The organism is Streptomyces sp. SAS_270 (assembly GCF_052543295.1).
In genome coordinates this window covers 71368-186710 of record NZ_JBMNDS010000008.1, presented here as the reverse complement: position 1 = coordinate 186710, position 115343 = coordinate 71368, and the positions used below count along the sequence as shown (strand labels likewise).

At 69.5% G+C, this 115343-nt stretch carries 89 protein-coding genes, 2 tRNA genes and 1 pseudogene (1 of these 92 running past the window's edge); 15 read left to right on the top strand and 77 right to left on the bottom strand.

The features are described from left to right. From ACN6LB_RS08365 to hrcA, 9 genes are all read right to left on the bottom strand, one after another. On the bottom strand, positions 1–763 hold the 5' portion of the coding sequence (locus ACN6LB_RS08365) for a ribonuclease Z (protein WP_445025203.1). Its footprint begins 143 nt before the window's first position; the window shows 763 of its 906 coding nt (coding positions 1–763); it begins with the start codon at positions 761–763; its stop codon lies beyond the left edge, outside the window. 6 nt (positions 764–769) lie between these two features. After that, a complete protein-coding gene (locus ACN6LB_RS08360; RefSeq protein ID WP_445025202.1) occupies positions 770–1123 on the bottom strand; it encodes a histidine triad nucleotide-binding protein in 354 nt (117 codons plus the stop codon). Between the two features lie 167 nt (positions 1124–1290). Further along, complete coding sequence (locus tag ACN6LB_RS08355; protein ID WP_356143438.1) at positions 1291–4452, bottom strand: S41 family peptidase; 3162 nt, start codon at positions 4450–4452, stop codon at positions 1291–1293. Between the two features lie 183 nt (positions 4453–4635). Beyond that, positions 4636–5205 carry a hypothetical protein gene (locus ACN6LB_RS08350; protein WP_356143418.1) on the bottom strand — a complete coding sequence of 190 codons (570 nt, stop codon included), beginning with the start codon at positions 5203–5205 and terminating at the stop codon, positions 4636–4638. 130 nt (positions 5206–5335) lie between these two features. Then, positions 5336–5731: a VOC family protein gene (locus tag ACN6LB_RS08345; RefSeq protein ID WP_356143420.1), complete on the bottom strand. Its 396-nt coding sequence runs from the start codon at positions 5729–5731 to the stop codon at positions 5336–5338. 21 nt (positions 5732–5752) lie between these two features. After that, positions 5753–6502 carry a 16S rRNA (uracil(1498)-N(3))-methyltransferase gene (locus tag ACN6LB_RS08340; protein WP_445025201.1) on the bottom strand — a complete coding sequence of 250 codons (750 nt, stop codon included), beginning with the start codon at positions 6500–6502 and terminating at the stop codon, positions 5753–5755. Then, a complete protein-coding gene (locus ACN6LB_RS08335; RefSeq protein ID WP_356143424.1) occupies positions 6502–7593 on the bottom strand; it encodes a nitronate monooxygenase in 1092 nt (363 codons plus the stop codon). Before ACN6LB_RS08335 ends, ACN6LB_RS08340 begins: the two co-directional genes overlap by 1 nt. Before the next feature lie 189 nt (positions 7594–7782). Then, positions 7783–8916: a molecular chaperone DnaJ gene (gene dnaJ, locus ACN6LB_RS08330; protein ID WP_356143426.1), complete on the bottom strand. Its 1134-nt coding sequence runs from the start codon at positions 8914–8916 to the stop codon at positions 7783–7785. Further along, positions 8917–9933 (bottom strand): heat-inducible transcriptional repressor HrcA, encoded by a 1017-nt coding sequence (gene hrcA / locus ACN6LB_RS08325; protein WP_445025200.1) that lies wholly within the window; start codon positions 9931–9933, stop codon positions 8917–8919. A gap of 204 nt (positions 9934–10137) precedes the next feature. On the opposite strand from hrcA, the gene ACN6LB_RS08320 reads away from it, so the two are divergent. Both ACN6LB_RS08320 and ACN6LB_RS08315 read left to right on the top strand, forming a co-directional pair. Beyond that, the gene (locus ACN6LB_RS08320) at positions 10138–10884 is read left to right on the top strand and encodes an MBL fold metallo-hydrolase (protein WP_445025199.1); all 747 of its coding nucleotides are present in this window, start codon (positions 10138–10140) and stop codon (positions 10882–10884) included. 45 nt (positions 10885–10929) lie between these two features. Further along, positions 10930–11727 (top strand): DUF3097 domain-containing protein, encoded by a 798-nt coding sequence (locus ACN6LB_RS08315; RefSeq protein WP_445025198.1) that lies wholly within the window; start codon positions 10930–10932, stop codon positions 11725–11727. Positions 11728–11937: 210 nt separating this feature from the next. On the opposite strand, the gene hemW is transcribed toward ACN6LB_RS08315, so the two are convergent. Together hemW and ACN6LB_RS08305 are read right to left on the bottom strand one after the other, a co-directional pair. Beyond that, on the bottom strand, positions 11938–13170 hold the full coding sequence (gene hemW / locus ACN6LB_RS08310) for a radical SAM family heme chaperone HemW (RefSeq protein WP_445025197.1): 1233 nt from the start codon (positions 13168–13170) through the stop codon (positions 11938–11940). 44 nt (positions 13171–13214) lie between these two features. Continuing rightward, positions 13215–15197 (bottom strand): SpoIIE family protein phosphatase, encoded by a 1983-nt coding sequence (locus ACN6LB_RS08305; RefSeq protein ID WP_445025196.1) that lies wholly within the window; start codon positions 15195–15197, stop codon positions 13215–13217. A gap of 205 nt (positions 15198–15402) precedes the next feature. Between ACN6LB_RS08305 and ACN6LB_RS08300 the strand changes: the two are divergent. After that, a pseudogene (locus ACN6LB_RS08300) lies at positions 15403–19468 on the top strand (HAMP domain-containing protein). A gap of 12 nt (positions 19469–19480) precedes the next feature. Beyond that, positions 19481–20068 (top strand): response regulator, encoded by a 588-nt coding sequence (locus ACN6LB_RS08295; RefSeq protein ID WP_356144163.1) that lies wholly within the window; start codon positions 19481–19483, stop codon positions 20066–20068. A gap of 77 nt (positions 20069–20145) precedes the next feature. Here ACN6LB_RS08295 and ACN6LB_RS08290 read toward each other — a convergent pair whose 3' ends face one another. Both ACN6LB_RS08290 and lepA read right to left on the bottom strand, forming a co-directional pair. Beyond that, on the bottom strand, positions 20146–22020 hold the full coding sequence (locus tag ACN6LB_RS08290; RefSeq protein ID WP_445025195.1) for an AMP-dependent synthetase/ligase: 1875 nt from the start codon (positions 22018–22020) through the stop codon (positions 20146–20148). Between the two features lie 268 nt (positions 22021–22288). Beyond that, positions 22289–24157, bottom strand: coding sequence for a translation elongation factor 4 (gene lepA, locus ACN6LB_RS08285; protein WP_445025194.1), 1869 nt, complete (start codon positions 24155–24157; stop codon positions 22289–22291). A gap of 256 nt (positions 24158–24413) precedes the next feature. Here lepA and rpsT point away from each other — a divergent pair, with 256 nt between their 5' ends. Further along, a complete protein-coding gene (gene rpsT, locus ACN6LB_RS08280) occupies positions 24414–24680 on the top strand; it encodes a 30S ribosomal protein S20 (protein ID WP_356144157.1) in 267 nt (88 codons plus the stop codon). Between the two features lie 336 nt (positions 24681–25016). Here rpsT and holA read toward each other — a convergent pair whose 3' ends face one another. The 8 genes from holA to leuS form a co-directional block, all read right to left on the bottom strand. After that, positions 25017–26006, bottom strand: coding sequence for a DNA polymerase III subunit delta (holA, locus tag ACN6LB_RS08275; protein WP_356147022.1), 990 nt, complete (start codon positions 26004–26006; stop codon positions 25017–25019). Positions 26007–26288: 282 nt separating this feature from the next. Continuing rightward, positions 26289–26534, bottom strand: coding sequence for a hypothetical protein (locus tag ACN6LB_RS08270; RefSeq protein ID WP_356147019.1), 246 nt, complete (start codon positions 26532–26534; stop codon positions 26289–26291). Positions 26535–26694: 160 nt separating this feature from the next. Next, positions 26695–27522, bottom strand: coding sequence for an arylamine N-acetyltransferase family protein (locus ACN6LB_RS08265; RefSeq protein WP_356147017.1), 828 nt, complete (start codon positions 27520–27522; stop codon positions 26695–26697). A 140-nt stretch (positions 27523–27662) separates the two neighbouring features. Further along, complete coding sequence (locus tag ACN6LB_RS08260; RefSeq protein WP_445025193.1) at positions 27663–30269, bottom strand: ComEC/Rec2 family competence protein; 2607 nt, start codon at positions 30267–30269, stop codon at positions 27663–27665. Between the two features lie 101 nt (positions 30270–30370). Beyond that, on the bottom strand, positions 30371–31531 hold the full coding sequence (locus ACN6LB_RS08255; protein WP_445025192.1) for a helix-hairpin-helix domain-containing protein: 1161 nt from the start codon (positions 31529–31531) through the stop codon (positions 30371–30373). A gap of 135 nt (positions 31532–31666) precedes the next feature. Then, the gene (locus ACN6LB_RS08250) at positions 31667–32512 is read right to left on the bottom strand and encodes a DegV family protein (protein WP_445025191.1); all 846 of its coding nucleotides are present in this window, start codon (positions 32510–32512) and stop codon (positions 31667–31669) included. A 71-nt stretch (positions 32513–32583) separates the two neighbouring features. Continuing rightward, positions 32584–33312, bottom strand: coding sequence for a hypothetical protein (locus tag ACN6LB_RS08245; protein WP_445025190.1), 729 nt, complete (start codon positions 33310–33312; stop codon positions 32584–32586). Between the two features lie 158 nt (positions 33313–33470). Further along, positions 33471–36344 (bottom strand): leucine--tRNA ligase, encoded by a 2874-nt coding sequence (gene leuS, locus ACN6LB_RS08240; RefSeq protein WP_445025189.1) that lies wholly within the window; start codon positions 36342–36344, stop codon positions 33471–33473. Positions 36345–36761: 417 nt separating this feature from the next. Between leuS and ACN6LB_RS08235 the strand changes: the two genes are divergently transcribed. Beyond that, on the top strand, positions 36762–38033 hold the full coding sequence (locus ACN6LB_RS08235; RefSeq protein ID WP_445025188.1) for a cytochrome b/b6 domain-containing protein: 1272 nt from the start codon (positions 36762–36764) through the stop codon (positions 38031–38033). Continuing rightward, positions 38034–39650 (top strand): NADH-ubiquinone oxidoreductase-F iron-sulfur binding region domain-containing protein, encoded by a 1617-nt coding sequence (locus tag ACN6LB_RS08230; protein WP_356146991.1) that lies wholly within the window; start codon positions 38034–38036, stop codon positions 39648–39650. Positions 39651–39770: 120 nt separating this feature from the next. Here the strand turns inward: ACN6LB_RS08230 and ACN6LB_RS08225 are convergent. The 10 genes from ACN6LB_RS08225 to ACN6LB_RS08180 all read right to left on the bottom strand — a co-directional run bounded on the left by ACN6LB_RS08225 (position 39771) and on the right by ACN6LB_RS08180 (position 45142). After that, positions 39771–39843: transfer RNA gene (locus ACN6LB_RS08225), tRNA-Ala, on the bottom strand. 114 nt (positions 39844–39957) lie between these two features. Continuing rightward, a complete protein-coding gene (locus tag ACN6LB_RS08220; protein ID WP_010986886.1) occupies positions 39958–40191 on the bottom strand; it encodes a hypothetical protein in 234 nt (77 codons plus the stop codon). A gap of 3 nt (positions 40192–40194) precedes the next feature. Continuing rightward, a complete protein-coding gene (locus ACN6LB_RS08215) occupies positions 40195–40365 on the bottom strand; it encodes a hypothetical protein (protein ID WP_356139540.1) in 171 nt (56 codons plus the stop codon). Positions 40366–40637: 272 nt separating this feature from the next. Beyond that, a tRNA-Ala gene (locus tag ACN6LB_RS08210) sits at positions 40638–40710 on the bottom strand. Positions 40711–40839: 129 nt separating this feature from the next. Further along, a complete protein-coding gene (locus ACN6LB_RS08205; RefSeq protein WP_445025187.1) occupies positions 40840–41517 on the bottom strand; it encodes a histidine phosphatase family protein in 678 nt (225 codons plus the stop codon). Further along, on the bottom strand, positions 41514–41957 hold the full coding sequence (gene rsfS, locus ACN6LB_RS08200; RefSeq protein WP_445025186.1) for a ribosome silencing factor: 444 nt from the start codon (positions 41955–41957) through the stop codon (positions 41514–41516). The genes ACN6LB_RS08205 and rsfS overlap by 4 nt, the downstream gene beginning before the upstream one ends. Before the next feature lie 122 nt (positions 41958–42079). Further along, entirely contained in the window at positions 42080–43807 is a 1728-nt protein-coding gene (locus ACN6LB_RS08195) for an LCP family protein (RefSeq protein WP_445025185.1), read from the bottom strand. 16 nt (positions 43808–43823) lie between these two features. Further along, positions 43824–44522 carry a nicotinate-nucleotide adenylyltransferase gene (gene nadD / locus ACN6LB_RS08190; protein ID WP_356139547.1) on the bottom strand — a complete coding sequence of 233 codons (699 nt, stop codon included), beginning with the start codon at positions 44520–44522 and terminating at the stop codon, positions 43824–43826. Positions 44523–44592: 70 nt separating this feature from the next. Beyond that, positions 44593–44757, bottom strand: a complete 165-nt coding sequence (locus ACN6LB_RS08185) for a hypothetical protein (protein ID WP_356139549.1) — start codon at positions 44755–44757, stop codon at positions 44593–44595. 226 nt (positions 44758–44983) lie between these two features. Next, on the bottom strand, positions 44984–45142 hold the full coding sequence (locus tag ACN6LB_RS08180; RefSeq protein ID WP_356139551.1) for a hypothetical protein: 159 nt from the start codon (positions 45140–45142) through the stop codon (positions 44984–44986). A 96-nt stretch (positions 45143–45238) separates the two neighbouring features. Here ACN6LB_RS08180 and ACN6LB_RS08175 point away from each other — a divergent pair, with 96 nt between their 5' ends. Further along, positions 45239–46381 carry a M48 family metallopeptidase gene (locus ACN6LB_RS08175; RefSeq protein ID WP_445025184.1) on the top strand — a complete coding sequence of 381 codons (1143 nt, stop codon included), beginning with the start codon at positions 45239–45241 and terminating at the stop codon, positions 46379–46381. Between the two features lie 64 nt (positions 46382–46445). Here the strand turns inward: ACN6LB_RS08175 and ACN6LB_RS08170 are convergent, their stop codons facing one another. The 5 genes from ACN6LB_RS08170 to proB form a co-directional block, all read right to left on the bottom strand. Beyond that, the gene (locus tag ACN6LB_RS08170; RefSeq protein ID WP_356139555.1) at positions 46446–47513 is read right to left on the bottom strand and encodes an SCO2583 family membrane protein; all 1068 of its coding nucleotides are present in this window, start codon (positions 47511–47513) and stop codon (positions 46446–46448) included. Between the two features lie 124 nt (positions 47514–47637). Beyond that, positions 47638–48252: an SCO2584 family spore wall biosynthesis protein gene (locus ACN6LB_RS08165; RefSeq protein WP_356139557.1), complete on the bottom strand. Its 615-nt coding sequence runs from the start codon at positions 48250–48252 to the stop codon at positions 47638–47640. A gap of 86 nt (positions 48253–48338) precedes the next feature. After that, positions 48339–49625, bottom strand: a complete 1287-nt coding sequence (locus tag ACN6LB_RS08160; RefSeq protein ID WP_445025183.1) for a glutamate-5-semialdehyde dehydrogenase — start codon at positions 49623–49625, stop codon at positions 48339–48341. Positions 49626–49698: 73 nt separating this feature from the next. After that, positions 49699–50172: a hypothetical protein gene (locus ACN6LB_RS08155; RefSeq protein WP_356139589.1), complete on the bottom strand. Its 474-nt coding sequence runs from the start codon at positions 50170–50172 to the stop codon at positions 49699–49701. 163 nt (positions 50173–50335) lie between these two features. Continuing rightward, positions 50336–51442, bottom strand: a complete 1107-nt coding sequence (proB, locus tag ACN6LB_RS08150; protein ID WP_356139561.1) for a glutamate 5-kinase — start codon at positions 51440–51442, stop codon at positions 50336–50338. 282 nt (positions 51443–51724) lie between these two features. Here proB and ACN6LB_RS08145 point away from each other — a divergent pair, with 282 nt between their 5' ends. Continuing rightward, complete coding sequence (locus tag ACN6LB_RS08145; protein WP_445025182.1) at positions 51725–53851, top strand: hypothetical protein; 2127 nt, start codon at positions 51725–51727, stop codon at positions 53849–53851. Here ACN6LB_RS08145 and ACN6LB_RS08140 read toward each other — a convergent pair. The 14 genes from ACN6LB_RS08140 to ACN6LB_RS08075 form a co-directional block, all read right to left on the bottom strand. Beyond that, positions 53775–54968 carry a glycosyltransferase family 2 protein gene (locus ACN6LB_RS08140; RefSeq protein WP_445025181.1) on the bottom strand — a complete coding sequence of 398 codons (1194 nt, stop codon included), beginning with the start codon at positions 54966–54968 and terminating at the stop codon, positions 53775–53777. The two genes, ACN6LB_RS08145 and ACN6LB_RS08140, sit on opposite strands and share 77 nt — an antisense overlap. Before the next feature lie 194 nt (positions 54969–55162). Then, positions 55163–57253 carry a hypothetical protein gene (locus tag ACN6LB_RS08135; protein ID WP_445025180.1) on the bottom strand — a complete coding sequence of 697 codons (2091 nt, stop codon included), beginning with the start codon at positions 57251–57253 and terminating at the stop codon, positions 55163–55165. 182 nt (positions 57254–57435) lie between these two features. Next, positions 57436–58935 carry a D-ribitol-5-phosphate cytidylyltransferase gene (locus tag ACN6LB_RS08130; RefSeq protein WP_445025179.1) on the bottom strand — a complete coding sequence of 500 codons (1500 nt, stop codon included), beginning with the start codon at positions 58933–58935 and terminating at the stop codon, positions 57436–57438. A 301-nt stretch (positions 58936–59236) separates the two neighbouring features. Beyond that, positions 59237–60439: a hypothetical protein gene (locus ACN6LB_RS08125; RefSeq protein ID WP_445025178.1), complete on the bottom strand. Its 1203-nt coding sequence runs from the start codon at positions 60437–60439 to the stop codon at positions 59237–59239. A 140-nt stretch (positions 60440–60579) separates the two neighbouring features. Next, positions 60580–62130, bottom strand: a complete 1551-nt coding sequence (locus ACN6LB_RS08120; RefSeq protein ID WP_445025177.1) for an alkaline phosphatase D family protein — start codon at positions 62128–62130, stop codon at positions 60580–60582. Between the two features lie 265 nt (positions 62131–62395). Continuing rightward, positions 62396–63883 carry an FG-GAP-like repeat-containing protein gene (locus ACN6LB_RS08115; RefSeq protein ID WP_445025176.1) on the bottom strand — a complete coding sequence of 496 codons (1488 nt, stop codon included), beginning with the start codon at positions 63881–63883 and terminating at the stop codon, positions 62396–62398. A gap of 65 nt (positions 63884–63948) precedes the next feature. Then, positions 63949–65412 carry an FG-GAP and VCBS repeat-containing protein gene (locus ACN6LB_RS08110; RefSeq protein WP_445025175.1) on the bottom strand — a complete coding sequence of 488 codons (1464 nt, stop codon included), beginning with the start codon at positions 65410–65412 and terminating at the stop codon, positions 63949–63951. Between the two features lie 190 nt (positions 65413–65602). Then, positions 65603–67039 carry a GTPase ObgE gene (gene obgE, locus ACN6LB_RS08105; RefSeq protein ID WP_445025174.1) on the bottom strand — a complete coding sequence of 479 codons (1437 nt, stop codon included), beginning with the start codon at positions 67037–67039 and terminating at the stop codon, positions 65603–65605. 150 nt (positions 67040–67189) lie between these two features. After that, positions 67190–67444, bottom strand: a complete 255-nt coding sequence (gene rpmA / locus ACN6LB_RS08100; RefSeq protein WP_006374707.1) for a 50S ribosomal protein L27 — start codon at positions 67442–67444, stop codon at positions 67190–67192. A gap of 14 nt (positions 67445–67458) precedes the next feature. After that, entirely contained in the window at positions 67459–67779 is a 321-nt protein-coding gene (gene rplU / locus ACN6LB_RS08095; RefSeq protein ID WP_356139571.1) for a 50S ribosomal protein L21, read from the bottom strand. Between the two features lie 254 nt (positions 67780–68033). Next, positions 68034–71975, bottom strand: coding sequence for an Rne/Rng family ribonuclease (locus tag ACN6LB_RS08090; RefSeq protein WP_445025173.1), 3942 nt, complete (start codon positions 71973–71975; stop codon positions 68034–68036). 261 nt (positions 71976–72236) lie between these two features. Beyond that, entirely contained in the window at positions 72237–73004 is a 768-nt protein-coding gene (locus tag ACN6LB_RS08085; protein ID WP_356139573.1) for a TIGR03936 family radical SAM-associated protein, read from the bottom strand. A gap of 48 nt (positions 73005–73052) precedes the next feature. Next, a complete protein-coding gene (locus ACN6LB_RS08080; RefSeq protein WP_445025172.1) occupies positions 73053–74240 on the bottom strand; it encodes a hypothetical protein in 1188 nt (395 codons plus the stop codon). Between the two features lie 94 nt (positions 74241–74334). Then, positions 74335–75177 (bottom strand): NPCBM/NEW2 domain-containing protein, encoded by an 843-nt coding sequence (locus ACN6LB_RS08075; RefSeq protein ID WP_445025171.1) that lies wholly within the window; start codon positions 75175–75177, stop codon positions 74335–74337. A gap of 220 nt (positions 75178–75397) precedes the next feature. On the opposite strand from ACN6LB_RS08075, the gene ACN6LB_RS08070 reads away from it, so the two are divergent. Both ACN6LB_RS08070 and ACN6LB_RS08065 read left to right on the top strand, forming a co-directional pair. Beyond that, on the top strand, positions 75398–77017 hold the full coding sequence (locus ACN6LB_RS08070) for an MFS transporter (protein WP_445025170.1): 1620 nt from the start codon (positions 75398–75400) through the stop codon (positions 77015–77017). A gap of 444 nt (positions 77018–77461) precedes the next feature. Then, positions 77462–79024 (top strand): recombinase family protein, encoded by a 1563-nt coding sequence (locus ACN6LB_RS08065; protein WP_445025209.1) that lies wholly within the window; start codon positions 77462–77464, stop codon positions 79022–79024. Positions 79025–79089: 65 nt separating this feature from the next. On the opposite strand, the gene ACN6LB_RS08060 is transcribed toward ACN6LB_RS08065, so the two are convergent. The 5 genes from ACN6LB_RS08060 to ACN6LB_RS08040 all read right to left on the bottom strand — a co-directional run bounded on the left by ACN6LB_RS08060 (position 79090) and on the right by ACN6LB_RS08040 (position 82721). Then, the gene (locus tag ACN6LB_RS08060; RefSeq protein ID WP_445025169.1) at positions 79090–79224 is read right to left on the bottom strand and encodes a hypothetical protein; all 135 of its coding nucleotides are present in this window, start codon (positions 79222–79224) and stop codon (positions 79090–79092) included. Then, the gene (locus tag ACN6LB_RS08055; RefSeq protein WP_445025208.1) at positions 79212–80573 is read right to left on the bottom strand and encodes a replication initiator; all 1362 of its coding nucleotides are present in this window, start codon (positions 80571–80573) and stop codon (positions 79212–79214) included. Before ACN6LB_RS08055 ends, ACN6LB_RS08060 begins: the two co-directional genes overlap by 13 nt. 296 nt (positions 80574–80869) lie before the next feature. Further along, on the bottom strand, positions 80870–81067 hold the full coding sequence (locus ACN6LB_RS08050; protein ID WP_445025168.1) for a hypothetical protein: 198 nt from the start codon (positions 81065–81067) through the stop codon (positions 80870–80872). Further along, the gene (locus ACN6LB_RS08045; RefSeq protein ID WP_445025167.1) at positions 81064–82365 is read right to left on the bottom strand and encodes an FtsK/SpoIIIE domain-containing protein; all 1302 of its coding nucleotides are present in this window, start codon (positions 82363–82365) and stop codon (positions 81064–81066) included. The genes ACN6LB_RS08050 and ACN6LB_RS08045 overlap by 4 nt, the downstream gene beginning before the upstream one ends. Next, positions 82365–82721: an SCO3933 family regulatory protein gene (locus ACN6LB_RS08040; RefSeq protein ID WP_445025166.1), complete on the bottom strand. Its 357-nt coding sequence runs from the start codon at positions 82719–82721 to the stop codon at positions 82365–82367. Before ACN6LB_RS08040 ends, ACN6LB_RS08045 begins: the two co-directional genes overlap by 1 nt. A gap of 163 nt (positions 82722–82884) precedes the next feature. Between ACN6LB_RS08040 and ACN6LB_RS08035 the strand changes: the two genes are divergently transcribed. Next, positions 82885–83664, top strand: coding sequence for a GntR family transcriptional regulator (locus ACN6LB_RS08035; RefSeq protein ID WP_445025165.1), 780 nt, complete (start codon positions 82885–82887; stop codon positions 83662–83664). A 407-nt stretch (positions 83665–84071) separates the two neighbouring features. Here the strand turns inward: ACN6LB_RS08035 and ACN6LB_RS08030 are convergent, their stop codons facing one another. After that, positions 84072–84377: a hypothetical protein gene (locus ACN6LB_RS08030; RefSeq protein WP_445025164.1), complete on the bottom strand. Its 306-nt coding sequence runs from the start codon at positions 84375–84377 to the stop codon at positions 84072–84074. A 311-nt stretch (positions 84378–84688) separates the two neighbouring features. Then, a complete protein-coding gene (locus tag ACN6LB_RS08025; protein WP_445025163.1) occupies positions 84689–85252 on the bottom strand; it encodes an ATP-binding protein in 564 nt (187 codons plus the stop codon). 189 nt (positions 85253–85441) lie between these two features. Here ACN6LB_RS08025 and ACN6LB_RS08020 point away from each other — a divergent pair, with 189 nt between their 5' ends. Next, entirely contained in the window at positions 85442–86794 is a 1353-nt protein-coding gene (locus ACN6LB_RS08020; protein ID WP_445025162.1) for a tetratricopeptide repeat protein, read from the top strand. A gap of 117 nt (positions 86795–86911) precedes the next feature. Here the strand turns inward: ACN6LB_RS08020 and ACN6LB_RS08015 are convergent, their stop codons facing one another. The 3 genes from ACN6LB_RS08015 to ACN6LB_RS08005 form a co-directional block, all read right to left on the bottom strand. Then, positions 86912–89308 carry an nSTAND3 domain-containing NTPase gene (locus ACN6LB_RS08015; RefSeq protein WP_445025161.1) on the bottom strand — a complete coding sequence of 799 codons (2397 nt, stop codon included), beginning with the start codon at positions 89306–89308 and terminating at the stop codon, positions 86912–86914. Positions 89309–89933: 625 nt separating this feature from the next. Then, complete coding sequence (locus ACN6LB_RS08010) at positions 89934–90959, bottom strand: pentapeptide repeat-containing protein (protein ID WP_445025160.1); 1026 nt, start codon at positions 90957–90959, stop codon at positions 89934–89936. A gap of 664 nt (positions 90960–91623) precedes the next feature. Then, positions 91624–92157 carry a hypothetical protein gene (locus ACN6LB_RS08005; protein WP_445025159.1) on the bottom strand — a complete coding sequence of 178 codons (534 nt, stop codon included), beginning with the start codon at positions 92155–92157 and terminating at the stop codon, positions 91624–91626. Positions 92158–92563: 406 nt separating this feature from the next. On the opposite strand from ACN6LB_RS08005, the gene ACN6LB_RS08000 reads away from it, so the two are divergent. Next, positions 92564–93004, top strand: a complete 441-nt coding sequence (locus ACN6LB_RS08000; RefSeq protein ID WP_445025158.1) for a hypothetical protein — start codon at positions 92564–92566, stop codon at positions 93002–93004. 59 nt (positions 93005–93063) lie between these two features. Here ACN6LB_RS08000 and ACN6LB_RS07995 read toward each other — a convergent pair whose 3' ends face one another. The 13 genes from ACN6LB_RS07995 to ACN6LB_RS07935 all read right to left on the bottom strand — a co-directional run bounded on the left by ACN6LB_RS07995 (position 93064) and on the right by ACN6LB_RS07935 (position 110524). Then, on the bottom strand, positions 93064–93726 hold the full coding sequence (locus ACN6LB_RS07995) for a hypothetical protein (RefSeq protein ID WP_445025157.1): 663 nt from the start codon (positions 93724–93726) through the stop codon (positions 93064–93066). 308 nt (positions 93727–94034) lie between these two features. Further along, positions 94035–94451 (bottom strand): hypothetical protein, encoded by a 417-nt coding sequence (locus ACN6LB_RS07990; RefSeq protein ID WP_445025207.1) that lies wholly within the window; start codon positions 94449–94451, stop codon positions 94035–94037. A gap of 477 nt (positions 94452–94928) precedes the next feature. After that, positions 94929–96890 (bottom strand): TIGR03960 family B12-binding radical SAM protein, encoded by a 1962-nt coding sequence (locus ACN6LB_RS07985; RefSeq protein WP_445025156.1) that lies wholly within the window; start codon positions 96888–96890, stop codon positions 94929–94931. A gap of 157 nt (positions 96891–97047) precedes the next feature. After that, on the bottom strand, positions 97048–98547 hold the full coding sequence (locus ACN6LB_RS07980) for a CYTH and CHAD domain-containing protein (protein ID WP_445025155.1): 1500 nt from the start codon (positions 98545–98547) through the stop codon (positions 97048–97050). Between the two features lie 105 nt (positions 98548–98652). After that, positions 98653–99849: a rod shape-determining protein RodA gene (gene rodA, locus ACN6LB_RS07975; protein WP_356139579.1), complete on the bottom strand. Its 1197-nt coding sequence runs from the start codon at positions 99847–99849 to the stop codon at positions 98653–98655. Beyond that, positions 99846–102098: a penicillin-binding protein 2 gene (mrdA, locus tag ACN6LB_RS07970; protein WP_356139580.1), complete on the bottom strand. Its 2253-nt coding sequence runs from the start codon at positions 102096–102098 to the stop codon at positions 99846–99848. The genes rodA and mrdA overlap by 4 nt, the downstream gene beginning before the upstream one ends. 86 nt (positions 102099–102184) lie before the next feature. Beyond that, positions 102185–102853, bottom strand: a complete 669-nt coding sequence (mreD, locus tag ACN6LB_RS07965; RefSeq protein WP_356139581.1) for a rod shape-determining protein MreD — start codon at positions 102851–102853, stop codon at positions 102185–102187. A 12-nt stretch (positions 102854–102865) separates the two neighbouring features. Next, on the bottom strand, positions 102866–103810 hold the full coding sequence (gene mreC, locus ACN6LB_RS07960) for a rod shape-determining protein MreC (protein ID WP_356139582.1): 945 nt from the start codon (positions 103808–103810) through the stop codon (positions 102866–102868). Positions 103811–103978: 168 nt separating this feature from the next. Beyond that, on the bottom strand, positions 103979–104998 hold the full coding sequence (locus ACN6LB_RS07955) for a rod shape-determining protein (protein ID WP_355492528.1): 1020 nt from the start codon (positions 104996–104998) through the stop codon (positions 103979–103981). A 304-nt stretch (positions 104999–105302) separates the two neighbouring features. After that, a complete protein-coding gene (gene ndk / locus ACN6LB_RS07950) occupies positions 105303–105716 on the bottom strand; it encodes a nucleoside-diphosphate kinase (RefSeq protein WP_356139583.1) in 414 nt (137 codons plus the stop codon). 107 nt (positions 105717–105823) lie between these two features. Next, positions 105824–106213 carry a DUF4233 domain-containing protein gene (locus ACN6LB_RS07945; protein WP_356139584.1) on the bottom strand — a complete coding sequence of 130 codons (390 nt, stop codon included), beginning with the start codon at positions 106211–106213 and terminating at the stop codon, positions 105824–105826. 5 nt (positions 106214–106218) lie between these two features. Beyond that, entirely contained in the window at positions 106219–107718 is a 1500-nt protein-coding gene (gene folC, locus ACN6LB_RS07940; RefSeq protein WP_445025154.1) for a bifunctional tetrahydrofolate synthase/dihydrofolate synthase, read from the bottom strand. 175 nt (positions 107719–107893) lie between these two features. Next, entirely contained in the window at positions 107894–110524 is a 2631-nt protein-coding gene (locus ACN6LB_RS07935) for a valine--tRNA ligase (protein ID WP_445025153.1), read from the bottom strand. A 136-nt stretch (positions 110525–110660) separates the two neighbouring features. On the opposite strand from ACN6LB_RS07935, the gene ACN6LB_RS07930 reads away from it, so the two are divergent. Then, positions 110661–111608, top strand: a complete 948-nt coding sequence (locus ACN6LB_RS07930) for a hypothetical protein (RefSeq protein ID WP_445025152.1) — start codon at positions 110661–110663, stop codon at positions 111606–111608. Positions 111609–111678: 70 nt separating this feature from the next. Here the strand turns inward: ACN6LB_RS07930 and ACN6LB_RS07925 are convergent, their stop codons facing one another. The 4 genes from ACN6LB_RS07925 to ACN6LB_RS07910 form a co-directional block, all read right to left on the bottom strand. Beyond that, positions 111679–111954, bottom strand: a complete 276-nt coding sequence (locus ACN6LB_RS07925) for a hypothetical protein (RefSeq protein ID WP_445025151.1) — start codon at positions 111952–111954, stop codon at positions 111679–111681. Positions 111955–112132: 178 nt separating this feature from the next. Continuing rightward, positions 112133–113419: an ATP-dependent Clp protease ATP-binding subunit ClpX gene (gene clpX, locus ACN6LB_RS07920; protein ID WP_356149551.1), complete on the bottom strand. Its 1287-nt coding sequence runs from the start codon at positions 113417–113419 to the stop codon at positions 112133–112135. Positions 113420–113579: 160 nt separating this feature from the next. Beyond that, positions 113580–114260 carry an ATP-dependent Clp protease proteolytic subunit gene (locus ACN6LB_RS07915; protein WP_356149545.1) on the bottom strand — a complete coding sequence of 227 codons (681 nt, stop codon included), beginning with the start codon at positions 114258–114260 and terminating at the stop codon, positions 113580–113582. Positions 114261–114345: 85 nt separating this feature from the next. Next, positions 114346–114951 carry an ATP-dependent Clp protease proteolytic subunit gene (locus ACN6LB_RS07910; RefSeq protein WP_149513863.1) on the bottom strand — a complete coding sequence of 202 codons (606 nt, stop codon included), beginning with the start codon at positions 114949–114951 and terminating at the stop codon, positions 114346–114348. Between the last annotated feature and the right edge of the window lie 392 nt (positions 114952–115343).

The window sequence follows — 115343 nt, the reverse complement described above, 5'->3', positions numbered from 1 at the left end:
CACCGGCGTCCCGCGCGACCGCCCCGGCCTGACCGGCTGTCAGATGCCCGTGATCGGCGGCGAGTTGAACATCCTCGTCGAGGAACGTCGACTCGATGACGAGCAGGTCGCATCCCTCGGCGAGCGCGTGCACCCCCTCGCACAGCCGGGTGTCCATGACGAACGCGAACCGCTGCCCGCGCCGCACCTCGCTGACGTCGTCGAGCGTGACGTCCCCGAGGAAGCCCTCCCGCTGGATCCGCCCGACGTCCGGCCCCTTGATCCCGTGCGCGGCGAGTCGCTCGGGCAGCATGCGCCGCCCGTCGGGCTCTACGAGCCGGTACCCGTAGGACTCGACGGGATGGGAAAGCTTCCGCGCCTCCAGGCGGTACCCGGAGGTCGTGGCGAGGACGCCGTCGGCGGCGACCGGCGCCTCGGTGAGCGCGACGGTCTCGCGGTACGCCGTCGCGTACCGCAGCCGGTCGAAGAACCGCTGCCCCGAGCGCGGATAGTGCGCGGTGATCTCGTGCGGCACCCGGTCGAGGTTGATGCGCTGGATCACCCCGGCGAGACCGAGCGAGTGGTCGCCGTGGAAGTGCGTGACGCAGATCCGGTGCAGGTCGTGCGCGGCGACCCCGGCACGCAGCATCTGCCGCTGGGTGCCCTCGCCGGGGTCGAAGAGAAGGCCCTCGCCGTCCCAGCGCAGCAGGTAACCGTTGTGGTTGCGGTGCCGGGTCGGGACCTGGCTGGCGGTGCCGAGCACCACCAATTCACGTACGGACAAGGTCACTTACCCCGGAGGCCACTGCAGGCCGCGGCCGCCCAGGACGTGCGCGTGCGCGTGCCAGACGGTCTGGCCGGCGCCGCTGCCCGTGTTGAACACGATGCGGTAGCTGTCCAGCTTCTCGTCGGCCGCGACCTCACCGGCCTCGCGGAGCACGTCGGCGGCGATGCCGGGCTCGGCGGCGGCGAGGGACGCCGCGTCCGGGTGGTGCGCCTTGGGGATGACCAGGACGTGGGTGGGCGCCTGGGGGTTTATGTCACGAAACGCGACGGTCGTCTCCGTCTCCCTGACCAGGGTCGCCGGAATCTGCCCCGCGACGATCTTGCAGAACAGGCAGTCGTCCTGCGGCTCTCCCGCCATGCGTGTGCCTCCTCAACGCCCGCTGATCATTACGTCGGCATCGTATCGGCGTTTACTCCCGTCCGGTCTTTCAGCCCGTCCGGCGTTTGAGGACGAGGCCGTTCAGGCCGAAAGCGGGGGTCTGGGGGCGGCAGCCCCCAGGTACGACCACACCCACTCCGGGTGCCTTACTCCTCCGGCAAAGCGGGCGCAGCCTTCGCCGGGTGCTCCGCAAGTGCGGCAAGCGCGATCCGGATCGCCTCGTCCAGCTGGGCGTCCCGCCCGGCGGCGTAATCCTGCGGGGCGTGCACCACCTCCACGTCGGGGTCGACGCCGTGGTTCTCCACGTCCCATCCGTACCCCTCCAGCCAGAAGGCGTACTTGGGCTGGGTGACGAGCGTGCCGTCGACGAGCCGGTAGCGGCTGTCGATGCCCACCACCCCGCCCCATGTCCGCGTGCCCACCACGGGCCCGATGCCGAGCGCCTTGATCGCCGCGTTGACGATGTCGCCGTCGGAGCCGGAGAACTCGTTGGCGACGGCGACGACGGGGCCGCGGGGCGCGTCCTCCGGGTAGCTGTAGGGCCGCATGCCGCGCGGGAGGTCCCAGCCGACGATGCGCCGGGCCAGCTTCTCGACGATGAGCTGGGAGGTGTGGCCGCCGCGGTTCTCGCGGACGTCCACGACGAGCCCCTCCCGGGCCACCTCGATCCGCAGGTCGCGGTGGAGCTGGGCCCAGCCGGAGCCGACCATGTCGGGCACATGCAGATAGCCGAGGCGGCCGCCGGACTTCTCGTGGACGTAGGCGCGCCGGTCGGCGACCCACGCGTGGTACCGCAGCGGCTCCTCGTCGGCGGTCGGCACGACCACCGCGTGCCGCAGGTCGCCGCCGCCGGACGGGGAGACGGTCAGCTCGACCGGCTTTCCGGCCGTCCCGACGAGCAGCGGACCGGGCCCGGCGACGGGGTCGACGGCCTGTCCGCCGACCGCGACGATCGCGTCCCCGGCACGCACCGCGACGCCGGGCGCGGCGAGCGGTGCCTGCGCGTCGGGGTCGGACGTCTCCGAGGGCAGGATGCGGTCGATGCGCCAACTGCCGTCCTCGTGACGGGAGATGTCCGCCCCGAGGAGGCCCTGCGCCCGGTCCCCGCCGCCTCCGCCGCCGCGCGGGCTGACGTAGGCGTGCGAGGTGCCGAGTTCACCCTGCACCTCCCAGAGGAGGTCGACGAGGTCGTCGTGGGTGGCGAGCCGTTCGAGGACGGGCCGGTAGCGCTCCAGTACGGCGTCCCAGTCGGCGCCGCCGAGGTCGGGCCGCCAGAAGTTGTCGCGCATGAGGCGGCCCGCCTCGTCGTACATCTGGCGCCACTCGGCGGCCGGGTCGACGGTCTGCCGTACGCGGGAGAGGTCGACGGTGATGTTGGTGTCGCTGTCCTCGCCGTTGGAGGCGCGTCGGTCGCTCGGTACGACCTTGAGCTTGCTGTCGGTCCACAGCAGGACGCGCTTGCCGTCGCCGCTGACGGCGAAGTGGTCGGCGTCGGCGGCGAGGTGCTCGATGCGCTGCTGGGCGAGGTCGTAGCGCTCCAGCTCGGTGAGCGGGTCCGGGTCGTCGGGGGTGGCGCGGGAGGCGCCCAGCACGCCGCGCACCGGGTGGCGCAGCCACAGCACGCCGTCCTTGGCCGCCCGAAGGCCCGAGTAGCGGGCGGCCTCGACGGGGAAGGGGACGATGCGGTCGGCGAGTCCGTCGAGGTCGATCCGGGTGGTGGGAGTGCCCTCGCTGTCGGGCGTCTCGTCCTTGTCGGGGGCTTCGAAGGGCCGGCCGTGGCGCTGAGGCCCGAAGGGCGAGGGCGTCGTCGCGGCCAGGGTGATCAGATGCGGGCGTGAACCGCCCACGAACGCCAGGTCGAAGACGTGTTCGTCGTAGACGGGGTCGAAGGAGCGGGCGGAGAGGAACGCCAGGTGTTTGCCGTCCAGCGTGAAGGCGGGCGCGTAGTCGCGGAAACGCAGCGGGGTCGCCTCGGTCACCGACAGGTCGGCGGTGTTGGCGAGCTTGAGCTGGCGCAGCGGGCGCGGCCCCGGGTGCGACCAGGCGAGCCAGGCCGAGTCCGGCGAGAAGACGAGGCCGGTGACGTCGCCGTCCTCGCTGCGGTCGACCTCGCGGACCTCTCCGGTCTCCCGCTCGACGAGCAGGACCCGTCCGTCGTGCGAGGCGACGGCGGCACGGCTGCCGTCGGGCGCCATGGCGAGCCCGAGGACGCGCCCGAGCTGCCCGGCGGCGAGCCGTCGCGGGATGGCCCCGGGGGCGACGCCGGTCGCGGGGGCGAACTCCAGGGCGTCGTCGCCCTCGGCGTCCGTCACCCACACCACGTGCTCCTCGCCCTCGGCACGGAAGGTGCGGGGCAGCCGGGCGCGCACGCCGTGCTCGGCGGCGAGGGCGCGGGTGGGGCCCGAGCGGTGGGTGACCCAGTGGACGGCGCCGCGTACGGCGACGGCGCTGCCGCGCGCGGTGTGGTCGGGGGCGGCGGCGCCGAACCAGCGGGCCGCGTTCACCGGGTGCGGCTGGAGGTCGACGCGCTGCCCACCGAGGCGGAGGTCGAGGCGGCGCGGTTCGGCGCCGTCCAGGTCGTCGAGCAGCCACAGTTCACCGGCGGACGCGTACACCACCCGGTTGCCGTCGGTGGCCGCCTGCCGGGCGTAGAAGCCGTCGACTCCCGTGTGCCGCCGCAGATCCGAGCCGTCGGCGAGGGAGGAGTACAGCGCCCCGACGCCTTCGTGGTCGGAGAGGAACGCGACGCGCGCGCCGACCCACAAGGGGTACTCGATGTTCCCGTCGAGGTCCTCGTGGAGCCGTACGAACTCGCCGTCCCCCTCCCGGTCGATCCACAACTTGCCCGCCGTGCCGCCCCGGTACCGCTTCCACCAGGCGGCCTCGCGGCCCATGGGGGCGGACAGCAGAAGAACACCCGGTCCGTCCGGCCGGTGCGCGACGTCGCCGACGGGCCCGTACGGAAGGGTGGTCGCGGGTCCGCCGTCGAGCGGGACGGCGTGCGCCCAGGTGCGGCGCAGGCTCGCCTGCCCGACCGCGCTGAGGGCGAGGACCTTCCCGTCGGGGGTCCAGCCGCGCACCTGCGTCCGTGAACCGCCCCAGTACGTCAGCCGCTTGGCCGGGCCGCCGTCGAGAGAGGCGGCGTGCACCTCGGCCGCCCCGTCGCGGGTGGAGGTCCAGGCGACGGTCGTGCCGTCCGGGGAGATGCGGGGGTGGGTCGCCGGGGTGTTGTCGGCGCTGACCCGCCAGGCCCGGCCCGGACCGTCGAGGACGGCCGCCCAGACGTCGTCCTCGGCGGTGAAGACCACCAACTCGCCGTGCAGATGCGGAAACCGGAGATACCCGGACGGGGTGGCCGGCGCGGCCTGCGCGGACGACGTGGACGGCGTGGACTGGGCGGCCGGTGATGACGCTGCAGACGGTGTCACCCGATCACCCTATGCAGCGGCAGCGCCCCTGGACAGGGGTTTCTGTCACTTGATCCGGTTGTGTCACTTGCCCTGGGCCGGCCAGCAGGTCGGGTCGCCCTTGCACCACACGGTCTCCGTGACGGTCACGGTGGGGCCCGGCTGCCCGTTCGACGGCCGGTAGGTCACCGGCGGGGTGTACCTCGGAGTGGCGGCGGCATCGCAGTTGCCGAGGCCACTGACATGGAACCACTCCTTGCCGCCCACCGTGGCCCGCAGGTCCCCGCGCACGCACGCACCGTCGACCGCCCGGGTGACCCTGCCCTTGACGGTGATGTCACGCCCGTCGGACGTCTCCCCCCGGCAGTCGACATGGGCAACGGTGTCCGCGCTCCTGGAGGGCGTCCTGCCCGGCGTGTACGCCTTGTTGGCACCGCCGTAACTGGCCGTGCAGGTGAGCCAGTTGACGTCCACGTGCTGCCGCTCGAGTTCCTTCGTCGCGGTCTGGTCGGTGGTGTACGACACCGCCGCGGAACTCAGCCCGTCCGTGGGCTCGCACGCCGTCACACCGAACACCCCGGCCACTCCGAGCCCCAGCGCGGCCAGCGCCTGCCTGCGTCCCGTCCGGTGCCGTATACGCCTCAATGCCCCCATAGACGGCAGGGTGCCACTGCCGCGGCCGCCGCGGTAGACCGCATGCGGCCACTCCGTCCCCGCTCAAGTCACAATCCGGCGTACGCGTACGCCGGTGAGCCCGGCGGCCGGCCGTCGTTGGACGCGCTGGTCAGCCGCTGCGCAGCAGCAGCCACTCCTGAAGCTCCACGAGGTTGCCCTCCGGGTCCTTGAGGTGGGCCACGCGCATACGGTCGGTCATGGGGGCCGGGCCGTGCACGATCTCCCCGCCGCGGGAGGCGACGGCCTCGCAGTGGGCGTCCAGGTCGTCGACGCGCAGCACCACCAGCGAGCGGTGGCCGGTCGCCGAGTCGCCCAGTTCCCCGAGGACCTCGGCCATCATCGAGCGGTCCTGGAGGGCGATGCCCGCCGAGCCTATGGCGGGGCTGAACTTCTCGTAGGGCCCCTCCGTCGCCCCGGACTGGGGCTTGAGACCGAGGACTTCGGCGTAGAAGTGGTAGCAGGCGGGAAAGTCCGAGACGAGCAGCCTTACCTGTGCGAGTTCCACGCGTCCTCCTACGGGTGTCGGTCAGGCCCAGCGGCCCGTGCGGCCCAGCAGCAGCGCCGTCGCCGCCGTCCCGGCGGTCGATGTGCGCAGCACGCTACGCCCGAGACGGTACGCCTTCGCACCTGAGTCCCCGAAGAGCGCCAACTCCTCGGGGGACACGCCTCCTTCGGGCCCCACGACCAGCACGATCTCGCCCGTGGCGGGGAGTTCGGCGGTCGCGAGCGCCTCGCTGCCGTAGTCACGGTCCTCGTGCAGTACGGCGGCGAAGTCGGCTTTGGCGAGAAGTGCGGCAACCTGCTTGGTCGTTGCCGCGTCCGCGATCTCCGGGAAGCGGACCCGGCGGGACTGCTTGCCGGCCTCGCGGGCGGTGGCACGCCACTTGGCGAGCGCCTTCAGGCCCCTCTCGCCCTTCCACTGGGTGATGCAGCGGGCGGCGGCCCAGGGGACGATCGCGTCGACGCCGGTCTCCGTCATCGTCTCCACGGCGAGCTCACCGCGGTCACCCTTGGGGAGGGCCTGTACGACAGTGATGCGCGGGGACTCCGGGGGCTCCTCGGACACCTCGCCCAGCCTGACGATCAGCCGGTCCTTGCCCTCGGTGTCGATCACCTCGGCCTCGGCCCACCGCCCGGCGCCGTCCGTGAGGACGATCTCCTCGCCCGACCGCAGCCGCTTCACGGAGACGGCGTGCCGTCCCTCGGGGCCGTCCAGCACGAACCGTCCGGCGTCGCCGGCGCGGAAGTCCTCGATCACGAACACCGGTGCGGTCATCAGGCGTTACCCCCGGTCCGGGGCTCCGGGCAGGCCGACAACGCTGTCTTCGCGGCCGCGAGTTCGGCGGTGAGGACCTCCACCAGCTGTCCGGCGGGCAGTGCGCGGGCCATGCGGTGGCCCTGTCCCGCCCACAGCGCCATGCCCTGCGCGTCGCCCGCCTTCGCGGCCGCCTTGCGCAGCGCGGAGGTGAGGTGGTGGACCTGGGGGTAGGCGGCGGGCGCGTACGGGCCGTGCTCGCGCATGAAGCGGTTGACCAGGCCGCGCGCCGGGCGCCCGGAGAACGCGCGCGTCAGCTCCGTACGGACGAAGAGCGGATTGGTCAGCGCCTGCTTGTGCAGGGTGTTGGCGCCGGACTCGGGGGTGGCGAGGAACGCGGTGCCGAGCTGCGCCGCGCTCGCGCCCGCGGCGAGGACGGCGGCGATCTGGCTGCCGCGCATCAAACCGCCGGCCGCGACGATCGGGATTCCCACGCTCTCGCGGACCTGCGCGATCAGTGAGAGCAGTCCGATGCCGGTGCCGTCGGTCTCCGGGTTGTCACGGTGGGTGCCCTGGTGGCCGCCCGCCTCGACGCCCTGCACGATCACGGCGGCGGCGCCCGCCCGCTCCACCGCGAGGGCCTCCTCGACCGTCGTCGCGGTCACCAGCGTCAGCGTGCCTGCGCGCGCGAGGGAGTCCAGGACCTCGCGGCTCGGGCAGCCGAAGTGGAAGGAGGCCACCGGCACCGGGTTGTCGAGGAGGACGGCGAGCTTGGCGTCGTAGCCGTCGTCGCGGCCGCTGTCCGGGTCGCCGAGCTCCGTCGAGTACCAGGAGGCCTCACCGGCCAGCTGGTGGGCGTAGACCTCGATCGCGCCCTTGTCCGCGTACTCGGGCTGCGGCATGAACAGATTGACCCCGAAAGGCCGTCCCGTGAGCCCGCGCAGCTGCTTGATCTCCTGGTACATACCGTCGGCGGTCTTGTACCCGGCAGCCAGGAACCCGAGCCCCCCGGCCTCGCACACAGCGGCGGCGAGCTGCGGGACGGAGACTCCGCCCGCCATGGGGGCCTGCACGATCGGATGCGGGAAAAGATCGGTCAGTGCGGAGGACATGAGCGCATGTTGTCACGTCCCCCGAACAAGTCCGAATCCACCCTTCCGCGGGGAGCATCCAGCCCGTCCGGCGTTTGAGGACGAGCCCGTTCAGGGCGAAAGTGGGGTCTGGGGGCGCAGCCCCCAGGTTCGGGAAGGGCAGGGGCGGAGGAGGCGAAAAACTCCCGCCCTGACCTCCGCCCACTCGCCTCAGCGCCCGTTGAAGGCGTCCTTCAACCGCGAGAACAACCCTTGCTGCCCCGGCTGGAACTGCCCCGTGGGCCGTTCCTCGCCACGCAGCACCGCAAGCTCCCGCAGCACCCGCTCCTGCTCGGCGTCGAGCTTCGTCGGCGTGGTGACCTCGACGTGCACGATGAGGTCGCCGCGGCCGCCGCCCCGCAGGTGCGTGACACCGCGCCCGTGCAGCGGGATCGACTGCCCGGACTGCGTACCGGGACGGATGTCGACCTCCTCCATCCCGTCGAGCGTCTCCAGCGGCACCTTCGTGCCGAGCGACGCCGCGGTCATCGGGATGGTGACCGTGCAGTGCAGGTCGTCGCCGCGCCGCTGGAACGTGGAGTGCGGCAGCTCGTGGATCTCGACGTACAGGTCGCCGGCGGGACCGCCGCCGGGGCCGACCTCGCCCTCGCCCGCGAGCTGGATCCGCGTGCCGTTGTCCACACCGGCCGGGATCTTCACGGTCAGGGTCCGGCGCGAGCGCACCCGCCCGTCGCCCGCGCACTCCGGGCACGGGGTCGGGACGACGGTCCCGAAGCCCTGGCACTGGGGGCAGGGGCGGGACGTCATGACCTGGCCGAGGAAGGACCGGGTGACCTGCGACACCTCACCGCGGCCGCGGCACATGTCACACGTCTGGGCCGTGGTCCCCGGCGCAGCGCCCTCACCACTGCAGGTGGTGCAGACGACGGCCGTGTCGACCTGGATGTCCTTCGTGGTGCCGAAGGCCGCCTCGTCGAGCTCGATCTCCAGCCGGATCATGGCGTCCTGGCCGCGGCGCGTACGCGAGCGTGGCCCGCGCTGCGACGCCGTACCGAAGAACGCGTCCATGATGTCCGAGAAGTTCCCGAAGCCGCCGGCTCCGAAGCCTCCCGCGCCGCCGCCCGACTGGGACAGCGGGTCGCCGCCGAGGTCGTAGACCTGCTTCTTCTGCGGGTCCGACAACACCTCGTAGGCGGCGTTGATCTCCTTGAAGCGCTCCTGCGTCTTCGGATCGGGATTGACGTCCGGGTGCAGCTCGCGGGCGAGCCTCCGGAACGCCTTCTTGATCTCGTCCTGGGAAGCGTCGCGGCGTACGCCGAGTACGGCGTAGTAGTCCGTGGCCACTTACGACTCCGCCAGGATCTGTCCGACGTACCGTGCCACCGCTCGTACCGCTCCCATCGTTCCCGGGTAATCCATGCGGGTCGGTCCGACCACGCCAAGTTTCGCTACTGCTTCGACGCCCGAACCGTAGCCGACCGAGACCACGGACGTGGAGTTGAGTCCCTCATACGCGTTCTCGTGACCGATCCGTACGGTCATGCCCGAATCCCCCGCCTCACCAAGCAACTTGAGGAGCACGACCTGCTCCTCCAGCGCTTCGAGGACCGGACGGATAGTGAGGGGAAAGTCATGTCCGAAGCGGGTGAGATTGGCGGTGCCGCCGATCATCAGCCGCTCCTCGGTCTCCTCGACAAGCGTCTCCAGGAGAGTGGAGAGCACCGTGGCGACCGTACCCCGGTCCTCCGCCTCGAAGCTGTCGGGGAGGTCCTGCACGAGCTGCGGGACGTCCGCGAAGCGGCGGCCCGCGACCCTGGCGTTGAGCCGCGCCCGCAGATCCGCGAGCGACGTCTCCCCGAACGGCGCCGGACAGTCGATCATGCGCTGCTCGACCCGGCCGGTGTCCGTGATCAGCACCAGCATCACACGGGCGGGGGCCAGCGAGAGCAGCTCCACGTGCCGCACCGTCGAGCGGGTCAGCGAGGGGTACTGCACGACGGCGACCTGCCGGGTGAGCTGCGCGAGCAGCCGCACCGTACGGCCCACGACGTCGTCGAGGTCGACCGCGCCGTCCAGGAAGTTCTGGATCGCGCGACGCTCGGGTGCGGTCATCGGCTTGACGCCCGCGAGCTTGTCGACGAAGAGCCGATAGCCCTTGTCCGTGGGGATGCGCCCGGCGCTGGTGTGCGGCTGGGCGATGTACCCCTCGTCCTCCAGGGCCGCCATGTCGTTGCGGACGGTCGCGGGCGAGACCCCGAGGCTGTGCCGCTCGGTGAGCGCCTTGGAGCCGACCGGCTCCTCGGTCCCGACATAGTCCTGGACGATGGCGCGCAGCACCTCAAGCCTTCGGTCACTGAGCATCGCGCACACCTCCAGCGGTCTTCCAGCGGTCTTCCAGCTGCTCCTGGCCTGGCACTCAGCGCATGCGAGTGCCAGCGTTCCCCGGCCCAGTGTACGGCCGTGGGGTACGGCCCCGGCAAGGGCGGCCCTGCCATGTCATGCCGACGTGTACCGACCTGTCCTGCGATGTCGTGCCTGTACCCGCCTCGCCGCTAGCGTCGGCGTATGAAGGTGACTTGGGAAGAGGCGGGGTGGGAGGAACTGTCGCCGCGGGTCGGGCGGCGGCGGCTTCCCGTGTGGGACTGCACCGCCGGGCTGGTGGTCGGCGAGGGCGCGGCGCTGCTGATCGACGCGGGGTCGAGCCTGGGCGAGGGCGCGCGGCTGCGCGCCGAGGCGCAGCGGCTCCTGGGTCCGCCGGGCGGCGACCGCCGTGTGACACACCTCGCGCTCACCCACCCGCACTTCGACCACGTCTTCGGCGCGGCGGCGTTCGCGGGGGTGGAGGTGTTCGGCGCGGTGGGCGTGGACGCGGTCCTCACCCACGACCGGGAGGAACTGCGCGCGGACGCCGTACGCAACGGGCTGGACGCGCGGGCGGCCGCCGAGGCGGCCGATCTCCTCGCCCGTCCCCGCCATGTCGTGTCCGGTGAGTGGACCCTCGACCTGGGCGGCGGTCTGCAGGTGCTGCTGGCGAACGTCGGCCCGGGCCACACCTGCCACGACCTGGCGGTCCTCGTGCCGGCCACGGCCTCCGCCCCGGAGGTCGTCTTCTGCGGCGACCTCGTCGAGGAGTCCGGCGAGCCGCAGGCCGGTCCGGACGCCGTCCCCTCCCACTGGCCCGCGGCCCTGGACCGGCTGCTCGACCTGGGCGGCGAGGACGCGGTGTACGTGCCCGGCCACGGAGCCGCGGTGAATGCGGCGTTCGTCCGGGCGCAGCGGGACTCGCTGGCGGCCCGTTTCGGCGTGTCGTAGGAGGGTGTACGGCGTCGGCGCGGCGCTTCTCCTATCGTCATCCGAATGCGCCAGTACTCTCCGGACCTGACCCCGCCCTGGAAGAAGCCCAAGCCCGTGCCCGAGGTCCCGGCGGACCCGGGACTGGTGGTCGAGGAGCCCGGTACCGGTTTCTGCGGTGCGGTGATCCGCTGCGAGGCGGGCACGGTGACGCTGGAGGACCGCTTCGGCAAGCACCGGGTCTTCCCGATGGAGCCGCGCGGCTTCCTCCTGGAGGGCCGGGTGGTCACGCTCGTCCGCCCCGCCGCCGGTCCCCTGCGGCCCACCCGCACGGCGTCCGGTTCGGTCGCCGTGCCGGGTGCGCGGGCCCGGGTGGCGCGGGCCGGGCGGATCTACGTCGAGGGCCGTCACGACGCCGAGCTGGTCGAGCGGGTCTGGGGCGACGACCTGCGCATCGAGGGCGTGGTCGTGGAGTACCTGGAGGGTGTCGACGACCTGCCGTCGATCGTCGAGGAGTTCGCTCCGGGGCCGGACGCGCGGCTGGGGGTCCTGGTGGACCACCTGGTGCCCGGCTCCAAGGAGTCCCGCATCGCGGAAGCGGTGACGAGCGAGCACGCCCTGGTGGTGGGTCACCCGTACATCGACATCTGGGAGGCGGTGAAGCCGTCGTCCGTCGGCATCCCCGGCTGGCCCCGCGTCCCGCGCGGCCAGGACTGGAAGACGGGCGTGTGCCGCGCCCTGGCCTGGCCCGAGAACACCGGCGCGGCCTGGCAGCACATCCTGTCCCGGGTGCACTCCTACAAGGACCTTGAGCCGGAACTCCTGGGCAGGGTGGAGGAACTGATCGACTTCGTCACGGCGTGATCTGGCGGGGCGCCATTTGCAGGGGGGCGCGTTGGGGTCGGGTCCGTGCCGGTACGTCTTTCCCGTCGCCGCGTGGGGGCGCGCGTGACGCCGAGGGGCCGGCGAAGCCGCGTCACTGCGGGCAATCGTGCCGCCAGGAGCGGCACGGGTGGGCGCAGCGGCACCCCGTGAACGCCGGATGGCGTGACCCACCGGCGTGCCGGGGGCCGCTCAGTCCACCAGGTCTCGGACGATCGCGTCAGCGAGGAGGCGGCCGCGCAGGGTGAGGACGGCGCGACCGGCGTCGTAGGGGACGGGGTCGAGGAGGCCCTCGGACAGGGCCCGGCGGGAGGCGGCGAGACCGGCCGGGTGGAGCAGGGACAGCGGACAGCCGTCGCGGAGCCGCAGCTCCAGGAGGATGCGTTCCACGCGGCGGTCCTCCTCGGAGAGGAGTTCACGGCCCGCCCCGGGGGACGTCCCCGCGGCCAGCGCACCGGCATACGCCCCGGGATGCTTGACGTTCCACCACCGCACCCCGCCCACATGGCTGTGGGCGCCGGGACCCGCACCCCACCAGTCGGCGCCCCGCCAGTACAGCTCGTTGTGCAGGCAGCGGGCCCCCTCGGAGGTGGCCCAGTTGGAGACCTCGTACCAGTCGAAGCCCGCCGCCGACATCACCTCGTCGGCGATCAGGTAGCGGTCGGCGTGGACGTCGTCGTCGGTCATCGGAACCTCGCCCCGCCGGATGCGCCGGGCGAGCTGCGTGCCCTCCTCGACGATCAGCGCGTACGCGGAGACATGGTCGGGCCCGGCGCCGAGCGCCGCGTCGAGCGAGGCGCGCCAGTCGTCGTCCGTCTCCCCCGGCGTGCCGTAGATCAGGTCGAGGTTCACATGCTCGAAGCCGGCCGCGCGGGCCTCGGCGACGCACGCCTCGGGGCGGCCGGGGGTGTGGGTGCGGTCCAGGACCTTCAGGACGTGCTGCCGGGCGCTCTGCATGCCGAAGGAGATCCGGTTGAAGCCGCCGGCCCGGAGGGTGGCCAGGTAGGCGGGGTCGACCGACTCCGGGTTCGCCTCCGTCGTGACCTCCGCGTCGGGCGCCAGGCCGAACTCGTCGCGGATCGCCCCCAGCATCCGTACGAGATCGTCGGCGGCCAGCAGCGTGGGCGTACCGCCTCCGACGAAGACCGTGCGCACCGGGCGCGGGTCGTCGCCGAGGACCTTGCGGGCGAGGCGGACCTCGTCGATCAGGGTCGACGCGTAGTTGTCGCGGGAGGCGAGGACGCCTCCGGTGCCTCGCAGCTCGGTCGCCGTGTAGGTGTTGAAGTCGCAGTAGCCGCAGCGGGTCGCGCAGTACGGGACGTGCAGATAGAACCCGAGGGGGCGGTCGGCCGCGCCGGCCAGGGCGTGCGCGGGCAGCGCGCCGTCGTCGGGGACGGGCTCACCGTCGGGGAGTGCGGAAGGCATGCCTTCCATTGTCCCGCACGGGCGGACATGCGCCGTACGCCCTCTTACTCCGCCTGCAGCACCAGCAGTGCCAGGTCGTCCTCCGGCGGCTTCTCGCCGAACTCGTGCACCAGCCGGCGGATGCGTTCCGCTATCAGCTCGGCGCTCAGCCCGGCGCAGCCGGTGAGGGCCTGCGCGAGGCCTTCGTCGTCGTCGAACTGGCGGTGGCCCGAGCGCCGCTCCGTCACGCCGTCCGTGACGCACAGCACGCTGTCGCCGGGGTACAGCTCGAAGGTCTCGGCGGTGTAGGTCGCGTCCTCGACGACGCCGAGGAGCGTCTGCGGTCTTGCCACCTCGCGCACCTCGCCGGTGGGGCCGAGGAGCAGCGGCAGCGGGTGCCCGGCGGAGGCCAGGGTGCAGTGCACTCCGCCGTCGAAGGGCACCAGTTCGCCGTAGAGGAGGGAGAGGAAGCGGGTCTGCGGGCCCTCGTCGGCGGCGAGCCCGGGGCCGCCGGTGGCGACGAGGGCGCGGGCCGCGGCGTCCGCCGCCTCGGTGGCGTCGTCGAGCAGGAGCTGGTTGAGGCGGTCGAGGACGTCGGGGACGTCGTACCCCTCGCGGGCCAGCAGCCGCAGCCAGGGCCGGGCCAGTCCGATCACGACGGCCGCCTCGGGCCCCTTGCCCTGGACGTCGCCCACGGCGAAGCACCAGCGGCCGTCCCCGGCCGGGAACAGGTCGTAGAAGTCGCCGCTGGGGCCGCCCTTGTCGAGCGGCTCGTACACGAGGGCGCTGCTCACGCCGGGGATCTCGGCGACGGCGCCGGGCAGCAGGCCGCGCTGGAGGACGCGGCTGATGGTGGCCTGGCGGGCGTACTGGCGGGCCGCGCCGATGGCGAGGGCGACCCGGCGGCTGAGGTCCTCGACGAGTCCGTTGACCTCGTCGGGAAAGCCGACCACCCCGGCGCGCCCGATGACGAGGGTGCCGAGCGGGCGCCCGCCGGCGATCAGTCGGTACGCGAGGGCCGCACCGTCCGTCCCGCGGGCGCCGGGCTCCTCGCCGGGCCAGGGCACGGGGACGGCGCGGGAGCGTACCGAGTCGGGCAGCCGCGGCGGGTCCTTCTCCAGGGCGCGGCGCAGTTCCTCGATGTGGTTCTCGCTGCCGTGCCAGACACGGGCGAGCCGTGGCCCGAAGTCGACGCCGAGGCCGCCCCGGCCGGCCCGGTCGGTGGCCTCGTCCTCCAGCCATACCGCGCACCAGTCGGCGATGCGCGGGACGAGCAGTTGTCCGGCGAGGGCGGCCACGAGGTTCTCGTCGAGCTGCCCGGCGAGCATGTCGGAGGCCTCGGCGAGGAAGGAGAGGGCGCCGCGGTTCACCCAGTCCTGGTCCTGGCGGGCTCGGTGCCGCGGCTCGGCGGCGAGGGCCTCGGAGATCCGCAGGCCGCGCTCCAGGGTGTGCTGACCGGCGTACGCCTCTTCCGCGGGTTCCTCCAGGGACGCGCGCCCGTCGAGGGGCAGCCGGGCCCAGACGGTCTTGACGCCGGTGCGATAGGTGATGCCCCAGGCTTCGGAGAGAGTGGAGACCAGTCGCAGGCCGCGGCCGTACTCGCGGGTGCCATGGGGGCGCTCGGCGGCTTCGTCGCGTACCGCGCGCGCCGGGTGGCGGTCGGAGACCTCGATGAGCAGCGTGCCCGGCGACCCGTCGGCGGCGGCCTCCAGGCGGCAGACCGCCTCGACGTCGGTGCCGGCGTGCACGACGGCGTTGGTGACGAGTTCGCTGACGACGACCATCGCGTCGTCCACCGGCCAGTCCCGGCGCCGCCGGGCGTCGGCCGACCCGGCAACGGCCTGGGCGCGCGCCTCCGATTCGGCTCCGGGCGCGGCGGGTTCGGTCCAGCCGGCGAGCGCGGCGCGCACGAACTCGCGGGCGGCGCCGGGCGCCAGGGGCGTGCCGGGCAGCGAGGTGCGTGCCACCGCCTCCTGACCCGGCCGGTGGTGCGCCGGCGCATCAGGAGCACGGGCAACGGACTCCCGTTGCGTCGGAATGACCCCCACGGTGTTGCTCCCTGAGCAGTTCGGACGAATACGCCTCAGGCGACACGGACAGAGTGACAGACTGGCCACGCCCATAAGCGCCGAGTTACCGAAGTGGGCCGCCATGAGTGAGAACAGTGCTACGCATGTGCTCGAAGACGGACAGATTCGGGCACCCGAGGACGGGGAGATCCGGGCATCGGATCTCCGTCCTCTGCTCGCCGCGATGGCGGCCGCGCGCGACGGTGACTTCAGCAGGGTGCCGGAGACGGGGCACGGCCTGGTGGCCGATCTCGGCACCGCGTTCAACCAGATCATGGACCGCAACACGCACTTCAACTCCGAGGTGCAGCGTGTCCGCAGAGAGCTGGTGCGGCACGGGCGGCTGGACGAGCGGCTGTCGGCGAGCCCCGGCCAGGGCAGCTGGACAAGCAGGGTCAACGACGTGAACCAGCTGCTGGACGCGCTGGTGGCACCCGCGGCGAACGCGACGCGCGTCCTGGACGCGGTGGCCGGCGGCGACCTCACCCAGCGCGTCGACCTGCACGACGGCAACCGCCAACTGCGCGGCGATCTGCGCCGGTTGGGCCGCGCCGTCAACAAGATGGTCGATCAGCTGTCCCTCTTCACCGGCGAGGTGACGCGGGTCGCGCGCGAGGTCGGCACGGAGGGTCGGCTCGGCGGCCGGGCCAAGGTGCAGGGCCTGTCGGGCAGTTGGCGGGATGTGACGGAAGCGGTCAACACGATGGCGTCGCGGCTGACGGCGCAGGTGCGTGACATCGCCCTGGTGACGACGGCGGTGGCGCGCGGCGACCTGACCCGGACGGTGACCGTCGAGGCGACGGGTGAGCTGCTCGAACTGAAGCTCACCGTGAACACGATGGTCGACCAGCTCTCCGCCTTCGCCGACGAGGTCACCCGCGTGGCCCGAGAGGTCGGCACCGAGGGGCAGTTGGGCGGACGGGCGCAGGTGCGCGGGGTGTCCGGGGTCTGGAAGGACCTCACCGACAACGTCAACTTCATGGCGTCGAACCTGACGTCGCAGGTGCGCAACATCGCCCAGGTGACGACGGCCGTCGCCAACGGCGACCTCTCGCAGAAGATCACGGTCGACGCGCAGGGCGAGATCCTGGAGCTGAAGTCGACCATCAACACCATGGTCGACCAGCTCTCCGCCTTCGCCGACGAGGTCACCCGCGTGGCACGCGAGGTCGGCACCGAGGGAAACCTCGGCGGGCGGGCGCAGGTGCGCGGGGTCTCCGGGGTCTGGAAGGACCTGACGGACAACGTCAACTTCATGGCGGACAACCTGACTTCGCAGGTCCGCAACATCGCCCTCGTCTCCACGGCGGTGGCGCAGGGCGACCTCGGCAAGAAGATCACCGTCGAGGCGAAGGGCGAGATCCTGGAGCTGAAGTCGACCATCAACACCATGTCGACCAGCTCTCCGCCTTCGCCGACGTGTCACCCGCGTGGCACGCGAGGTCGGCACCGAGGGAAACCTCGGCGGGCAGGCGCAGGTGCGGGGCGTGTCGGGCGTCTGGAAGGACCTCACCGACAACGTCAACTTCATGGCGCTGAACCTGACTTCACAGGTCCGCAACATCGCCCAGGTCACGACGGCCGTCGCCAACGGTGACCTGTCGAAGAAGATCACCGTCGACGCGCGCGGCGAGATCCTGGAACTGAAGGACACCGTCAACACGATGGTGGACCAGCTGCGCGCCTTCGCGGACGAGGTCACCCGCGTGGCCCGCGAGGTCGGCACGGACGGCCGCCTGGGCGGTCGCGCCCAGGTGCTGGGCGTCTCCGGGGTCTGGAAGGACCTCACCGACAACGTCAACTACATGGCGGACAACCTGACTTCACAGGTCCGCAACATCGCGCAGGTCGCCACCGCCGTCGCCCAGGGCGACCTCTCCAAGAAGATCGACGTGGACGCGCGCGGCGAGATCCTGGAGCTGAAGACCACCATCAACACCATGGTGGACACGCTGTCGTCGTTCTCGTCCGAGGTCACCCGGGTGGCCCGCGAGGTCGGCTCCGAGGGCCGGCTGGGCGGCCAGGCCCGGGTCGAGGGCGTGTACGGCACCTGGAAGCGCCTGACGACGAACGTGAACGAGCTGGCGCTCAACCTGACCACCCAGGTCCGGGCGATCGCCGAGGTGGCGTCCGCGGTGGCCCAGGGCGACATGTCCCGCTCCATCACCGTGGAGACCCAGGGCGAGGTCACCGAGCTGAAGGACAACATCAACCTGATGGTGGCCAACCTCCGCGAGACGACCCGCGCGAAGGACTGGCTGGAGTCCAACCTGGCACGCCTGGCCGCGCTGATGCAGGGCCACCGCGACCTGATGGAGGTCGCCGACCTGATCCTGCGCGAGCTGACCCCGCTGGTGAACGCGCAGTACGGCGCCTTCTTCCTGGCCGACCCCGACGAGGACTCGCTGCGGGCCGCCATCCCCGCCAAGGGGCTCGCCTTCATCGCGGGGTACGGCTCCGCGCAGGGGGCGACCGTCGACACGGGCGGCATGCCGGTGCACGGGCTCGTACGGCAGGCGGCGCGCGAGAAGAAGCGGATCCTGGTGGACGAGGCCCCGCCGGACTACATCAAGATCAACTCCGGGCTCGGCGAAGCCGCACCCGCGAGCGTGGTCATCATCCCGATCCTCTTCGAGGACAAGCTGCTCGGCGTGATCGAGCTGGCGTCCTTCTCCCGCTTCTCCGACGTCCACCTGGCGTTCTTCGACCAGTTCGTGAACACCATCGGCGTCGCGATCAACACCATCATCGCCAACTCCCGTACGGAATCCCTGCTCGGCGAGTCGCAGCGCCTCGCCATCCAGTTGCAGGATCGATCCGACGAACTCCAGTCCCAGCAGGCCGAGTTGCAGCGCTCCAATGCCGAACTGGAGGAGAAGGCCGCCCTGTTGGCCACCAGCTCCCAGTACAAGTCGGAGTTCCTGGCGAACATGTCGCACGAACTGCGTACACCGCTCAACTCGCTGCTGATCCTGGCCCGGCTGCTCTCCGACAACCCGGACGGCCATCTCTCCGACCAGGAAGTGCAGTTCGCGACCACGATCCACCGCTCCGGGTCCGACCTGCTGCAGCTGATCAACGACATCCTCGACCTGTCGAAGATCGAGGCCGGCCGCATGGACGTACGCCCCAAGAGGCTGCCGCTGATCAAGCTGCTCGACTACGTGCACGCCACGTTCCGCCCGCTGACGCTCGACCGGGGCCTCGCCTTCGAGGTGACGGTCGGCGAGGACGTGCCGCGTGAGATGTACTCGGACGAGCAGCGCCTCCAGCAGATCCTGCGCAACCTGCTGTCCAACGCCATCAAGTTCACCGCGAGCGGGCGCGTCGAACTGCGCGTCAACCGCATCAAGGACCCCGACCACACCTTCACCCACGGCGACAACGACGACGTGATCGCCTTCGCGGTCTCCGACACCGGCATCGGCATCGCCCCGGAGAAACTCCCGGTCATCTTCGAGGCGTTCCAGCAGGCCGACGGCACCACCAACCGCAAGTACGGCGGCACCGGCCTCGGCCTGTCCATCAGCCGGGAGATCTCGGGCCTGCTCGGCGGGCGCATCGTCGCCGAGAGCATCCCCGGCCGCGGCTCCACGTTCACGCTGTACGTCCCCGTCGTCAGCCCGGGGCACGCGGCGACCGGACCGGTGCCCGAGGACCGCTCGCTGCCCGTGCCCGAGCTGTCCACCGAGCCGTACACCGCCCACGACACCGACGACTCCTGGCCCACGCCCACCAAACTGGAGGAGTGGAAGGCGGGCCGGGCGGGCCAGGTCCTGCCCGGGCGGCGGGTGCTGATCGTGGACGACGACATCCGCAACGTCTTCGCACTCACCCACGTCCTCGGCCGGGTCGGCATGCCCGTCCTGTACGCGGAGAACGGCCGCGAGGGCATCGAGACCCTGGAGCGCAACCCCGATGTCGAACTCGTCCTGATGGACATCATGATGCCGGAGATGGACGGCTACGAAACCATCTCCGCCATCCGCCGCACCCCCCGCTGGACGGGTCTGCCCATCGTCGCCCTGACCGCGAAGGCGATGCCCGGCGACCGCGAGAAGTCCATCGCGCGGGGTGCCAACGACTACGTACCGAAGCCGGTGGACGTCGACCAGTTGCTCACCGTCGTCTGCGCCCTCCTCGACCCGGAAAGCCCGAACGGCGACGATCCCCTCGACCACACGGCCGAGACCGTGACACCGGGGCCGGGCAGCTCGGGGGAGCCCGCCGACCCGTCGACGACCGAGTGAGGCACCGTCACCATGACAACAGTTGAGGCAACGCCCGAAGAGCGCGCCAGCATCCTCCTTGTCGACGACATGGAGGACAACCTGATCGCCCTGGAGGCCGTCCTGGGGTCCCTCAACGAGCCACTGGTGCGCGCGCGTTCGGGCGAGGAGGCGATGAAGGCCCTGCTGCGGCAGCGCTTCGCCGTGGTCCTGCTCGACATCCGCATGCCCGGCATGGACGGGTTCGAGACCGCCGCGAACATCAAGCGGCTCGACCAGACCAAGGACGTCCCCATCATCTTCCTGACGGGCACCGACGCCGACGCGGGCTACGCCTTCCGCGGGTACGCGACCGGTGCCGCCGACTATCTGACGAAACCGTTCGACCCGTGGGTGCTGCGCGCGAAGGTGACCGTCTTCCTCGATCTGCACCGCAAGAACCAGCAGTTGGAGAAGATGCTCGCGCGCGAGCAGGAACAGTTCGACGAACTCACCGGCCGCCTCAGAAAGATCGAGACCCTCATGGCCGCCAGCGGCCACCAGGACGTGTTCGAACTGCGCCACCACGTCCACGAGATGGAGAAACTGCTGCGCGAAATGCGCAGCGGGCGGGGGTTGTAGGCCCCCGCCCGCGTGCGGCTCGAATTGCAGACCCGGCCCGCGTGCGACTCGGACTGCAGACCCGGCCCGCGTGCGGCTTACGCCTCGCGCGATCCCGCGTACATCTCGTCGATCAGGTGCTTGTACTCCCGCTCGACGACCGGGCGCTTCAGCTTCAGGCTCGGGGTGATCTCGCCGTGTTCGACGTCGAGGTCGCGCGGGAGCAGTCGGAACTTCTTGATGGTCTGCCAGCGCTGCAGGCCTTCGTTGAGCTCCTTGACGTAACCCTCGACGAGGGCGACGGTCGCGGGCGCGGCGACGACCTCGGCGTACGACTTGCCCTCCAGGCCGTTCTCCTTCGCCCAGTCCAGGATGGACGGCTCGTCGAGGGCGATGAGGGCGGCGCAGAAGTTCCGGTCGGCGCCGTGCACCAGGATGTTGGAGACGTACGGGCAGACGGCCTTGAACTGGCCCTCGACCTCGGCCGGGGCGATGTACTTGCCGCCGGACGTCTTGATGAGGTCCTTCTTGCGGTCGGTGATGCGCAGGTAGCCGTCGGGGGACAGCTCGCCGATGTCGCCCGTGTGGAACCAGCCGTCGGACTCCAGTACCTCGGCGGTCTTCTCGGGCAGCTTGTGGTAGCCCTCCATGATGCCGGGGCCGCGCAGCAGGATCTCGCCGTCGTCCGCAATGCGCACCTCGGTGCCGGGCAGCGGCTTGCCGACGGTGCCGGTGCGGTAGGCCTCACCGGGGTTCACGAAGGAGGCCGCGGAGGACTCCGTGAGGCCGTAGCCCTCAAGGATGTGGATGCCGGCGCCCGCGAAGAAGTAGCCGATCTCGGGCGCGAGCGCCGCGGAGCCGGAGACGCAGGCGCGCAGGTTGCCGCCGAAGGCCTCGCGGATCTTGGCGAAGACGAGCGCGTCGGCGACCTTGTGCTTGGCGCCGAGCCCGAAGGGGACGGACGCGGTGCCGGTGCGGCGGAAGTTGTCCTGGCTGGCCTTCGCGTACTCGCGGGAGACCTCGGCCGCCCACTGGAAGATCTTGTACTTGGCGCCGCCGCCGGCCCGCGCCTTGGCCGCGACCCCGTTGTAGACCTTCTCGAAGATGCGCGGGACGGCCGCCATGTACGTCGGCTGCACGACCGGCAGATTCTCGATGATCTTGTCGACACGCCCGTCCACCGCGGTGACGTGCCCGACCTCGATCTGGCCGGACGTGAGCACCTTGCCGAAGACGTGCGCGAGCGGCAGCCACAGGTACTGCACGTCATCGGCGCTGATCAGACCGGTCCCGGCGGTGGCCTTGGCCATGTACGACCAGTTGTCGTGCGGGAGCCGGACGCCCTTGGGGCGGCCCGTGGTGCCGGAGGTGTAGATCAGCGTGGCGAGCTGGTCCCTGGTGATCGCCCCGACCTTCTCCTTGACCAGGTCGGGGTTCTTCTCCAGGTACGCGGCGCCGCGCGCCTCCAGCTCGGCCAGGGACAGGACCCAGTCACCGGTCTCGACGCCGGTGGCGTCGATGACGATCACGTGCGTCAGGTCGGGAAGCTCGGCACGCTTCTCCACCGCCTTGGCGAGCTGCGCCGCGTCCTCGGCGATCAGGATCTTGCTCTCGGAGTCGGAGAGGATGAACGCGGACTCGTCGGCGTTGGTCTGCGGGTAGATCGTCGTGGTGGCCGCGCCCGCGCACATGATGCCGAGGTCGGCGAGGATCCACTCGGCCCGCGTGGAGGAGGCGAGCGCCACGCGCTGCTCGGGCTGCACGCCCAGCTCGATGAGGCCGGCGGCGATGGCGAACACCCGCTCGGCCGCCTGCGCCCAGCTCAGCGACTTCCACTCGTCCGGGCCCTCGCCGGACGAGGACGCCACGGGGTAGCGGTAGGCCTCGGCGTCCGGTGTGGCCGCGACGCGTTCCAGGAAGATGGCCGCCACGGAAGGCGGACGGTTCTCGATCAGGGTCTGTGTGTCGCTCACGACATCCTCCGGGGCCCGCGGCAGCGCGGCTGGCTCATATGCGGCTGATTGGCTCACGTCGGTGGTTGGCTCGCGATCGTTGTTTAACTCGCGAGTAACTATCGAGCAGTGATCAGAGTAGAGCCCGCTCGGCCGGTTCGTAAGGGGCGCTGGGGTGTCTCTTCCAACAGAGGACGGACGGAACACTTTCGTCCGCAAACTGACCGGGCCCGCCGCGCTCACGCACGACGGGCCCGTAAAACAGGGGCACTCCCCCATCAGTCGACGGCTACTTCTTGCTCTTGGCCGAGCCACCGCTGTCGTCGCTGGACAGCACGGCGATGAAGGCCTCTTGCGGAACCTCCACAGAGCCCACCATCTTCATCCGCTTCTTGCCTTCCTTCTGCTTCTCCAGCAGCTTCCGCTTACGCGAGATGTCACCGCCGTAGCACTTGGCGAGGACGTCCTTGCGGATGGCGCGGATGGTCTCGCGGGCGATGACCCGGGAGCCGATGGCGGCCTGGATCGGCACCTCGAAGGCCTGCCGCGGAATCAGCTCGCGCAGCTTGGCGACCAGTCGCACGCCGTACGCGTAGGCCGCGTCCTTGTGCGTGACCGCCGAGAAGGCGTCCACCTTGTCACCGTGCAGCAGGATGTCGACCTTGACCAGGCTGGCGGCCTGCTCGCCGGTGGGCTCGTAGTCGAGCGAGGCGTACCCGCGCGTCTTGGACTTCAGCTGGTCGAAGAAGTCGAAGACGATCTCGGCGAGCGGCAGCGTGTAGCGGATCTCGACCCGGTCCTCGGAGAGGTAGTCCATGCCGAGCAGGGTGCCGCGCCGGGTCTGGCACAGCTCCATGATCGAGCCGATGAACTCGGAGGGCGCGAGGATCGTGGCGCGCACGACCGGCTCGTACACCTCCCCGATCTTCCCCTCCGGGAACTCGCTCGGGTTGGTGACGATGTGCTCGGAGGTGTCCTCCATCTCGACGCGGTAGACCACGTTCGGAGCCGTCGCGATGAGGTCGAGCCCGAACTCGCGTTCGAGGCGCTCGCGGATCACGTCGAGGTGGAGAAGGCCGAGGAAGCCGACACGGAACCCGAAGCCCAGGGCGGCCGACGTCTCCGGCTCGTAGACGAGCGCGGCGTCGTTGAGCTGCAGCTTGTCGAGGGCGTCGCGCAGCTCCGGGTAGTCGGAGCCGTCCAGCGGATACAGCCCGGAGAAGACCATCGGCTTGGGGTCCTTGTACCCGCCGAGGGCCTCGGTGGCGCCCTTGTTCAGGGTGGTGATCGTGTCACCGACCTTGGACTGGCGGACGTCCTTCACACCGGTGATGAGGTACCCCACCTCACCGACCCCGAGGCCGTCGGCGGCCAGCATCTCGGGCGAGTTGGTGCCGATCTCCAGCAGCTCGTGCGTCGCGTTCGTGGACATCATCCGGATGCGCTCACGCTTGTTGAGCTGCCCGTCGATGACACGGACGTACGTCACGACGCCGCGGTAGGAGTCGTAGACCGAGTCGAAGATCATCGCGCGAGCCGGGGCGTCCTTGACGCCGACGGGCGCCGGGACGTCGCGCACCACGCGGTCCAGCAGCGCCTCGACGCCCAGACCGGTCTTGGCGGAGACCTTGAGGACGTCCTCCGGCTGGCAGCCGATGAGGTTGGCCAGCTCCTCGGAGAACTTCTCCGGCTGGGCGGCCGGCAGGTCGATCTTGTTGAGCACCGGGACGATGGTGAGTTCGTTCTCCATCGCCAGGTAGAGGTTGGCGAGGGTCTGGGCCTCGATGCCCTGGGCGGCGTCGACGAGGAGAACGGTCCCCTCGCAGGCAGCGAGGGACCGCGACACCTCGTACGTGAAGTCGACGTGCCCGGGAGTGTCGATCATGTTGAGGATGTGGGTGGTGCCCGGATCCTCGGTGGGCGCCCAGGGCAGCCGGACCGCCTGGGACTTGATCGTGATGCCGCGCTCGCGCTCGATGTCCATGCGGTCGAGGTACTGAGCACGCATCTGCCGCTGATCGACCACCCCGGTCAGCTGGAGCATCCGGTCGGCGAGCGTGGACTTGCCGTGGTCGATGTGCGCGATGATGCAGAAATTGCGGATCAGAGCCGGGTCGGTACGGCTCGGCTCGGGCGCATTGTTAGGGGTCGCGGGCACGCAGGGTCCTGTCTCTTGAGGCGCCTGTCGCCTCGGGTCGGATCGATACGTAGGCTCCATGGTCCCACGGGCGGGGCCATGCGACCGGTTTGGGCCGGTCGGACGGGGGCCGGGACCGGGTTTGGGCCGGTCGGACGACGACTGGTAGCCTGGGTGGCTGTGTCTCATGCCCTCTAAGCAAGGAGACACGCCCCAAGGAAAATCAAACGGCGCGCGAGGCATGCCCTCATGCGCCTGAACCTGAAAAGGCTCATCAGTGGCGAACATCAAGTCCCAGATCAAGCGGAACAAGACGAACGAGAAGGCGCGCCTGCGCAACAAGGCCGTCAAGTCGTCCCTCAAGACCGCGATCCGCAAGGCCCGTGAGGCTGCTGCCGCGGGTGACGTCGAGAAGGCCACCGAGTACACGCGCGAGGCTTCGCGCAAGCTCGACAAGGCCGTCGCCAAGGGCGTCATCCACAAGAACCAGGCCGCCAACAAGAAGTCGGCGCTTGCTTCGAAGGTCACCTCCCTCAAGGGCTGACACTTGATTTGACCGCTGGAAGGACCCGAGCGGGCCCTCTCTCATCCGCTCCCGTCCAGCACCCAAGGACCACGCGCGGCCTGCGTTCGCCACGCGGGCGTGGTCCAACATCGTGAACCGAGGCCCCGTTTCTCCTCCTTTCGGGAGGGGAAGCGGGGCCTTCGGCACATGGGCTCCTCAGCCCGTCCGGCGTTTGAGGACGAGCGCGAAGCGCGACAGGGGGGAAAGGGGGCAAAGCCCCCAGGACAACGGGACGGGTAGGGGCGGAGGGGGCGAATACCCAAGGCTCACCCGAACGCCGGGTGCCTCCTCAGGCAAGCCCCGCCGGAGGCCCCGCTACCCCCGCCCCCCGACCCGCGCTGCCCGGGCAACGGCGACAACAGCCTTCTCCAGGGCATACGCAGGATCGTCCCCGCCCCCCTTGACCCCGGCATCGGCATCCGCGACCGCCCGCAGGGCGACAGCAACCCCGTCAGGGGTCCACCCCCGCATCTGCTGCCGCACCCGATCGATCTTCCACGGCGGCATCCCCAGCTCACGCGCAAGATCCGCCGGTCGCCCCCCGCGCGCGGAGGACAGCTTGCCGATCGCCCGCACCCCCTGCGCCAACGCACTGGTGATCATCACGGGCGCGACCCCGGTCGACAGGGACCACCGCAGAGCCTCCAACGCCTCCGCCGCCCGCCCCTCGACCGCCCGGTCGGCGACCGTGAAACTGGAGGCCTCGGCCCGCCCGGTGTAATACCGCCCGACTACGGCCTCGTCGATAGTCCCCTCGACGTCCGCGACCAGCTGGGACACGGCGGACGCCAGCTCCCGCAGGTCACTGCCGATGGAGTCGACGAGCGCCTGGCACGCCTCGGGCGTGGCCGACCGCCCGAGCACCCGGAACTCGCCCCGCACGAACGCCAGCCGGTCCGCCGCCTTCGTCATCTTGGGACAGGCCACCTCCCGCGCCCCCACCTTGCGCGCGGCGTCGAGCAGCCCCTTGCCCTTGGCCCCACCGGCGTGCAGCAGCACGAGGGTGATCTCCTCGGCGGGTGCCCCCAGGTAACCCTTCACGTCCTTGATCGTGTCGGCCGACAGATCCTGCGCGTTGCGAACGATCACGACCTTGCGCTCGGAGAAGAGCGACGGACTCGTCAGCTCGGCGAGCGTGCCGGGCTGCAACTGGTCCGCGGTCAGATCACGTACGTCCGTGTCGGCGTCGGCGGCCCGGGCGGCGGCCACCACCTCCTGCACGGCACGATCGAGCAGGAGGTCCTCCTGGCCCACGGCAAGCGTGACGGGGGCGAGAGGGTCGTCATATGCAGTCTTCTTGGCCATCGCGGTCAAGCATCCCACGCACCACTGACAACGAACCCGCGACGGGAGAGCGGGCACTCGGTCACGAGCGCGGACCGGCATCGGCACCGGCGCGGACCGGCACGGAGGCGAACCGGCACGGGCGCGGACCGGCACCGGTGCCGGCACGGACGCGGACCGGCACGGACGCGGACCGGCACGGACGCGGCACGGGCACGGGCGCGGGCACACGCAGGCTCGGGCTCGGGAAGTTGCGCGAGGTTCGGTCAGGAGCAGCGCACTGCCCGTTTCATGGGTTCTGCCCTACGGTTCCTCCCGCCAGCCGTCCCACTCCCGCACGAACTCGTCCAGTTCCCTGGGGTCGAGGCGCTCCCGGGGGTCCTGGAGGACCACCAGCCACTGCGCGTCCTCGGCATCGTCCTCGCCGGCCAGCGCGTCCCGGACGAGCTGCGGCTCCTCGTCGAGTCCGAACCGTTCACCGAGCGCCTCGACCGCCTCCTCCGCGGAATCACGGTCGGGCAGCACCAGCACATGTCTCACATCGCTCACGCGATCATTTTCCGACACGCCGGACACGACCGACGCCCGGGGCGGCCCTCACGGAGGGCAGGCGAGCAGCGGGAGTGCTCCCGTCACCGCCCGCCGCGTTCCCTCCACCCCGCGCCACGGCGAGACGACCTGCCCACCGCACCGGCTTCGTTCGGTTCCGCTACAGCTTCCGCACCTCCGGTACCCGGCCCAACTCGATTCCGAAGCGCTCGCGATAGACCGTCAACACCTCCTCGTCCTCGGTCAGTTCCGACACCACCTTCGTCCCGTCGGCAGCCGTCACCGTGAAGCTGCGGCCGCTGAGCGTGATCCGCCCCCCGTCCTCGGTGACCCTCGAACAGACCAGCGACCGCGTGAAATGCGACACCGGCGACGTGCTGTGCCACCAGGCCCCGGCCGCGAAGTCCTGCAGCGCCCGTGGCCGCACCTCCAGGCGGTACTGCGGCTTGCCGTCCCGGATCACGTCCAGGTCCTCGGCCCCGCGCGTCCCCCCGACGCCCCGCACTCCCGCCGCGTCCGGCCCCGCCTCGACGACCCGGAACGTGCCGGCGGGGTCCTTCTGTTCGCCCCGCTCCCCGAAGGCCAGTGGATGATGACTGTGCGCCCCGAAACCGATGTCGGCCAGCCAGTCACCCCCGTCCACCGTCCGCACCCGCAGCGCGAGATGGTCGTACGGGATCCCGACCCGCCCCTCCTTGCCGTACACCCGCCCCGCGAGCAGCGTCACATCGAAGCCCAGCGCCCCGAGCAACGCCCCGAACGCTCCGTTCAGTTCGTAGCAGAAACCACCCCTGCGAGCGCCGACCACCTTGTCCAACAGCCGCCCCTCCTCCAGCACGATCTCCTCACCCAGGTGGATCGACAGGTTCTCGAACGGCACGGACTGCAGATGACGGACGTGCAGCTCGCGCAGCGCATCGGCGGTGGGCCATGCGGGGTGCGCGACCCCGATACGGCGAAGGTAGGCGTCAATCTGTGCGGAATTCATGAGGCCAGTCTGTCGCGATTCACAACCTCACTTTCCCCTTCTCTCCCCTCCCCTCCCCCTCCCCTCTCCCTCCCCCGCCCCTCCCTGTCCCCGCCTCTCCCCGTCGCCACTCGCGATCTCGGTCAATTCCGGTACCGGCCTCAGTCCGTCGCCACTCTCAGCCCTCCGCCCGCGCCTGCCACGGCGATCGCCCCGTCCTGATCGCTACGCAGCACCATCGCGCCCCCGGACCGCAGGGCCGCGACCGTGCTGGGCGCGGGGTGTCCGTACGGGTTGTCCGCACCGCAAGAGATCAGCGCGAGCCGCGGGGCCACCCTGCGCATGAGCTCCGGGTCCTGGTAGGCCGAGCCGTGGTGAGCCACCTTGAGGACGTCCACGGAGGCGAGGTCTGCGGCTGCCGGAGATCTCAAGAGCGCTTCCTGAGCGGGCGGTTCAAGGTCGCCGAGGAGCAGCAGGCGCAGCCCGGCCGACCGTACGAGCAGGGTGACGCTGGCGTCGTTCGGGCCGTCAGGCGTGAGGGCGAGCGGGCTCTGGCTCGGCGGCGGCCACAGCACCCGCCAGTCGAGTGCTCCGGTACGCCGCCGCTCACCTGCCACGGCCCGCGTCACCGGGATGTTCCGGGCAGCCGCTTCCCTTCGTACGAACTCGGCCTGGTCCGGCGGATCTTCGAACCCGGTCGTCTCGATCGCGCCGACCGAGCGCCCGCGCAGTACACCCGGCAGCCCGGCGACATGGTCGGCGTGGAAGTGCGTCAGCACGACGAGCGGAATGCGGGTGATGCCGAGCGCGCTGAGGCACCGGTCGACCAGCACCGGGTCGGGGCCCGCGTCCACCACCACCCCTGAACCGTCGCCCGCCGCCAGGACCGTCGCGTCGCCCTGCCCCACGTCGCACATCGCGAACCGCCAACCGGGCGGCGGCCACCCCGTGATCACCCGGGTGAGCGGCGGTGGCTGCACCACGACCAGCAGGAACAGCACGACACAGGCCCCGCTGAGCCAGGGGTACCGCAGGAGCCGCCGTCCGACGACCAGGACGACCGCCGTGACGAGCGCGAGCAGTAGTGCGCCCGTCCAGCTGCCCGGCCACTCCACTCCTCCGCCGGGCAGCGCCGCTCCGCTCCGCGCGATGTCCGCGATCCACCGAACCGGCCAACTCGCGCACCACGCCAGGGCTTTCGCTGCGGGCATCGCCACGGTGGCCGTCGCCAGCGTCGCGAAGCCCAGCACGGTGGCCGGTGCGACCGCGAACTCCGCGAGCAGGTTGCACGGCACCGCCACCAGGCTCACCCGGGCCGAGAGGACGGCGACGACCGGCGCGCACAGGGCCTGCGCGGCGGCAGCGGCAGCGAGCGCCTCGGCCGGCCGCGGAGGTACCCGGCGCCGCCGCAGGGCAGCGCTCCATCGTGGGGCGAGCGTGAGCAGGGCGCCCGTCGCGAGGACGGAGAGCAGGAAGCCGTAACTGCGGGACAGCCACGGGTCGTACAGCACCAGCAGCAGGACAGCCGCGGCCAGTGCGGGGATCAGCGACCTGCGGCGACCGGTCGCGATCGCGAGCAGCGCGATCCCTCCGCAGGCCGCCGCCCGCAGGACGCTGGGATCGGGCCGGCACACGATCACGAAGCCGAGCGTGACCGCTGCGCCCAGCAGCGCGGTCCCCCGCAGCGGGACCCCGAACCGCGGTGCGAGGCCTCGGCGTTCGGCCCGCTGAGCGAGGCCCGGCGGGCCGATGAACAGGGCGAGCAGAATCGTGAGGTTGCCCCCGCTGACCGCCAGGAGATGGGTGAGGTCCGTCGCCTTGAACGCGTCGTCCAGCTCCGGCGTGACCCGTGAGGTGTCCCCCACGACCAGCCCCGGCAGCAGCGCCCGCGCGTCCGGCGCCAGCCCGTCGGTCGCCTCCCGCAGCCCTTCGCGCAGCCGCCCGGCGAACCGCTGCGCACCGGATGGTTCCCCCACCACCTGCGGCGGGACGCTTCCCCGTACCCGCAGCACGGCCGCGATCCGGTCCCCGCCGGAGAGAGCGGGGGCGAGCCGCGCGGACACCCGCAGCCGTGTGGAGGGCAGTACCGCCAGCCAGGGCGATCCCCGGGGTGAGCGCGCGTCCACGATCATCAGCACCGGAGTGCGCGTGACCACGTCCGTCCCGCCGTCCCCGTGTGTCCTGTCAGCGTTCGCCATACGCCGGACCTCCGCGTCCATCAACACGGCGGTCGGAGCCGAGTGATCACCGTTGATCCGGGGACGGGTGAGCCGAGGATCGGAGGTGATCTCCACCTCGGCGGTCACGTGGGCGTACTGGCGCGCCAGTGACGGGACCGGTCCGCGCCGCAGATCCGCCCCGTGCAGTCCCGCGGAGGCGGCGGCCGCTGCGACACAGAGCAGTGCGGCCGCGGCGGAGACCCGCGGCCACGAACACGACCACCCTCGCCCGCACTTCGCCTCCCCACGATTCCCACGCCCCCACTCACGCCCCGCCGAACCGAGCGCCCCTCGTCCGCATTCCGCCTCTGCACGCCCCCCTCGCCCGCACCCTGCCGAACCGCGCCCCCCACGCCGTTCCGCCACCAGCAGGCCCACGCCCGCCGTAACGCAGACCGCGACCACGGCCGTGACCCAGCCGGGCGGCGCCCCGACCGTCACTGCCGCCGTCACCCATGCGGCCAAGGCGGGCGGCACGAGCCGGAGATCCACCGGGCCCTCCTCACGAGGGTGCGCCGCCCCCAGCCGCCTGCCCGAAGCGGCGTGCACCGCCCGGCGGTTCAGGGCAGAACCGTCGGGCGAGGAGAGAACGGGTCCCGGCCCGCCCTGGGGTGCTCCGGATCCGGTCGTGCTCCTCGCCTTCGGGCCCCTCATGGCCGCACCAGAGTCCGCAGGTCGGCGAAGCGTCGGTCGCCGATGCCATTGACCTCCCGGAGTTCGTCGACGGAACGGAAGCCGCCGTGCTGGGCGCGGTAGTCGATGATGTGCTGGGCCAGGACGGGGCCGACACCCGGCAAAGTGTCGAGCTGCTCCACGGTGGCCGTGTTGAGAGGGACGGGGGTGGCCGCTGCCGCCCCCACGCCGGACCCGCCGGTACCGACAGCGCCCGTGCCGACGGCTCCCGTGCCGCCCGGTCCCGCTCCGGCCGCGGAGACCGGCGCACCCACCACGACCTGTTCGCCGTCCACGAGGAGACGGGCCCGGTTGAGTCCTTCGGTGTTCACACCCGGGCGCACCCCGCCGGCCGCGCGCAGCGCATCCTCGACCCGGGAGCCCGCCGGCAGTCGCTGGAGCCCGGGGCTGCGCACCTTGCCGCTGACGTCGACGACGAGCACGGCCCCGGCCGAGGCACCCCCCGTCGAGGCGCCCCCGTCCGCTTCCTGCCGCGCTCCTTGATCGCCCGACCCCCGGCCCGCCTGCTCGGCCGGTTCGCCGTACGGCACCGCTGCCCGCACCACCTCAGGGGCCCGCACCGACTGGGTCCTGCCGGCCCAGAAGTGCTGCACGGCGAAGACGGCGGCGACCACGAGCAGCACAGTCAGAGCGGCCACGCTCCTGCGTTCCAGCCCGCACCGCGTCTGCAGCCACAGAGGCATCCGCTCCCGAACGGCAAGCCCGGCCCGCTCCCGCCACGGCCCCGCCGCCCCACCCCGGCCCCCGCCGCCGCCCTCGACATCAGCATCAGCATCAGCATCAGCATCAGCATCAGCATCGACACAAGGCTCCGGCGCCGGCTCGGCATCAAAACCACCCGCGCCAGCCACCCTCCCCACGCCGACGCCTACCCTGGCCGCGCCCACATCCCGATCCGCGCCCGGGGGCGCTTTGCCCAGCTCCCGTCGTTCGCCGGCCCCGATCCGTTCGGTGAAGAGCGCCTCCGCGCGCAGGCGAAGGGCCTCAGCGGATGCCTGGCGTTGCCGGGTACGGCTCCGCGGGTGGTGACGGCGATGGCGGGTGCGGCCGTCGGAGACGGGGCCGCGGCCCGGGCCGCTGGTGGGCGTGGCGGTGCGTGAGCGTGATCGGAGTGACATGCGAGGAGGATCCGGCACTGTGCCGCCCTCGCGATGATCTTGCTCAATTCCCGGGGATTACCCCCTGGTTGTGGATAACTCGGTCACCCACACGAGTCACATGCGCCGCATCGACCCCGATGGACGGCTCCAGCCTCACCGAGGGGAGACAACTACCCCCAGCAGCCCAGGGCCCGTGTGTGCCCCGATCACCGCTCCGACCTCGCTGACATGCAGATCGGCGAGGCCCGGCACGCGCGCACGCAGCCGGTCGGCGAGCGCCGAAGCCCGCTCGGGCGCGGCCAGGTGGTGGACGGCGATGTCGACCTGGGCGCTGCCCGCACGGTCGGCCACGATCTCCTCCAGGCGGGCGATCGCCTTGGACGCCGTGCGCACCTTCTCCAGGAGTTCGATGCGGCCGCCGTTCAGCTCCAGCAGCGGCTTCACCGCGAGCGCGGAGCCCAGCAGGGCCTGGGCAGCCCCGATGCGGCCGCCGCGGCGCAGATAGTCGAGGGTGTCGACGTAGAAGTACGCGGAGGTGCCCGCGGCACGCTTCTCCGCGGCAGTGACCGCGTCGTCGACCGTGCCGCCCGCTTCCGCAGACTCCGCAGCGGCCAGCGCGCAGAAACCGAGGGCCATCGCGACCATCCCGGTGTCCACCACCCGCACGGGAACCGGGGCCTCCCGCGCGGCGAGGACGGCTGCGTCGTAGGTGCCCGAGAACTCGGCTGACAGATGGAGGGAGACGATGCCGGAGGCGCCCGACTCGGCGACCTTGCGGTAGGTCGCGGCGAACATCTCGGGGCTGGGGCGGGATGTGGTGACGGAACGCCGCTTCTGCAGCGCCTGGGCCAGCGAGCGGGCCGAGATCTCGGTGCCCTCTTCGAGCGCCTGATCGCCGATAACCACGGTCAGGGGCACCGCGGTGATGCCGTGGCGCTCCATCGTCCGGGGCGGCAGGTAGGCCGTTGAATCGGTGACGATCGCGACATGGCGGGACATGAGCTGGAGGTTACCTGGCGGGGCGGGTGGACGGCAGCCCGGCCCCTCTCACCTGCGGTCGGGCGGACCGCTCAAGTGGTGCTCTCGGGGCGGGGCTTCTTCTGCCACGGATAGCTGGGGCGCCGGTCCGGCGGGGTGATGGCGGCGCGGGTCGGCTCCTCGGCAGCGCGGGACCGCGGGGTCTGCGGCCAGGTCTGCCCGCTCGACGCGTCCTCGGGAGCCGGCGCCTCGGGCCAGGAGGCCGCGGGGGCGGGCTCCGTCGTCCAGTGCCGCAGCGCACCCGCCTCCACGTCTATCTGGGCGCTCAGGGAGTCCAGGTCGTCGTCGGCGAACCGGCGGGCCCGGTCACGGGCGGCCCAGCGCAGCGAGTCCGCCGACTGTGTGATGCGTTCGGTGCGCTCGCGCAGGGCGGGCAGCCGCTCGCTGAGCGTGCCCCTGTCGGGCTCGCTCTCCAGGCGCTTGAGCTCGTCGTCCAGTTCGTGCCCGTGCACGCTCAGGCGCTCGAAGAGTCCCAGGGATTCCTTCAGGGACTCGTCGTCGGCCGCGCCCACGTGCAGCGCGTCCTGGGTGGCCCGCATCGAGGTGCGCAGCTTCAGCCGCAGCTGGGCGATCTCGCCGACCGGGCCGGGCTGGGCGTACGTCTTGGCGCGGAGCGTGGTGTCCTCGACCGTGCGGCGGGCCTGCGCGATCGTGCGGTCCACGCCGCGCTTGGCCGCGCCGACCACCTTCACCGTGGCGTACGCACCGAGCACCACGAACAGCAGGAAGAGCAGGGCGAAGACTGCGACCACGGCTTCCACGACTCCTCCTCCGACCGGCACGGCAGCTGTTGCGCCGCTCTTCAACGGTAAACGCAACGGGCAGGTCCGGAGTTCCGGAGGAACCCTGAACCTGCCCGTAGGGGACGACCCCGACCGCGCTGCCCCACCGAACCCCGGAGGCCGGCAACTCAAGCGGCTCAAGCCGTAACGATGTTCACCAGCTTCGGCGCCCGCACGATCACCTTGCGGATTCCGGCCCCGGCCAGTGCGGCGACGACCTTTTCGTCGGCCAGCGCGACCTTCTCCAGCTCCGCGTCGGAGATCGACGGGGAGACCTCCAGGCGCGCCTTGACCTTGCCCTTGATCTGCACGACGCAGGTCACGGCCTCGTCCACGGCGTACGCCGGGTCGGCGACCGGGAAGTCCTGGTGGACGACCGAGTCGGTGTGACCCAGCTTGCGCCACAGTTCCTCGGCGATGTGCGGCGCCAGCGGCGCGATCAGCAGCACCAGGGACTCGGCGACCGGACGCGGCACCGAGCCGCCCGTCTTGGTCAGGTGGTTGTTCAGCTCGGTGACCTTGGCGATGGCGGTGTTGAACCGCAGCCCCTCCAGGTCCTGGCGCACGCCGTCGATCGCCTTGTGCAGCGCGCGCAGCGTGTCCTCGTCGGCCTCGGTGTCCGTCACCGTCAGGGCGCCGGTCGACTCGTCGACCACGTTGCGCCACAGTCGCTGCAGCAGGCGGAACTGGCCCACCACCGCGCGCGTGTCCCACGGCCGCGACACGTCCAGGGGGCCCATCGCCATCTCGTACAGGCGCAGCGTGTCCGCGCCGTACTCGGCGGCGATCTCGTCCGGAGTGACCGCGTTCTTCAGGGACTTGCCCATCTTGCCCAGCAGCCGGGAGACCTTCTCGCCCTGGTAGTAGTACGCGCCGTCGCGCTCCTCCACCTCGGCGGCGGGCACCGCGATGCCACGGCTGTCGCGGTACACGAAGGCCTGGATCATGCCCTGGTTGAACAGCTTGTGGAACGGCTCGGGCGACGAGACATGCCCCAGGTCGAACAGCACCTTCGACCAGAAGCGCGCGTACAGCAGGTGCAGTACGGCGTGCTCGGCGCCGCCGACGTACAGGTCGACGCCGCCGTGCGGCATGCCCTCGCGCGGGCCCATCCAGTACTGCTCGATGGCCGGGTCGACCAGCTTCCGGTCGTTGTGCGGGTCCAGGTAGCGCAGCTCGTACCAGCAGGAACCGGCCCAGTTGGGCATGGTGTTGGTCTCACGGCGGTACTTCCGGGGGCCGCGGCCGTCGCCCAGGTCCAGGGTCACGTCGACCCAGTCCTCGTTGCGGGACAGCGGGGTCTCCGGGGACGTGTTCGCGTCGTCCGGGTCGAAGGTGCGCGGCGAGTAGTCCTCGACCTCGGGCAGCTCCAGGGGCAGCATCGACTCGGGCAGCGAGTGGGCGATGCCGTCCTCGTCGTAGACGATCGGGAAGGGCTCGCCCCAGTAGCGCTGGCGGCTGAACAGCCAGTCGCGCAGCCGGAAGTTGACGGTGCCCTCGCCGATGCCCTGGCCGGCCAGCCACTCGGTGATGCGCGCCTTGGCCTCGGCGACGCCCAGGCCGTCCAGGGAAACGCCCTCACCGGTGGAGTTGATGATCTTCGCGTCGTACGAGGCGAAGGCGTTCTCCCAGGTGGAGGTGTCGGTGCCGCGGCCGTCGGTCGGCTCGACGATGCAGTGGATCGGCAGCTCGAAGGCGCGCGCGAACTCGAAGTCGCGCTGGTCGCCCGCCGGAACGGCCATGATCGCGCCGGTGCCGTAGCCCATCAGGACGTAGTCGGCGATGAAGACCGGGACCTGCTCGCCGTTGACCGGGTTGGTCGCGTACGAGCCGATGAAGACACCGGTCTTGTCCTTGGCCTCGGCCTGCCGCTCGACGTCCGACTTGGAGGCGGCCTGCGCACGATAGGCGGCGACGGCCTCGGCCGGCGTCGCGTGGCCGCCGGTCCACACGTCGTGGGTGCCCTCGGGCCAGGCGTCCGGGGTGAACTTCTCGACCAGGGGGTGCTCGGGGGCCAGCACCATGTAGGTGGCGCCGAACAGAGTGTCGGGGCGCGTGGTGAAGACCGTGATGCGCTCGCCGTCGATCGGGAAGTCGACGCGGGCACCCTCGGAGCGGCCGATCCAGTTGCGCTGCTGCAGCTTGATGGCCTCGGGCCAGTCCAGCTCGGTCAGGTCGTCCAGCAGGCGGTCGGCATAAGCCGTGATCCGCATGTTCCACTGGCGCAGCTTGGCCTTGAAGACGGGGAAGTTGCCGCGCTCGGAGCGGCCGTCGGCGGTGACCTCCTCGTTGGCCAGCACGGTGCCCAGCCCGGGGCACCAGTTGACGGGCGCGTCGGAGGCGTACGCCAGGCGGTACTCGCTCAGGAGGTCGGCGCGCTCGACGGCGCTCAGCTCGCTCCACGCGCGCGTACCGGGTACGGCGCGCTCACCGCTCTCGAACTGGGCGACCAGCTCGGCGATCGGACGGGCCTGCTGCGCCTCGGTGTCGTACCAGGAGTTGAAGATCTGCAGGAAGATCCACTGGGTCCACTTGTAGTAGTCCGGGTCGATCGTCGCGAACGACCGGCGCTTGTCGTGGCCCAGGCCCAGCCGGCGCAGCTGGGACTTCATGTTGTTGATGGCCGCCTCGGTGGTGATCCGAGGGTGCTCGCCGGTCTGCACGGCGTGCTGCTCGGCGGGCAGGCCGAACGCGTCGAAGCCCAGGGTGTGCAGGACGTTGTGGCCGGTCATGCGCTGGAACCGGGCGAATACATCGGTGGCGATGTAGCCCAGGGGGTGACCGACGTGCAGGCCCGCACCGGAGGGGTACGGGAACATGTCCATGACGAACTTCTTGGGCTTGGCGACCAGCGCGGGATCCCCGGCCAGGTCACCGTTCGGGTTGGGCGCCTCGTACGTGCCCTCGGCGTCCCAGAAGTCCTGCCAGCGTGCCTCGATGTCAGCGGCCATCACGGCCGTGTAGCGGTGCGGCGCTGCCACCTCGGAGGCAGCGGTGTTCGTCTCGCTCATGATCCTCAAAGCTCCATCGATCGTCTCTGCCAGCTGCCCAGGAAATGAAAAAGCCCCTCGCACAGGAGGGGACGCCGCGCCGATGCCGACCACGGTTCATCGGTGGTCGGGACTGATCAGCGCGGCTCACTAAGCAGAAGGCGTACGGCACGCATGGCGTCAGGGTACCGCAGCACCCGAGGGCGCTGCACCGGGCTTCCGAGAGGTCTGCGACACTGGGTGCCAAGGTTGTGAAGATCTTGAAAAGCTGAACAAGATTCAAATGTTACTTCGCGTAACAGTCCCTAAGGGACATCACAAGCATCTGATTGCCCTTTGATAACAACGCAATAACTCAAACCTCGTACCCATCGGTATGGCTCGACTTAGAGTGCGGCATCGGGACCGCTTCCCCGAACCGTTTGGGAGTAACCCCCCATGGAACCTCGTCGCAAGAACAGCTCGCTTCCCCGACCGGGCCGCTCGGCCTACGGGATCGTGTCAGCTGCCGTCCTGCTTCTCATACCCGCGATCGTGCTGCTCGGAGGTGACGGTGTCCGCAACTTCCTCAACTTCGGCGCCGGCGTGCTCTCCCTGGTCGCCCTCAGCTGCTCCGTGATCTGGGGGCTGGTCGCGACCGACCGGCTCTTCCTGAACACGCGTCAACGGCTGGTGGCCCAGGCGGTGCACCGGACGACCGCCGTCTCCTCGGTCGCGTTCCTCTTCCTGCACATCACGGTCAAACTGGCCCTGGACCACACCACGTTGATCGCCGCACTGATCCCCTTCGGGCTCGGCGTCACGGGCATCAACGGGCTCATCGGTCTCGGCTCCCTGGCCGGCCTGCTCATGATCTTCACGGCCATCACCGGCGCACTGCGCAGCGCCTTCGCGTCCCCCGCGCCGATCGCCGCGCGCTGGCGGGCGGTGCACCAACTCGCCTACCCCGCCTGGTGCGCCGCACTGGTCCACGGCCTCTACGCGGGTCGACAGGCCAAGCCCATCTTCGTGATCCTCTACAGCCTCTGCCTGGTCGCCGTGATGGCGGCACTCGCGCTGCGCGCGGCTCCCCGCCCGTTCAAGCGCAAGGTGGCCGACCGGATCATGACGGTCATGGGCACCGACACCAGGCCGGGACGCGAGGAGCTCGAGGAGAGCCGCGCCCGCAACGCGGAGACCGGCCCCCTGGCAGGCTTCGACCCACGATCGGCGACCCGTCCGCCGGCGGACACGGCAGTGCCGCCGCAGCGGATGGCGTCCCCCGCGCCGCTCTACGACGCCCCCACGCGGACCATGACCCCCGAGCCCGCCAACGGCTTCGCGGCGGCCTACCGGGCCGTGTCGGCGACCCCGCGCGCCCAGGACCCGATGGCCGCCGACCAGACCGCGCGCATGGAAGTGCCCCTGAACCTGCAGCCCACCCAGTCGTTCCCGCCCGTCGAGAGCGGCCCCCGGTGGCCCTCCCCGTCCCCGCCGCCGGTAGGAGAGGCACCCCCGTCCGCGTACGACCCGCTGTACGACACCTACGCGGGCACGCCGATCCAGGGCAACTTCGAGTCTCCGTACCCAACCGGTGAGACGAACGCCCCCTACGGCACGTACAACACGAACGACACGTACAACAGCGGTCCCGCCACGGAAACACCTCCCGGTGCCTTCGACGCGCCGGGTTCCGGCGAACCCTGGAACGCGCCTTCCGGAGGCTTTTAAGTGAACGAGGCCCTGCCCGACGTCCCAGAAGTCCGGGTGGTCGGGCTTCCGCAGCTCACGTCTGGCTTCGACCTTGTCGAACGGCTCGACCTGCCCATGCACCTGAAGGTGCACGGGCCGCTCGAACCCATCGGCGGCGAGCAGCTCGCGCAGCTCGCCGAGCGGATCTCCCTCAAGGGCCGCGGTGGCGCGGGCTTCCCCTTCCACAAGAAGCTGCGCTCGGTCGCCGAATCGGCGATCAAGCGCGGTGTACGGCCCGTGGTCGTCGTCAACGGAAGCGAGGACGAGCCGGCCTGCCGCAAGGACACGGTGATGATCAACCGTGCCCCGCACCTCATCCTGGACGGCGCCCTGCTGGTCGCCGAGGCACTCGGTGCCCGCACCCTCGTCGTCGGCGTGACCCGCGAATCCACTCAGCGCTCGATGGAGGCGGCGCTCGCCGAGCGCGGACTGACCAACCGGCGAGGCGCGGCCATCCGCGCGCGCGTGCAGCGCAACCCGGTCCGCATGGTGACCGGCGCGGCGGCCTCGCTGATCCGCTCCATAGACGGCGGCCCGGCCATCCCCCCGGGCCGCAAGATCAGCGCGTCGCAGAGCGGTGTCGGCGGCGCGCCGACGCTCCTGTCCAACGCCGAGACGTTCGCCCAGCTGGCGATCGCCGCGCGCATCGGCTCCGAGCGCTACTGCAACACCGGCCTGTACGACGAGCCCGGCACCGTCATGCTCACCGTCTCCGGGGCGGTCGCCCGCCCGATGGTGCTGGAGGTCCCCACCGGGGTGCCCCTGCGGTACGTGCTCCAGCTCGCCGGCGCGCCCCCCGTCCCGCAGGGCGTGCTGACCGGCGGTTACCACGGCAAGTGGCTGGACTCGGCGACCCTCGACGAGGCGATCGTCTCGCGGAACTCGCTGGACGCGGTCGGAGGCGCGCTCGGCGCGGGCGCGGTGCTGCCGATCAGCCAGGACACCTGCGCGCTCGGCGAGTCATTGCGAGTGGCCCAGTGGCTGGCCGCGGAGAGCGCGGGACAGTGCGGTCCCTGCTACCTCGGTCTGCCCGCCGCGGCGCGCGGCCTGGAGGACATCCTCAACGGGGGCGGTCCGGCCGCCCTGGAGGCGGTGAAGCAGGTCGCCAAGGCCGTGAAGCGGCGCGGTGCCTGCTCGCACCCGGACGGCTCCGCGATGTTCCTGGAGTCGACGCTCAAGGCGTTCACCGACGACCTGGCCGCGCACGTCCTGGGCAACGGCTGCGGCCGGCCGGTGCACGGCGTGCTCCCGCTGTTCGAACCGGGCCAGGCCCCCAGCAGCATCCCCGGCGCCCAGCCGGAGGATTCGGGCCCCAGCCGCCAGAAGATCTACGTCGACTGGACGCTGTGCCGCGGCCACGGCCTGTGCGCGGACATCCTCCCGGAGGTCTTCGAACTGGGCGCGGACGGCTTCCCGACCGTCGCACAGGCCCAGGTGCCCCGCTACGCCGAAGCGAAGGCCGTACGCGCCGTGCGCCGCTGCCCGGCGCTCGCCCTGCGCATCGAGGAGGACACACGGTCCTCCGCACCGGCACGCAACAACCTGCCCGTCCTCTCGCAGGGACGCGGCCGCCGGGCCCTCGGCAGCGGCCGCTGACGCCCCGCCCGGTGGCACGGTCCGGCGCCTCGCGCGCCGGTCCGGGCCACCGGGCCGCCAATCCCCGGAGAACGACGAAGGCGGGTCACCCTGATCGGGTGACCCGCCTTCGAACTACTGTGGAGCTAAGGAGAATTGAACTCCTGACCTCCTGCATGCCATGCAGGCGCTCTACCAACTGAGCTATAGCCCCTTGTTGCGTTCCGCCCGGTTTCCCCGGCGGCGACGCCAACATTACACGGTCACCCGGGTGCACCACCAAATCGTTTCCGTCGGGCCCCTGCCAGGGCCCTTCGGCCCCCTCGGCTCAGGCCGTCGCGAACGAGTAGAAGCGTTTGAGCGTGCAGTGCTCGTCGAGCAGCCGGCCGTAGATCGGCTCGCCCTCCAGCTCGCGGTACGTCTCGATCGGGTCGCCTTTTATGATCAGCGCCCGCGCGCATTCCTCGCACCAGTACTGGTAGTCGTGGTTGACCGGTTCCATGTCGCGGACGATCGGCGTACCGCTGCCGCACCAATCGCACTTCCGCCTGTGTGCACCCATCGATCAGCTCCAGCTGTGGCCGCAGGCCGTGCACACGTAGGAGACCCCGCCGTTGTCGCCGAGGACCTGGGCGACATGGAACGAACCGCAGGAAGGGCAGAGGAGAATGGCCTTCGTTCGTGCCATCGCCACGTCGGGGGGATCGCCGACCTCCCCGAGGATGCTCGCAGGCATCGCTTCTCCCTCCCGTCGGGCCGCGCCCCCTTCCGGCCGTTTGATTCTGCCACGGCCGGAGCAATACGGTCAGCGACGCCTTCGTACCAGTCCGGACACGGCACCCAGCGGACCTGCAGCGGCCGGCGCGTACGTGCACGCGAGGAGCGCATCCGCAGAGTTATACGCCCCGGGAGCCCGAGTGACTCAACGCCGGGACACAAAAAATCCCGCCCCCCTGAGGGAACGGGATCTTCACCACTGATCTTCGACAACTCAAGAGAGTTGATCTGTGGAGCTAAGGAGAATTGAACTCCTGACCTCCTGCATGCCATGCAGGCGCTCTACCAACTGAGCTATAGCCCCTTGTGTTCTTCCCGCCCTGCGGGGCGAACAAGAAGAACTTTAGCCTGCGACCTGCCGGAAAGTGAAATCCGGTCCCGCCGGGCGCTCGGGACCGGACGGAGCGACGACGGGCAGGGCCCGGGGAGCCGCTCAGTCGTCGTCGCCGAGCACCGGCTCGGGCAGCGTGCCGGCGTTGTGTTCCAGCAGCCGCCAGCCGCGGGCGCCCTGTCCGAGCACGGACCAGCAGCAGTTGGAGAGACCGCCGAGGCTCTCCCAGTGGTGGGACTCCAGGCCGAGGAGACGGCCGATGGTGGTGCGGATCGTGCCGCCGTGACTGACCACCACGAGGGTGCCGTCCTCGGGGAGCTTGTCAGCGTGCCGCAGCACCACGGGGGCGGCGCGGTCGGCGACCTCGGTCTCCAGTTCGCCGCCGCCGCGGCGCACCGGTTCGCCGCGCTTCCACGCGGCGTACTCGTCGCCGTACCGGCCGATGATCTCCTCGTGCGTCAGCCCCTGCCAGACGCCCGCGTAGGTCTCGCGCAGGCCCTCGTCGTGGGTGATGTCGAGGCCGGTGAGGACCCCCAGCTCGGCGGCCGTGTTCGCGGCACGCTGCAGGTCGGAGGCGACGATCGCGTCGGGCTTCAGCGAGGCGAGCAGCCGGGCGGCGCGGCGGGCCTGGCCGACGCCGGTCTCGGTGAGCTCGACGTCCGTCGTGCCCTGGAAGCGGCGCTCCACGTTCCACGCGGTCTGGCCGTGCCGCCAGAGGATGACACGGCGGCCCCGGCCGGGCTTCCTGCCGGTCTGTGCACCGGCGGCGGGGCCGGTCACCGCAGCTCCCCGTATTCGGCGGCGTCCTCCACATCCTGGAGCTCGGCGTGCTCGGCGGCCTTGCCGCGCGTCGCCTTGGCGTCGGCGGGGAGGTCCAGCTCGGGGCAGTCCTTCCACAGCCGCTCAAGGGCGTAGAACACACGCTCCTCGCTGTGCTGCACGTGCACGACGATGTCGACGTAGTCGAGCAGGATCCAGCGGGCGTCGCGGTCGCCCTCGCGGCGCACCGGCTTGGCGCCGAGTTCCTTGTTCAGCCGCTCTTCGATCTCGTCGACGATCGACTTGACCTGGCGGTCGTTGGGCGCGGACGCCAGCAGGAAGGCGTCCGTGATCGACAGCACGTCGCTGACGTCGTAGGCGATGATGTCGTGCGCGAGCTTGTCGGCGGCCGCCTGCGCGGCGGTGGTGATGAGCTCGATGGAGCGGTCCGTGGCGGTCACTACGCGGCTTTCCCTCGGCGGTCAGTAATACCCCAAGGGTCTCACGGACCGCCGACGGCCCCCCACGCGTTTCCGCGATCACGGGCCGGGGTGCCCTGGGGCGCCCCGGCTCGTGATCTGCGTCACGACGACGTTCTGTAGTCCTGGCCGAGCACCACGGACACGTCCGCGTTGGACGTGACCTCGCCCTTCTTCACCGAGCCGGCGGGCAGGCCCAGGGTCTTGGCGACCTCGACGGCGTCGTCCTTGGAGGCGGCGTCGGCGTACGTGATCCGGGACACGCTCTGGGCGGTGGCCGTGCCGGAGTCCAGGAAGGTGTAGCCGCCGTTGACCAGGACGACGCGTGCCTTCTCGGTGGCGTCCTTGTTCCCGGTGGCGTTCTTGATGCCGACGCGGACGGCGTCGCCCTTCTCGGGGCTCTTCACGGTGCCGCCGAGGAGCGACTTGACCACGCTGTCGGTGGCCTGCTCGCTCATGGTGCCGTCCTGCTGGACGGGCAGCAGCGCGGTCTTGTAGTCGCCGCCCTTGGCATGGTCGGCGAGTTTGGCGAGGAAGGCGCCGAGGTCCTTGTCGGTCAGGGACGGGTCGAGGATCTGCGCCAGGGTCTGGACGGTGGTCGTCGCGGCCTGCTGGTCGGAGGAGAGCTTGCGCAGCACGCCCTGCATGACCTGGCCGAACCGCTCCAGCTGGGCGTCCTGGGCCTCGCCGGAGGCCCGGTAGGTCGCGTAGGCGACGGCCATCCTGCCGCTGAGGGTCTGGTCCTCGCCCTTCTTCACGAGGGGCGCCTCGCCCTTCTTCTTCGCGTCGGGGTCCGGCACCGCCGCGTTGGTGTCGAGGTCGATGTTGCCGACGAGTTCGACGAGGTTGTTGAGGTAGGGGGTGTCGAGGCGCCAGGTGCCCTCGATGTCGGTTCCGAGCACCGTGTCGATGGAGTCCCGGGTGCCGGACGAGCCGTCGCCGTCGACCGACTTGGCGAGCGTGGTCGTGGTGCCGTCGTCGTCGGTCAGGGCAAGGGAGTTGGGCAGCAGGACGGTGGCGCCCTGTTTGGTGGTGGTGTTGTTGACGAGCAGCGCCGTGGAGGTGCCGCCCTTCTTGGTGTTGTGGAGGTGGACGACGATCACGTCGCGGTTCTGCGGGCCGGTCGCGGCCGTCGTGCCGGCCTTGCCGCCGGAGGAGGTGCCGGGGAGCTTGCCCGCGTACCAGAGGTAGCCGATGCCGCCGACGGCCACCAGGGCGAACGCCACGACCAGGGACACGATCCTGCTGCGGGCGCGGCGCTTGGCCTCCTCGCGGCGCTCGGTGCGGTTCTCGGTGAAGTTCAGCCAGTCGATGACGTCCTCGGACTCGGCTTCCTGCTCCTCGACGAACGCGAACTGCTCGGTGCGGTAGTCCCGGTCGGCGCGGGGCCGCTCGCTCCGGCGGGGCTCGTCCTGCTCCGCGGGCGCCGCCTGCTGCGGGATGTAGGCGGTCTGCTCCGCGACCCGCGGCTGCTGCCCACTGGTCGCGGTCTGCCCGTAGGGGTCGTACCCGGTGCCCGGGGCGGCCGCGGCGGTGCCGTACGGGTCGTAGGAGTTGTACGGGGGTACGGGCTGCTGCGCGCCGGTGTCGTAGCCCTGCTGGGTCGGCTGCTGCGTGCCGGTGTCGTACGAGGTCGCGTACGGGTCGTAGCCGTAACCCTGTTGCTGCCCGTAGGGGTCGTAGCCCTGCTGGGTCGGCTGTTGTTGCTGCGGCTGCTGAGTCGGCTGCTGCGGCTGTACCGGCACCTGCCGGTACACAGGCTGCCCGAACTCGTCGTAGCCGACGAGTTCGTACTGGTCGCCCCCGTACCCAGCGTCGTATCGGTCGTTCACCGGTGCCCCTCTCGGCTCACTCGCCGCGGTACAGCTCGCGCTTGTCGATATAGCGCACCACACCGTCCGGCACCAGGTACCAGACAGGATCGCCCTTGGCGACCCTCGCACGGCAGTCCGTGGACGAGATGGCGAGCGCGGGAACCTCGACCAGCGAGACACCGCCTTCCGGAAGTCCCGGGTCGGACAGGGGGTGGCCGGGCCGGGTGACCCCGATGAAGTGCGCGAGGGAGAACAGCTCTTCGGTGTCGCGCCAGGTGAGGATCTGGCCGAGCGCGTCGGCGCCCGTGATGAAGAAGAGGTCCGTTTCCGGGTTGAGTGCGCGCAGGTCGCGCAGGGTGTCCGTGGTGTAGGTCGGGCCGCCGCGGTCCATGTCGATGCGGCTCACCGAGAACTGCGGGTTCTCGGCGGTCGCGATGACCGTCATCAGGTAGCGGTCCTCGGCCGGGGAGACCCTCTTGGCGCTCTTCTGCCACGGCTGCCCGGTCGGCACGAACACCACCTCGTCGAGGTGGAACTGCGCGGCGACCTCACTGGCCGCCACGAGGTGCCCGTGGTGGATCGGGTCGAACGTTCCGCCCATGACGCCGAGGCGGCGCTTGCCGGGGTTCGAGGGGCCGTTTCCCCGGCCGCTCGCCGAACGCCCCGTCGCACCGCTGTGCGCGCCGCTCTCCGTGTCACTCGCCGGACCGGTAGGCATGTCCTGCTCTCCCATGCGTGCAGACCCTACCGGCCCGACCTGAGGGCTCCGGCCGACAGGCCCCCGCGGACGGGGCCCGCGGGGCTCAGCGGTCCCGGTTGAAGCGCGTGGTGATCCACAGCAGCAGGAGGAGGATGAAGAGCGCGCCGCCGCCGGTCAGGTAGGGGCTGAGGCTCTCGTGGTTGCCACCGTGCTCCTCGCCCTCGGCGGCAAAGGTGACCAACTGGGCAGCGGTGCTGTGGAAGCTCATCGTCGGCAGGACCTATCCGGGTGTGGGATCGGGACAAAGACTTCGGCCCATCGTAAGCGGGCACGCGCAGGGCGATCACGCCGACTCCGCCGTTGGGGACGCGGACCGTGCGACGCCCCCGCCGACGCACGAGTCGACGTACGTCACCACCGCGAGGCAACGTCCGCGGTGGCGACGGCGTCAAAGTAGGAGGAAGCCAGGAAGGACGGGGAACCCAGGGAGAACGTCAGTCGTCCCGCTTGTAGCCGCGCAGCAGAAACCACCCGAGCAGGACGGCGCCCACCACCATCACGATCAGCACGACACGGAGCAGATCGCCCGCCCCCTGCTTGTCTGCGGCGCCGGCCGCCTCGGTCAGCCAGTGGGCTGCGGGGATGTGCTCCATGGGGATAGCTCCTTACGGTGTGCTGCCCCATCACGGTATCTCCGCCTACGCTGGATCCCGCTTCGGGGGCTCGGCACTCAGAACATGGGGGAACACATGTCCGACGACAGCCACGAGCAGAACGGGCACGAGAACGTGCCGGGCAGGCAGCGCAGGCGCTTCGAGGGGATCTCCTCCCGGGCGTACGAACACCCGGCGGACCGCTCGGCCCTGGTGGCCCTGCGCAAGCTGAGCGGCTTCGACACGGTCTTCAAGGTGCTCAGCGGTCTGCTGCCCGAGCGCAGTCTGCGGCTGCTGTTCCTGTCCGACTCGGTGCGCGTCTCGGACGCCCAGTTCGCGCACCTCAACGACATGCTGCGGGACGCCTGCCACATCCTGGACCTGGAGAAGGTCCCGCCGATGTACGTCAACCAGGACCCGCAGCCCAACGCGATGTGCATCGGCCTGGACGAGCCGATCATCGTCGTCACCACCGGCCTCGTCGAGCTGCTGGACGAGGAGGAGATGCGGGCGGTCATCGGCCACGAGGTCGGCCACGCGCTCTCCGGCCACGCCGTCTACCGCACGATCCTGCTCTTCCTGACGAACCTGGCGCTCCGGGTCGCCTGGATCCCGCTGGGCAACCTCGCGGTCATGGCGATCGTGACCGCGCTGCGCGAGTGGTTCCGCAAGTCGGAGCTGTCCGCCGACCGCGCCGGGCTTCTGGTCGGCCAGGACCTGCGGGCCTCGATGCGCGGCCTGATGAAGCTCGCGGGCGGCAACCATCTGCACGAGATGAACGTGGACGCGTTCCTCGCGCAGGCCGAGGAGTACGAGGCCGGGGGCGACCTGCGCGACTCCGTGCTCAAGATCCTCAACACGCTCCCCCGCACGCACCCCTTCACCACCGTCCGCGCCGCCGAGCTGAAGAAGTGGGCCGAGTCCCGCGACTACCAGCGGATGATGGACGGTCACTATCCGCGCCGCGACGCGGACAGTGACACCTCGGTCTCCGACTCCTTCCGGCAGTCCGCGGCCAGCTACGCCAGCGATGTGAAGAACTCCAAGGACCCGCTGATGAAGCTGGTCAGCGACATCGCGGGCGGCGCCGGCGACCTCGGCGGCCGGGTACGACGAGGCTTCGGCGGCTTCGCGGGCCCCTCGCCCAAGGACCAGTCGCCGAAGGACCAGTCGCCCAAGGACCAGACCCCGCCCCAGGAGCAGCCGCCCCAGGAAGGGACCCCCGGCGACGAGGCCTGAGCCACCGCTCGGCGCGGAAAGCACGGGAAGCGCGGGAAGCACGGGAAGCGCGGGCTACGAGCGGTCACAGCCTCGGCTGGGCGCTCGTCGCCAGCGACCCGCACAGGGCCGTCGCGCTGCCCGTCGCGTACGGGTCCGTGCCGGCCGGGCCGCCCGCCTTCGCCGTCTGCCCCGCGAGCAGCGGGTGCAGGTGGTTCACCGAGTCCTCGGCGCAGGCGAGCGGCCCGGCCTGCACGTAGGAGACGACCAGCTGGGTCTGGTGCATGCGCAGGTCGTCGTGGTCGAAGCGGAACTGCAGCTCGCGCCGGACGGTGAAGAGCGAGACCTTCGCCTTCCCGTCCGAGCCCGTCGGCCGCAGGGCGTAGACGAAGGTGTGGTCGGCGGTGATCTCCAGGGTGTTCGAGTCGAACTCGGCGGCCTGGAGGGTGCCCTGCACCCGGACCTTGGAGTCGGCGAGTGCGGCACGGGTCGGGTCGAAGCGGACGAGCCAGCCGGTGGGCGCGTGTCGCCCGTCCCCGGCGGGCTGCGCGAAGCTCTGGTCGAATTGGTCGAGTTGCTGCGGGTCGAGCAGGATCCGTACGGGCCGGTTGGTGCTTCCGGTGAGGACGTCCGGGTCGAGCGAGGACTTGACGAGGTAGTCCTTGGCGGTGGTCAGCGCGGCGACGACCTGGCCGTCGGAGAAGTGCGCGGTGCGCCGGGAGGCGGGCAGCGTGATGCCCTCGCCGCCGACACGGAACTGGGCGGCGGGGCTGTGCGCGTACAGCGCCTCGGCGTCGGCCGCCCCGGGTACGGCGGTCACCGGCGAGAGGGGGATCACCGTCATCCGCAGCGGCTCGGCGGGCTGGGCGGCGGGGTTCTCGTAAGGGTGCCGGACGCCCATGTAGATCGCGGTGCCGAAGGCGACGGCGATCAGCACGACGAGGATCAGCGCCTGCCGGGAGAGGCCGCGGCGCAGGGCCGGTCGGCGGCGTACGGCGGGGGCGTGGTCGGTGATGCGCTCCTGCGCCGAGAACTCCTGGAGACGGGCAGCACGGACGAACGACTCGTCGAAGACGACGGATCGGTACTCGTCCTCTCCACCTCCGGGGGCGCCCTCGGGTGTCCCCTCAGGTGGTTCTGCAGGCCCGCCCATACCTTCAGGGTAGGTCTCCGGGAGCCCCGGTAAACGCCGTGGTGCACGACAAGTTCTGACAGGTTCCCACCAGGCCTGCCCAAGGGTCCGGGCCGCGTGCGTCCCGGTGTTCGGGCCGGAGCGGTCAGGGTGTCCGGGGAACCGCCGACATCGCCGGCTGGGAGTGGTCCGCCGAAGCGGAGGGACCGGTGCCGGTGACCTTGTCCTGGCCTTGTCCGACGCCTGTCGACGTGGACGGCGGCACCTGTTCCTGGCGGCCCGAGGAGGTCCCCCGGTAGACCGCCGCGAAGGCCAGCGCGACCATGCCGATGCCCATCACCAGGGCGAGCATCCAGGCGACCGGACGGTGCCAGCGGGCCTGTTTTCCGTAGAGCCTGCCGTACGTTCCCGGCGCGCCGTAGCGGCCTTCGAGGACCTCGGTGTCGTCCAGGTCGTCCAGATCCGGGTCATGGCCGAAATCGCCGTGCTCGTCGGGGTCGAACCCGTCCTCGTAGCGCTCGTCGTCCCCGCGGGTGCGCCGGGTGCGTGCCCGGCGGGCCTCGGCCTCGGAGGCCTCTGCGCGGGCCTGGGCGGCGGCGAGCAGGCGTTCCACCGCGGTCGGCTCGTGGACCACGGCCGCCCGTACGAAGTCCTCGTCGAAGACCACGGAGGCGAACTCTTCGTCCGCACCCCCGCGGTCGCGGTCGTCGTCGGGCTCCCAGCCGTCGGCGAACGGCGTGCCCCCCACGTCCTCCGGCACGGATCCAGAGTAGACCTGGGGGGTCAATTTGGGCAGACGGTATGGAAATTCATCCGCCGGACGAGAAGGTTCCGCAGGGACGGGGTTCAGCGCCGGATGTGCCCGTCGCCCGTGACGATGTACTTGGTGCTCGTCAGCTCCGGCAGCCCCATGGGCCCCCGCGCGTGCAGCTTCTGCGTGGAGATGCCGATCTCGGCGCCGAAGCCGAACTGGCCGCCGTCGGTGAACCGGGTCGAGGCGTTCACCGCGACCGTCGTGGAGTCGACCAACTGGGTGAAGCGGCGGGCGGCCTGCTGCGAGGTGGTGACGATGGCCTCGGTGTGCCCCGAGGTCCACAGCCGGATGTGCTCCACGGCCCTGTCGAGCGAGTCGACGACGGCGGCGGCGATGTCGTACGAGCCGTACTCGGTCTCCCAGTCCTCGGCCGTGGCCTCCACGAGGGCCGCCCTGGAGTCCTTCGCGTACGCCAGCACGCGCTCGTCGGCATGCACGGTGACCCCGGCGTCGGCGAGGGCGTCGAGGGCGCGGGGCAGGAACTCGGGGGCGATGTCCTGGTGGACGAGGAGGGTCTCGGCTGCGTTGCAGACACTGGGCCGCTGGGCCTTGGAGTTGATCAGGATGTCGATCGCCATGTCGAGGTCGGCCTGCGCGTCGACGTACACATGGCAGTTGCCGGTGCCGGTCTCGATGACCGGGACCCTGGACTCCTGGACGACCGTGCGGATCAGGGAGGCGCCGCCGCGCGGGATGAGCACGTCGACCAGGCCGCGGGCGCGCATCAGCTCCTGCACGGACTCACGGCTCTCGCCCGGCACGAGCTGCACGGCGTCGGCGGGCAGCCCTGCGCCGCCCACGGCGTCGCGCAGGACGCGGACGAGGGCGGTGTTCGACTCGTACGCGGAGGACGAGCCGCGCAGCAGCACCGCGTTGCCGGACTTCAGGCAGAGGGCGGCCGCGTCGACGGTGACGTTCGGGCGGGCCTCGTAGATGATCCCGACGACGCCGAGCGGCACCCGGACCTGGCGCAGGTCGATGCCGTTGGGGAGGGTCGAGCCGCGGACGACCTCGCCGACCGGGTCGGGCAGGGCCACCACGTCGCGCACGTCGGAGGCGATCGCGCGCACCCGCTCGGGGCTGAGCGCGAGCCGGTCGATGATGGCCTCGCTGGTCCCGGCCTCGCGGGCCTTCGCGATGTCCTTGGCGTTGGCCGCGACGATCTCGCTCGTACGGACCTCCAGCGCGTCCGCGATGGCGAGCAGCGCGTCGTCCTTCTCGGCCCGCGGCAGGGGCGCGAGGTCGGCGGCGGCGGCCTTGGCGCGGTAGGCGGCCTGGGTGACCGGGGACATCGAGTCGTACGGCGAGAGCGTGGTCATGTCGGCAGCGTAATGCTCCGAACGAGTCCGTCCAGCCGTTGTCCCAAACCGCGAGACACAGGGCGAAGAGGGCTCAAAAGGGATGTACGCCGACGGGGGTGGCCGGCAGCGGCCCGTATCCCTCGGCGATCCGCTGGTGGTAGGTCTCGCGGTCGATGACCTCCAGGCCGACGATCTCCCAGGGCGGCAGCTTGGCGGTCTGCCGGTGCTCGCCCCACAGGCGCAGCGCGACCGCGGCGGCGTCGTGCAGGTCGCGGGCCTCTTCCCAGTAGCGGATCTCCGCGTGGTCGTTCGCGTACCGGCTGGTCAGCAGAAAGGGGTGGTCGTGGGCGAGCTGCTCAAGGCCCCGCCTGACCTCCTTGAGCGGCGCCTCGCCGCCGGAGACGCTCAGCGTGACGTGCCACAGGCGCGGCTGGTCGACGGGCTCCTCGTGCTCGTACGAGTCCCCGGCCGCGACGCTCATCAGGACCCGCTCCTCACCCGCCGGACGGGAGGCACCACCGCGCGACGCGGATCCACCGCGGGACGCCGCCGCCCCAGGGCGCACTCGTCTCACGACGGCCTCCTTTTCGCAATGGTCGTGCCGAAACTCCCTGCAACAAAGTTGAGCAGGTAGGGCGCCCTCGTGTGGTGGTTTTACTGAACGTCCCCCTGGCGGGGGCGCCGGAATCGGCCGTTACGGATGCCCCTGGCGGCCCTTTTGCGGGCGTTTACGGGTGCAGGAGCACGAGGTCGTCCCTGTGTACGACCTCTCGTTCGTACGCCGGGCCCAGCTCGCGCGCCAGCTCCCTGGTGGAGCGGCCGATGAGCTGGGGGATCTCCTTGGCGTCGAAGTTGACCAGCCCGCGGGCCACCGCCCGGCCCGTGCCGTCGCGCAGCTCGACGGGATCGCCCGCGGCGAAGTCCCCCTCGACGGCGGCGATACCGGCGGGCAGCAGCGAGGTGCGCCGTTCGACGACCGCGCGCACCGCGCCGTCGTCCAGGATGAGCGCGCCCTGCGGGGTCGAGGCGTGCTGCAGCCACAGCAGGCGGTCGGCGGAGCGCTTGCCGGTGGGGTGGAAGTACGTGCCCGTGTCGCGGCCCGCCATGGCGTCGGCGGCGTGGACGGCGCTGGTCAGCACCACGGGGATGCCGGCCTCGGTCGCGATCCTGGCCGCCTCGACCTTGGTGACCATGCCGCCGGTGCCGACGCCGGCCTTGCCCGTACTGCCGATCTCGACGTGCGCGAGGTCCTCGGGGCCGCGCACCTGAGCTATCCGCGACGTACCGGGTTTGCTGGGGTCGCCGTCGTACACGCCGTCGACGTCGGAGAGCAGGACCAGCAGGTCGGCGCGGACGAGATGGGCGACGAGGGCCGCGAGGCGGTCGTTGTCGCCGAAGCGGATCTCGTCCGTGGCGACCGTGTCGTTCTCGTTGACGACCGGAAGGGCGCCCATCGCGAGGAGCTTGTCGAGGGTGCGCGAGGCGTTGCGGTGGTGGGCGCGGCGGCTCATGTCGTCGGAGGTGAGCAGCACCTGGCCGACGCGGATGCCGTGGCGGGCGCAGGAGGCGGTGTAGCGGGCGACCAGGAGGCCCTGTCCGACGCTGGCGGCGGCCTGCTGGCGGGCGAGGTCCCGGGGGCGGCGGCGCAGTCCCAGCGGGGCGAGCCCGGCGGCGATGGCGCCGGAGGAGACGAGGACGATCTCGCGCTCTCCTCCGCTGCGGCTCTTGGCGAGGACGTCGACGAGCGCGTCGACACGGTCGGCGTCGAGGCCGCCCGAAGCCGTGGTCAGCGAGGACGAACCCACCTTGACGACGATCCTGTGCGCCTGCGCCACAGCCTGCCTTGCCCCTGCCACCTGCGGTGTGTCCCCTCGTGTCGGTACGCGGCGATCCGGCTCACCCGCACGGCAATCTACGCGAACGGGCAGCGGTGACGCCCGTCGGTCCACTGGGCGGACGGCGGCGCGTGACCACACCCTCACTGCTTGCGCATGCTCACCCTGATCAAGGTGCCGTCGGGCGCGTGTCGTCGAGCGGCCGGTGCGCGTTAACCGGGAGCCCGCCCCGTCAGGTGAGGGCGGGCCCCCGCACACGCCCAGCACCTTGGAGTGACCGCAGTGCCCACACCTCTCCCCCACCGGCAGACCGCGGTGAGAGCGCTCATCACGGCCCTCCTCGCGGCCTCCTTCGCCACCCAGGTCGTCACCGCCCTGCTCCCGCACGCCGTCCTGCTCATCGCCGCGACGGGCACGGGGCTGGTCACCGAGGCCGCGCTGTACCGCTGGCAGCGCTCCATGGCCTCGGCGTTCGCCAAGTCGCACGCGGACGTCACGGTCCGGCAGGTGGTGCGGGACCTCCTGCTCGTGGTGGGCCTGCTCAGGATCGAGGAGCAGGACCAGGAGACCCGCTGCACGCCGCTGCTGGCCGGGCTGCTGCTGTTCTACGTGCTCCACTTCGCGATCCAGGCGGTCTCGCTCCTGGTCCGCCGCACCCGGACCCTGCCGGTGCTGACCCGCAACATCGACGCCTCGGCGCTGCGGCTCTCCCCCGCGCCGCCCGCGCTGCTGCTGCGGCGCCCGGGCCACCGGCTGCCGGTGTTCGGGCTGCCGGCGACGGCCGGGCTGCTGGCGATGGCGGCGACCGACGAGCGGCGGATCGCGGCGGCCGGGATCGCGCTGTCGGTGGGCCTCGCGGCCGTCGGGCTCGGTCAGCTGCTGCTGCGGCTGCTGCCCGGCCGCCGGCCCGCCTGCGAGCAGGAGGTGCTCGACTGGTTCGACGCCTGGCTCGCCGAGTACCGCCCGACCGTCGGCCTCTACTTCTCCGGCGGCGCCTCGTCGGCGTACCAGGCGAACATGTGGCTCCAGCCGCTCGCGCGGCTCGACGGGCGCCCGCTGATCGTCCTGCGCGAACGCTTCATGCTGCAGCGGCTCGCGGCGACGGACATCCCCGTCGTCTGCCTGCCCAGGGTCTCGACGCTGATGCGCCTCGAGCAGTCGACGCTCCAGGTCCTCATCCACCCGTCGAACTCCGGCAAGACCTCGCAGGTGCTGCGCATCCCCTCGATCCTGCACACCTTCGTCAACCACGGCGAGAGCGACAAGCTTTCCTCGTGCAACCCGTACGCGAAGGCGTACGACGAGGTATGGGTGGCCGGACCCGCGGCGCGCGAGCGCTACGCCCTGGCGGACGTCGGCGTGGAGGACAAGGACGTGGTGGAGATCGGCCGACCGCAACTGGACGCGATCCGCCCCGGCGACGGTCCCCCGACCGGCCCGTACACCACCGTCCTGTACGCCCCCACCTGGGAGGGCTGGGACGGCAATCCCGGCAACACGTCGGTCGTCGCGGCCGGCGAGAACCTCGTACGGGAGCTGCTGGCGGACCCCGGCGTACGGCTGCTGTACAAGCCGCATCCGCTGACGGGGTCGGTGGATCCGCGCGCCGGGGCGGCCGACCTTCGCATCCGGGAACTGATCAGGGCGGCGAACCGGCAGCGCGGCAACGAAGCCCCCGCCTCCTCGGCCGGTACGGAACTGGCCGACCGCACCGCCGAGTTGGACCGCCTGACCACGTCGGCCTTCCGCACGAGCGCGGACCACGTCGAGCGGATGCTCCTCCAGTCCGTCCCGCGGCCGGAGCACGCCGAGGCGGTCCGCGCCGCCACGGCCGCCTGGGAGGAGGCCTACTGGGCCTCGCTGCCCGTCGGCGAGCATCAGGTCGTCATGGGCGCACGCCCCACCATCTACGACTGCTTCAACCGCGCCGACCTGCTGATCAGTGATGTGTCGAGTGTGATCTCGGACTACATCGCGAGCGAGAAGCCGTATGCGGTGGCGAACACGAGCGGGCTGCCCGAGGACGCGTTCCGGGAGACCTTCCCGACCGTGCGGGCGGCGACGGTTCTCACGCCGGACGCGTCCGGCGTGCCTGCCCTGCTGGCCGCGGTCCGCGATCCGGGACGGGATGAACTCGCCGGTGCACGGGCCGAGTTGAAGCTGCACCTGCTGGGTCCCGCCGAGCCGTCGTCCCAGGTGCGCTTCAACGCGGCGGCCGAGGCCCTGCACGCGGCGGCCGGGAAGCACCGGGAGCGGGCCGCGCTGCGCATGGCCTCCGGGATCCCGGGGCCGCGGGCGAGCCTGGACACCGCCGGGGCGCAGAGCGCCGCCGTCACGCCGCCCGCAGCGGTCCCAGCACCCTCCGGGCCACCCGCCGCAGGCGCGGGAGAGGGGGCGTCCGGGGCCTGAAGCCCTCGATGGTGACCGTTTCCTGGGTCGTCGGGATGTAGCAGCTGTCCGGTATCCCGGCGGCCGGGTCGCGGAAGTGCGGGTAGCCGAGGTAGGCCTTGCGGCCGCGCGCCTCCAGGTGCACGACGGGGGCCTTCTTCGCCTTCACGAACTCCAGTACGTCGACGAGGAGATCGGCGCGGCCCTGCGCCACCAGGTGCAGCCGCAGCCGCTCGTGCACCTTCAGCCGGCCGGCCACCACCTCGTTCCAGTACGCGTCCATCAGCGGCTTCGCGAGCTCCAGCTTGTGGCGCCGGATCTTCTCGCTCTGCTTCAGGAATCCCGGGCCGAACTGCGGGAGCAGCGTGACGATGAAGGGACGGACCATCAGGCCGTCGCGGCGTGGACCCGCGGGCAGGTGGTCGGCTATCAGGTGCATCAGCGCGCGGGCGGAGTCGAAGCGGTGGGTGTAGTTGCCGCTCTTCGTCGCGTGCTTGCCGTCCTCCCGGCCGACCAGGTAGTAGCACTCGTAGTCGGCGAGCACGGAGACCCCATCGGCGCGGAGGTAGGCCTCCATCGTGAACAGCGCGTCCTCGCCGGTCACCAGCGACTCGTCGAAGATCATTCCGTGCCGGGTCAGCAGGTCGCGCCGGAAGAGCTTCTGCGCGCTGAGCGTGAACTTGATCTTCGACGAGAACACGTCCGTACGGGGCAGGTTCTTGCCCCACATCGACTGCGGCGCACCGCGGTTGACCCCGACGACCTTGCCGAGCACGACGTCCGTGCCGTTCTCGTCGGCCATGGCGACCATGCGCTCCAGAGCTTCCTCGCCGAGGTGGTCATCCGCGTCGAGAAAGAACACGTAGCGTCCGCGCGCCTTGCCGAGGCCCACGTTGCGCGGGCCGCTGGGGCCCCCTGAGTTGGGCTGCCGGAGCACGGTGACGGCCATCGCGGCGCGCTCCGCGAACTCCTCCAGGTACTCCCCCGTACCGTCCGTCGATCCGTCGTCGACGGCTATCACTTCCAGGCGCGACGGATCGAGCGTCTGCGCCTCGACCGACTCCAGGCATTTCACCAGATACGGCATGGCCTCGTACGCCCCGATGACCACACTCACATCAGGCTGTGTGACGGTCACTTCTTCCCCCTAGTCATGGAACATTTCCCCCGTATCACCTCAATCGCTACCTGGAAGACGGTTGGACATACGTACTGGTTGCCTATGCGTACTCAAATGGTGAGGCAGGTCACAGATCACCTTCGAGCGACAAAAGGGCCCGGGTTCCGAGGAGTTCTCCTCGGAAACCGGGCCCTTTCGCAGGTCCGGGCGGATCAGCCCGTGATCACGTCGGCCTCCGCCGCCGTCGCGTCGTCGGCGACCGCCGCCGAGGTGGCGGCCTCCGCGTCCACGGCGCCCGTGTCCTGGCCGAGGTTGCGCGTCTCGGCCTTCTGCGCGAGCTGCTGCACCGCGGTGTTGAACTGGACGATCGAGGTCGGCTCGTCCGGGCCGAGCAGGTACTGCTTCAGCTCCTGGCGGTCGACGCCCAGCGGGTCGGCCGACGGGTCGCGGACCGCGTCCAGCAGCCCGCCCAGCTCGGCCGCGCTGTTGGAGAGGATCACGGCGGCGCGCACCGCGGTGTTCTGCCGCTTGAACTCCTCGACGCCCAGCTCGGCGGAGTCCGTGACCGCGTACGGCTTGCCGCTCGCGATGAAGTCCGAGACCACGCTGGAGATGTCGGAGACCATCGCGTCGGAGACGTTGAAGCAGTCGTACAGCCGCGGCTCGGCGCCTGTGATGACCCGGTGCTCCCAGACGGGGAAGGAGCGCCAGTAGGCGTCGTTCCACTCGGCGCGCAGCCGGGCGACCTCGGCGTGCTTGGCCGCGTCGACCAGGCCGTCGCGGGTGGCCTCGGCCTCGTCGCCCTTCTCGGCGGAGCCGGACAGCTCGGCGATGCGGGCCTCGACGCGCGTCAGGTCGGCCTTGGCCTGCGTCTGGGCTGCGGCGTCGGCACCGAAGGCCGGGTCGGCGGCGCGTGCGGCGGCGGCCTTCTCGACCAGCGCGGTGATCCGCAGGTGCGCGGCCTTGGCCTCGGCGCTGCGGGTGCCGGTGAACGGGTGCGGCTTGTACAGGACGCGGACCGGCGGTTCGGCGTTGACCAGGTCCCGCACGATGTTCTCGCCCGCCAGCAGGATGGAGGTGTTGCCGGGGTTGTCGTCCCAGCCCTCCCAGGTGGGCGCGTACAGGACCGTGGCGATGCGGCCCTCGGGCACGCCCTGCCAGGTCTGGATCGGGGCGAGCTGTGGGCGGCCGACCTCGACGATGTCGTCGTCCCGGACGCCGACGTCCGCTATGGCGTAGCGGTCGCGGCCGGCGCGGCCGGCGGTCCACACCTCGTCGTAGACCTTGCTGTACGGGTTGACGCTGGCGAGCTTGTCGCTGTCGCCGTGGCCGATGAAGACGTGCTTCATGGTCGGGACGCGCAGCAGGTGGATGTTCTTGCCGACGTTCGCCGCGTACAGCGCGACGCGCACGGTGGAGAGGTCCATGTTCATCAGGTGCACCCCTCCGGGCACGCAGATGACGGGGACCGTGGTGGGCGCCATGTTGTTCAGGATGGCGCGCTCGCGCAGGATGATCAGCGGCCGGGTGTCCAGCTGCTCCATCGTCTCCAGCCACATGTTGACCTGGTACGCCGAGTCCTTGGAGCCGGAGAAGTACAGCACCGTCTCCGGCTGGTAGGTGCCCAGCCAGTCGTCGACGGCGGCGAGGACGCGCTCCGCGTTCGGCGGGATCTTGCTGCCGCGGACGTACGGCACGAGTGCGCCGACGTAGACCGTCCCGAGGACCAGCGTGACGCCGATGCCGATGAAGCCGGCCACGGCCGAGTCGGTCAGGCCGGAGATCAGCAGGCCCGTGACCGCCGCGAGGTCGAGGTGGAGCATCTTCTCCGCGGAGCGGTACAGCAGGCGGCGCGGCGGGGCGTCCGGGATGCGCACCCGGGAGGCCAGATCGACGTTGCGGGTGGCGACCGGCATCCGGCGGCGGTTGCGGATCAGCTGCACCAGCGCGCCGTGCGGGGCCTGCAGGCCGTAGGAGGCGATGAAGCAGGCGATGGCCCCGTAGAAGATCAGGCCGTCGGAGAGGGAGAGCCGGGCCAGCAGCAGGACCAGCAGCAGCTGCCGGATCAGGAAGCGGATGGAGAGACCGGCCCGCACCTTGCTCAGGCGGTTGATCAGGTAGCTGCCCTTGCGGTGCAGATAGTGATCCGCCAGGTACGTCACTGCGGCGGCGGCCGCGAAGGCGGGAACGCTCGGGACGAGCGCGGCCAGCATGAGCGCGGGGAAGCCCAGGATCATGAGGGCCGCCGCGGCCAGCTGAGCCGCACTGCCCACCCGGGCAACGCGTATAGCGGTGGAAATCACGGAGAAACCTGCTCTTGAGGGGTGGGTGCCGGTTTTCGCACCGAAAACCCTTGGAAAGAACCTGAAAAGGTCCTGAAAGGGCCTTGTGTGCGATCTGCGATTTTACGGATTCAGGCCTCTGCGAATGCGTGATGAACACGCAGCCACAGAGGCCTGAATGACGGAAAGCTATTCTCCGCTAATTATGCCATGCCGTCCTGGCGGTCCAGCACGGAGGCCAGCGCCGCCTCGAAGCCGGAGGCCTTGCCGGCGCCCGCCGTCGGGTCCTGCTGGCGTACGTCGATGACGTGTCCGGTCAGCTCGGAGAGCAGGACGTCGAGCGAGGTGCGCGCGACGGCCTCGGAGGAGAGCAGGCTGCCCGCGGGCTCCTGGCCGAAGGCCTTGGTGCGCATCGGGGTGGCCGTGCGCTCCGGGTTGATGCAGTTGACGCGGATGCCGTCGCCGGCCCACTCGTCGGACAGGGCCTGGGTCAGGTTGACCATGGCGGCCTTGGTCGAGGAGTACAGGCTGTACTCGGCGCGGCCGCGGGTGTAGCTGCTGGAGGTGTACAGGAGCAGCTGCCCCTTGGTCTCGGCCAGGTACTTGTACGAGGAGCGGGCGATCTGCACCGGCGCGAGGTAGTTGACCTTCAGCGCTTCCTCGATGGTCGCGTTGTCCGTCTCGGCGAGCTTGCCGATGCGCAGGACGCCGGCGGTGTTGATCACGTAGTCGATGCGCCCGGTCTCGGCGTACGCCTGGGACAGCGCGTCGTCGACCTCCTCCGGGTTCTCGACGTGCGTGCCCGTGGTGGAGCGGCCCAGCGCGTAGGTCTTGGCGCCGAAGCTCTCGGCCAGCTCGGCGATGTCCTTGCCGATGCCGTACGAGCCGCCGAAGACCACCAGGGTCTTGCCGGTGAGCAGCTCGCGGTAGGCGGCCTCGTCGGCCTGCTCGGGCGCGGCCGTGGAGGCGAGCTGGAAGAGCTTGTCGGCGATGAAGACGTCGACCGGCTGGGTGACCTTCATGTTGTACTCGTCGCCCGCGACGACGTGGATCGGCACGTCCGGCAGGTACTTGAGCACGACGGAGCAGTCGTCGGTGGCCTGGAAGTTCGGGTCGCCGGCGGCGACCTCGTAGGCGCGGCGGATCGTGGACAGCTTGAACGCCTGGGGCGTCTGGCCGCGGCGCAGCCGGGAGCGGTCCGGGATCTCGGTGATGAACTCGCCGTCCTCGCCGTGCGTGCGGGTCACGATGATCGTGTCCGCGGACGGGATGGCGACGTCGACGGCCTGGTAGCGGTCGAGCGCGGCGACACAGTCGTCGATCACGCGCTGCGACAGCAGGGGGCGCACGGCGTCGTGGAAGAGGACCTTGCGGTCCTCGCCCTCGGCCAGACCCTCGCCGAGGGCCGCGATGGCGCGCTCGGTGGTCTCGTTCCGCGTCGAGCCGCCCTCGATGATCCGGGTGACCTTGGTGAAGCCCGCCTTGGCGACGATCTTCTCGATGTCCGGCACATAGCCCGGGGCCATCAGCACGATGATGTCGTCGATCGAGTCCGCGTGCTCGAAGGTGGTCAGCGTGTGCTCGATGACCGCCTTGCCGGCGATCTTCAGCAGCTGCTTCGGAATCGACAGACCCACGCGCTGACCGGTGCCGCCAGCCAGGATCACTGCGGTGGTGCGGGGCTTGGCTATGTGCTCAGACACAGGTGACCTACCTTGGGACGTCAGGGAACCCGAGAATGGTCCCACTTTCGGTTACTGCAGTGCAAGGTGAGCGCCCTCTGCTGCATATGTGCGGGACACCGGTTATTCACCTTGCACGCTGGAGCAATGCCGTGACGCCGGACCGAAATGTCCAGGTTGCTGTGAGTAACCGCACACGCTGATCACACACCTGCACCCCCATTCCACGCCGAGTCACTTTCCGGTCACACCTTTCACCCGCAAGAAGACGCGGGAGGACGCGGGAGGGGGTGAGTCCGTCCGGGTGCGTGCCCGGACGGACTCACGTCCGCCTCAGCCGCCGGAGGGCCCGGTGACCGAGGACCCTGACGAGTTCCCCGGAAGGGGTCTGGTGAACGGTCCGTACGGCGGACGGCCGCAGGGGCACCTCCGCCGCCATGGCGAGCGCCCCGTACAGGGCCTGGGCGGCCACCTCCGGGGCGATCGCCAGGGTGTCGGGCGCCTCCCCCCGGCCGGGGTCGGGGCTCACGGCGGGGGGCGGCGTGGAGAGCAGCGCCGGGTTTCCGAGGACCCGTACGCCCATGGTGGTGATACGGCCGGCCATTTCCGCGCCGATGCCGGCGGCCGCCTCCAGCGCCCACAGCGGGGTGACGATCCTCGCGTCGTCCGGTGCGGGGCGGCAGGTGTTCTTCATATGCATGACGGCGCCATTGCGCACCAGCTTGGAATACAGCTCGTCGGGCAGGCCGTTTCCGCGGAACTCCGTGTTCAGCCGCCGCAGCATTTCCGTTTCGGCGAGCGTGAGGGAACGGTTGGCGGTGTCCGGCACCGGCACCAGGAGACCGCCCGGGAGACCGAGAAGGGCTTCGAAGGTGCGCATGAGACCGTCACGGTCGCGGTCGTCGACCACGACGACCGTGATGTTCTCCGGCCCGACGACACGTGACCAGCGCTCGACCAGCCGGTCGTGGCGGTGGCGCCGCCAGAAGCTGGGGTTCGGCTTCTCGTACGGCGCCTTGCGCAGCATGTGGTCGAGCCACTCCTCGTAGCCCATGCGCAGTCCGTTCTGCACGTACTGCTGCCACTGCGAGGGCATGATCCGGGCCAGCGGGCGCAGCGTGACCAGGACGTGCACGCGGTCGCGGCCGAGGTCGTCCGCGATACGGGCGATGGTGTCGTCGTCGGGCGCGTCCGCGAAGAACTCGCTGCTGATCACCGAGGCGCGCCGCCCGGTGGCGCGCACCAGCTCCGTCAGCTGCCGCCAGTGCCCCTCGGTCGGCTCGGTGTCGCCCATCATGCCGGGGCGGGCGCAGACCGCGAGGGCGGCCTCCATGGGGTGCCTGCTGCGGGCCGGGAAGACCACGCCGTGCGGGACCATCGCGTCCTTCGCGGCGAACAGCGCGCCCTGGATCGACGTCGTCCCGGTCTTGTGCGGCCCGATGTGCAGGAGGCGGGTACCCGCGGGCAGCGCGGCGGGGGCGGTCCCGGCGGCTGCCGGGCGGGGTGTCGAACAGTCGGTCTCCATGGTCACGGGACGCTAGATCTCACACCTGAGTCTTACCTGAAAACGCTCTGGGACTCGGATGAGTGCCTTGGGTGCCATGAGTCCCGGAGCGTTTCCGTACGACGAGTGCGGCGGATGCGGCGTCTACTGCAACTACTGCGTCACACCAGGCGTACGCCGGGCTTCCCCGCCTCGACCCGCAGCCGGGCCAGCGTGCTGGAGCCGGCGTCCGGTCGCAGCACGGTGTCGGCGACGCGGACCTGGGCGTCGATGCCGTCGCGCCGGATGTCGAAGAGGTGGTAGCCGCGGTGGGCGTCGATGAGCTTCCAGTGCGGGTTGTCCGGCATCCGGGCGTCCCACTCGGCGTGGAAGGCGGCCTGGTCCTGGTCGCCGTTGCTGGAGATGGAGGTGCCGACGAACTCGGCGCCGACCACGCCGGAGTCCGGGTCCGCGTAGTCCCGCTTGAGGTCGCTGACCATCGTGAGGTGGCGGTCGCCGGAGAGCACCACGGGGTTGCGGATGCTCGTGAACTCGTCGAGGAGGGCGTTGCGTTCGGCCTGGTAGCCGTCCCAGGCGTCGTAGTACCAGAGCTTGCCGTCGCCGATCTGCAGGTCGGTCTCGGCCATCATGATCTGCGAGGCGATCAGGTTCCAGCGGGTCGGCGACTTGTGCAGCCCGTCGAGCAGCCACTCCTTCTGGTCGGCGCCGAGCATGGTGAGCGTGGGGTCCTGGGCGCCCGCCTGGCCGGTCGCCTGGTCGCTGCGGAACTGCCGGGTGTCCAGGACGTTGAGGCGAGCGAGGCGGCCGAAGTCCAGGCGCCGGTACATCTGGATGTGCGGGCCGTTGGGGACCGCGCTCGCACGGACCGGCATGTGCTCGTAGTACGCCTGGTAGGCGGCGGTCAGCCGGGCCACGAAGGCGTCGTGCGACTGCTTGGCGGGGTCCTGCGGGATCTCGCCCGCGAAGTCGTTGTCGACCTCGTGGTCGTCGAAGGTGACCACCCAGGGTGCGGCCGCGTGCATCGCCGCCAGGTGCGGGTCGGTGCGGTACTGGGCGTAGCGGTTGCGGTACTGGACGAGGGTGTACGGCTCGTCGCTGCCCTCGTGGACGCGGGCGCCGGTGGTGGCGGGCTTGGACTCGTAGATGTAGTCGCCGACGAACAGGACGACGTCCGGGTCCTGGTCGAGCATGTCGGCGTACGGGGTGAAGTAGCCGTGCTGCCAGTTCTGGCAGGAGGCGAGGGCGACGCGCAGGGTGCCGCCGGGGCTGCGGGGGTGCGGGGCGGTGCGGGTGCGGCCGGCCGGCGAGAGCTGTCCGGCCGTGCGGAAGCGGTACCAGTACGCGCGGTCGGGGCGCAGTCCGCGGACGTCGACGTGGACGCTGTGGCCGAGTTCGGGGCGCGCCGGGGCGACACCGCGGCGCACCGTCTTTCTGAAACGGCCGTCCTCTGCGATCTCCCACTCCACGGTCACCACACGGTCGGGCATGCCGCCCCCGTTCAGCGGATCGGGGGCGAGCCGGGTCCACAGCACGATCCCGTCGGGCAGCGGGTCACCGGAGGCGACGCCGAGGCTGAACACACCGTCGGGCAGCGGGGTCTCGGCGGCGCGGGCGGACGTCGGCAGCCAGAGCTGGGCCGAGGCGGCGGCGCCGAGCACCGCGGCTCCGGCGGTGAGAAAGCGGCGTCGATCGCGTGAGACTGCTCCGGTCATCGGTGAACTCCCTTGCGTCGGTTGCCTCTTGGACATCAGGAGGCTCACACGGCGCAGCGGCCCGCCCCCTGAACGGAATACGTCACGGGCATGACAAATAGGCAGACAAAGGCGGACCCGCCGCGGCAGGGGACACAGCCCTGCCGCGACGGGTCGGACAGACGGTCGACGCGTCCGACAGACGGTCAGCGGGCCTGAGGGACGGTCAGCGGGCCTGAGAGGCGGTCGGTGTTGCCGACCCGTGGTCAGCGGGTCCGACAGGTGATCAGCGCGCGAGCCCCGCCCCGAGCTTCGCTCCCGCGGCGACCGTGCCCAGCGTGCCCGCGCCGAAGGTGAACGAGCCAGTCGGCGTGATCCCGGACGAGGTCGACCTGAACACCCACACCGACCCGGCGTTCGCGTTCTCGCCCGGGGCGCCGACGGCGAGTTCGGCGCGGCCGTCATGGTTGGCGTCGATCAGCCGGGCGGCCCAGCCGAAGGTGTCCTGGTCCTCCGCGCCGCCGGGCACGCCCGCGGTGTTCTGGCTGAACACCTTGGCGCCGGTGCCGGTGAGGCCGTTGGCGGTGCCGCGCATGGTGACGACGGCGCCGGCCCGCTTCCTGCCGTCGAACCCCTCGCCGGGCACACCGACAGCCACGTCCTTGTAGCCGTCGCCGTCGATGTCGGCGACCGAGAGGGAGAAGCCGAAGGCGTCGGAGCCGCCGAATCCGTCGGAGCCCTCGGCGACGCCCGGCACCCCGGGGCTGTCCTGGTTGAAGGACTTCGCCTTGGCTCCGGCGGGGCCGCTCGCGGCGCCGGGAATGTAGGTGATCATGCCGCCCTTGGCGAGCGGAACGTCGACGTCGCTGTCGGCGCCGTCGCTGGCACGGCCAGAGACGATGTCCGCGTAACCGTCACGGTTCACATCGCCGATGGCGAGGTGCTCGCCGCCCTGCAGCCGTCCGCCGCCGGACTTCTGGATGACGGTGCCCTCGGAGAGCCCCTGGGCGGAACCGGGGTAGAAGAGGATGCGCCGGGCGTCCCACTCGTCGCCGTCGTTGACGGCCACCGCGAGGTCGCTGACGCCGTCGCCGTTCACGTCGCCCGCCGCCATGTCCAGGAAGCGGTTGTCCTCGGTGGTCAGTGTGGCCCCGGCACCGACGGAGCCGTCGCGCACGAAGGGCCCCGACAGGACACCGATGTTCTGGTAGGTGCCGTTGGTGACGACGTCCTGGGTGTGGTCGCCGTCGAAGTCCCCCGTCACGACCTGGCTGCCGACGATGTCGTACGACCCGGAGCCGTTGAGCAGGGTCGAGCCGCCCGAGAGCCCGTGGGCGCCGCCCCAGATCACCGCGAGGGTGCCCGCGTCGACCGTCGTGCCGACGTCCTCGCGGGAGGCGCCGACGATCAGGTCCGCGTAGCCGTCCTTGTCCAGGTCGGCCGTCGCGATCGCGCTGCCGTACATGTCCCCGGCCTCCGCGACTCCGGCTATACCGGCGGTGCTCTGGCTGAACACCTTCTTCGTCGAGGTCTTCAGCCCGGTCGACGAGCCGTACACCACGGCGACGTATCCGGCCTTCGCCTTGCCGCCCACGGTCGCCTCGGGCGCCGCTACGGCGAGGTCGGGGTAGCCGTCGCCGTTGAAGTCGTCCTGGAGCTTCGTCGTGGTGGCCGTGGTGGGCGCCGCGTGGGCGGCGGCCGGGAGGGCCGCGGCCCCGGTGACGGCCAGGGCGACTGCCAGACCGATGCGCCAGGCTCCTGTACGTGCGTTCATCCGAACTGCTCCTGTTCTTGCGTGAGTTGTGGTGGAAGCCGGCAGGGGGCCGAGTCGGCGGTGGCTCAGTTCGCGAACGCGGCGCCGAGACGGGCGCGATACGGATCCGTGCCGAGCGTGCCCGCGCCGAAGGAGACGGACCCCGTGCCGGTGACTCCGGAGGCGGTGGAGCGCAGGGCCGTCACCGAGCCGGCGTCCGTGTTCTCGCCGGGGGAACCCACGACGAGATCGGCACGGCCGTCGTTGTCGGTGTCGAGCAGGGTGCTCGCGGCGCCGAAGGAGTCCCCGCGCTCGGCGCTGCCGGGAACCCCCGCGCTGTTCTGGCTGAACACCCTCGAGCCCGCGCCGGTCGGCCCGGACGCGCCGCCGGGGATCACGGCGACCGTGCCCGCGTCCTGCGCTCCGGAGAAGTCCTCGCCGGGGTTGCCGGCCACGATGTCGCCGTACCTGTCGCCGTTCACGTCCCCGACGGCGACGTCCGCGCCGAAGAAGTCACCCGGCTCCCCGACCCCGGGGACGCCCGGGGTGTCCTGGTCGAGCATGCGAGGATCCGCGGCCCGCGGGCCCCGCGCGCCGCCGAGAACGACGCCGACCTGCGAGCCGTACGTGCGCGGGTCGGACGGCTCCCCGGGGGAGTTGGCGGGCAGCGGGCGGCCGAAGACCAGGTCGTCGCGGCCGTCGCCGTTCACATCCCCGAGCGCGATGCTGTTGCCCGCCTCGATGAACCGGCCCTCGCCGTCCTTCAGCGTGGTGAGGGGGGCGAGCCCGCCGCGGGTGCCGCGCAGCCAGTGGGCCTGGTGAGCGGAGTGGTCGCCCGGGTCGTCGTAGTCCCACGGCGCGGTCAGGGTCACGAGGTCGGTGATGCCGTCACCGTCGACGTCCCCGGTCGCGGCGTCCAGCAGGTTCGAGTCGCCGTCGGTGAAGGAGACTTCCTGCGTACGGGCCGACGCGCCCGCGCGGGTGAACGGGCCGAGTCGCAGACCGCCGTACGTGGCCAGGTCGGCGTGGCCGTCGCCGTCGAAGTCGCCCACGGCCGCGAACGAACCGATGCCGGGTCCGTCGGGCGGCAGGATCGTTCCGCCGGACAGGCCGCTCGCCCCGCCCCACAGCACGGTCACGCTGCCCGTGACATCGACGCCGCCCCGCTGCCACTTCTCTCCGGCCGCCGGGACCACCAGGTCGGTGTAGCCGTCGCCGTCCAGATCGCCGGTGGCCGGCCGGCCACCGAACGCGTCGCCCTTCTCGGGCGTCCCGGGAACACCCGCGCTCGCCTGCGTGAACACCTTCTTGGTCGCGAGGTTCAGCCCGTGCGCCGAGCCGTACACGACGGCGACGTACCCGGCCGCCGACTTCCCGCCGACGGTGGCCCGCTCCGCACCGACAGCGAGGTCCTCGTACCCGTCGCCGTTGAAGTCGGCACGGGTCCCCGGGGCGGCGGGCTGTGCATGGGCGAGCGGCGGAACGGCGATCGCGGCGAGCAGTGCGAGGGCGACCACCGCACCTCTGCGCAGAGCAGCAGGCTGGGACACGTCGACTCCGGGGGTCTGGAAGAGAAGTGGGCGCGGAGAGGAAGATCCTCATCCGCGCCCACTACGACTCCCGGTCCGCCCGGTTGGTTGCCCTGTCCATGCCGTGACTTTCCCCCGCGTTCACCTACGACCGAGGGAACAAAGGCCCGAGGGAAAGGCCCGCCACAGCACCGGCACCGGCGGTGGCGTTCTAGAACGGCTCGAAGTCGTCGTACTCCTTGTCCGCCTCGTCCCGCTCCGCCTGCTTGTCGCGGCGGCGCTGCGCAGCCGGCCTGGGCACCTCCAGGCGGTGGTCCTCGCCGCGGCGGCCGAGCATCTCCGCGCCGGCCATGACGGTGGGCTCCCAGTCGAAGACGACCGCGTTCTCCTCAGGGCCGATGGCCACGCCGTCGCCCGAGCGGGCGCCCGCCTTCATCAGCTCCGACTCGACGCCGAGGCGGTTGAGACGGTCGGCGAGGTAGCCGACGGCCTCGTCGTTGCTGAAGTCGGTCTGGCGGACCCAGCGTTCGGGCTTCTCGCCGCGGACCCGGAAGAGGCCGTCCTCCTCCTGTACGACGGTGAAGCCGGCGTCGTCCACGGCCTTCGGCCGGATGACGATGCGGGTCGCCTCCTCCTTCGGCTTGGCGGCGCGCGCGCCCCCGACCACCTCGGCGAGCGCGAAGGACAGCTCCTTCAGACCGAGGTGCGCGACCGCCGACACCTCGAAGACGCGGTAACCGCGCGCCTCCAGGTCGGGGCGGACCATCTCGGCCAGATCCTTGCCGTCCGGTACGTCGATCTTGTTGAGGACGACCATGCGCGGACGCCGGTCCAGGCCGCCGTACTGCTTCAGCTCCTCCTCGATGATGTCGAGGTCGGAGATCGGGTCGCGCTCGGACTCCAGGGTCGCCGTGTCGAGCACGTGCACGAGCACGCTGCACCGCTCCACGTGCCGCAGGAACTCCAGGCCCAGGCCCTTGCCCTGGCTGGCGCCGGGGATGAGCCCGGGCACGTCCGCGATCGTGTAGACCGTCTCGCCCGCGGTGACCACACCGAGGTTCGGGACGAGGGTCGTGAAGGGGTAGTCGGCGATCTTCGGCTTGGCCGCGGACAGCACCGAGATCAGCGAGGACTTGCCCGCGCTCGGGTAGCCGACGAGGGCCACGTCCGCGACCGTCTTCAGCTCCAGGACGATGTCCATCATGCCGCCGGGCACGCCGAGAAGGGCGAAGCCGGGCGCCTTGCGGCGGGCCGATGCCAGCGCCGCGTTGCCGAGGCCGCCGCGACCGCCGTCGGCGGCCACGAACGACGTGCCCTGGCCGACCAGGTCCGCGAGCACGTTGCCCGCCTTGTCGAGGACGACCGTGCCGTCCGGCACCGGCAGGACGAGGTCCTGGCCGTCCTTGCCGGAGCGGTTGCCGCCCTCACCGGGCTTGCCGTTGGTGGCGCTGCGGTGGGGCTTGTGGTGGTAGTCGAGGAGCGTGGTGACCGACTGGTCGACGACCAGGATCACATCGCCGCCACGGCCGCCGTTGCCCCCGTCGGGGCCACCGAGGGGTTTGAACTTCTCCCGGTGGACGGAGGCACAGCCGTGGCCTCCGCTACCCGCGGCGACGTGCAGCTCGACGCGGTCCACGAAGGTGGTCATGGGATGTGCCTCCAGATACGTACGGAAAAATCTCTGCAATCGCTGCGATCTCTGCAAGCGCTGCTCAGAGATCACTACCTCAGTTAAAACACGCGAAAGGCGGACCCGCTTCCCGTAGGGGAAGTGAGGTCCGCCTCGCGAAAGATCCGGTCAGGCGACCGGAACGATGTTCACGACCTTGCGGCCACGGTGCGTGCCGAACTCGACCGCACCGGCGGCCAGCGCGAACAGCGTGTCGTCCTTGCCACGGCCGACGCTGGCGCCGGGGTGGAAGTGGGTGCCACGCTGGCGGACCAGGATCTCACCGGCGTTGACGACCTGACCGCCGAAGCGCTTCACGCCGAGCCGCTGAGCATTGGAGTCGCGACCGTTCCGGGTGGACGATGCGCCCTTCTTGTGTGCCATCTCTCCTCAGTCCCTTACTTCGCAGCCGCGGGGATCTCAGTGACCTTGATCGCCGTGTACTGCTGGCGGTGGCCCTGACGACGGCGGTAGCCGGTCTTGTTCTTGTAACGAAGGATGTCGATCTTGACGCCCTTGTGGTGGTCCACGATCTCGGCCTGAACCTTGATGCCGGCCAGCACCCACGGGTCGCTCGTCACGGCTTCGCCGTCGACAACGAGCAGGGTCGAGAGCTCGACCGTGTCGCCAACATTGGCGGTGGGAATCTTGTCAACCTCAACGATGTCGCCGACAGCAACCTTGTGCTGGCGACCACCGCTGCGCACGATGGCGTACACGCGGATCTCTCTTTCGCTCGAAATCGGAACCCCGCAGTCCAGCCGCCCGCTTGCGCGAGCGGCCTCTCCCGAAGCGCGAGGCGCCGGGAGGAAGAGGTTTACGGGGTGCGGCGTATCGATGGACACGCCGACGGTCAAGGTTACGGGGCCACGACCGAAAGGGTCAAACCAGGTCGGTCCCCGCGGGAGTGCGGCCGCTCACGCCGACGCCCCCGGCCCGGCGGATTCACCACCGGACCAGGGGCGATGGTCGATCAGGCCTCGTCGGCCGAAGCCGTGACGGAGGACACCGTCTGCTCCGCCGCCGCGGTCTTCTTCGACGCCGTCTTGGTGGCCGCCTTCTTCGCGGTCGCCTTCTTGGCCGTCGTCTTCTTGGCGACCGTCTTCTTGGCCGCGGTCTTCTTGACGGCTGCCTTCTTCGCGGTCGCCTTCTTCGCCGTCTTGCGAGCGGCCGCCTTCTTGGCCGGAGCCGCCTCGGCGTCGGACCCGGTCTCGGCCACGACCTCGGCGGGTGCGCTCTCCGCGGTGACCGACGGGACGACCACGACGGCCGCCTCCTCGGACGCGGCGGGCGCGGTGGCCTTGCGGGTCGCACGACGGCGCGGACGGGCCGGGGCGGCGCTGTCGACGGGCGTCTCGGCGGGCGCCTCGGCGACCTGCTCCGGCTGCTTCGCCTCGACGGCCTCGGGCTCGGGCGCCCGGACCGGCTCGGCGACCGGCTCCGTGACCGTCACGGCCTCGTCCGCCGCCTTGGGCGAACCGGCCGGGGCGGACACCTTGCGGGTCGCACGACGGCGCGTACGGCCCTTGGGAGCGGCGTCGTCCTGTACGGCTTCCTGCGCGGCGGCGGGAGCCTCGACGACCGGGGTCTCGACAACCGGTGCCTCGGCGACCGGCGCCTCGACGACCGGGTCCTCCACCGCGACCGGCTCCGACTCGGCTGCCTCACGGCTCTTGAGAGCGCGCTCGGCACGCTCCTCACGCCGGCTGGGACGGCCCTCGGCCCGCGGCGCACCCGCCGGAGCGGACGCCCGCCGGGTGGCCCGGCGCCGCGAACGGCCACGGGTCGCGGCGGCCTCCGCCTCGGCGGCGCTGCTGTACAGCTCGTCGTCGGGCACGAAGGCGTCGCTCAGCGGCTCCGCCACGGCCGACTCGGACAGCGCGACCGGCGCGGCGATCTCGGCGGCCACTTCGGCCTCGGTCTCGCTCTCCAGCTCCTCGGCGTCCGTGACCACGGACTCGTGCTCGTGCGTGTGCTCCTGCTCGGCACCACCGCGGCCGCGCTTCTTGCGCTTGCCGCCGCCACCGACGGCGGTCGGCTGCTCCATGTGCACGATCACGCCACGGCCGTTGCAGTGGACACAGGTCTCGGAGAAGGACTCCAGGAGGCCCTGGCCGACCCGCTTGCGCGTCATCTGGACGAGGCCCAGCGAGGTGACCTCGGCGACCTGGTGCTTCGTACGGTCACGGCCCAGGCACTCCAGCAGACGCCGCAGCACCAGGTCCCGGTTGGACTCCAGGACCATGTCGATGAAATCGATGACGACGATGCCGCCCAGGTCGCGCAGCCGCAGCTGGCGCACGATCTCCTCGGCCGCCTCCAGGTTGTTCCTGGTCACGGTCTCTTCGAGGTTGCCGCCCTGACCGGTGAACTTCCCGGTGTTGACGTCGACGACGATCATCGCCTCGGTCTTGTCGATCACCAGCGAGCCGCCGCTGGGCAGCCACACCTTGCGGTCGAGCGCCTTGGCGAGCTGCTCGTCGATGCGGTACGTCGCGAAGACGTCGACCTCGGAGGTCCACTTCGAGAGACGGTCGGCCAGGTCGGGCGCGACGTGGGCGACGTACCCGTGGATGGTCTGCCACGCCTCGTCACCGCTGACGATGACCTTGGTGAAGTCCTCGTTGAAGATGTCGCGCACGACACGGACGGTCATGTCCGGCTCGCCGTACAGCAGGGTCGGAGCGTTGCCGCTCTTCGCCTTCTTCTGGATGTCCTCCCACTGCGCCTGCAGCCGCTCGACGTCACGGCGCAGCTCGTCCTCGCTGGCGCCCTCGGCGGCGGTGCGCACGATGACGCCCGCGTCCTCGGGAACGATCCGCTTGAGGATGGTCTTCAGACGCGCGCGCTCGGTGTCGGGCAGCTTGCGGCTGATGCCCGTCATCGACCCCTCAGGGACGTAGACCAGGTAGCGGCCGGGCAGCGAGACCTGGCTGGTGAGGCGGGCGCCCTTGTGGCCGATCGGGTCCTTCGTCACCTGGACGAGCACCGACTGACCGGACTTGAGGGCGACCTCGATACGGCGCGGGCCGTTGGCCATGCCCAGCGCCTCGAAGTTGACCTCACCGGCGTACAGGACGGCGTTGCGCCCCTTGCCGATGTCGATGAAGGCGGCCTCCATCGAAGGCAGCACGTTCTGGACCTTGCCCAGGTAGACGTTGCCCACGTACGAGGTCGACTGCTCCTTGTTGACGTAGTGCTCCACGAGCACGTTGTCCTCAAGGACGCCGATCTGGGTGCGCTCGCCGCTCTGGCGGACGACCATGACGCGCTCGACGGCCTCGCGGCGCGCCAGGAACTCGGCCTCGGTGATGATCGGAACCCTGCGGCGGCCCTGCTCACGCCCCTCACGGCGGCGCTGCTTCTTGGCCTCCAGACGGGTGGAGCCCTTGATGGACTGCACCTCGTCCGACGGGTGCTCGTCCTTGGCCTTGCGCGGCTCGCGGACCTTCACGACGGTGCGCTCGGGGTCGCCGTCACCGGCCTCGGCCTCGGTCCCGGAGTCACCGGCGCGACGACGACGGCGACGACGGCGACGGCTGCTGCTGGAGCCGCCCGCCTCCTCGCGCTCGTCCTCGTCCTCGGCGTCCTCCTCGACCTGCTCGGCGGTGTCCTCGGCGTCCTGCGCGACCTGGTCGGCCGCGTAGTCGTCCTCGCCGCCCTCGGCGTCCGAGTCCGCGGACTCGCCCCGGCGACGGCGGCGGCCACCACGGCGGCGGCGCCTGCGGGAGCCGGTCTCCTCGGAGTCGTCACCGTCGGCGGCGTCCTCGGTGGACTCCTCCTCGACGGCCTCCTCGGGCTCCACGACGGGCTCCTCGGCCACGGGCGCGGGCGCCTCCTCGACGGCACGGCGACGGCGGCGACGGCGCGGGCCGGTCTCCTCCTCGACGACCGCGGGGGCGGCGACGGCCTCGGGGGCCTCCTCGGGCTCGACGGCCTCCGGAGCCTCCGCGGCCTCCTCCTCGGCCGCCTCGGCGGCAGCGGCGGCGGCAGCGCGCTCCGGCGTCTGGAACATCGGCTCGGTGAACACGGGCGCCTGGAACACGGCGACGGCCGGACGCGCCGGGCGGCGCGCCCCCTCGTCCTCGGCGCGCTCCTTGGGCGCGGGCGCGGAGAACCCGACAGCGGCCTTACGGGTGGCGCGGCGACGGCCGCGACGCGGCGCGGCCTCCTCGGCCTCGGCCGTCTCGGCGGCCACGGGCTCAGGGGTCTCGGCGGGCTTGGTCTCGCTGGTCACGGGCGCCTCCACACGCTCGTCGGCGGCGTCGCCCTCAGGCGCACCGGCGGGCGCGGACACGCGCCGGGTGGCGCGCCGACGCGTACGGCGGGGAGCGGTGTCCTCTTCCGCGTCCGCGACGGGCTCCGGCTCCACGACGGGCTCGGGCTCGGGCTGGGGCGCCGGCTCGGCCTCGGCGGCAGCGGGCGCACCGGTGGGTGCGGAGGCGCGGCGGGTCGCACGACGGCGCGTACGCCCGGCGGGCGCGGCCTCTTCGGCGGCGGGCGCGGGGGTCTCGGTGACCTCGGCGGCAGCGGGCGCCTCGGTCGCGGGGGTTTCCGCGGTGGGCTCCACGACCTCGGCGGCCTGCGGCGCTCCGGTGGGGGCGGAGGCCCGGCGCGTGGCACGGCGGCGCGGACGCGCGGCAGGGGCCTCTTCGGCTTCTGCGGCCTGCGCTGTCTCTGCGGTCTCCACGGCCTCGTCGGGCTCGGAGGCCGCGAGGTCGGCGGAGGACGCCACAGCCGGTATGGCCGGCGCCGTGGTCTCGGCCGCTGCCTCGGCTGCGGCTTCCGAGACACCCGAGGGCGGTCCCGCGGGGCGGGACGCTGCGCGGCGGCGGCGCCGCGGCGGCAGGGTGTCGCTGGGGGTGTCGTTGTCGGGTCCCACGGACGACTCAGTGGGTTCGGTCGGTTCGAGCATGCGGGTGGATCTCCCGTCAGGCTCCCGGGCGCCGCGCCTGGTCCGGCAGTACCGGTGACGTCCGCGGCTCGCGCGATGCGCGGTGCCGCCGTCCGGGGCGCGGGCGCCGCACGGGAGCTCTCTGTGTCCTGTCTCGCCGGTTCCGTACGCCATGTGTGCGTACGGCCTGGCGAAAGTCTTCTGGTCGGTGCGCTGCCCGACCCAGGTGGCTCCCGAGTACGAGGGCGACGCTACGACGTCCGTCCTTACGCGGAACCTTCCCTACGCCGGCGCCTTCGCGGTGGCAGTCGCGGCGACCGTGGATTGCTCGGTCGCTGCTGCCTCGCGGTCGGGCGCGAGCGGGTCGGTCACCGTGCCGGTCTCTTCATCGAAAAGCCCCTGCGCCAGCCTGGTCACCGCTGCGGGGACCGGCGGCGCCAGGTCGGCCACAGCTCGGAGACCGGACAGGACGTCGTCGGGTCGTACGGCAGGCGTCACGTGCCGAACAACCAGGCGCAGTATCGCACAGGCCTGGTCTGTCGGCCTATCAGCCTGGGGAGAGTGCGCCTCGAGACTCGCTACAGCGGCGCGGGCGTCGAAGGTGCGGATGCCGTTCTTGGTCTTGCGCTGCACCTCGACGGCGTCCGCCGCCTTGAAGGCCTCGACGGCGCGCTCCGCGTCCTCGGGTGCCACGCCGTCGAGGCGCAGCTCCCAGGTGGATGCGGTGAGCCGGTCGGCGAGACCCGAGGTGCGGGCCTCGACCGCCTCGATGATGTCGAGCCCGACGGGCATCGACTCGTCGAGGAGCTCGCGCAGCTTGTCCGGGTCACGCGCCTCGGTGAGGGCGATCTCCAGATACTCCGCCTCACTGCCCGTGCCGGTGGGTGCGGCATTGGCGTACGACACCTTCGGGTGCGGTGTGAACCCCGCCGAGTACGCCATGGGCACCTCGGCGCGGCGCAGCGCACGCTCGAAAGCGCGCTGGAAGTCACGGTGGCTGGTGAACCGGAGGCGGCCGCGCTTGGTGTAGCGCAGGCGGATGCGCTGCACCGCGGGTGCGGGCGGCGGGCCTTCGGGCTGTCGCTTGCCCAGTGTCGTTCAGTCCTTCGTGAGAGCGGTCGTACTGCTACCAAGAGTACGTGTTTCGGCCGCTGCCGGTTCCCGGCGGGCCACGGCCTGCGGCTCCGCGGGCGTTCCGAAGAGCATCCGGCGGAAGTCGGCGCGGGCCTGCCGGGCGGACTCGCGTGCGGCGGTGAGCGCCTGCCGGGTCGCGCGGCCGACGCTGCGCGCGGCCTCGGCGGCGGGCCGCAGCACGGTGTCGCGCACGACGTGCCCGAGGGGGGTCAGCACGGTCCGGTACACCCAGCGCACCGGCTCCACGAAGATCCACCGCGAGAGGGTGCCCAGGAACCGCCCGACGGCGAGCGAGATCCGCCCGGCGACCCGCCAGGCATGCCCGAGCGCCTCGCCGACCTCCCGCACGATGACGGCGAGCACCCGCCCGACGGGCACGAGGACCCACCGCCACACGGCGAGGGCGGGCAGCACGAGCAGGATGCGCGCGGTCCAGTAGAAGGCAGCACCGATCCCGGTGAAGATCATCCGTACGAGCCAGGCGGCGCCCTCGGCCACCCAGGCGATCGCCCGCCCCACAGGCGTCAGCACGTACTGGTGGATCCACAGCGCGGGCACGACCACGAGGTACCGCACCAGCCATGCGGCGCCGGCGTAGATCCCGATCCCGACCGCCGCGAGCACGGCCCCGATGCCCCTGAGCACCCAGGCGATCGCGTGCCCGACGGGCGTCAGCACGCGCGCGTACACCCAGCGAAGCCCGGCTCCGGTGACCCCGAACACCCAGCCGAGCGCGGCCCCGATGACGCCGAACACCCAGGCCAGCCCGGCCCCGACACCCCGCACCAGCCAGGCGATCGCGCGCCCCAGGGGCGTGAGCACCTGCCGGTACACCCACACCGCGGGCACCACGAGCAGTACATGCCCGAGCCAGGCGAGCCCCTTCCCGACCGGCACGACGGCATACCGCCACAGCGCCACCCACGGCCACACGAACAGCGCCCGGCCCACCCACAGCAACGCCCGCCCCAGCGGCCGCAGCAGCGTGTCGTTCAGGAACCGCCCGCCCACGACCAGCGCGTCCCACACCATCCGCACCGGCACGACCAGCACGAGAACGACGATCCGCACCGGGAGCCGGATCGCCACCGCGAGACACCCCTCGGGCGACTGCGGCGGGGGTGCCTGGACGGGCGCCTTTTCGAAATCCATACCTGCGTAGACGCTTCGGGTGCCCGTCTGGATGCGGTCGATCGGGATGTGCTTCTCTCGGACGGGAGGCGACCCTCGCGGAGGTGACGCTCACTCATCCCGTCAGCTGCGCGTCCCCGAGGAGGAGTTGGTCGGACCCCGAGCAGTCGTCCTGGTGATTGACGAAGGTGGCTGCAATGCGCAGTTGGCCACCGCTCACATCGGCTTCCATCTTCAAGGGTTTGTCACCTGTCGTCACGGTGCCCGTCCACTTGACCACGTTATTGACGGTCACTTTCAGCGTCGCCGAGAGAAGCTGCGCTTTGTTGCTGTCACTGAATCCGACGGTTGCCTCCAGTCGACGATAATCGCCGGGGACAGCCCATTGAACCCAGGAATCGCTGACCTTCCGGTAGCAGTCCGGTTCATCGAGGGAAGCGCTGTGGGCGTAAGTCGTACCCATTATCTGCGGGTTCGCGGCATCGTATCCAGCGGATTTGCGCGCGGTGACATCCAGTTCGGACAGATAGAGAGACAGTGCGCCGGTGGGGCCGGCCGAGGTCGGGTCGAGGCTCGGGCCGCCGGTCGGGCTGTCGGTCTCGGAGGGGGTCGGGTCGGTCGGGGCCGGGTCACTGGCGGAGTCCGTGGGGTCCGGCTTGGGGGAAGGGCCGCCGTCCGGCGACGGCGAGAGGGACTCCTTCGCGTCGGCCTTGACGGCATCGCTTCCACCGAACCTGTTCACCATCAGGCCGACCAGGAAGATCAATACCCCGCAGCAGACAAATACGTGGGCACTCTTGCGTATCTTCCGCCCCCGCTTCTCACGCACCGCCTTCTGCGGCTCCGTCTCATGGGCGGGATCACCGTGCAGAACCGTCAATGCGGCGAGATAGATCGGACCGGATATGGCCACGAACGCACCTGCGAGGGCGCCGAATACCGGCAGCGCGTTGTTCACTCGTTCCCCCGTCCCCCGGGTGATGACCGCGTCGAGACCTAGCATCATGGCACGCACGAAGCGCCCTGCGAACGGAAAAGAAAGAACTCTCCGAGGCCCGCGAATGGTCGTGCCCATGTGCGGGCAGGCCGCGGTGCGTATCCGCGCCGAGGCCGCCAACCGGCTGACCTCCGTGGCGGGTCGCGGAGCCATGCCCCGGCCTGCTGGGACCCTGGTGGCCATGGCATCCGGGGCAGGCACTCCTGAGACTTCGACGAAAGCGGGGTTGGTCCTGCTGACACTCGCGGCCGGGCAGTTCCTGATGGCGCTCGACAGCTCCGTCATGAACGTCTCGATCGCGACGGTGGCCGACGACGTGGGCACGACCGTGACCGGGATCCAGGGCGCGATCACGGCTTACACCCTCGTGATGGCCATGCTCATGATCCCCGGCGGCAAGGTCGGGGCACTCATCGGCCGCAAGCGGGCCTTTCTGATCGGCTGCGTCATCTACGGCTGCGGATCCCTCACCACGGCTCTCGCTCCGAACCTTCCCGTTCTCCTGCTCGGCTGGTCGTTCCTCGAAGGCGTCGGGGCGGCGCTCATCCTGCCCGCGATCGTGGCGCTGGTCGCCGGCAACTTCCCGGCGGAACGCCGGCCCGCCGCCTACGGACTCGTCGCCGCCGCAGGAGCCGCGGCGATCGCGGTCGGGCCGCTCATCGGTGGCGTCGCGACGACGTTCTTCTCCTGGCGTTGGGTCTTCGCCGGTGAGGTCGGCATCGTGATCGGCATCCTCGTACTCGGACGACGCATCACCGACGCGCCGGCGGACACCCGCCCGCGCATCGACCTCTTGGGCGCCCTGCTTTGCGCCCTCGGCCTGGGGACCTTCGTCTATGGCGTACTGCGATCGAGCGAGTGGGGCTGGTTCCTGCCCAAGCCCGACGCCCCCTCCTGGCTCGGCATCTCACTGGTCGTCTGGCTGATGCTGGCAGGCGTGCTCCTGATCTGGCTCTTCCTGCACTGGGAGGCCCACCTCGCCGAGAGGGGCAGGGAGCCGCTGGTGGACCCGGCCCTGCTGCGGAACCGGCACCTCACCGGTGGCCTGACGATGTTCTTCTTCCAATACCTCGTGCAGATGGGCGTGTTCTTCGTCGTACCGCTCTATCTGTCGGTTGCCCTTGGCCTGTCCGCGCTCAAAACAGGGGCACGCATCCTGCCCCTCTCGCTGACGCTGCTGGCCGCGGCGATCCTGATCCCTCGCCTGTGGCCAAACGTCTCACCACGCCGAGTGGTACGACTCGGCGTTCTCGCACTGTTCGCCGGCGCGGTGGCCCTGATGGCGGCGCTCGACGCGGACGCGGGCGCCGAGATCGTCACCATTCCGCTCCTGCTGATCGGGCTCGGCATGGGCGCGCTCGCGTCCCAGCTCGGATCGGTCACCGTGTCCGCGGTGCCGGACGAACAGAGCCCGGAGGTCGGCGGCGTCCAGAACGCCGTGACCAACCTCGGCGCCTCGATCGGTACGGCACTCGCCGGGTCGATCATGATCGCCGTACTGACGACTTCGTTCCTGACCACCGTCGAGCAGAACCCGGACATCCCCGCCGGGGTGAAGAGCCAGGCGACCGTGCAACTCGAGAGCGGCGCGCCCTTCCTCTCGGACGCCCAGCTCCAGAGCACCCTGAACGAGGCGGGGACGAGCACAAGGGTGACCGAGGCCGCGCTCGACGCGAACGCCGCGGCGAGGCTGGACGGCCTGCGCGCCGCACTCGCCATCCTGGCCCTCACCGCACTGCTGTCCCTGTTCTTCACCCGGCGGATTCCGACAACCCAACCCCGCTCGGCGGGCCACAAGTGACGACCGGGACAAAGGGCCACGCCACACCAAAGACACCCGGAGCAAGACGTCCGACGCCTGTCCATGGCAGGCCAAGGCGACGCGTTCCACGCCTCGGCCCGGCGTGACCTGGGGTCACCCGGCCCTCGCCGCCATCCGGGAACTGGCCCCGTGAACGGCAACCGCAGGACCGAGCTGCCGGCTGAGCGCACGGACCGGGCCGAAATCCCGCCGGAGTCCAAGGACCGCACGGTCGGTTGCCGTCCAGTCCGGTCAGTGCGTGTGCCCGCTGCTCGCAGCGTCCTTCTTGACGGTCAGAGGTAGCAGCTTCCGACCCGTCGGGCCGATCTGGATGTGCGTGTCCATCTGCGGGCATATGGAAAAAGTGTCAAAACTAGGCCTACGCTCGTTGGTATGGGTAGACGAGGACAGCGGCGGCCCGCAGCAGAGCGAGCGGCCTACAACGTGGAAGCCGAATGGACCGAGGCCGACCTTGCTCTCTTGGAAGAGTTGAAGCGGGCTGAGGCACTACTCCCCGAGGACGCCCCTCGGGCTCTGTTATCCATCCGCCTGTCTGTGCTGACGGATGACACGACATCACCCGTGCGACAGGAGCTTGACCTCCGCATCCTGGCCAGGGAACGAGGCTGTCGGGTCGTCGGCGTCGCCTCAGACCTGAACGTGTCAGCCACGAAGGTTCCGCCCTGGAAGCGGAAGGCACTCGGGGAGTGGCTGAACAACCGCTCCCCCGAGTTCGATCAGCTCCTGTTCTGGAAGCTCGACCGCTTCGTACGTCGCCTCTCCGATCTCTCGACGATGATCGAGTGGAGCCTGAAGCGCGGAAAGAACCTGGTCTCGAAGAACGACAGTCTCGACCTCACGACGACGGCCGGGAAGATCATGGTCACGATCATCGGTGGTATCGCCGAGATCGAAGCGTCCAACACCGCTACCCGAGTCACAAGCCTGTGGGACTACGCGAAGACTCAGGAAGACTGGATCATCGGCAAGCCGACGTACGGCTACGTCGTGGACGAGGACGACACGGGGAAGGTCGTTCTCGCCATCGATCCCGAGGCGCGCAAAGCGCTGCACTGGGCTCGCCGCATGGCGCTTCGAGGACGCTCCGCCCGGTACATGGTGCGCTGCCTGAAGCGGTCCGGCCTCATGAGCCAGGGTCTCACCGTGGCCACGCTCCACCGCCGACTCCGTAACCCTGCGCTCCTCGGCTACCGAGTAGAAGAGGACAAGCAAGGAGGGCAACGGCGTTCGAAGCCGATCCTCGGCAAGGACGGCAGGCCGATCAAGGTCGCTCCCCCTATCTTCACCGAGGAGGAGTTCGAGACCCTCGGCGCCGCTCTCGACAAGCGCAAGAAGAACCAGCCTCCGCGCCGTGTCGGCGGAGCGACTCAGTTCCTCGGAGTCCTCTTGTGTGCCGACTGCAAGACGAACATGACCGTACACATCACGAACAGCGAGTACGGGGCCTACCACTACCTACGATGCCGCAACTGCAAGAGCGGCGGACTCGGCGCGCCCAACCCGCAGCAGGTCTACGAGCGCCTGGTAGAGGACGTGCTCAAGGTCCTGGGCGATTTCCCCGTACAGGTTCGCCAGTACGCCGAGGGTGCCGAGGTGCGGCGGGAGATCAAGCGCCTTCAAGAGTCGATTGCGCTCTATATGAAGGAGCTTGAACCCGGGGGCCGGTACACGAAGACCCGGTTCACGAAGGAGCAGGCAGAGGCGACGCTCGACAAGCTCATCGGGGAGTTGGAAGCCGTCGACCCCGAGACGGCGAAGGACCGATGGGTCAACGTGCACGGCGGAAAGACCTTCCGCCAGCATTGGCACGAAGGCGGCATGGAAGCCATGGCCGCAGACCTGTACCGAGTCGGCATCCGGTGCGAGGTCACGCGCACGAAGGTTCCGAAGGTGCGCGCCCCGAAAGTGCACCTTCGCCTGCTGATCCCGAAGGACGTACGCAAACGGCTCGTGATACGAGAAGACGACTTCGCGCAAGCCCTCTGACATTGCCCAGCCCGCACATGAACAACGCCGCCTTCCCGGCCTGTAGGCGAAGGCGGCGTTGCGTGTCACTCGAACCAGGAAGCGGCGTCGAACGGTTCCTCCGTGCCGTCCTCGTCCACGATCACGATCTCGCTTTCGATCAGGCCGATGGCTCCGTCGTCCCTGGAGTCAGGGTCGGGCAGAGGAGTTATCGGCTCCACCCCCCTTGCTCTTGCCTCGCGTCCCCGCCGAGCCGTCGAGACTCCGCAAGGTCATCGGCAATTCCGGCCACGACGAGAGCAGCGCCGAGGGTGTGGCCGGAGCCGACGTAGCGCCAGTGCGCATCGGTGACCGTGTCGGGCATGGTGTCCTGGCCCGCGTGTGCGGCGCGATCGGCGCGCAGGGCCGCGTACGTCGTCGAGTAGGCGCGGGACTTGGTCAGGATGTGGCCGCGGTAGCCGAGGGTGTGGGTCCAGGCCCGCAGGTGCAGGGGCTCGTATTCAGGGAGGCCGCCGAGGCGCCAGCACGTGTGCATAAGGGCCCGGACATGGTCGGACACGTGGGCTGCTTCGATGTCGTCACAGGCCAAAACCCTGTAGTCGAGTACGGCGCCCGTCTCGCCCGCTCCCTTGGTCACGTACTTGGCGACGTACGCGGCCACGGCGTCATCATCGGGTCCGTCGCCGTCGGCGCGCAGGGGTCGGGCATCGACCTGGACGCCCCAGCGGAGGGTGAGTTCGCCGACGGCAGGACTATGAGGAGTGCGGACCACGACCCGACTCGCGGAGGCGCGGACCGCGTCGGTCAGTCGGTCGGTTGTGCCCCAGGCTGGGGGTTCGTCGGTCGGTCCCGCCGGGCCGTCGAGGCGGACGACCGCGTGCACGTGGACCGCCGCACGCTTCTGGTACTCGGCTACGCGGGCGAAGGAGAGCCGGGCGTGTTGGGCGAAGCGGGACTGTGCAATGCCGACCGATGAGGCCAGGCGCCGCCGGACGTCGATGACGAAGCGGTCCCACAGCTTGGAGGCGTGTGCGTGCCAGAGGACATGTCCGGCGTAGTCGTAGCAGTCGACGCAGAGAGGTTGGCCGACGAGGGGCCCGTTCGCGTCATGGATAGCGCCGCAACCGAGGGGCCGACCATGCTCACACTCGCCACCGGCGCGGCGCGGTCGGCAATGCTCCCCGGCACGATGCACAGGCCCGAACGACGGGGCGGTCAGAGTGACGAAGAGTCGGGGGCGATGGCGCACGGTGGCGGGGACGTTCTTGCCGCCGAGGAGGCCCGCGCGGACGAGGTGGAAGGTGTCGCCCGCGTGGAGGCGGGAGCAGGGGGCGCAGACGGTTGAGCGTCGGTTGCGGCAGCGGACGAGGAGTCGTTCGCCGGGTTCGTCGCGGGTGTCGTAGTGGCGGAGAATCTCGCCGGTTGCCGCGTCCAGGGCGGTCGTTGAGCCGGACAGGTGCACGGGGTGCGCGCACCCGCCCGTGGAGGTGATCTGCTCCAACCAGCGTGCGAACTTCGGATCTTGGGCGATGCGGATTGCGTCGCGGTCTGCTTCGGGGAGCTGACGCAGGCGCGCCGCGCGGTCGAGGACGGCGCGCCTGTCGGCCGGGGTGAACTCGGGTGTGATGGTGGTGACCTTCCGGGGTGGGCCGCCGAAGCGGCACGGGTGAGGGTGGGTGGTGCGCTGTCGTCCATGGCGATCGCTCCTTGTGCATTCGGGGGTGGTGTGCGGGGTCAGCGGATGGTTCCGGTGCCCCGGCAGACGCGGCAGCGGTGCCAGCGTCCGGTCCAGGTCTTGCGGGCTCCGTCGCCCTTGCAGATGGGGCACCTCACGCGAGGCATGGGCATGACGTACGTCCTTTCTGCTCAGGTGTGGGAGAAGCCGCTGATGAGCCAGGTGACGAGGCCGTGGATGGTGAAGACCACCGGGGTTTGGCCGAGGTAGACCCCGAAGAGGCCGACGCAGACCGCTTCCCAGGCGCGGACGTCGTGGGAGCGGACGAGGAGGACGGTGATGATCCCGAAGATCACTGCGAACGTGAACGCCGTACCTTCGCTGATCACTTGTCGTCTCCTTCCAGCGCCGCAAGGGCGCGCTCTATGGCGGGGAGTTCGGGTGTCAGGGGCGCGTACTTGCGGGAGGTCGCCATGGCCTCGTCGGTCGGCGTCAGGTGTGAGCGGGCTCGGCTCCAGCCGCCGTCCGGTCCGGTGCAGACGGCCACGCCCTGTTCCTGCGGCGTGATCGACTGGGCGACGGCCACGGCGTCCTTGTTCAGATCGCCGAGGGTCATTTCCGCCGTGCCGGGGTCGTTGACGCGGTGGCAGATGCGGCCGCCGAGCTGGGCCCGCAGTGCGGTGACGCCGGGGCCGAGGTCCGAGCCGACGCGTTGTCCGGCGACGACCAGGTGCATGCCGAGCGCGGCACCGAGTTGCGCCAGCCGCAGCAGGAGCGTGGAGCACTGCTCTGCCTCCGCCTTGCTCTCGCGTCGGCCGTCGGAGAGGTACAGCTCCGCCAGCTCGTCGACGATCACGACGACGGGCACGGGCCGGAGCGTGTCGGGCAGCTCCCATATCGAGCGGACCCCGGCCGCGCGGCAGGCGCGCATGCGGTCCTGCATGTCGACGACGAGCGCGGTGAGTACCGTGACCGCCTCGCGTCGGCAGGTGGTGAGCGCGCTCAGCCGTCCGGCGAACAGGCCGAGTTCCATGCCGCCCTTGCAGTCGATGCCGATCAGGGCAACGGGTTGCGGGGCGAGTTGGGTGATCAGCCGGGCCAGCAGGGTGGACTTGCCGGACCGGGTGGCTCCGGCGATCAGCCAGTGCGGCACCATCCGCAGGTCCATCACCCAGGCGCCGCCGCTCTCCAGGGCGCCGATGAGCACCGCCAGCAGCGCAGCCGGGGCCGTGGCTAAGCCGGGCCGCTCCAGCGGGTCTGTGGCTGTCGCGGTTAACAGCACCAGGCCGCGTTGCGGCGAGGTGACCCGCACCGCGTGGACCTTCCAGGCGTGCACGAAGGCTTCCGCCGCCTTCATGTACGTCGCCGGGGTCTGCCCCGCGTGCAGCCGTACGACCGCGGTCAGGCCCATGCGGGTAGCGCGCGGAAACGACAGACGCGGAGCCACCGGCCGCAGCGGATCACCCTTGACCATCACGTCCCCGAGGAGCCCGCGCGGGGGACGGCGGGATACGGCAAGGTCGTTGAGCATCGCGACCTTGCGCCAGGTCATCAGCACCCGGAACGTGGTGACCGGGTAGCCGGTGACGTACCAGTGCCAGGCTGGACGGTGCCGCCGCAGCAGGTCACCGACGACGAGCACCCACGCCAGCGCTGCGAGCCCGAAGGCGAGCAGGATCGGACCCATCACGCGCCACCGCCCGTTTTGGCCGGGCCCGCAGCCGGAGCACTCGTGACGGGGGTGATGGCGTCGGCGCGGAAGCTGATTCCATGCCGGTCGCCCATCGCCCAGGCGAACGCCATCAGGCCCGTGACCTTGAGGATCTGGCCTTCCTCGATGCCCTTCGGCTCACCGGCAACGGCGATCTCGATGACGGAGATACGCCGCCGGTCCTGCCGCACCACGACGGCCACGGTGTAGATCGTGTTGCCGTCGCGGTCCTTCTTGACCTCCTGCGTCTCGGAGTTGCTGATCTTTGCTTCGGGTGCGATGGCGCACCGCAGTACGCCCAGTCGCGCCGTGTCCACGGGTATGGACTGCATTGCTTCGGCCTCCTTGGCCAATCGGACGCCACTCTTGACGTGACGTCACTTGTCCTTACGAGTGATGACTATGCGCCTCTGTACGGCGAGGGAGCAACTACTTATGCTGACGAGTGATGTCGCGCGTGCGACGTGCCTACGACTTCGACCCGAAGGTGCCGAGATGACGGAGATCCAACGCCCCGGAGCGCTCTACCAGCAGGTCGCCGCCGCCATCCGGGAAGCGATCCTCTCGGGCGAGTTCGAGCCCGGCGCCCCGCTGCCCTCCGAGGCCCAGCTCATCGAGCGTTACAAGGTCTCCCGCCCGACGGTCCGCAACGCCGTGGCCGCACTCAGGGCAGAAGGGCTGATCGATGTCCGGCACGGCAAGGGCAGTTTCGTACGCTCCGACGGACAGCCCTCCGTGACCCTTGATCGCCGCGTGAACCGCACGTCGAACGGCCAATTCGTTCTGCCCAATGGCGCCGTCTGGGAGGAGGCAGAGGAGCCGACCCCGTATCGCTCGCACACCACGAAGGCCACGGGCCCACTGCTCGAACTCGGCGAAGAAGAAGCGTTGTTGGGCTGCGACCGGCTGCTCGTCGACCCCGCCAGCGGTACACGGGCCATGCACCGCACGCTGATCCCCTTCGAGGTGGCCGAGGGCATCCAAGCACTGGCCGAGGCGCCGGACAGTCGCCCCGCAGCGGTCTACGAACTGCTCACGAAGGCCGGACACAAGCTGTCGTGGTCCGAGACGGTCCGCGCCCGCATGCCGCTCCCCGACGAGCGAACCGCGCTCCAACTCTCGGACGCGACACCGATCCTGCACCTGTCCCGAGTCACGCACGGTACCGCCGACCGCCCGCTGATCCTCGAAGAGCTCCGCGTCGGTGCGGACCGTGCCGAACTCGCCTACCGGATCACCGCCGACAAGGAGCCCGCGCGACGCACCCGATCCTGAGCGCCAACCTGTGTCGGTCGAAACCGCCTTCACTTCCTCAAGGGCGCGCCTGCGGCGCGCCGGGCAGCCCGGCCGCCCCGGCCGGGCGTGCGGCGTGACCGCCGGTCCCGGCCGGTCGGCCCACTGCCCGCACCGCAGCACGCCTGAAGTCGACATGCCGCGACCGGACAGCCCAGGCCGGGGCCCACGGGGCTGGGGGTCGACGGCCTCCGAGACTTTAGGCAGCTCCCATGGGGCGAGCCTCGAAGAACAGGGGGCCGATCGGGCTATTGCGGGCAGCTCCAAGGACTGCCCGATCCGCTGGCGAGCGTAAGGCCCCCTGTTCACTCGCCCCATGGCAGCTACCGCCCAAAGTCTCTGCGGCCGGCGACGTGCCCACGTGCAGCACTCATCAGCGAAAAGGCGCCTCACGATGCGCCGCCCTCACCGCTCGCGACCGCCTCCAGGAGCCCGGCGAGCCGAGCCGCCGCATCTGGCCAGCCCGCCACCCGGACCACCCCGCGCCCGTCCTCGGCCGTCGAGGCAACCGCCCGCACCTCCGAAAGCTCGAACCCCGCACCGAGGAACGCCCGGTTCAACCGGTCGGCAGCCTCCCGCGCCACGCACCAGCCCGCGACGTAGTCGACGCCGGGCACCCACAGACCGGAGTCCGCGCCCGCGACGTCCAGTCCATCGCTCAGCCAGTTTTCACCCGCGCCAGTCACCTTTCCCACCTCTGCCCTGATCTAGATAACGGGTCGTCAACTCTCTTTGGCCCAGGGCAGATTGCGCAGCACGACAACCCCGGTACCATCAGGCACCGGGGATCTTCGCGTTCCCCAACCGGGCCACCCTCCGCTTTCCAGGGCTGAGGGGGTGGCCCGGTCTCGGTTTTCGGTTGTGGAGCGCAGCCCCCTGGACCCGAGTGGGGAACCCGGTGGGTCGTCCAAGAAGCCACGCCCCGTTGGCCGGAGGAAACTTGCTCCGGCCCCGGACTGTCACCCGCTCCCGAAGGAACAACGCGGCGGCGACTGCCCGGAGATCGTCAAGAAGCCCTGTCCTCGGCTCCGCTGTCGAGGTCGAGTCGGCACCACACGGTCTTGCCTCCCTTGTCCTCGGGGGTCCACCAAGCCACCGCCGCCAGCCGCTGAACGATGAGCAGTCCCCGGCCGCTGTCGGGCAAGACCGCCTCGGACAGCTCTCCCATCAGGCCAGGCGCGAACGTCTCGCCTTGAGGGAGCAACGGAGGCGTCGAGTCCTCGTCCGTGACGCCGATGAACAGCCACTTCGGCCACATCTTGAAGGTCACATCGATGCGCCGCGAGCCGCCGGGTTCCGCCAGGCAGGGGTCCGGAACCGCGTGGTTCACGACGTTCCCCACCAGCTCCGACACGATCAACTGGGCGTCGTCCACGATCTCGTTCGCACCTGCACGCCGAAGGAACACCGCCGTCATGTCGCGCGCGACGCGTGCCGTGTCGCGCGACTCGGCAAAGAGCGTCAGCGCCAGAAAACGCCCAGCGGAAGCGGGATCCGGCACCGAGAACCAGTGAGCGAACGCGTCTAACTCCTGCACCACTCGCTCATGTCGCTCTTTTCTCGCGTCCATGACACGGTCCACCGTCTCTGGTCACGCCTGCCGAGGCTCTCCCGGCAGGGTGAAGAGAGGGTGCACCGCATGCACCGCCCGTCGCTCCCCCCTCTTGGGGACCCCCCTCGTAGGTACACTCGCGAGACAGGCGCGGCAGGCAAGATCGGATCAGAAACGACGTCAGGTCTCTCACAATGGGGAAGTGAAATGACCGAAGCGGCACCGACACCGGCAGCTCTACCGCCGCACGTTCTGGAACGCGCGGACGTGCGATCAGCGATCGCGAACCACGACTTCGGCGAGGTCTTCAGGCTCGCCAAGATCCACGGAAACGTCAGCTACGCCAAGATCGCCGAGGCCGTCAGCTACAAGCGCGAGCACATCGGGAAGATGGCCCGGCCCGACACCGACGGCAAGGGCGTCCGCCCACGGATCACCCAGTTTCAGAAGATCCTCGAAGTGCTGGACGGCCTACGCATCCCCGGCCATCTCGCAGGAGTCGCCCCACGCCCGTGGGAGCTGGAACAGCAAGCCAGCCCGTCCCCGACAGACGACCCGAGCGCACTGATCGCACAGGGCGGCACAGGCCTATGGGACATCGCCGAGATGCTCAGGCGAACCGAGATGTCCAGCATCAACAGCGCGGCTCTGGAGTCGATCGAACAGGGCATCGACCAACTGGCCCGTGCCTACCCTTACGCCGATGCCGACTACCTGCACGAGCGCACCCGCAACGGGCTCCAATACGTCACCAAGCAGCTCGAAGGCCGAACGACCCTCCGCCAGCACCGGGAGCTTCTCGTCGACGCTGGCTGGCTGTTTCTGCTGAACGCGTGCGTCCAGTACGACCGAGGCCAGCGAGAAGCCGCGAACCTCAGCAAGGCCGCAGCGCTCCGCATCGGCCAAGAGGCCAGCCACGGCGAAATCATGGCGTGGGCATGGGAGATCGAGGCTTGGTTCGCCCTCACCCAGAGCCGCTGGCAAGACATGCTCGACGCCGTTGAAGCTGGACACGTCGCCGACCAGGCTCACTCTGTCGGCGTGCAGCTATACGCCCACAAAGCCCGCGCCGCCGCCCGCATGGGAGACGCACGCTTGGTCCGCGACTCCCTGGACGCTGGACGCGCCCGCTTGGACCGCCTTCCCCGGCCGGATCACCCGGAACACCACTTCATAATCGATCCGGACAAGTGGGACTTCTACGAGATGGACGCCTACCGACTGCTCGGTGACGACGAGCGGGCCGCCACTCACGCCCGATCGGTGATCCGTATCAGCACTGGCCCAGAGGGAACCGAGATCTCCCCCATGCGCGCCGCAGAGGCCCGCCTCACCCTCGGAGTCGCCGCCGCCCGCACTGGCGAGATCGAGGAAGCGATCGGCATGGGCACCAGAGCCCTTGAAGCCGACCGCAAGTCCCTCCCGTCGTTGCTTTTGGTCGCCGACGAGTTGGACAAGGAACTCCGCTCGCGCTACCCCCGCGAGCCGGCCACGCGCGACTTCCACGAACGGATCACAACCATCAAGCGAGGCGCAGTCAGGCCCGATCTTCCTTTTTGAGCACTCTTCATTTGTCGATAAACTCAAAAAGCAGAACATACGTCATGCGACGCGCGCCCGAAACTCCCGGATCCAAAGAAATCCACTTTCCGGACTATTGAATCTTCACGAAGAGCATCATTTCAGCGAACCGAACATGGCATCAATACTTCGGTCCGTAGTAGATTCAACCAATTTATCGGTGAGGGATTTTGAACTGACTCCCTCCCTCGTCACCTCTCGGTATCCATCGCTGGATTGCACTTCCAGCCAATACTCGTAAGCCTGATCCAACTCAGGAGTTCTAACGGACACTCCCAACGCCTCGGCAGCCGCTATCACATCACTGGTCGCATCTTCACAATCCCCGACGCTAATCGCCTCTCTAGCTTTCAATACCTCCCACCCCTCGACCGTGTTGAGGAATTCTGCACGCAGTTCATCAACCCTCTCCTCTTGGCCAGAAACGTCCGGCAGGTTGGGGATGTCGAAAATGTTGAAGGCAATCTCGAAATCGGCCGGCCTCTCCAATTTACTCAGTGCAATTCCAAGAGCGCGATCTCTCAAATGAATTAGACATGTCTCATCAACTCCAACTTTTGCAAGATAGAGTATGATTTCTCGCTCAGAATCAAGATCGACTCCTTCGACCGGGGCACTAAATAGCCTTTCTCGACATCGATCCTGAACCCGCCCAATTTCTTCCGTCATGGGCAGGCCGCCATCAACCCTGTCATTCATCCGAAGGATCTGAAGATCTCGCGCTCGGATTGACATCTCACTCTTCTCTACCCCCTCTCGCCCGAAAATTCCATTCGAGACCCAATAGCAGGTTCGTTGCGTGCGGGTGCGAGCGAGCCCGACCGCGAATCTATCCAAATCGAGGGATTGAATGTCAACACCTTGGGACGGATAGCCGCGCCCTGCAAAAAGAGTATCCAGTAGATAGTCTGCACCAAATCGACTCTGCCCCAAGTTCCATACGGTCTGAAGCTGCTCAAAAAAAACGCAACTTTCTATGACTTCGTTAATTTCGTCGGGCCGTGTGGACAGATACCGGTAGATGTAGTCACTGAACGACGGGTTTGCGAAGTACACGAGGGGAATGGACCCTGCAGTTCCCCCTTCCGGATCCGTGGTTGCGACACTGCCCATGACCAAAAAGGTTCCCTGGAGACGCTTGAGAGCCAGCATCAGCTTCCTATGAGGAAGACTCACTCCTCGATGCATAGACTCATATTCCCGGAGAGCTACCTCAAGATCTTTCACGGATACTCTAGACTGGAAGGTCGCCAAGACGACCAGCACATTTCTCTCAATTTCGGAGAGCTGCTCTTCGAAGATTGTTTCCCAAAGGCTGCTTGGATCCCTCAACGAAGACTCTGCGTAATCCGCGAAACTTGACACCAGGCCCTGCCGTTCAGTAAATGTTGCAACCATCAACTCGATCAACCGAGGGTTGTAATTCGCATGCTCTATTAGCTTGCGGTATCGACGGCCTTCAAGAACCGACACGCGGGCAGATTTCGACAAGCTTGAAAAGTAGATGTGGTTGTAGAGGATATGCGCTCGCTGATGCTTGCTATAGTGGCGAATGTCGAGAATGAACTTTCCGTCATCTAGGGAAGTGGCTCGGCGAAGCGGCTCATATATTTGTTCTGCTTGTTGGAGAATGTACTCGCGCGTCGTGAGGATCAAGAGCTTATCCGGCACGGCCTGAACTCTCTTAATCACTTGAACAAGTCGGCTGTCTTCATTCTTGTTCATTTTGTCAACCAGCGAGTTCTGTCCTAGAAAGTCATCATAGAAGAAGACCTGCTTTTCCCCTCGTCTCCACACTCTATCAATTTCCGCCACATCTTCAGATGCAACGTGCACGCTCCAACCGTCTGCCAAATAGTGCAGCAGAAGCATCTCCGCTAGCGTGGTCTTACCGATTCCGGGTTGCCCAGAGATCAAACAGGTTCTATGTCTTTTCAGAATATTTTGCGCATGGGGGAAAGCGTCGCTCGGAACATATAGCTGCGCCCTGGCCTGCATGTGGTCAACGAGACCGGAACTTCTCTCGTAGATCTCTGAATGCAATAGCCTTTGAAGTACTGCGGTCGAGGTGATCCACAGCTTGAAATTATTCTGCTCGACCTCGGGGTGAAGTCGGAGATAGTTCTCTATGTCGTCTAGTCCCCAGATGTCGTTTTCTGCCAGCTTGACACCTCTGAAGGTCCTAGATATCTCACGCTTATTTGCCCGAGTTAGAGATGCTGTAGTGACAAGAATATATCGCACGGTAAACCTACCTGAGACTTTCTCGGCCTCTTTGGCTAGCTGTGCTTTAATGTCAACATAACGCTTTCCGGGCGTGTGCTTGCATTGAACGACAAGCTGTTCCCCAGCATCGCGATATAGCCTCACGTCGACTCCACCATCCCGGCCAGGAGGAAATGTCTCAAGCCGGAGACCTGTTTCCTTTTGGAGGAGATCTCGGACAAGTACTTCAAAGTCGTACGGCGACAAATCGCTGTAGTTCCTGGCCATGTCACCATGATGCTCGCAACAGGCCGGTTCGACACATGTTTCGACTCATCGCCTATGCATGCACGCACCCATGGTCCTCATGGATGGCGTGCGGCATCACGCGTACCCAGGGAAGCCCTATCAGGAGGGAGCATCAAACCCGCACGTTCGCGCCAGGTCTCTCCGAGACCACCCTGGGGCTCCTGTCCATGGTGCCTGAACGGTGCCCAGCCGGGTTGCCGCCGGGAACGGGACGCGAGCAAAGCCGTCCCTCCCTCCCGAACGTCAAATGATCACGCGATCAAGACCGGAGCAGAGTGGTCCTCGCCCCAGGCCCAAGCTGTCTGGCGATCATCAAACTAAAGGCTTCTTCCCACTGTTACTTGCTTGGGGCCAAGCGCCCATCAGCGGGTAATGACCAACATCAACTGTTATCTCGGGTGAGAAATGAGCGTCAGGCGTGCTGACCGAACTAACTCATGCGTCTTCGCAGGTCAGTTGGGGTTTCTGCTAGCTTCCCGCTATGCCCGGTGAACAACGTCCCGACAGGGATCTGAAGAACTTTGTGCTACCTGAGTTAGGTAGACGGAGAGTGATGACGGATGGGTAGGGACGCCTCAACGGCACCCACCAATCAGGGTGGTCTTCAGCTCACTGGCACCGGGGATGGCAAGTCAGGCACACGGTCACTACCTGCAGCACCCCGGATGCGGAAGACGCCGGAACGGACCTCCTCAGAGCGGCGACGGATATCCGCATACAACTCGGCTGGCCAATCTGTACGTGTTGACCAGATGCACCACGACAGGTCGGCGTGGGTCAGGTCAGCGCTGGATAGTTTGGCATCGGTTAGGTCGGCGTAAGTTAGGTCGGCGGAGCTCAGGTCGGCGTCGGTCAGGTTGGTGTAGACGAGCTTGGCCCCGTGCAGATCGGCGCCGGGGAGCTTCGCACTGGTCAGGCCAGCGCCCCCAAGGTTGGTGCCGGGAAGCTTCGCGCCGGTCAGGTCTCCGCGAAAGAGGTCGGCGGAGCTCAGGTTGGCGTTCGTCAGGTCAGCTTCAGCGAGATTGGCGCGGGTCATTTTGGCGGAACTCAGGTCGGCGTGGGTCAGATCCGCGCCGTTCATGTTGGCATCGAGCAAGGTCACGCCGTGGAGCTTGGCGCCATTCAGGTCGGCGTGGGTCAAATTGACCCTGTACATGTTGGCGCCATAAAAGTCAGCGCCGGTCAGGATGGCGTTGTTCAACCTGGCGCGGGTCAGATTCGCGTTGGTCAATATGGCACCAGTCAGATCGGCGGATCTCAGGTCAGCTTGCGTTAGGTCGGCGCCGTTCAGATTGGCGTTGGCCAGGTTGGCGCCAGCCAGGTTGGCTTGGAACAGGTTGGAGTCGCTCAGATCGGTGCCGCCCAGGTGAGCGTTGGCGAGGAAGGCGTGGGACAGGTCTGTGCCCCGCAGATCTCCGTGGATCAAGGCTGCTGGCACAGCCGGCCCATGTGGTTGGATCGGCGGCTTTTCCTCGCCCTGTCTGAGCGACAGAAAGACGGGGTCTGTCCGTGTCATGAGAGACCCGAGACGTGCGCGCCGGGTGGCCGCATACAGCGGAACGACCGAGAAAACGGGATGGGTTCGAGTGAGGAGTGACCAGAGCTGAGCGATGGCGGAGTTAGTGCGCATCAGGGGGTACCCCTTGCGCTGGCGGTTCCACGGGAGCCTCACTAGGTGGAACCGCCTGGCGGCGGAGCCATTCGATGGTCTTTGGCGCCGCGACGCCCGCGGCGGCTGCTCCAAAGCCACCCGAGATCTGATGTCCCGAGCTGAGCACTGTAGCTACGCCGAGTCCGAGCGCGATCCGGAGGAAAGCCGCCAACAGATAGATCCCGAGTCCAGGCCCATTCTGAACGTTCCACGGCAGGTTCCGCTTGTCCTGGAGAACGCGGAGAAGGTCGGCAAGTTCCACTAGCAGAGAGCCAGTCGCGCCCCACAGGGCTGCCTGCCACCACTCCATCAATCACTCCCTCGGCCGGTGTCCTACCTCCGCTTTGCATGTCTCCAAGCTTGTGTGACGACGGGGCCATCAGCGCCTGCGCGTGCTCGCTGAGGAGGCTAGCAGCATGATCGTCTACGCCCCAGGAGCCGCGCCAAAGACGGAGAGCGTCTATGACGCGTTACTCAGTGCGAAATTCGTCGCCTCTCGGCTGCGAATACGCGACACCTGAACATGCGACCTCACCAGTCCCGCGGCCGGACGTCAGTCAACCTCTATGGCAGTAGTTCAGAGAAGGCACATCAGGCACGTGACTGCTCGTGAAACTGGACCGCGCCCCAGACGGCTGCCTAGCTAGACAACGGATCCGATGGTTACCAGTACGGTCCCGAACGCAGCGAACCAAAGGCCCACCGCCTCCTGGACCAGGCCATCCGCCATGGCCGAGTCGATGTCCTTGCGGAGCTGGTCGGCCTTCTCATTCACTGCCCCGCCGAGGTGGCTGACTGCATCGCGGCGCTCTCGGCCCTCCCCGGCCACGCTCTCCCTGAGGTGGCCCACCTCCTTCTGGAGCCAGATCACCCGTTCCACAAGGAACTGCTCACGCTGGGGGGCGGTGGCGTCGGGCGCAGGCGCCGCCACCACGGTCGCATTGAAGGCCGTCCCGGCTACATCCGCCTCAATGACCATCGTGGCGGTTTCTGCAACAGGCGGCAGAGGCTTGAAGATCCGACTTAGGGGACCGAGCCATTCCTTCGTCTGGTTCCATGCCCCGAGCCGTTCTCGTCCATGTTTCAGCCTGGTTCTGCGGACACCGATGCCCGCGGCTCCTAGGCCGGCGAGCTGAAAGCATCCGCCGATGACGATAAGGACAGTGCCAGCGGCCATAAATAGACGGTAAGGGTGAAGCAGCAGCCCACGCGGCAGACACAACTCAAAGGCAGCCACGCGGCCGAACCGGGCACCAGCGTTCTTACCTCGTAGACGACCGAGCTTCTGACCAGCGGGGACACGCCTACCTTGCGCCTGGTGTCCGAGCTGGGATTCCGGGGCCGCCACGCGACGGCCAGGCGGCCGGCGACATACCGCAGCGCCCACTCGGCGCCTCCTGTTGCTGCTGGCCCATGGCGCACTCGGGGCATCAGTAAGAACAGTGTTACCAGCCGCAAGAGGCGGTCAGCCAGCCGTCGGGCCCGCGCCCACCTCGACCGCCGAAATTCAACGGCGTACGTCCCAAGAGCCGTGCCAGCATCGGCTCGTGACTCATGAGAGCGAAGACAACAGGCTGGTGCGGTTGCTGGAGAGCGACGACGACATGCTCTTTCGGCTGCTGGGGCTGATGGTGGTCCAGGCCGGTTACCTGGAGTGCGCAGTCGGGGAGCTGGCGGCGGAACTCACGGGTGAGGACCGGGAGGGCCCGATCCTCTCGAAGGCGCCGTCCCAGAACATCGCCACGTGCAAGGCCGAAGCAGTGCGGCAGGAGACTCCAGAGCGGTGTTCGGCCCTTGGCGCCATTCTCGACAAGTGCACGGCTGCGTTCGAGCGCCGCCACCAGTACGTGCACGGCCACTGGATCTACACGATCGGTGGGGCCGTGCCCAAGAGGAATACGTGGCGGGTCCGGAGGAACGGTGACGTGCTGGAAAAGGCCATCAGCGCGGAAGACCTGCAGGAGCTCGTGGACACGATCAGTCACCTCTCTGGTGAGGTGTACCACTGGATGGGCGAAGACTGACCGACCGATGGCCTGGTGCGCGAGATGAAGTGGGACGCGGCGCCTGGCCTCCACGACCGTCATCCGGGCAGTGGTGGATTGGACAGGCTGATCAACTCCGCGGCCTGATCCCCAGTGAGACGGTTGTACGTGAGCAGAGTCGAGGCCAGGGCGCAGACCTTGCCCCAACTCGTGGTCAACAGCCGGTCAGCAGAGTCTTGATGGCACCAGTAGTCACGAAGAGGGTGACCGGTGCCGTACTCGATCTCCTGCCCGTAGAAGGCCAGCAGATTCCGGGCCTGGACTTGATCGTCAAGACCGCCGAGTTCTACGGCGAAGGACCGCGTATCGGTCATCTCCACTCCCGCCTCACGAAGCCACGCGATCTCCGCCCGCACGCCGCCCGCCAGCACGATCAATGCCTGTTCCAGAGGCGCATGCCAAAGCTGTTGGCCGAGCCCCTCATTGGCGCCAGCGAAGCCCTGCGGATGTCCGCAGCCAGACGCGATGGGATCGGTGCTCACTCGGACCGCAGGAACGTGGACACCCTGGATGAGGGCGAGGGCGGCGTGTCCGGCCTCGTGGAAGGCGGTCGCCTCGCGGCCGCTGATGTCCGCGGGTAAATCAAGTCCGCCGGCCGTGCAGCACCATTCCGGCGGTGCAGCGTACCGGGTGAAGCCTGAGAGTCCGTCCTCACCGGGCCTGGCGATCGAGACGTACTGAGGTATCGGGGGCGTCGTCATGGCGACAGTCTGTGGTGACCGAGTCGGCACGGCAAAGCGCCCGTTTGCGGCTGGTGGCACTGCTCTTTCCGACCTCCGCACTCCCGTGATGCGGCACGTCGTCCCGAACGGGAGTGCAGGAAACGGTTCGACCGAACCACTTCGTGTACACGCTGACCCGCTCCGAACGCGCGTGCAGGAAGTGTTTCGACCGAAACACCTTCCTTGAGCATGCCAAGCCGTACTTGCCTAACTTGCCTGCCCCCGCGATCAGTGGCCTGAGCTGGGCAAAGAGGCTTCGCCCCCTAGATAACGGCCGCCGCAAACTGTCAGTAGCTGGCAGTGCGATCAAAGCTGGTGATGTTGAGCTTGACGCCCTTCACCGTCTTGAGCGTCGTGGGGTACTCACCCTGGGCGGTCTGGCCAGGCTGCACGTTGGTGTCCAGCTGCGAACCGTTCACCAGTCGGGTGCCGCTGGCGTCGACTGCCTCCCAGTCCCATGAGTAGTTGGACTTCTCGCTGCTGTTGTTCTTGATCGTCCAGGTGATCCAGATATTGGTGATACCGGCTGCTGAGCGGTCGTCCAGTTGGAAGCTGACGAGGTCTGCTCGTTCGCCGTTGCCCTGGGGTTCCTGCTTCGTCTCTTGCGGCGTGTTCTCAGCCGTGGTCTTGCTGGGCGCAGGCGTGGTGCTCTCATCGCCATTGTCCGACGCGACCACCATCACGACCACGATGATGACGACCACCGCGGCCAAGGCGCCTGCGCATCCCCAGACACAGCCACGGCCCCGTCGCTTCTTCTGCGGAGGCCCAGCCGGAGGTGCCCACTGCCCTGGAGGAGGACGGTCATCACCTGGGCGCCCCCACTGAGGACCGCTCGATGGAGGCCCGCCCGCAGGTGGCTCACTCGCTGGCATGCCTGCCTCCTCCGTAGCGGATATCGCCACGGTAGGAAGCCAGCGAGCAGCCCGCGAACGGAGAGCAGCCACTCAGGCGACAGCCACCGAGTACGGCTCTCTCCCGGGCCGTCAGACCCTCAGACCCACTCCACCTCGGAATCGACAGTCGTCGAGCCTCCAGGAGGCGGCAGCGGCGTTCTCGGCGTCTTCTGCACGATCCCCTGGCGTCTGGCCTGAGCGCCGAGCGCCCTGAGGACGGCAGCCGCCTCTTCCTCGCTGCCGTCTCCCAGGGCCTCTGCAAGGCGCCCCAACGCCTCACTCACGTCAGTGCGTGTGCCCGCTGGTCGCAGCGTCCTTCTTGACCGTCAGCGGCAGGAGCTTCTTCCCGCTGTCACTTACTTGTGGCCAAGTATCCATTGCCGGACACACCCCACAATCGAAGCACGGCGTCCAGCGGCAGTCCTCGACCTCGGTCTCGTCGAGGGAGTCCTGCCAGTCCTCCCAGAGCCAGTCCTTGTCGAGGCCGGAGTCCAGGTGGTCCCAGGGCAGGACCTCCTCGTACGTGCGTTCGCGCGTCGTGTACCAGTCGACGTCGACGCCCATCGCGGGCAGCGTCTTCTCGGCGCAGGCCATCCACCTGTCGTACGAGAAGTGCTCGCGCCAGCCGTCGAAGCGGCCGCCGTCCTCGTAGACGGCGCGGATGACGGCGCCGATGCGGCGGTCACCGCGGGAGAGGAGGCCCTCGACGATGCCGGGCTTGCCGTCGTGGTAGCGGAAGCCGATGGAGCGGCCGTACTTCTTGTCGCCGCGGATCTTGTCGCGGAGCTTGGTGAGACGGGCGTCCGTCTCCTCCGCCGACAGCTGCGGCGCCCACTGGAACGGCGTGTGGGGCTTGGGGACGAAGCCGCCGATCGAGACCGTGCAGCGGATGTCGTTCTGGCCGGAGACCTTGCGGCCCTCGGCGATGACGTTCATCGCCATGTCGGCGATCTGGAGGACGTCCTCGTCGGTCTCGGTGGGCAGGCCGCACATGAAGTACAGCTTCACCTGGCGCCAGCCGTTGCCGTACGCCGTGGAGACCGTACGGATCAGGTCCTCTTCCGAGACCATCTTGTTGATGACCTTGCGCATGCGCTCGGAGCCGCCCTCGGGGGCGAAGGTCAGGCCCGAGCGGCGGCCGTTGCGGGTCAGCTCGTTGGCCAGGTCCACGTTGAAGGCGTCCACGCGGGTGGAGGGGAGGGAGAGGCCGATCTTGTCCTCCGTGTAGCGGTCCGCCAGACCCTTGGCGATCTCGCCGATCTCCGAGTGGTCCGCGGAGGAGAGGGACAGCAGGCCCACCTCCTCGAAGCCCGTCGCCTTCAGGCCCTTCTCCACCATGTCGCCGATGCCCGTGATCGAGCGCTCGCGCACCGGGCGGGTGATCATGCCCGCCTGGCAGAACCGGCAGCCGCGCGTGCAGCCGCGGAAGATCTCCACCGACATGCGCTCATGGACCGTCTCGGCCAGGGGGACCAGCGGCTGCTTGGGGTAGGGCCACTCGTCCAGGTCCATGACGGTGTGCTTGGACACGCGCCACGGGACACCCGACCTGTTGGGGACCACGCGGGCGATACGGCCGTCGGCGAGGTACTCGACGTCGTAGAACGCCGGGATGTAGATCGAGCCCGTCTTCGCGAGGCGGAAGAGGACCTCCTCGCGGCCACCGGGGCGGCCCTCCGCCTTCCAGGCGCGGATGATCTCGGTCATGTCGAGCACGGCCTGCTCGCCGTCACCGATGATCGCCGCGTCGATGAAGTCGGCGACCGGCTCGGGGTTGAAGGCGGCGTGGCCGCCGGCCAGCACGATCGGGTCGTCGAGCGTGCGGTCCTTGGACTCCAGCGGGATTCCGGCCAGGTCGAGGGCCGTCAGCATGTTCGTGTAGCCCAGCTCCGTGGAGAAGGACAGGCCGAACACGTCGAACGCCTTGACCGGGCGGTGCGAGTCCACCGTGAACTGCGGGACCCGGTGCTCGCGCATCAGCTCCTCCAGGTCCGGCCAGACGCTGTAGGTGCGCTCGGCGAGCACGCCCTCGCGCTCGTTCAGGACTTCGTAGAGGATCATGACGCCCTGGTTGGGCAGTCCGACCTCGTACGCGTCGGGGTACATGAGCGCCCAGCGGACGTCGCAGGACTCCCAGGGCTTGACCGTGGAGTTGAGCTCGCCGCCGACGTACTGGATCGGCTTCTGCACATGCGGGAGCAGAGCTTCGAGCTGCGGGAACACCGATACAGCGGCTTTGGCAGGCATCTCGCGACTTTCGTGAGCGATCGGAAGCGATCTGAACGGACAGGGGTGACCATCTAGCCTAACGCGGTCACGGTGGCCCCTCGTACGAACAGACCGCCCTTCCCGTACGGCCGGACCACCATCGTCCGTACGGCCGGACCGCCAATCGTCCGTACGGTCAGACCCCCATCGCCTGCTCGATCGTCTCCCACTCCTTCGGCAGCGCCGCCTCCACAAGCTCCGCCCGCCGCTCCTCGCGCCCGTACAGCACCCCGTAGGTGAAGGCGCTCTCCCCCGCCGCGTGCGCGACCGCGGACAGCTCGCGCAGGGTCTGCCGGGCCATGACGCTGTCCTGGTGCTCCCCGAGCAGGTTCTGCAGGGCCTTCATGGACTTGACCAGCTCCTTGGCCGGCTTGCCCAGGGCAGGATGGGCCGCCTCCGCCGCGTAGCGGGTGCGCTTGGTCTTCTTGCGGGCCTCGTGGATGGCGATGTCCCGGTCGGTGCCGGGTTCCAGGTCCAGCGCCTGCTCGATGAGCGCGGTGACCTTCCCGAAGTCCTTCCGTACGGCCTTGGTGAGCACCTTGCCGGGCTGCTTCCCGGCCGCCTTCGACAGGGGAGGGTCGGCGAGCAGCGCGTCCACGGCGTCGAGCAGGGCCAGATAGCGGTGGGAGTCCAGAACGCCGATCAGCCTGGCGCTCGCCCCGCCCGGTTTGTCGCCCGCCCAGCGGCTCAGCCGCTCGGCGATCGGTCCGGAGACCAGCGTGTGCGGCACCTCGTCGAGTGCCGTGCGCAGGCGTTCGTTCAGCACCTCGCGGTCCCGGTCCACGCCCAGCTCACCGGCCAGCCACTTCAGTTCGTCGCCGATCGGGTCGGTGACGGCCCGGTCGAGGACCTTGCCGTACGACTTGAAGGTGCTGCGCATCCGGCGGGTGGCGACCCGCATGCTGTGCACGGAGTCCTCGGCGTCCTGGCGTACTGCGGGGTCCGTCTCGACGATCGCGTCCCGCTGGGCGCGGACGTACGCGAGCACGTGGTCGGCGGCGGTCACGGGGTCCTCCAGGGGCCCGGGGTCGGGCCTCTTCGGGGCGGTCTCGGCCAGGGCCCGCGCGAGCTTCGACGCCGACTTCGAGGGCCGTACACCCGCCTTGCGCAGCCGCTTCTCCACCTTGTCGAGGAAGGCCGGGTCGCCGCCGTCGGCGAGCTCCACCTCGATCTCGGTCCACTGGGCGCTGCCGTCCCCTCCCAAGAGCCGCTCCGCCTGTACGGCGTCCTCGCTGATCTCGGCGAGGAGGCGGCCCTCCGTGTCGAGGAGTTCACGCACGTCCCGCGCCGAGCTCAGCCGGACCACGGGCAGCAGCTCGGCGTTCCGGACCCGGGAGCGCAGCAGCCCCGCGAACTCGTCGGGGAGGGTGTCGGAGAGCGGGGCCTGGATCTCGTCGCGCACGCCCTGGGCGACGGGGAACTTCAGGTGCCAGCCCGCGTCCGAGCCACCGGTGCGGCGGCGCAGGGTGATCGAGGACGCGGCGAGGCGTTCGTCCGCGGTGTCGTAGTAGGTGGCGTCGAGTTCCATGACGCCCTTGTCCAGGACGGTCTCGACGCCGGCGACACCGGTCAGGTCGGGCAGCCCGCTCTCGTCGGATTCGTACTTGCGCTCGATTTCGCGCTTCGTCTCCGCCATGACATGAATCTAGTGGTTGCGGGGCCCTGTGGGCAGGGCCCCGCAGCCCGCGCCGCGACATCGTCCGGCCGCGCCGCGCCGCGCGGCCGCGCCGTCCACCACCGGTTACGCCGACATCGGCCGCTGCACCCTGATCGACTGGAGCAGTCCGACGGCCACCCATACGGCGAACATCGAGGATCCGCCGTAGGAGACGAAGGGCAGTGGCAGACCGGCGACCGGCATGATGCCCAGCGTCATGCCGATGTTCTCGAAGGCCTGGAAGGCGAACCAGGCGATGATGCCGGCGGCGACGATCGTGCCGTACAGCTCGGTGGTCTCGCGGGCGATGCGGCAGGCGCGCCACAGGATGATGCCGAGCAGGAGAAGGATCAGTCCGGCGCCGACGAAGCCGAGTTCCTCGCCCGCGACCGTGAAGACGAAGTCCGTCTGCTGTTCGGGGACGAACTGGCCGGTGGTCTGCGAGCCGTGGCCGAGGCCGGTGCCGAAGAGACCGCCGGAGCCGATCGCGATGCGGGCCTGGTTGGTGTTGTAGCCGACGCCGGCCGGGTCGAGGTCGGGGTTGGCGAAGGCGGCGAAGCGGTTGATCTGGTAGTCGTCGAGGAGGTGCAGCTGCCAGATCGAGACGGCGCCGAGCGCGCCCGCGCCGAGCAGGCCGAAGACCCAGCGGTTGGAGGCGCCGGAGGCGAGCAGCACGCCGAGCACGACGACGACGGCGACCATGATGGTGCCGAGGTCGGGCATGAGCAGCACGACCAGCATCGGGACGGCCGCGAGGCCGAGTGCCTGGAGCACGGTGCGGTGGTCGGGGTACTGCCTGTCGCCTGCGTCCACCCGGGCGGCGAGCAGCATCGCCATGCCGAGGATGATCGTGATCTTGGCGAACTCGGCGGGCTGGAGCGACAGTCCGCCGAGGGCGAGCCAGTTGCGCTGGCCGTTGATCGTCGCGCCCAGCGGGGTGAGCACCAGCAGCATCAGGAAGACGGAGGCGCCGTAGAGGATCGGTACGGCCGTGCGCAGGGTGCGGTGGCCGAGCCAGATCGTGCCGACCATCAGGCCGAGGCCGATGCCGGCGTTCATGAGGTGCCGGATCAGGAAGAAGTACGGGTCGCCCTGGTTGATCTCGGTGCGGTTGCGGGTCGCGGAGTAGACGAGCGCCGAGCCCATCAGGGAGAGCGCGACGGCCGCGAGCAGCATCGGCCAGTCGAGTCGGCGGGTCACCGAGTCGCGGGCGAAGAGCCGGGTCCAGCCGGCGCGTTCGGGTCCGTAGCCGGAGACGGAGAAGTTGTTCGCGCCGGTCATGGGGTGAGCCTCCGCCGCTTCTTCGGACGGGCAGTACGCCTTCGGGTGTCGCGGTTGGGGGTGGTCGGTGACGGGGTGGTCGCCGGCGTCTGCTGGTCGCCCGCGGCGTCCTCGCTCTTCTGGCCGGCCACGAGGTCCTTGGCCGGGTCCTTGGAGACCTTCGGGGAGTCGATCGAGCCGTCGGTCTGGATCTTCGGCAGGCTCTTCTGCGGGGTGGGCAGCAGGCCCTTCTTGCTGTCGACCGAGCCGTCGGCCTGGACGCCGTACAGGGCGCTGTAGATGTTGCGCACGGCCTCACCGGAGGCGCCGGAACCCGTACCGGCCTGGGCGATCGTCATGACGATCGTGTAGTCCTTGCTGTACGTGGCGAACCAGGACGTCGTCTGCTTGCCGTAGACCTCGGCGGTACCGGTCTTGGCGTGCAGCTCGATCTTGTCCTGCGGCCAGCCGCCGAACTTCCAGGCCGCGGTACCGCTGGTGATGACGCCGGCGAGGGCCTTGTCCATGCCCTTGACGGTGGCCTGACTGATCGGCAGCTTGCCCTTGGCCTTGGGCTTGATCTCCTGGACGGTCCTGCCGTCGGCGCTGACGATCGCCTTGCCGATGGTCGGCGTGTGGACCGTGCCGCCGTTGGCGATCGCCCCGTAGATCATGGCCTCCTGGATCGGGGTGACGAGGGTGTCGCCCTGGCCGATGGAGTAGTTGATCGAGTCGCCCTCGCGCATCTTGTTGCCTTCGAGGCAGTTCTCGTACGCGATCTTCTCTACGTAGGTGCCGTTCTTCTTGCCGGTCCTGCACCAGCCGTCCTTGTTGGCCTTCCAGTAGCTCTGCTTCCACTGGCGGTCGGGGACGCGGCCGGTGACCTCGTTGGGGAGGTCGACGCCGGTCTCCTTGCCGAGGCCGAACTGGTGGGCGGTCTTGTAGAAGTAGTCCTTGGGCTCACCCTTCTTCGGGTTGATGCCGCCGTCCTTCTTCCACTCGCGGTCGGCGAGGCCGTAGAAGACGGTGTCGCAGGAGACCTCCAGGGCGCGGCCCAGGGAGATGGGGCCGAAGCTCTCGCCCTCGAAGTTCTTGAAGACCTGGCCGCCTACCGAATACGAGCTGGTGCAGGGGTAGCCGCCGTCCCACTCGTAGCCGGCCTCGACCGCGGCGGCCGTGGAGACCACCTTGAACGTCGAACCGGGCGCGGACTGACCCTGTATGGCCCTGTTGAGCAGCGGGTAGTCGGAGTCCTTGCCGGTGAGCTGCCGGTAGTCCTTGGCGGAGATGCCGCCGACCCAGGCGTTCGGGTCGTATGTCGGCGCGGACGCCATGGCGACGATCCGGCCGGTCTTGGCCTCCATGACCACGGCCGCGCCGGAGTCGGCCTTGTAGTTCTCGCCGGTGATCTTGTCGAACTGTTCGCGGGCCTTCTTCATCGCCTGGTTCAGCTCGTACTCGGTAATGCGCTGGACGCGGGAGTCGATGCTGGTGACGAGGTTGGAGCCGGGCTCGGCGGCGTCGGACTTGGCCTTGCCGATGACGCGGCCGAGGTTGTCGACCTCGTAGCGGGTGACGCCGGCCTTGCCGCGCAGCTCCTTGTCGTACTGGCGTTCCAGTCCGCTGCGGCCGACCTGGTCGGAGCGCAGGTAGGGCGAGTCGGTGTCCTTGGCCTTGGTGATCTCCTCGTCCGTGACGGGCGAGAGATAGCCGAGCACCTGCGCGGTGTTGGCCTTGCCGGGGGCGGCGTAGCGGCGTACGGCTTCGGGTTCGGCGGTGATGCCGGGGAAGTCCTCGGAGCGCTCGCGGATCTGCAGGGCCTGCTTGGCGGTGGCCTCGTCGGTGATCGGGATGGGCTGGTAGGGCGAGCCGTTCCAGCAGGGCTGCGGCGTCTTGGCGTCGCACAGCCGGACCTTCTGGATGACGTCGGCGGGCTTCATGGCGAGGACGCCGGCGAGCTTGGTGAGGACCGCCTTGCCGTCGTCGGCCATCTTCAGCAGGTCGGTGCGCGAGGCGGAGACGACGAGGCGGGTCTCGTTGTCGGCGATGGGCACGCCGCGGGCGTCGAGGATCGAGCCGCGGACGGCGGGCTGCACGACCTGCTGGACGTGGTTGCCGGATGCTTCCTTGGCGTACTCGTCGCCGTTGCGGATCTGGAGGTACCAGAGGCGGCCGCCGAGGGTGCCGAGGAGGGAAAGGACAAGAATCTGGATGACGACGAGCCTGATCTGAACCCGTGGGGTCCGTCCGGTCTCCGGGATATTCGTCACTGCTGCTGCCTCCCCCTCTCAGTGTGTGTACGAGGCATACGAGTACACGGCCAACCTGTGTGCGCAGGGGCCCGGCTGACGTGTCCTCACAGCCGCTTGACCCCCTTGATGCGTCCGGCGCGGGCCATTCGGGCCTTCGCCGCCTTCACGCGCAGGCCGCTTCTCTGGTTGCCGATGCGCAGGCCTGTGCCGGACGAGAGCCAGCCCGCGGAGACGTCCGTCTTCGCGGACGAACTGGTCTCGGCGAGGGGGTCGTTCTCGGCCCGCCGGGCGAGCGCCATGATCCCCGGGACCACGAAGGGCGCGAGCAGCAGGTCGTACAGCGCGGCGGTGAACAGCAGGCTGCCGAGGCCGACATGGCGGGCGGCGGTGTCGCCGACGAGGGCGCCGACTCCCGCGTACAGCAGGGTCGATCCGATGGCGGCGCCGACGACCACGGCCATGGGTCCGGTGGCGGACTTGATCTGGCCGTTCTCGGGTTTGATCAGCCCGGCGAGGTAGCCGATGACGCAGAGCACCAGGGCGTAGCGGCCCGCGGCGTGGTCGGCGGGCGGTGCGAGGTCGGCGAGCAGGCCCGCGGCGAAGCCGATCAGTGCGCCGCCGACGTGGCCGTAGACCATGGCGAGGGCGAGCACGGTCAGCAGCAGCAGGTCGGGGACGGCGCCCGGCAGGTGCAGCCGGGCGAAGACGCTCACCTGGATGACCAGGGCGACGACCACCAGGGTGGCGGACAGGAGCATCCGGTTGAAACGCATGGGATTCGGCTCCTACTGCTCTTGCTGCTGGCCGTCGATGGGTGCGTTCGCCGAGGGGGTGACCGTCACGGTCACGGTCGGCGTGGGGGTCGGTCTGGGCTTGGGTGGCAGCACCTCGTCGCGCGGGTCCCGCTTGGGCGCCGCGACGACGACGCCGACGATGTCGAGCTTGGTGAAGGAGACGTACGGCTTCACGTAGACCGTGCGGGTCAGGCCGCCGCCGGAGGGGTCGACGCGGGAGACCACGCCGACGGGGACGCCGGGCACGAACGGTTTGTCGGCCTGCGAGCCGAAGGTGACCAGCCGGTCGCCCTTCTCGATCTTGGCCTTGCCGTTGAGCAGTTCGACGCGCAGCGGGCGGTCGCCCTGGCCGGAGGCGAAGCCGAGTTCGTCGGTGGACTCCATGCGCGTGCCGACGGTGAAGTCGGGGTCGTTGGCGAGGAGCACGGTGGCGGTGCTCGGGCCGACGGTGGTGACGCGGCCGACCAGGCCGTCGCCGTTCAGGACGGTCATGTCGCGCTTGACGCCGTCGTTCGCGCCGACGTCGATGGTGACGGTCCAGGAGAAGCCCTGGGCCGCTCCTATGGCGATGACCTCGGCGCCCTTGATGCCGTACTGGCCCTCGCCCGCGACTTTGATCATCTTGTTGAGCTGCTTCAGGCGGCTGCGGTTGCGGTCGTCGCTGCCGAGCTTCGCCTTCAACGCCGCGTTGTCACGCTCCAGTTCGGCGATCCGGTCGTGCCGGCCGCCGGAGTCGCGGACGGCCGCGATCGCGTTGCCGACGGGGTCGACCGCGCCGGACACCCCGTTCTCGATCGGGCCGAAGACGGTCGCGGCGGCCTGTCGGGCACCGTCGACCGGTGAGTCCTCGCCACCTCTGATGTCCACCGTGATCAGTGCGAACGCGATGGCGATCAGCAGCACCAGGAGCAGCCGGCTCTCTCGTGTGTCCCTCACGTGCGGCGGCCGTGCCTTCCTCGTCGGAATTCGTGTGCCCCGGGCGAAGCGAAGCCCTTTGGTTGGCCTTGATCGCCGCTGGGGCCCTTTGGGGGAGCTTATGCCTCGGGATCAACGATCCGCCGCACGAGAAGGGATCATCTCGTACGGCGGAATCGAAGCGTTACGTCATCTGCGCGGCTGGGCGTCCAGTACCTGCTGGAGCGCCTCGAACTCCTCGACGCACTTGCCGGAGCCGAGCGCCACGCTGTCCAGCGGGTCCTCGGCGATGTGGATCGGCATGCCGGTCTCGCGGCGCAGCCGCTCGTCGAGGCCGCGCAGCAGGGCTCCGCCGCCGGTCAGAACGATTCCGCGGTCCATGACGTCGCCGGACAGCTCCGGCGGGCACTTGTCGAGGGTGGTCTTGACGGCGTCGACGATCGCGTTGACCGGTTCCTCAATGGCCTTGCGGACTTCGGCCGCGGAGATCACGACGGTCTTGGGCAGGCCGGACACCAGGTCCCGGCCGCGGATTTCGGTGTGTTCGTCATTGTCGAGGTCGTACGCCGAACCGATCGTGATCTTGATCTGTTCGGCCGTCCGCTCACCGAGAAGGAGGGAGTACTCCTTCTTGATGTGCTGGATGATCGCGTTGTCCAGCTCGTCGCCCGCGACGCGGATCGACTGAGCGGTGACAATACCGCCGAGCGAGATGACCGCGACCTCAGTGGTGCCGCCGCCGATGTCCACCACCATGTTGCCCGTGGCCTCGTGGACCGGCAGGCCGGAGCCGATGGCCGCGGCCATGGGCTCCTCGATGATGTGCACCTGCCGCGCGCCGGCCTGGGACGAGGCCTCGATGACGGCGCGGCGCTCGACACCTGTGATGCCCGAGGGCACACAGACGACGACACGCGGACGGGCGAGGTAGCGCCGCTTGTGGATCTTCAGGATGAAGTAGCGGAGCATGCGCTCGGTGATCTCGAAGTCGGCGATGACGCCGTCCTTCAGCGGACGCACGGCAACGATGTTGCCCGGCGTCCGCCCGATCATCTTCTTCGCCTCCGAGCCGACCGCGAGGATGCCACCGGTGTTGGTGTTGATCGCGACGACGGAAGGCTCGTTGAGTACGATCCCGCGACCCCTGACGTACACCAGCGTGTTGGCGGTCCCGAGGTCGACAGCCATGTCACGGCCGATGAACGACATTGAGTTCCCCATCAGGATTCGTCTGGCCTTCCCAAGTGGTGCTTTTGATGGCGTATTGGGACGGCGAAGTGGGTGCGGTGACGTGAAGGCTTCCATCGTAGACGCGCCTTCACGAACACTGCGCGAGGGTCTTCGCCATTGTCAGCAGATGATGCGCCGTCTCGCTTCTGGAGACGGGCGTTCGGGGGTAGGCGTTCCCCCGATCGGCACGCATATGCCAGGGGACGGCCGATTTTCCTCGGCCGTCCCCTGGTCAGACACGCGAGTGACGTGACGATCCCTCAGGAGTTCATCCGACGCGGACTCAGGCGCGGCCGGGGAAGAAGATCTTCAGCTCGCGCTCGGCGGACTCCTCGGAGTCCGAGGCGTGGATCAGGTTCTCGCGGACGATCACGCCGTAGTCGCCGCGGATGGAGCCGGGCGCGGCGGCGATCGGGTCGGTCGGACCGGCGAGCGCGCGCACACCCTCGATGACCCGATCGCCCTCCACGACAAGAGCCACGATCGGACCGGACGCCATGAACTCCACCAGCGGCTCGTAGAAGGGCTTGCCCTTGTGCTCGCCGTAGTGCTGCTCCAGCGTCTCCTGGTCCAGGGTGCGCAGCTCCAGCGCGGTGATCTGCCAGCCGGCCTTGCGCTCGATCCGGCCGATGATCTCGCCGGTCAGGCCGCGACGGACGGCGTCGGGCTTGAGCAGGACGAGGGTGCGCTGGGTCACGAGGTGGCTCCTTCAAATCACAGATGTGCGGAGCTCAGAGGCTACAGGGCGCGCCTGAGGGGCCCTGCGCGGAGTCAGGACTCCGGGTCACGGCCCCGAGCGCGCCCTCACGCCGGGCTCGCGGTGCCTTCGCTCCCGGCCTGCGGCTGCGTGTCGGCCTGGGTCTCCGCCATCGCCGCGAACCTGGCCTTGGCCTCGTCGATCTTGCGGCCGTAGTGCACCGACGCCCACCACAGGGCGGCGAAGATCGCGCCCATGAAGAACATGCTGGGCAGGAGGAACCCGGAGGCGATCAGCGCGATCTGCAGCGCCCAGCCGAGCTGGACGCCGCCGGGGCGGGTGATCACACCGCACAGCAGGATGCTCAGCGCCATCGCGATGCCGCTGACCGTCCAGACCGCGGTCATGGACAGGTCGGGGTCCTTCATGGCGACCAGTCCGGCGAAGCCGATGACGAAGAACTCGCCGATCAGGGTCGAAGCACAGAGCGTACGCACGACGGTCAGCCCCTTCCCAGGAGCAGCCGGGCCTCGCCGACGGTGATGACCGAGCCGGTCACAAGGACCCCGCCGCCGGCGAACTCGCCCTCTTCCTCGGCGAGGGTGATCGCGGCCTCCAGGGCGTCGTCGAGACGCGGTTCGACCTGGACCCGGTCGTCGCCGAAGATCTCGACGGCGATCCCCGCCAGCTCGTCCACGTCCATCGCGCGGTGGCTGGAGTTCTGTGTGATCACGACCTCGGCGAAGATCGGCTCGAACGCTTCGAGCAGGCCCCGTACGTTCTTGTCGCCGCTCGCCCCGACCACGCCGATGAGCCGGCTGAAGTCGAAGGCCTCACCGACGGCCTCGGCGGTGGCGCGGGCGCCCGCCGGGTTGTGCGCGGCGTCCAGCACGACGGTCGGCGAGCGTCGGACGACCTCCAGACGGCCCGGCGAGGAGACCTCGGCGAACGCCTTGCGGACGGTCTCGATGTCGAGCCGGTCGGCGCGCGCGGCACCGACCCCGAAGAACGCCTCCACGGCGGCGAGCGCCACGGCCGCGTTGTGCGCCTGGTAGGCGCCGTGCAGCGGGAGATACACCTCTTCGTACTCCCCGCCGAGGCCGCGCAGGGTCATCAACTGCCCGCCGACGGCGACGTTCCGGGCCACGACCCCGAACTCCAGCCCTTCCCGGGCCACGGTGGCGTCGACCTCGACGGCCTTCTTCAGCAGTACCTGGGCCGCGTCGACCGGCTGCTGGGCCAGGATCACGGTCGCGTCCTGCTTGATGATGCCGGACTTCTCCGTGGCGATCTCACCGTGCGTCTCGCCGAGCCGGTCGGTGTGGTCGAGGTCGATCGGCGTCACGACGGCGACATCGGCTTCGATGACGTTGGTGGCGTCCCAGCTGCCGCCCATCCCCACCTCGACGACGGCCACGTCGACGGGCGCGTCCGCGAAGGCCGCGTACGCCATGCCCGTGAGCACCTCGAAGAAGGAGAGCCGGTACTCCTGCTGGGTGTCGACCATCTCGACGTACGGCTTGATGTCCTCGTACGTCTCGATGAACCGCTCGGCCGGGATCGGCTCCCCGTCCAGGCTGATGCGCTCGGTGATCGACTGGACGTGCGGGCTCGTGTACCGCCCGGTGCGCAGTTCGAATGCGCGCAGCAGGGCCTCGATCATGCGGGCCGTCGACGTCTTGCCGTTCGTCCCCGTGATGTGGATCGAGGGGTACGCGCGCTGCGGCTCGCCCAGCACGTCCATCAGCGCGGAGATCCGGCTGACGGAGGGCTCCAGCTTCGTCTCGCCCCAGCGCCCGGCCAGCTCGGCCTCCACCGCCCGCAGGGCCTTGTCGACCTCCGGGTCGGCGGGCCGCGCGGGCACATCACCCTGCGGCGCACCGCCCTGCGTGCGCAGGGTACGGCTGCCTGCCTCGATCACCGCGAGATCGGGGTCACGCTCGGTCTCGTTGGCGACGATCTCGTCGAAGGAATCACTGTCGTCCGGGGGGAGCTCACTCACGGGGACAGTCTACGGAGCCGCACTGACACGTGCGGCTGCGGGCGCTTCTTCCCCTCCGGCGCCTGGGGGTATTCAGCCCGTCCGGCGTTTGAGGACGAGCGCGGCAGCGCGATCGGGTACGGGACGGGAAGGGGCGGAGGGGGTGAAGAAGCCACCCCGTCCGCCCCGCAGCCGCCTACGCGGGAGGCAACTGCTCCAGCTGGCGCTGGATCCGCGCGATGTCCTCGTCCGCCTTGGCGAGCCGCCCACGGATCTTGTCCACGACCTGGTCCGGCGCCTTCGCCAGGAACGCCTCGTTGCCGAGCTTGGCGTTCGCCTGGGCCTTCTCCTTCTCGGCAGCCGCGAGGTCCTTCGCAAGCCGCTTGCGCTCCGCGGCGACGTCGATCGTCCCGGACAGGTCGAGGGCGACCTGCGCCCCCGCCACCGGCAGGGTGGCGGTGGCCGCGAAGCCCTCGCCCTCCGGCTGAAGGCGCAGCAGCTGCCGGATGGCCGCCTCGTGCGGGGCCAGCGCGGTCCCGTCGAGGGTCAGCCGGGCCGGGACGCGCTGGCCGGGCTGGAGGCCCTGGTCGGCACGGAAGCGGCGGACCTCCGTGATGACCTGCTGGAGCGCCTCGATCTCGCGCTCGGCGGCGTCGTCACGGAAGCCACTGTCCTTCGGCCAGTCCGCGATGACGACGGACTCCCCACCCGTGAGGGTGGTCCAGAGCGTCTCCGTGACGAACGGGACGACCGGGTGGAGCAGACGCAGCGTCACGTCGAGGACCTCGCCCAGGACACGGCCGGACACCTTCGCCTGCTCGCCGCCCGCCATGAACGTCGTCTTGGACAGCTCGACGTACCAGTCGAAGACCTCGTCCCACGCATAGTGGTAGAGGGCGTCGGACAGCTTGGCGAACTGGAAGTCGTCGTAGAGCGCGTCGACTTCGGCGACGGTCTTGTTGAGCCGGGACAGGATCCAGCGGTCGGTCGCCGACATCTGCGACGGCTGCGGCAGCGGGCCCTCGACCGTCGCGCCGTTCATCAGCGCGAACCGCGTGGCGTTCCAGATCTTGTTGGCGAAGTTCCGGGACGCCTGGACCCAGTCCTCGCCGATCGGCACGTCGGTACCGGGGTTGGCGCCACGGGCCAGGGTGAAGCGGACGGCGTCGGAGCCGTAGGCGTCCATCCAGTCGAGCGGGTCGACGACGTTGCCGAAGGACTTCGACATCTTCTTGCCGCGCTCGTCACGGACGAGACCGGTGAGAGCGATCGTCTTGAAGGGGACCTCGCCGTCCATCGCGTACAGGCCGAACATCATCATCCGGGCGACCCAGAAGAAGATGATGTCGTGGCCGGTGAGCAGGACGTCGGTCGAGTAGAACTTCGCGAGGTCGGGGGTCTGCTCCGGCCAGCCCAGCGTGGAGAACGGCCACAGCCCGGACGAGAACCAGGTGTCGAGGACGTCGGTGTCCTGCTTCCAGCCCTCGGCCTCGGTGCCCGGCGGCTGCTCGTCGGGGCCGACACAGACGATCTGGCCCTCCGGCCCGTACCAGACCGGGATGCGGTGGCCCCACCACAGCTGGCGCGAGATGCACCAGTCGTGCATGTTGTCGACCCAGTCGAAGTAGCGCTTCGACATGTCGGCGGGGTGGATCTTGACCCGGCCGTCACGGACGGCGTCGCCGGCCTCCTTCGCCAGCGGACCGACCTTGACCCACCACTGCAGGGACAGCCGCGGCTCGACGGTGGTCTTGCAGCGCGAGCAGTGGCCGACGGAGTGGACGTAGGGGCGCTTCTCGGCGACGATCCGGCCCTGCGAGCGCAGCGCGGCGACGATGGCGGAGCGCGCCTCGAAGCGGTCCAGGCCCTGGAAGGGGCCGTGCACCGTGATGACGGCCCGCTCGTCCATGACCGTGATCGACTCCAGGCCGTGGCGCTGGCCGATGGCGAAGTCGTTCGGGTCGTGGGCGGGGGTGACCTTGACGGCACCGGTGCCGAACTCGGGGTCGACGTGGGTGTCCGCGACGACGGGGATGGTGCGGTCGGTCAGCGGCAGCTTGATGCGCTTGCCGACGAGGTGCTTGTAGCGCTCGTCGTCGGGGTGAACGGCGACGGCGGTGTCGCCGAGCATGGTCTCGGCGCGGGTGGTCGCGACGACGAGCGTCTCGTCGCCCTCGCCGTACTTGATCGAGACCAGCTCGCCGTCGTCGTCCTGGTACTCGACCTCGATGTCCGAGATGGCCGTCAGACAGCGGGGGCACCAGTTGATGATGCGCTCGGCGCGGTAGATCAGCTCGTCGTCGTACAGCTTCTTGAAGATGGTCTGGACGGCCTTGGACAGCCCCTCGTCCATGGTGAACCGCTCGCGGTCCCAGTCGACTCCGTCGCCGAGCCGGCGCATCTGTCCGAGGATCTTGCCGCCGTACTCCTCCTTCCACTGCCAGACGCGCTCGACGAACTCCTCGCGCCCGAGGTCGTGCCGCGACTTGCCCTCCTCGGCAAGCTGCTGCTCGACCTTGTTCTGCGTGGCGATCCCGGCGTGGTCCATACCCGGCAGCCACAACGCCTCGTACCCCTGCATGCGCTTACGGCGCGTCAGGGCGTCCATGAGGGTGTGCTGGAAGGCGTGGCCGAGGTGCAGGGAGCCTGTGACGTTCGGCGGCGGGATGACGATGGTGTACGGAGGCTTCTCGCTCTTCGCGTCGGCGGCGAAGTAACCCCGTTCTACCCAGCGCTCGTACAGCTTCCCTTCCACCTCGGCCGGCGCGTACTGGGTCGGCAGTTCGGGAGTGGATGCTGGCGGCTGCTGCTGAGCGTTGTCGGTCACCGGGCCAGTTTAGAGGTGTCACGACCCCGTCCCGAAACGGGATTCTTCCGTAACGGTGCGCCCCCCGATGCATCGCGCGCCCCGCCCTTGCGCCAGGATGTCCGCACCACATAAGTATCTGGAGGGGAACCCAGTAATGAGCTACAACCAGCCGGGCCCGTACGGCGGGCAGCCCCAGCAGCCCGGACCGTACGGACAGCCGGGTCCCTACGGCCAGCAGCCGCAGGCCCCCCAGCCCGGCCAGCCTGGCTACGGCTACCCGCAGCAGGCTCCCCAGCCCGGCTACGGCTATCCCCAGCAGGCCCCCCAGGGCGTCCCCCCGCAGACTCCCCCCTACGGCCAGCCGCAGCAGCCCGGCCCCTACGGCCAGCAGCCCTACGGCACCCCGCCCCCGCCCCCCGAGGGCGGCAAGAAGAAGACGGGCCTGATCATCGGCGCGGTGGCGGTCGTGGCCGCGATCGCCGTCGGCGCGTACTTCGTCATCGGCGGGGGCGGCAAAAGCGGCTCCGGCTCGGTCGCGGACGACGGCCCGCACAAGCTCACCGCTCCGGCGACGGTACTCACCGAGTACAAGAAGGGTGAGGGCAGCGGCGACTCCATGACGGAGAAGGACACGAAGGACGCCGCGAAGTGGGGCGTGAAGAACCCCAAGGACATCAGCGCGCAGTACCAGGCGGGTGACTCCTCCAACCCGCTGACGCAGAAGATCATTCAGTACGGCGGCGTATACGGTGAGATCGCGGATCCCGAGAAGACCGTCGACGCCATGCTGGCCTACATGAAGAAGTCGTCGGGCGAGGACGACTCGGACATGAAGGTCACGCTGCAAGGCGATCCGAAGTCGTACGACAAGGCGGACGGCGCCGTACTCAAGTGCCAGGAAACCAAGATGGAGCCCACGAACAGCTCCTCTCAGGGGCCGAAGGTCATGAACGTGACCTACTGCATCTGGGGTGACCACAGCACGCTGGCGATGGTCCTGCCCATGAACATCGGTGACGTGGCGGCGGAGAAGAAGTCCGACCCCGCCGAGGCGGCCGACATCACCGCCAAGTTCCGTGAGGCAGTGCGCGTCAAGCTCTGACACACAGCTCACCAGGGAAGGGGGCCCGGCGGGACTCGCCGGGCGCCCTTCGGTCCTGCAAGCGATCATGTCAGGCCCGTATGCACGCCGCCCGTGCGTCGTCCGACTTGACGTCTATCTGCAGCAGCTGGGTGAGGCAGTAGGGGTTCCACGTCTTGCCGAGCGGGACAGTAATCGCACCGTGGCTGCATGCCGCCTTCACCTTGGGCCCGACCAAATACCCATGGTTGCCCAGGTAGTTCACGCAGGTGCTCTGATTGGCTTGTGCTGATGTGGCCGCCACCACCGGTGTGACGGCCGCCGCAGCAACCACGGACAGCGCTGTGAGCGCGCGCCTCATGCGCATGTTCTCTTCCCTCCCGTTTCACGTGCCGCAAGGTGGTCCGCCTTGCGGTGATCAAGAGGATCACGCGAAATGGGCAGTACGCCAGTCAGCGATGCGAACGTGGCCTGTTATTGGCGCTGAACGACGAGGGGGCGCCCAGCGGACTTCCGCTGGGCGCCCCCTCGTCGTCAGGAGCTGCTTACGCCGTCTTCTGCTCCCCCGGCCCCCGCCCCCGCGCATCCCGCGGGATCAGGGTCGGGTTCACGTTCGAGTGGACAACGTCTGCCGTGATGACGACGCGGGCCACGTCCTTGCGGGACGGGACCTCGTACATCACGGACATGAGGACTTCCTCCATGATGGCGCGCAGGCCGCGGGCGCCGGTCTGGCGGAGGATGGCCTGGTCGGCGATGGCTTCGAGGGCCTCGCGCTCGAAGTCCAGCTCCACACCGTCGAGTTCGAAGAGGCGCTGGTACTGCTTCACCAGCGCGTTGCGCGGCTCGACGAGGATCTGGAGAAGGGCCTCGCGGTCCAGGTTGTGGACCGAGGTGATCACGGGCAGGCGGCCGATGAACTCCGGGATCATCCCGAACTTGACCAGGTCCTCGGGCATGATGTCCTCGAACCGGTCCTTCTCCGCCAGCTCGCGCTTGGAGCGGATGGTCGCGCCGAAGCCGATGCCCTTCGCGCCCGCCCGGGACTCGATGATCTTCTCCAGGCCCGCGAAGGCGCCGCCCACGATGAACAGGACGTTCGTCGTGTCGATCTGGATGAACTCCTGGTGCGGGTGCTTGCGCCCGCCCTGCGGCGGCACGGAGGCGGTCGTGCCCTCAAGGATCTTGAGGAGTGCCTGCTGCACACCCTCGCCCGACACATCGCGGGTGATCGACGGGTTCTCGCTCTTACGAGCCACCTTGTCGATCTCGTCGATGTAGATGATCCCCGTCTCGGCCTTCTTGACGTCGTAGTCAGCGGCCTGGATGAGCTTCAGGAGGATGTTCTCGACGTCCTCGCCCACATAGCCCGCCTCCGTCAGCGCCGTCGCGTCGGCGATGGCGAACGGGACGTTGAGCATGCGGGCCAGGGTCTGGGCCAGGAGTGTCTTGCCCGAACCCGTGGGGCCGAGGAGCAGGATGTTGGACTTCGCCAACTCGATGGCGTCCTCGCGGCTTTGACCGCCGCCGTTCTCACCGGCTTGAACGCGCTTGTAGTGGTTGTACACCGCGACTGAGAGAGCCTTCTTGGCTGTCTCCTGGCCGACGACGTACCCCTCGAGGAACTCGTAGATCTCACGGGGCTTGGGAAGTTCCTCCCAGCGCACCTCGCTCGTCTCCGCGAGTTCTTCCTCGATGATCTCGTTGCAGAGATCGATGCACTCGTCGCAGATGTACACACCAGGCCCTGCGATGAGCTTCTTGACCTGCTTCTGGCTCTTGCCACAGAACGAGCACTTGAGCAGATCGCCGCCGTCACCGATGCGTGCCACGGTGTGCTTCCCCTTCGCCTGGGAGACGCCTAGGTCCAGCGGCTCCTGGTGCTGCCTTATGAACGACGGTACCTTGCCTGGCCCCTCGTTCGGGCCCCCCTTGGCGGGGTTCACTTTGTCGTGAACCGCGCCAAGGAGCGGCAGACGATACAGCGATACGTCAGACGACCGCGGAGTTGTTCATCTTCCGGGTGGAGATGATCTGGTCGATCAGGCCGTACGCGAGCGCGTCCTCGGCCGTGAGGATCTTGTCGCGCTCGATGTCCTCGCGGATCTTCTCGATCGGCGTCGTGGAGTGCTTGGCCAGCATCTCTTCGAGCTGACCGCGCATCCGGAGGATCTCGTTCGCCGCGATCTCCAGGTCGGAGACCTGACCGCGACCCGTCTCGCTGTAGGGCTGGTGGATCAGCACACGGGCGTTCGGCAGCGCCATGCGCTTGCCCGGCGTACCGGCGGCCAGCAGGATCGCGGCGGCCGAGGCGGCCTGACCCATGCAGACTGTCTGGATATCGGGCTTCACGAACTGCATCGTGTCGTAAATCGCAGTCAGAGCCGTGAAGGAGCCACCGGGGCTGTTGATGTAGACCGAGATGTCACGGTCGGGGTCCATCGACTCCAGGCACAGCAGCTGCGCCATGACGTCGTTGGCGGAGGCGTCGTCGATCTGCACGCCGAGGAAGATCACGCGCTCCTCGAAGAGCTTCGCGTACGGGTCGTACTCACGCACGCCCTGCGAGGTGCGCTCGACGAAGCGCGGGATGACGTAGCGGGACTCCGCGCGAGGGCCGGTGTACTCGGCCTGCGTGCGGGCGTGGAGGCCGCTGCCGGGGAAGTCGTTCACTGTGTCTCCTGGAAGCCTGAAAGGGGCTGAGGCGGTCGGCTGGGGGCGCGGGAGGGGCATCCACCGCCGCCCCCGCGGGAGCGGCTTACGCCGCTCCGGTGCCGCCGCCGCCCGGCATGCCTGCAGCGGTGGGCATGATGTCGTCGATGAGGCCGTACTCCTTGGCCTCGATCGGGTCGAACCAGCGGTCACGGTCCGAGTCGCGGGTGACCTGCTCCACCGTCTGGCCGGTGTGGAAGGCCGTCAGCTCCGCCATGCGCTTCTTGGTGTGCAGCAGCCGCTCGGCGTGGATCTTGATGTCCGACGCGGAACCGGCGAGGCCGGCCGAGGGCTGGTGGATCAGGATCTCGGCGTTCGGCAGCGCGAAGCGCTTGCCGGGCGTGCCGGCGCTGAGCAGGAACTGGCCCATCGAGGCCGCCATGCCCATGGCGATCGTCACCACGTCGTTCTTGATGTACTGCATGGTGTCGTAGATCGCCATGCCGGCCGTGATCGAGCCGCCGGGGCTGTTGATGTAGAGGTAGATGTCCTTGTCCGGGTCGGAGGCAAGGAGGAGCAGCTGCGCCGTGATCTTGTTGGCGATGTCGTCGTCGACCGCCTGGCCGAGGAAGATGATCCGCTCGCCGAGCAGCCGGTTGTAGACCTGGTCACCGAGGCCCCCACCGATGGGGTCGCCGGCGGCTGTGGGCATCAGATTCGTCACGTATCCACCTGCTCGTCTTACGACGGCGCCGGGCCGTCTCACGTCTTCTGCTGGGGGCGTGGGACCCCGGTACATTGCCGCCCGGGGCGGCTTCGGGGACTCCCCTGCCCTCGTCTTCATGGACCCTAACGCGCGGGTCCCTCCGGGGAATCCCGCAGAGGGAACTGTTCGCTGTGAGCGCATGCGCCGGTTCGCTGCGCTGGCTTGAGCAGGGGTGGGGGGCGCCCCGTCAGGGGCGCGGGGAACGGCGCGGGCAACCCACGAAATGCCGCACCCGCCGGTGCACGGGCCGTGGCAGACGCGTCTGCAGGCTTCTGGGGGCTGAGCGCGCAGTTCCCCGCGCCCCTGAAAGACCCGACGGGCCCGGGGGGGGGGGGGGG

Bases quoted from the DNA above. Each gene is read 5' to 3' on its own strand.
- ACN6LB_RS08360 (WP_445025202.1), bottom strand. From the start codon at position 1,123: ATGGCGGGAGAGCCGCAGGACGACTGCCTGTTCTGCAAGATCGTCGCG.
- ACN6LB_RS08350 (WP_356143418.1), bottom strand. From the start codon at position 5,205: ATGGGGGCATTGAGGCGTATACGGCACCGGACGGGACGCAGGCAGGCG.
- ACN6LB_RS08340 (WP_445025201.1), bottom strand. From the start codon at position 6,502: ATGACCGCACCGGTGTTCGTGATCGAGGACTTCCGCGCCGGCGACGCC.
- ACN6LB_RS08335 (WP_356143424.1), bottom strand. From the start codon at position 7,593: ATGTCCTCCGCACTGACCGATCTTTTCCCGCATCCGATCGTGCAGGCC.
- hrcA (WP_445025200.1), bottom strand. From the start codon at position 9,933: ATGCTCAGTGACCGAAGGCTTGAGGTGCTGCGCGCCATCGTCCAGGAC.
- ACN6LB_RS08320 (WP_445025199.1), top strand. From the start codon at position 10,138: ATGAAGGTGACTTGGGAAGAGGCGGGGTGGGAGGAACTGTCGCCGCGG.
- ACN6LB_RS08315 (WP_445025198.1), top strand. From the start codon at position 10,930: ATGCGCCAGTACTCTCCGGACCTGACCCCGCCCTGGAAGAAGCCCAAG.
- hemW (WP_445025197.1), bottom strand. From the start codon at position 13,170: ATGCCTTCCGCACTCCCCGACGGTGAGCCCGTCCCCGACGACGGCGCG.
- ACN6LB_RS08295 (WP_356144163.1), top strand. From the start codon at position 19,481: ATGACAACAGTTGAGGCAACGCCCGAAGAGCGCGCCAGCATCCTCCTT.
- holA (WP_356147022.1), bottom strand. From the start codon at position 26,006: ATGGCCAAGAAGACTGCATATGACGACCCTCTCGCCCCCGTCACGCTT.
- ACN6LB_RS08265 (WP_356147017.1), bottom strand. From the start codon at position 27,522: ATGAATTCCGCACAGATTGACGCCTACCTTCGCCGTATCGGGGTCGCG.
- ACN6LB_RS08255 (WP_445025192.1), bottom strand. From the start codon at position 31,531: ATGTCACTCCGATCACGCTCACGCACCGCCACGCCCACCAGCGGCCCG.
- ACN6LB_RS08250 (WP_445025191.1), bottom strand. From the start codon at position 32,512: ATGTCCCGCCATGTCGCGATCGTCACCGATTCAACGGCCTACCTGCCG.
- leuS (WP_445025189.1), bottom strand. From the start codon at position 36,344: ATGAGCGAGACGAACACCGCTGCCTCCGAGGTGGCAGCGCCGCACCGC.
- ACN6LB_RS08235 (WP_445025188.1), top strand. From the start codon at position 36,762: ATGGAACCTCGTCGCAAGAACAGCTCGCTTCCCCGACCGGGCCGCTCG.
- ACN6LB_RS08220 (WP_010986886.1), bottom strand. From the start codon at position 40,191: ATGGGTGCACACAGGCGGAAGTGCGATTGGTGCGGCAGCGGTACGCCG.
- ACN6LB_RS08215 (WP_356139540.1), bottom strand. From the start codon at position 40,365: ATGCCTGCGAGCATCCTCGGGGAGGTCGGCGATCCCCCCGACGTGGCG.
- nadD (WP_356139547.1), bottom strand. From the start codon at position 44,522: ATGGGAGAGCAGGACATGCCTACCGGTCCGGCGAGTGACACGGAGAGC.
- ACN6LB_RS08185 (WP_356139549.1), bottom strand. From the start codon at position 44,757: ATGAGCTTCCACAGCACCGCTGCCCAGTTGGTCACCTTTGCCGCCGAG.
- ACN6LB_RS08180 (WP_356139551.1), bottom strand. From the start codon at position 45,142: ATGGAGCACATCCCCGCAGCCCACTGGCTGACCGAGGCGGCCGGCGCC.
- ACN6LB_RS08175 (WP_445025184.1), top strand. From the start codon at position 45,239: ATGTCCGACGACAGCCACGAGCAGAACGGGCACGAGAACGTGCCGGGC.
- ACN6LB_RS08170 (WP_356139555.1), bottom strand. From the start codon at position 47,513: ATGGGCGGGCCTGCAGAACCACCTGAGGGGACACCCGAGGGCGCCCCC.
- ACN6LB_RS08160 (WP_445025183.1), bottom strand. From the start codon at position 49,625: ATGACCACGCTCTCGCCGTACGACTCGATGTCCCCGGTCACCCAGGCC.
- ACN6LB_RS08125 (WP_445025178.1), bottom strand. From the start codon at position 60,439: ATGGAGACCGACTGTTCGACACCCCGCCCGGCAGCCGCCGGGACCGCC.
- ACN6LB_RS08120 (WP_445025177.1), bottom strand. From the start codon at position 62,130: ATGACCGGAGCAGTCTCACGCGATCGACGCCGCTTTCTCACCGCCGGA.
- ACN6LB_RS08115 (WP_445025176.1), bottom strand. From the start codon at position 63,883: ATGAACGCACGTACAGGAGCCTGGCGCATCGGTCTGGCAGTCGCCCTG.
- obgE (WP_445025174.1), bottom strand. From the start codon at position 67,039: ATGACCACCTTCGTGGACCGCGTCGAGCTGCACGTCGCCGCGGGTAGC.
- rpmA (WP_006374707.1), bottom strand. From the start codon at position 67,444: ATGGCACACAAGAAGGGCGCATCGTCCACCCGGAACGGTCGCGACTCC.
- ACN6LB_RS08090 (WP_445025173.1), bottom strand. From the start codon at position 71,975: ATGCTCGAACCGACCGAACCCACTGAGTCGTCCGTGGGACCCGACAAC.
- ACN6LB_RS08080 (WP_445025172.1), bottom strand. From the start codon at position 74,240: ATGGATTTCGAAAAGGCGCCCGTCCAGGCACCCCCGCCGCAGTCGCCC.
- ACN6LB_RS08070 (WP_445025170.1), top strand. From the start codon at position 75,398: ATGGCATCCGGGGCAGGCACTCCTGAGACTTCGACGAAAGCGGGGTTG.
- ACN6LB_RS08045 (WP_445025167.1), bottom strand. From the start codon at position 82,365: ATGGGTCCGATCCTGCTCGCCTTCGGGCTCGCAGCGCTGGCGTGGGTG.
- ACN6LB_RS08040 (WP_445025166.1), bottom strand. From the start codon at position 82,721: ATGCAGTCCATACCCGTGGACACGGCGCGACTGGGCGTACTGCGGTGC.
- ACN6LB_RS08035 (WP_445025165.1), top strand. From the start codon at position 82,885: ATGACGGAGATCCAACGCCCCGGAGCGCTCTACCAGCAGGTCGCCGCC.
- ACN6LB_RS08025 (WP_445025163.1), bottom strand. From the start codon at position 85,252: ATGGACGCGAGAAAAGAGCGACATGAGCGAGTGGTGCAGGAGTTAGAC.
- ACN6LB_RS08020 (WP_445025162.1), top strand. From the start codon at position 85,442: ATGACCGAAGCGGCACCGACACCGGCAGCTCTACCGCCGCACGTTCTG.
- ACN6LB_RS08015 (WP_445025161.1), bottom strand. From the start codon at position 89,308: ATGGCCAGGAACTACAGCGATTTGTCGCCGTACGACTTTGAAGTACTT.
- ACN6LB_RS08010 (WP_445025160.1), bottom strand. From the start codon at position 90,959: ATGCGCACTAACTCCGCCATCGCTCAGCTCTGGTCACTCCTCACTCGA.
- ACN6LB_RS08005 (WP_445025159.1), bottom strand. From the start codon at position 92,157: ATGGCCGCTGGCACTGTCCTTATCGTCATCGGCGGATGCTTTCAGCTC.
- ACN6LB_RS07995 (WP_445025157.1), bottom strand. From the start codon at position 93,726: ATGACGACGCCCCCGATACCTCAGTACGTCTCGATCGCCAGGCCCGGT.
- ACN6LB_RS07985 (WP_445025156.1), bottom strand. From the start codon at position 96,890: ATGCCTGCCAAAGCCGCTGTATCGGTGTTCCCGCAGCTCGAAGCTCTG.
- ACN6LB_RS07980 (WP_445025155.1), bottom strand. From the start codon at position 98,547: ATGGCGGAGACGAAGCGCGAAATCGAGCGCAAGTACGAATCCGACGAG.
- rodA (WP_356139579.1), bottom strand. From the start codon at position 99,849: ATGACCGGCGCGAACAACTTCTCCGTCTCCGGCTACGGACCCGAACGC.
- mreD (WP_356139581.1), bottom strand. From the start codon at position 102,853: ATGCGTTTCAACCGGATGCTCCTGTCCGCCACCCTGGTGGTCGTCGCC.
- ACN6LB_RS07955 (WP_355492528.1), bottom strand. From the start codon at position 104,998: ATGTCGTTCATCGGCCGTGACATGGCTGTCGACCTCGGGACCGCCAAC.
- ACN6LB_RS07930 (WP_445025152.1), top strand. From the start codon at position 110,661: ATGAGCTACAACCAGCCGGGCCCGTACGGCGGGCAGCCCCAGCAGCCC.
- ACN6LB_RS07925 (WP_445025151.1), bottom strand. From the start codon at position 111,954: ATGCGCATGAGGCGCGCGCTCACAGCGCTGTCCGTGGTTGCTGCGGCG.
- ACN6LB_RS07910 (WP_149513863.1), bottom strand. From the start codon at position 114,951: ATGCCCACAGCCGCCGGCGACCCCATCGGTGGGGGCCTCGGTGACCAG.